Annotated in this window: 108 protein-coding genes and 3 pseudogenes (1 of these 111 cut by a window edge); 61 read left to right on the top strand and 50 right to left on the bottom strand. The window is 61.6% G+C overall.

What is annotated here, in order from left to right; all coding sequences use genetic code 11:
- The 3 genes from ACQ7C1_RS23695 to ACQ7C1_RS23685 all read right to left on the bottom strand — a co-directional run.
- Positions 1-575: the 5' portion of an ABC transporter permease gene (locus tag ACQ7C1_RS23695; protein ID WP_430960003.1), read on the bottom strand. It extends 268 nt beyond the left edge of the window; only the first 575 of its 843 coding nucleotides appear in the window; its start codon is at positions 573-575; the stop codon falls past the left edge of the window.
- Positions 572-1,399 (bottom strand): ABC transporter ATP-binding protein, encoded by an 828-nt coding sequence (locus ACQ7C1_RS23690; RefSeq protein ID WP_430960002.1) that lies wholly within the window; start codon positions 1,397-1,399, stop codon positions 572-574. The genes ACQ7C1_RS23695 and ACQ7C1_RS23690 overlap by 4 nt, the downstream gene beginning before the upstream one ends.
- A 68-nt stretch (positions 1,400-1,467) precedes the next feature.
- Entirely contained in the window at positions 1,468-2,481 is a 1,014-nt protein-coding gene (locus ACQ7C1_RS23685) for an ABC transporter substrate-binding protein (RefSeq protein WP_430960001.1), read from the bottom strand.
- Positions 2,482-2,663: 182 nt separating this feature from the next.
- Between ACQ7C1_RS23685 and ACQ7C1_RS23680 the strand changes: the two genes are divergently transcribed.
- Positions 2,664-3,614, top strand: a complete 951-nt coding sequence (locus tag ACQ7C1_RS23680; RefSeq protein WP_085778110.1) for a LysR family transcriptional regulator — start codon at positions 2,664-2,666, stop codon at positions 3,612-3,614.
- Between the two features lie 9 nt (positions 3,615-3,623).
- Here ACQ7C1_RS23680 and ACQ7C1_RS23675 read toward each other — a convergent pair whose 3' ends face one another.
- On the bottom strand, positions 3,624-4,421 hold the full coding sequence (locus ACQ7C1_RS23675) for a creatininase family protein (RefSeq protein ID WP_430960000.1): 798 nt from the start codon (positions 4,419-4,421) through the stop codon (positions 3,624-3,626).
- Between the two features lie 232 nt (positions 4,422-4,653).
- Here ACQ7C1_RS23675 and ACQ7C1_RS23670 point away from each other — a divergent pair, with 232 nt between their 5' ends.
- Positions 4,654-5,133: a DUF2938 domain-containing protein gene (locus ACQ7C1_RS23670; RefSeq protein WP_097598551.1), complete on the top strand. Its 480-nt coding sequence runs from the start codon at positions 4,654-4,656 to the stop codon at positions 5,131-5,133.
- A gap of 180 nt (positions 5,134-5,313) precedes the next feature.
- Here ACQ7C1_RS23670 and ACQ7C1_RS23665 read toward each other — a convergent pair whose 3' ends face one another.
- The 3 genes from ACQ7C1_RS23665 to ACQ7C1_RS23655 are packed head-to-tail and all read right to left on the bottom strand — an operon-like array spanning position 5,314 to position 8,307.
- Positions 5,314-5,955 (bottom strand): ThuA domain-containing protein, encoded by a 642-nt coding sequence (locus ACQ7C1_RS23665; RefSeq protein ID WP_430959999.1) that lies wholly within the window; start codon positions 5,953-5,955, stop codon positions 5,314-5,316.
- A gap of 17 nt (positions 5,956-5,972) precedes the next feature.
- Positions 5,973-7,073 (bottom strand): Gfo/Idh/MocA family protein, encoded by a 1,101-nt coding sequence (locus ACQ7C1_RS23660; RefSeq protein WP_430959998.1) that lies wholly within the window; start codon positions 7,071-7,073, stop codon positions 5,973-5,975.
- A 34-nt stretch (positions 7,074-7,107) separates the two neighbouring features.
- Positions 7,108-8,307, bottom strand: coding sequence for an ROK family protein (locus tag ACQ7C1_RS23655; RefSeq protein WP_430959997.1), 1,200 nt, complete (start codon positions 8,305-8,307; stop codon positions 7,108-7,110).
- 198 nt (positions 8,308-8,505) lie between these two features.
- Here ACQ7C1_RS23655 and ACQ7C1_RS23650 point away from each other — a divergent pair, with 198 nt between their 5' ends.
- The 4 genes from ACQ7C1_RS23650 (at position 8,506) to ACQ7C1_RS23635 (ending at position 12,768) form a co-directional block, all read left to right on the top strand.
- Positions 8,506-9,810 carry an extracellular solute-binding protein gene (locus ACQ7C1_RS23650; RefSeq protein ID WP_430959996.1) on the top strand — a complete coding sequence of 435 codons (1,305 nt, stop codon included), beginning with the start codon at positions 8,506-8,508 and terminating at the stop codon, positions 9,808-9,810.
- 81 nt (positions 9,811-9,891) lie between these two features.
- Positions 9,892-10,830 (top strand): carbohydrate ABC transporter permease, encoded by a 939-nt coding sequence (locus ACQ7C1_RS23645; protein ID WP_430959995.1) that lies wholly within the window; start codon positions 9,892-9,894, stop codon positions 10,828-10,830.
- Positions 10,823-11,671: a carbohydrate ABC transporter permease gene (locus ACQ7C1_RS23640; protein WP_221114878.1), complete on the top strand. Its 849-nt coding sequence runs from the start codon at positions 10,823-10,825 to the stop codon at positions 11,669-11,671. Before ACQ7C1_RS23645 ends, ACQ7C1_RS23640 begins: the two co-directional genes overlap by 8 nt.
- A gap of 23 nt (positions 11,672-11,694) precedes the next feature.
- Entirely contained in the window at positions 11,695-12,768 is a 1,074-nt protein-coding gene (locus ACQ7C1_RS23635) for an ABC transporter ATP-binding protein (protein ID WP_430959994.1), read from the top strand.
- Between the two features lie 225 nt (positions 12,769-12,993).
- On the opposite strand, the gene kdgD is transcribed toward ACQ7C1_RS23635, so the two are convergent.
- The 3 genes from kdgD to ACQ7C1_RS23620 form a co-directional block, all read right to left on the bottom strand.
- Positions 12,994-13,920 (bottom strand): 5-dehydro-4-deoxyglucarate dehydratase, encoded by a 927-nt coding sequence (gene kdgD, locus ACQ7C1_RS23630; RefSeq protein WP_430959993.1) that lies wholly within the window; start codon positions 13,918-13,920, stop codon positions 12,994-12,996.
- 36 nt (positions 13,921-13,956) lie between these two features.
- Positions 13,957-14,931, bottom strand: a complete 975-nt coding sequence (locus ACQ7C1_RS23625) for a mannonate dehydratase (RefSeq protein WP_085778121.1) — start codon at positions 14,929-14,931, stop codon at positions 13,957-13,959.
- Positions 14,932-14,995: 64 nt separating this feature from the next.
- Positions 14,996-15,706 carry a FadR/GntR family transcriptional regulator gene (locus tag ACQ7C1_RS23620; RefSeq protein WP_221112382.1) on the bottom strand — a complete coding sequence of 237 codons (711 nt, stop codon included), beginning with the start codon at positions 15,704-15,706 and terminating at the stop codon, positions 14,996-14,998.
- A 131-nt stretch (positions 15,707-15,837) separates the two neighbouring features.
- Between ACQ7C1_RS23620 and ACQ7C1_RS23615 the strand changes: the two genes are divergently transcribed.
- The 5 genes from ACQ7C1_RS23615 to ACQ7C1_RS23595 are packed head-to-tail and all read left to right on the top strand — an operon-like array spanning position 15,838 to position 20,968.
- Positions 15,838-17,433, top strand: coding sequence for an ABC transporter substrate-binding protein (locus ACQ7C1_RS23615; protein ID WP_430959992.1), 1,596 nt, complete (start codon positions 15,838-15,840; stop codon positions 17,431-17,433).
- 20 nt (positions 17,434-17,453) lie between these two features.
- The gene (locus tag ACQ7C1_RS23610; RefSeq protein ID WP_183703213.1) at positions 17,454-18,482 is read left to right on the top strand and encodes an ABC transporter permease; all 1,029 of its coding nucleotides are present in this window, start codon (positions 17,454-17,456) and stop codon (positions 18,480-18,482) included.
- Between the two features lie 11 nt (positions 18,483-18,493).
- A complete protein-coding gene (locus tag ACQ7C1_RS23605) occupies positions 18,494-19,396 on the top strand; it encodes an ABC transporter permease (RefSeq protein WP_183703380.1) in 903 nt (300 codons plus the stop codon).
- Positions 19,383-20,228 (top strand): ABC transporter ATP-binding protein, encoded by an 846-nt coding sequence (locus tag ACQ7C1_RS23600; RefSeq protein ID WP_430959991.1) that lies wholly within the window; start codon positions 19,383-19,385, stop codon positions 20,226-20,228. The genes ACQ7C1_RS23605 and ACQ7C1_RS23600 overlap by 14 nt, the downstream gene beginning before the upstream one ends.
- Complete coding sequence (locus ACQ7C1_RS23595) at positions 20,225-20,968, top strand: ABC transporter ATP-binding protein (protein WP_430959990.1); 744 nt, start codon at positions 20,225-20,227, stop codon at positions 20,966-20,968. Before ACQ7C1_RS23600 ends, ACQ7C1_RS23595 begins: the two co-directional genes overlap by 4 nt.
- 22 nt (positions 20,969-20,990) lie before the next feature.
- Here the strand turns inward: ACQ7C1_RS23595 and ACQ7C1_RS23590 are convergent.
- Positions 20,991-21,520, bottom strand: a pseudogene (locus tag ACQ7C1_RS23590) (NADPH-dependent FMN reductase).
- Positions 21,521-21,532: 12 nt separating this feature from the next.
- A complete protein-coding gene (locus ACQ7C1_RS23585; protein ID WP_221112386.1) occupies positions 21,533-22,597 on the bottom strand; it encodes a LacI family DNA-binding transcriptional regulator in 1,065 nt (354 codons plus the stop codon).
- A 183-nt stretch (positions 22,598-22,780) separates the two neighbouring features.
- On the opposite strand from ACQ7C1_RS23585, the gene ACQ7C1_RS23580 reads away from it, so the two are divergent.
- The 5 genes from ACQ7C1_RS23580 (at position 22,781) to ACQ7C1_RS23560 (ending at position 29,820) form a co-directional block, all read left to right on the top strand.
- Positions 22,781-25,300, top strand: a complete 2,520-nt coding sequence (locus ACQ7C1_RS23580) for a hypothetical protein (protein WP_430959989.1) — start codon at positions 22,781-22,783, stop codon at positions 25,298-25,300.
- A gap of 67 nt (positions 25,301-25,367) precedes the next feature.
- On the top strand, positions 25,368-26,627 hold the full coding sequence (locus ACQ7C1_RS23575) for an ABC transporter substrate-binding protein (protein WP_430959988.1): 1,260 nt from the start codon (positions 25,368-25,370) through the stop codon (positions 26,625-26,627).
- Positions 26,628-26,638: 11 nt separating this feature from the next.
- On the top strand, positions 26,639-27,676 hold the full coding sequence (locus ACQ7C1_RS23570) for a carbohydrate ABC transporter permease (RefSeq protein WP_430959987.1): 1,038 nt from the start codon (positions 26,639-26,641) through the stop codon (positions 27,674-27,676).
- The gene (locus ACQ7C1_RS23565) at positions 27,673-28,722 is read left to right on the top strand and encodes a carbohydrate ABC transporter permease (RefSeq protein WP_097601142.1); all 1,050 of its coding nucleotides are present in this window, start codon (positions 27,673-27,675) and stop codon (positions 28,720-28,722) included. Before ACQ7C1_RS23570 ends, ACQ7C1_RS23565 begins: the two co-directional genes overlap by 4 nt.
- Positions 28,723-28,740: 18 nt before the next feature.
- Positions 28,741-29,820: an ABC transporter ATP-binding protein gene (locus tag ACQ7C1_RS23560; protein ID WP_430959986.1), complete on the top strand. Its 1,080-nt coding sequence runs from the start codon at positions 28,741-28,743 to the stop codon at positions 29,818-29,820.
- A gap of 57 nt (positions 29,821-29,877) precedes the next feature.
- Here ACQ7C1_RS23560 and ACQ7C1_RS23555 read toward each other — a convergent pair whose 3' ends face one another.
- Complete coding sequence (locus tag ACQ7C1_RS23555) at positions 29,878-30,060, bottom strand: hypothetical protein (protein ID WP_430959985.1); 183 nt, start codon at positions 30,058-30,060, stop codon at positions 29,878-29,880.
- Positions 30,061-30,414: 354 nt separating this feature from the next.
- Here ACQ7C1_RS23555 and ACQ7C1_RS23550 point away from each other — a divergent pair, with 354 nt between their 5' ends.
- From ACQ7C1_RS23550 to ACQ7C1_RS23525, 6 genes are all read left to right on the top strand, one after another.
- Entirely contained in the window at positions 30,415-30,624 is a 210-nt protein-coding gene (locus tag ACQ7C1_RS23550; protein WP_085778133.1) for a hypothetical protein, read from the top strand.
- 9 nt (positions 30,625-30,633) lie between these two features.
- The gene (locus ACQ7C1_RS23545; RefSeq protein ID WP_430959984.1) at positions 30,634-31,008 is read left to right on the top strand and encodes a GFA family protein; all 375 of its coding nucleotides are present in this window, start codon (positions 30,634-30,636) and stop codon (positions 31,006-31,008) included.
- Positions 31,009-31,221: 213 nt separating this feature from the next.
- Positions 31,222-32,514: an efflux RND transporter periplasmic adaptor subunit gene (locus ACQ7C1_RS23540; protein WP_430959983.1), complete on the top strand. Its 1,293-nt coding sequence runs from the start codon at positions 31,222-31,224 to the stop codon at positions 32,512-32,514.
- 11 nt (positions 32,515-32,525) lie between these two features.
- Positions 32,526-33,242 carry an ABC transporter ATP-binding protein gene (locus tag ACQ7C1_RS23535; RefSeq protein ID WP_430959982.1) on the top strand — a complete coding sequence of 239 codons (717 nt, stop codon included), beginning with the start codon at positions 32,526-32,528 and terminating at the stop codon, positions 33,240-33,242.
- The gene (locus ACQ7C1_RS23530) at positions 33,232-34,434 is read left to right on the top strand and encodes an ABC transporter permease (protein ID WP_430959981.1); all 1,203 of its coding nucleotides are present in this window, start codon (positions 33,232-33,234) and stop codon (positions 34,432-34,434) included. The genes ACQ7C1_RS23535 and ACQ7C1_RS23530 overlap by 11 nt, the downstream gene beginning before the upstream one ends.
- 83 nt (positions 34,435-34,517) lie before the next feature.
- Complete coding sequence (locus ACQ7C1_RS23525) at positions 34,518-35,132, top strand: GntR family transcriptional regulator (protein WP_430959980.1); 615 nt, start codon at positions 34,518-34,520, stop codon at positions 35,130-35,132.
- Between the two features lie 49 nt (positions 35,133-35,181).
- Here ACQ7C1_RS23525 and ACQ7C1_RS23520 read toward each other — a convergent pair whose 3' ends face one another.
- Positions 35,182-35,994 carry a ferredoxin--NADP reductase gene (locus ACQ7C1_RS23520; RefSeq protein WP_430959979.1) on the bottom strand — a complete coding sequence of 271 codons (813 nt, stop codon included), beginning with the start codon at positions 35,992-35,994 and terminating at the stop codon, positions 35,182-35,184.
- A 343-nt stretch (positions 35,995-36,337) separates the two neighbouring features.
- Between ACQ7C1_RS23520 and pcsA the strand changes: the two genes are divergently transcribed.
- From pcsA to ACQ7C1_RS23450, 14 genes are all read left to right on the top strand, one after another.
- Positions 36,338-37,066, top strand: a complete 729-nt coding sequence (gene pcsA / locus ACQ7C1_RS23515) for a phosphatidylcholine synthase (RefSeq protein WP_430959978.1) — start codon at positions 36,338-36,340, stop codon at positions 37,064-37,066.
- A 12-nt stretch (positions 37,067-37,078) separates the two neighbouring features.
- Positions 37,079-38,059, top strand: coding sequence for a quinone oxidoreductase family protein (locus tag ACQ7C1_RS23510; protein ID WP_430959977.1), 981 nt, complete (start codon positions 37,079-37,081; stop codon positions 38,057-38,059).
- A 39-nt stretch (positions 38,060-38,098) separates the two neighbouring features.
- Positions 38,099-39,667 (top strand): ABC transporter ATP-binding protein, encoded by a 1,569-nt coding sequence (locus ACQ7C1_RS23505; protein WP_430959976.1) that lies wholly within the window; start codon positions 38,099-38,101, stop codon positions 39,665-39,667.
- Positions 39,657-40,742: an ABC transporter permease gene (locus ACQ7C1_RS23500; protein ID WP_430959975.1), complete on the top strand. Its 1,086-nt coding sequence runs from the start codon at positions 39,657-39,659 to the stop codon at positions 40,740-40,742. The genes ACQ7C1_RS23505 and ACQ7C1_RS23500 overlap by 11 nt, the downstream gene beginning before the upstream one ends.
- Positions 40,739-41,659 (top strand): ABC transporter permease, encoded by a 921-nt coding sequence (locus ACQ7C1_RS23495; RefSeq protein ID WP_430959974.1) that lies wholly within the window; start codon positions 40,739-40,741, stop codon positions 41,657-41,659. The genes ACQ7C1_RS23500 and ACQ7C1_RS23495 overlap by 4 nt, the downstream gene beginning before the upstream one ends.
- Before the next feature lie 53 nt (positions 41,660-41,712).
- Positions 41,713-42,789, top strand: coding sequence for a BMP family ABC transporter substrate-binding protein (locus ACQ7C1_RS23490; RefSeq protein ID WP_285195421.1), 1,077 nt, complete (start codon positions 41,713-41,715; stop codon positions 42,787-42,789).
- Between the two features lie 142 nt (positions 42,790-42,931).
- Positions 42,932-43,894, top strand: coding sequence for a galactofuranose ABC transporter, galactofuranose-binding protein YtfQ (gene ytfQ / locus ACQ7C1_RS23485; RefSeq protein WP_085778145.1), 963 nt, complete (start codon positions 42,932-42,934; stop codon positions 43,892-43,894).
- Positions 43,895-44,013: 119 nt separating this feature from the next.
- Entirely contained in the window at positions 44,014-45,537 is a 1,524-nt protein-coding gene (ytfR, locus tag ACQ7C1_RS23480) for a galactofuranose ABC transporter, ATP-binding protein YtfR (RefSeq protein ID WP_430959973.1), read from the top strand.
- Positions 45,534-46,538, top strand: a complete 1,005-nt coding sequence (locus tag ACQ7C1_RS23475; protein WP_085778147.1) for an ABC transporter permease — start codon at positions 45,534-45,536, stop codon at positions 46,536-46,538. The genes ytfR and ACQ7C1_RS23475 overlap by 4 nt, the downstream gene beginning before the upstream one ends.
- A 5-nt stretch (positions 46,539-46,543) precedes the next feature.
- Positions 46,544-47,512 carry a galactofuranose ABC transporter, permease protein YjfF gene (gene yjfF, locus ACQ7C1_RS23470; RefSeq protein WP_085778148.1) on the top strand — a complete coding sequence of 323 codons (969 nt, stop codon included), beginning with the start codon at positions 46,544-46,546 and terminating at the stop codon, positions 47,510-47,512.
- A gap of 14 nt (positions 47,513-47,526) precedes the next feature.
- Positions 47,527-48,303 carry a FadR/GntR family transcriptional regulator gene (locus tag ACQ7C1_RS23465; protein WP_097601127.1) on the top strand — a complete coding sequence of 259 codons (777 nt, stop codon included), beginning with the start codon at positions 47,527-47,529 and terminating at the stop codon, positions 48,301-48,303.
- A gap of 83 nt (positions 48,304-48,386) precedes the next feature.
- Complete coding sequence (glmU, locus tag ACQ7C1_RS23460) at positions 48,387-49,748, top strand: bifunctional UDP-N-acetylglucosamine diphosphorylase/glucosamine-1-phosphate N-acetyltransferase GlmU (RefSeq protein WP_430959972.1); 1,362 nt, start codon at positions 48,387-48,389, stop codon at positions 49,746-49,748.
- 109 nt (positions 49,749-49,857) lie between these two features.
- Positions 49,858-51,684, top strand: coding sequence for a glutamine--fructose-6-phosphate transaminase (isomerizing) (gene glmS / locus ACQ7C1_RS23455; protein WP_221157083.1), 1,827 nt, complete (start codon positions 49,858-49,860; stop codon positions 51,682-51,684).
- Positions 51,685-51,818: 134 nt separating this feature from the next.
- The gene (locus ACQ7C1_RS23450; protein WP_085778152.1) at positions 51,819-52,526 is read left to right on the top strand and encodes a DUF502 domain-containing protein; all 708 of its coding nucleotides are present in this window, start codon (positions 51,819-51,821) and stop codon (positions 52,524-52,526) included.
- Between the two features lie 66 nt (positions 52,527-52,592).
- Here ACQ7C1_RS23450 and recG read toward each other — a convergent pair whose 3' ends face one another.
- Positions 52,593-54,698: an ATP-dependent DNA helicase RecG gene (gene recG, locus ACQ7C1_RS23445; RefSeq protein WP_430959971.1), complete on the bottom strand. Its 2,106-nt coding sequence runs from the start codon at positions 54,696-54,698 to the stop codon at positions 52,593-52,595.
- Between the two features lie 92 nt (positions 54,699-54,790).
- On the opposite strand from recG, the gene ACQ7C1_RS23440 reads away from it, so the two are divergent.
- From ACQ7C1_RS23440 to ACQ7C1_RS23430, 3 genes are read left to right on the top strand one after another with little or no spacing between them, the layout of a single operon-like run.
- A complete protein-coding gene (locus tag ACQ7C1_RS23440; protein ID WP_097601123.1) occupies positions 54,791-55,096 on the top strand; it encodes a succinate dehydrogenase assembly factor 2 in 306 nt (101 codons plus the stop codon).
- A complete protein-coding gene (mfd, locus tag ACQ7C1_RS23435) occupies positions 55,093-58,599 on the top strand; it encodes a transcription-repair coupling factor (RefSeq protein ID WP_430959970.1) in 3,507 nt (1,168 codons plus the stop codon). Before ACQ7C1_RS23440 ends, mfd begins: the two co-directional genes overlap by 4 nt.
- A 12-nt stretch (positions 58,600-58,611) precedes the next feature.
- The gene (locus tag ACQ7C1_RS23430; protein WP_430959969.1) at positions 58,612-59,079 is read left to right on the top strand and encodes an OsmC family protein; all 468 of its coding nucleotides are present in this window, start codon (positions 58,612-58,614) and stop codon (positions 59,077-59,079) included.
- A gap of 38 nt (positions 59,080-59,117) precedes the next feature.
- Here the strand turns inward: ACQ7C1_RS23430 and ACQ7C1_RS23425 are convergent, their stop codons facing one another.
- Genes ACQ7C1_RS23425 through ACQ7C1_RS23415 form a run of 3 tightly spaced genes read right to left on the bottom strand, consistent with a single transcriptional unit; the run spans position 59,118 to position 61,991 of the window.
- Positions 59,118-59,402: a GrpB family protein gene (locus ACQ7C1_RS23425; RefSeq protein WP_430959968.1), complete on the bottom strand. Its 285-nt coding sequence runs from the start codon at positions 59,400-59,402 to the stop codon at positions 59,118-59,120.
- A 54-nt stretch (positions 59,403-59,456) separates the two neighbouring features.
- Positions 59,457-60,128, bottom strand: coding sequence for a DsbA family oxidoreductase (locus ACQ7C1_RS23420; protein WP_430959967.1), 672 nt, complete (start codon positions 60,126-60,128; stop codon positions 59,457-59,459).
- Between the two features lie 60 nt (positions 60,129-60,188).
- Positions 60,189-61,991: an extracellular solute-binding protein gene (locus tag ACQ7C1_RS23415; RefSeq protein ID WP_430959966.1), complete on the bottom strand. Its 1,803-nt coding sequence runs from the start codon at positions 61,989-61,991 to the stop codon at positions 60,189-60,191.
- A 288-nt stretch (positions 61,992-62,279) separates the two neighbouring features.
- Here ACQ7C1_RS23415 and ACQ7C1_RS23410 point away from each other — a divergent pair, with 288 nt between their 5' ends.
- Positions 62,280-62,945: an invasion associated locus B family protein gene (locus tag ACQ7C1_RS23410; protein ID WP_064691599.1), complete on the top strand. Its 666-nt coding sequence runs from the start codon at positions 62,280-62,282 to the stop codon at positions 62,943-62,945.
- Positions 62,946-63,267: 322 nt separating this feature from the next.
- On the opposite strand, the gene hspQ is transcribed toward ACQ7C1_RS23410, so the two are convergent.
- The 3 genes from hspQ to ACQ7C1_RS23395 all read right to left on the bottom strand — a co-directional run bounded on the left by hspQ (position 63,268) and on the right by ACQ7C1_RS23395 (position 65,583).
- On the bottom strand, positions 63,268-63,597 hold the full coding sequence (hspQ, locus tag ACQ7C1_RS23405) for a heat shock protein HspQ (RefSeq protein WP_097601118.1): 330 nt from the start codon (positions 63,595-63,597) through the stop codon (positions 63,268-63,270).
- Between the two features lie 159 nt (positions 63,598-63,756).
- Positions 63,757-65,166, bottom strand: coding sequence for a type I glutamate--ammonia ligase (gene glnA / locus ACQ7C1_RS23400; RefSeq protein ID WP_085778160.1), 1,410 nt, complete (start codon positions 65,164-65,166; stop codon positions 63,757-63,759).
- Between the two features lie 78 nt (positions 65,167-65,244).
- Positions 65,245-65,583 carry a P-II family nitrogen regulator gene (locus ACQ7C1_RS23395; protein ID WP_015339877.1) on the bottom strand — a complete coding sequence of 113 codons (339 nt, stop codon included), beginning with the start codon at positions 65,581-65,583 and terminating at the stop codon, positions 65,245-65,247.
- A gap of 343 nt (positions 65,584-65,926) precedes the next feature.
- Between ACQ7C1_RS23395 and ACQ7C1_RS23390 the strand changes: the two genes are divergently transcribed.
- Positions 65,927-67,399, top strand: a complete 1,473-nt coding sequence (locus ACQ7C1_RS23390; RefSeq protein WP_430959965.1) for an NAD(P)H-hydrate dehydratase — start codon at positions 65,927-65,929, stop codon at positions 67,397-67,399.
- Positions 67,400-67,419: 20 nt separating this feature from the next.
- Here ACQ7C1_RS23390 and ACQ7C1_RS23385 read toward each other — a convergent pair whose 3' ends face one another.
- The 3 genes and pseudogenes from ACQ7C1_RS23385 to uvrA form a co-directional block, all read right to left on the bottom strand.
- Complete coding sequence (locus tag ACQ7C1_RS23385; RefSeq protein WP_430959964.1) at positions 67,420-68,226, bottom strand: DUF72 domain-containing protein; 807 nt, start codon at positions 68,224-68,226, stop codon at positions 67,420-67,422.
- A gap of 24 nt (positions 68,227-68,250) precedes the next feature.
- Positions 68,251-68,707: pseudogene (locus ACQ7C1_RS23380) on the bottom strand (GNAT family N-acetyltransferase).
- Positions 68,704-71,625 (bottom strand): excinuclease ABC subunit UvrA, encoded by a 2,922-nt coding sequence (gene uvrA / locus ACQ7C1_RS23375; RefSeq protein ID WP_430959963.1) that lies wholly within the window; start codon positions 71,623-71,625, stop codon positions 68,704-68,706. The pseudogene ACQ7C1_RS23380 and the gene uvrA overlap by 4 nt, the downstream one beginning before the upstream one ends.
- Before the next feature lie 282 nt (positions 71,626-71,907).
- Between uvrA and ACQ7C1_RS23370 the strand changes: the two genes are divergently transcribed.
- Complete coding sequence (locus ACQ7C1_RS23370) at positions 71,908-72,417, top strand: single-stranded DNA-binding protein (protein ID WP_183703302.1); 510 nt, start codon at positions 71,908-71,910, stop codon at positions 72,415-72,417.
- A gap of 129 nt (positions 72,418-72,546) precedes the next feature.
- Here ACQ7C1_RS23370 and ACQ7C1_RS23365 read toward each other — a convergent pair whose 3' ends face one another.
- Positions 72,547-73,194, bottom strand: a complete 648-nt coding sequence (locus ACQ7C1_RS23365) for a MarC family protein (protein ID WP_430959962.1) — start codon at positions 73,192-73,194, stop codon at positions 72,547-72,549.
- A gap of 237 nt (positions 73,195-73,431) precedes the next feature.
- On the opposite strand from ACQ7C1_RS23365, the gene gyrA reads away from it, so the two are divergent.
- Positions 73,432-76,239, top strand: a complete 2,808-nt coding sequence (gyrA, locus tag ACQ7C1_RS23360) for a DNA gyrase subunit A (protein ID WP_221112411.1) — start codon at positions 73,432-73,434, stop codon at positions 76,237-76,239.
- A 181-nt stretch (positions 76,240-76,420) separates the two neighbouring features.
- On the opposite strand, the gene ACQ7C1_RS23355 is transcribed toward gyrA, so the two are convergent.
- The 3 genes from ACQ7C1_RS23355 to ACQ7C1_RS23345 all read right to left on the bottom strand — a co-directional run bounded on the left by ACQ7C1_RS23355 (position 76,421) and on the right by ACQ7C1_RS23345 (position 77,190).
- Entirely contained in the window at positions 76,421-76,555 is a 135-nt protein-coding gene (locus ACQ7C1_RS23355) for a hypothetical protein (RefSeq protein ID WP_010056528.1), read from the bottom strand.
- Between the two features lie 36 nt (positions 76,556-76,591).
- Positions 76,592-76,747 (bottom strand): hypothetical protein, encoded by a 156-nt coding sequence (locus ACQ7C1_RS23350; RefSeq protein ID WP_003539654.1) that lies wholly within the window; start codon positions 76,745-76,747, stop codon positions 76,592-76,594.
- Positions 76,748-76,890: 143 nt separating this feature from the next.
- Positions 76,891-77,190: a hypothetical protein gene (locus tag ACQ7C1_RS23345; protein WP_285195400.1), complete on the bottom strand. Its 300-nt coding sequence runs from the start codon at positions 77,188-77,190 to the stop codon at positions 76,891-76,893.
- A 90-nt stretch (positions 77,191-77,280) separates the two neighbouring features.
- Between ACQ7C1_RS23345 and coaD the strand changes: the two genes are divergently transcribed.
- From coaD to tgt, 5 genes are all read left to right on the top strand, one after another.
- Positions 77,281-77,775, top strand: a complete 495-nt coding sequence (gene coaD, locus ACQ7C1_RS23340; RefSeq protein WP_097601109.1) for a pantetheine-phosphate adenylyltransferase — start codon at positions 77,281-77,283, stop codon at positions 77,773-77,775.
- A 43-nt stretch (positions 77,776-77,818) separates the two neighbouring features.
- Positions 77,819-78,391 carry a peptidylprolyl isomerase gene (locus tag ACQ7C1_RS23335; protein ID WP_285195398.1) on the top strand — a complete coding sequence of 191 codons (573 nt, stop codon included), beginning with the start codon at positions 77,819-77,821 and terminating at the stop codon, positions 78,389-78,391.
- A 28-nt stretch (positions 78,392-78,419) separates the two neighbouring features.
- Positions 78,420-78,929, top strand: coding sequence for a peptidylprolyl isomerase (locus ACQ7C1_RS23330; RefSeq protein WP_430959961.1), 510 nt, complete (start codon positions 78,420-78,422; stop codon positions 78,927-78,929).
- Between the two features lie 72 nt (positions 78,930-79,001).
- The gene (queA, locus tag ACQ7C1_RS23325) at positions 79,002-80,084 is read left to right on the top strand and encodes a tRNA preQ1(34) S-adenosylmethionine ribosyltransferase-isomerase QueA (RefSeq protein ID WP_430959960.1); all 1,083 of its coding nucleotides are present in this window, start codon (positions 79,002-79,004) and stop codon (positions 80,082-80,084) included.
- A complete protein-coding gene (gene tgt, locus ACQ7C1_RS23320) occupies positions 80,085-81,215 on the top strand; it encodes a tRNA guanosine(34) transglycosylase Tgt (protein ID WP_430959959.1) in 1,131 nt (376 codons plus the stop codon).
- A gap of 13 nt (positions 81,216-81,228) precedes the next feature.
- Here tgt and ACQ7C1_RS23315 read toward each other — a convergent pair whose 3' ends face one another.
- From ACQ7C1_RS23315 to ACQ7C1_RS23290, 6 genes are all read right to left on the bottom strand, one after another.
- The gene (locus ACQ7C1_RS23315; protein ID WP_430959958.1) at positions 81,229-82,290 is read right to left on the bottom strand and encodes an acyltransferase family protein; all 1,062 of its coding nucleotides are present in this window, start codon (positions 82,288-82,290) and stop codon (positions 81,229-81,231) included.
- Positions 82,291-82,395: 105 nt separating this feature from the next.
- Positions 82,396-82,824 carry a DUF4864 domain-containing protein gene (locus ACQ7C1_RS23310; protein ID WP_430959957.1) on the bottom strand — a complete coding sequence of 143 codons (429 nt, stop codon included), beginning with the start codon at positions 82,822-82,824 and terminating at the stop codon, positions 82,396-82,398.
- An 82-nt stretch (positions 82,825-82,906) separates the two neighbouring features.
- Complete coding sequence (fabF, locus tag ACQ7C1_RS23305; RefSeq protein WP_430959956.1) at positions 82,907-84,172, bottom strand: beta-ketoacyl-ACP synthase II; 1,266 nt, start codon at positions 84,170-84,172, stop codon at positions 82,907-82,909.
- A gap of 13 nt (positions 84,173-84,185) precedes the next feature.
- Positions 84,186-84,692: a winged helix-turn-helix transcriptional regulator gene (locus ACQ7C1_RS23300; protein WP_430959955.1), complete on the bottom strand. Its 507-nt coding sequence runs from the start codon at positions 84,690-84,692 to the stop codon at positions 84,186-84,188.
- A gap of 41 nt (positions 84,693-84,733) precedes the next feature.
- Complete coding sequence (locus tag ACQ7C1_RS23295; RefSeq protein WP_430959954.1) at positions 84,734-85,027, bottom strand: hypothetical protein; 294 nt, start codon at positions 85,025-85,027, stop codon at positions 84,734-84,736.
- An 82-nt stretch (positions 85,028-85,109) separates the two neighbouring features.
- Positions 85,110-85,298 (bottom strand): hypothetical protein, encoded by a 189-nt coding sequence (locus ACQ7C1_RS23290; protein WP_430959953.1) that lies wholly within the window; start codon positions 85,296-85,298, stop codon positions 85,110-85,112.
- 209 nt (positions 85,299-85,507) lie between these two features.
- Here ACQ7C1_RS23290 and ACQ7C1_RS23285 point away from each other — a divergent pair, with 209 nt between their 5' ends.
- From ACQ7C1_RS23285 to ACQ7C1_RS23260, 6 genes are all read left to right on the top strand, one after another.
- On the top strand, positions 85,508-85,903 hold the full coding sequence (locus ACQ7C1_RS23285; RefSeq protein ID WP_097601101.1) for a hypothetical protein: 396 nt from the start codon (positions 85,508-85,510) through the stop codon (positions 85,901-85,903).
- A 188-nt stretch (positions 85,904-86,091) separates the two neighbouring features.
- A complete protein-coding gene (locus ACQ7C1_RS23280) occupies positions 86,092-86,922 on the top strand; it encodes a metallophosphoesterase family protein (RefSeq protein WP_430959952.1) in 831 nt (276 codons plus the stop codon).
- Positions 86,919-88,100, top strand: a complete 1,182-nt coding sequence (locus tag ACQ7C1_RS23275; protein WP_430959951.1) for an ABC transporter ATP-binding protein — start codon at positions 86,919-86,921, stop codon at positions 88,098-88,100. The genes ACQ7C1_RS23280 and ACQ7C1_RS23275 overlap by 4 nt, the downstream gene beginning before the upstream one ends.
- On the top strand, positions 88,093-89,016 hold the full coding sequence (locus ACQ7C1_RS23270) for a carbohydrate ABC transporter permease (RefSeq protein WP_430959950.1): 924 nt from the start codon (positions 88,093-88,095) through the stop codon (positions 89,014-89,016). The genes ACQ7C1_RS23275 and ACQ7C1_RS23270 overlap by 8 nt, the downstream gene beginning before the upstream one ends.
- Complete coding sequence (locus tag ACQ7C1_RS23265; protein ID WP_430959949.1) at positions 89,013-89,846, top strand: carbohydrate ABC transporter permease; 834 nt, start codon at positions 89,013-89,015, stop codon at positions 89,844-89,846. The genes ACQ7C1_RS23270 and ACQ7C1_RS23265 overlap by 4 nt, the downstream gene beginning before the upstream one ends.
- Before the next feature lie 26 nt (positions 89,847-89,872).
- The gene (locus tag ACQ7C1_RS23260; protein ID WP_430959948.1) at positions 89,873-91,138 is read left to right on the top strand and encodes an ABC transporter substrate-binding protein; all 1,266 of its coding nucleotides are present in this window, start codon (positions 89,873-89,875) and stop codon (positions 91,136-91,138) included.
- A gap of 69 nt (positions 91,139-91,207) precedes the next feature.
- On the opposite strand, the gene ACQ7C1_RS23255 is transcribed toward ACQ7C1_RS23260, so the two are convergent.
- The 4 genes from ACQ7C1_RS23255 to ACQ7C1_RS23240 form a co-directional block, all read right to left on the bottom strand.
- Positions 91,208-92,176: a substrate-binding domain-containing protein gene (locus tag ACQ7C1_RS23255; protein WP_430959947.1), complete on the bottom strand. Its 969-nt coding sequence runs from the start codon at positions 92,174-92,176 to the stop codon at positions 91,208-91,210.
- Between the two features lie 99 nt (positions 92,177-92,275).
- Entirely contained in the window at positions 92,276-92,956 is a 681-nt protein-coding gene (locus ACQ7C1_RS23250; RefSeq protein ID WP_430960008.1) for a GNAT family N-acetyltransferase, read from the bottom strand.
- The gene (locus ACQ7C1_RS23245) at positions 92,956-93,474 is read right to left on the bottom strand and encodes a MarR family winged helix-turn-helix transcriptional regulator (protein ID WP_430959946.1); all 519 of its coding nucleotides are present in this window, start codon (positions 93,472-93,474) and stop codon (positions 92,956-92,958) included. Before ACQ7C1_RS23245 ends, ACQ7C1_RS23250 begins: the two co-directional genes overlap by 1 nt.
- Before the next feature lie 118 nt (positions 93,475-93,592).
- The gene (locus ACQ7C1_RS23240; protein WP_430959945.1) at positions 93,593-94,762 is read right to left on the bottom strand and encodes an MFS transporter; all 1,170 of its coding nucleotides are present in this window, start codon (positions 94,760-94,762) and stop codon (positions 93,593-93,595) included.
- A 144-nt stretch (positions 94,763-94,906) separates the two neighbouring features.
- Between ACQ7C1_RS23240 and ACQ7C1_RS23235 the strand changes: the two genes are divergently transcribed.
- The 6 genes from ACQ7C1_RS23235 (at position 94,907) to ACQ7C1_RS23210 (ending at position 98,823) form a co-directional block, all read left to right on the top strand.
- Positions 94,907-96,412: a winged helix-turn-helix domain-containing tetratricopeptide repeat protein gene (locus ACQ7C1_RS23235; protein ID WP_430959944.1), complete on the top strand. Its 1,506-nt coding sequence runs from the start codon at positions 94,907-94,909 to the stop codon at positions 96,410-96,412.
- A gap of 153 nt (positions 96,413-96,565) precedes the next feature.
- Positions 96,566-96,871, top strand: a complete 306-nt coding sequence (locus ACQ7C1_RS23230; RefSeq protein ID WP_430959943.1) for a hypothetical protein — start codon at positions 96,566-96,568, stop codon at positions 96,869-96,871.
- Positions 96,872-96,893: 22 nt separating this feature from the next.
- Positions 96,894-97,145, top strand: a complete 252-nt coding sequence (locus ACQ7C1_RS23225; protein WP_430959942.1) for a hypothetical protein — start codon at positions 96,894-96,896, stop codon at positions 97,143-97,145.
- Between the two features lie 266 nt (positions 97,146-97,411).
- Positions 97,412-97,678: a DUF2933 domain-containing protein gene (locus ACQ7C1_RS23220; protein WP_430959941.1), complete on the top strand. Its 267-nt coding sequence runs from the start codon at positions 97,412-97,414 to the stop codon at positions 97,676-97,678.
- A 204-nt stretch (positions 97,679-97,882) separates the two neighbouring features.
- Entirely contained in the window at positions 97,883-98,374 is a 492-nt protein-coding gene (locus ACQ7C1_RS23215) for an EF-hand domain-containing protein (RefSeq protein ID WP_430959940.1), read from the top strand.
- 80 nt (positions 98,375-98,454) lie between these two features.
- A complete protein-coding gene (locus ACQ7C1_RS23210) occupies positions 98,455-98,823 on the top strand; it encodes a hypothetical protein (protein WP_430959939.1) in 369 nt (122 codons plus the stop codon).
- A gap of 34 nt (positions 98,824-98,857) precedes the next feature.
- Here the strand turns inward: ACQ7C1_RS23210 and ACQ7C1_RS23205 are convergent, their stop codons facing one another.
- From ACQ7C1_RS23205 to ACQ7C1_RS23170, 8 genes are all read right to left on the bottom strand, one after another.
- Positions 98,858-99,319 carry a DUF411 domain-containing protein gene (locus ACQ7C1_RS23205; RefSeq protein ID WP_430959938.1) on the bottom strand — a complete coding sequence of 154 codons (462 nt, stop codon included), beginning with the start codon at positions 99,317-99,319 and terminating at the stop codon, positions 98,858-98,860.
- Between the two features lie 56 nt (positions 99,320-99,375).
- The gene (locus ACQ7C1_RS23200; protein ID WP_430959937.1) at positions 99,376-99,663 is read right to left on the bottom strand and encodes a copper-binding protein; all 288 of its coding nucleotides are present in this window, start codon (positions 99,661-99,663) and stop codon (positions 99,376-99,378) included.
- Between the two features lie 24 nt (positions 99,664-99,687).
- Positions 99,688-100,167 (bottom strand): cupredoxin domain-containing protein, encoded by a 480-nt coding sequence (locus tag ACQ7C1_RS23195; RefSeq protein ID WP_430959936.1) that lies wholly within the window; start codon positions 100,165-100,167, stop codon positions 99,688-99,690.
- Between the two features lie 35 nt (positions 100,168-100,202).
- Positions 100,203-101,549 (bottom strand): multicopper oxidase family protein, encoded by a 1,347-nt coding sequence (locus ACQ7C1_RS23190; protein ID WP_430959935.1) that lies wholly within the window; start codon positions 101,547-101,549, stop codon positions 100,203-100,205.
- A 14-nt stretch (positions 101,550-101,563) separates the two neighbouring features.
- Positions 101,564-103,027, bottom strand: coding sequence for a TolC family protein (locus tag ACQ7C1_RS23185; protein ID WP_430959934.1), 1,464 nt, complete (start codon positions 103,025-103,027; stop codon positions 101,564-101,566).
- Positions 103,024-103,251 carry a hypothetical protein gene (locus ACQ7C1_RS23180; RefSeq protein ID WP_221112432.1) on the bottom strand — a complete coding sequence of 76 codons (228 nt, stop codon included), beginning with the start codon at positions 103,249-103,251 and terminating at the stop codon, positions 103,024-103,026. Before ACQ7C1_RS23180 ends, ACQ7C1_RS23185 begins: the two co-directional genes overlap by 4 nt.
- A gap of 92 nt (positions 103,252-103,343) precedes the next feature.
- A complete protein-coding gene (locus ACQ7C1_RS23175) occupies positions 103,344-103,739 on the bottom strand; it encodes a hypothetical protein (protein WP_430959933.1) in 396 nt (131 codons plus the stop codon).
- Positions 103,740-103,854: 115 nt separating this feature from the next.
- On the bottom strand, positions 103,855-104,358 hold the full coding sequence (locus ACQ7C1_RS23170) for a cytochrome b (RefSeq protein ID WP_430959932.1): 504 nt from the start codon (positions 104,356-104,358) through the stop codon (positions 103,855-103,857).
- Positions 104,359-104,534: 176 nt separating this feature from the next.
- On the opposite strand from ACQ7C1_RS23170, the gene ACQ7C1_RS23165 reads away from it, so the two are divergent.
- Entirely contained in the window at positions 104,535-105,071 is a 537-nt protein-coding gene (locus tag ACQ7C1_RS23165) for a cytochrome c (RefSeq protein WP_430960007.1), read from the top strand.
- 12 nt (positions 105,072-105,083) lie between these two features.
- On the opposite strand, the gene ACQ7C1_RS23160 is transcribed toward ACQ7C1_RS23165, so the two are convergent.
- The 4 genes and pseudogenes from ACQ7C1_RS23160 to ACQ7C1_RS23145 form a co-directional block, all read right to left on the bottom strand.
- Entirely contained in the window at positions 105,084-105,764 is a 681-nt protein-coding gene (locus ACQ7C1_RS23160) for a peroxiredoxin-like family protein (protein ID WP_085778194.1), read from the bottom strand.
- A gap of 74 nt (positions 105,765-105,838) precedes the next feature.
- Positions 105,839-109,084, bottom strand: coding sequence for an adenylate/guanylate cyclase domain-containing protein (locus ACQ7C1_RS23155; RefSeq protein WP_430960006.1), 3,246 nt, complete (start codon positions 109,082-109,084; stop codon positions 105,839-105,841).
- Positions 109,085-109,207: 123 nt separating this feature from the next.
- Positions 109,208-111,466, bottom strand: a complete 2,259-nt coding sequence (locus ACQ7C1_RS23150) for a bifunctional diguanylate cyclase/phosphodiesterase (RefSeq protein WP_430959931.1) — start codon at positions 111,464-111,466, stop codon at positions 109,208-109,210.
- 232 nt (positions 111,467-111,698) lie between these two features.
- Positions 111,699-112,246: pseudogene (locus ACQ7C1_RS23145) on the bottom strand (IS30 family transposase); the annotation flags it as partial.

Below are 112,246 nucleotides of genomic sequence, written 5' to 3'. Positions count from 1 at the left end.
TGGGCGGCCGGCAGCTTGAGAAAGAGCAGCGTCTGCCAGCGCGAGGCGCCGTAGAGCTCGAACAGGTTGATGAGATTATGGTCGACGCTTTTCAGCCCCTGCACCATATTCGAAAGGATCGGGAAAAAGGCAACGAGGAAGGCGCAGATGAGAAGCGCCACCTGCGTCGACGGCGCATAGATCAGGATCAGCGGCGAGATCGCCACGATCGGGGTGACTTGAAGAATGACCGCGAGCGGATAGAAGGCGAGTTCAATCCAGCGCGATTGCACGAGAAAGATCGCAAAGCCGACGCCGCCGACGAGCGCCAGCATCAGCGATACCAGCGTGATCTTGGTGGTGACCCAGAGGGCAGGGGCAAGCGTGCCCCAATCGGTCACGAAGGCACTTGCGACCGCGGCCGGGCCCGGCAGGATATAGGGCGGCACGCCCGATAGTCTGACATACGCATACCAGATCAGGATCAGCGCCGCGATCACCAGCAGGGGGATCAAGATGCGCAGCGCCAGATCGCGGCCCCGGGCGCTTGCAGTGGTTTTGACAAGCAGCGGCGCTGCGGCCGGTTCGTCACTCATCGATGGTCCTCCACCGCGTTGATCGCCCCGATCAGCGAATGCGAGACCGTCTCGCAAGCTCTGCGGTATTCTTCCGAAGTGCGGTAATGGGCATCGCGTTCCAGGCTGGTCGTCAGCGGCAGGTCGGCATGAACGCGCCCGGGCCTTGCCTTCATCACGACGATGCGGTTCGAGAGATAGGCGGATTCGAAGACCGAATGGGTGACGAACATGACGGTGATGCCGGTCACCTTCCAGAGGCGCAGCACGTCGTCGTTCAGCCTCTGGCGGGTGATCTCATCAAGTGCTGCGAAGGGCTCATCCATCAACAGGAGCTTCGGCCTGGTCACGAGCGCCCGGGCGATCGACACACGCATCTTCATGCCGCCGGAGAGTTCGCGCGGATAGGCGCTGGCGAAATCCTGAAGCCCGACGGTGCTCAACGTCTCCAGGATCCGATCGTGCGCCGCAGCCTTCGAAACATGTTTCAGTTTCAGCGGCAGATGGACATTATCGAAGACGGTCTTCCAGGGCATCAGCGTCGGCTCCTGAAAGACGAAGCTGATATCGCCCTCAGGGAGACCCTTGGAGTTGATGCGCGAACTCGGCCAGTCGATCGCGCCCGAGGTCACATTGCCGAGGCCGGCAATGATGCGCAGCGCGGTGGATTTGCCGCAGCCGGACGGACCGAGCAGACTGATGAACTCACCGCTTTCCACGGTCAGCGACATGTTCGAAAGGGCTACGGTTCCGCTGGAGAAGACTTTCGAAACCGATTGCATGACGACCAGCGGCCGCTTGCGCATCTCTTTCGGTGATAGGGCCTGAGCTTCTGCTGGGGGCATTGCCTGTCTCGTTCATGCAGGGGAGTGATCCGCCGTGTTGGCGGCGGATCGCAGGCGGCGTCTGCGGCTTACTTCTTCATCGCCATTCCGGTGCCTTTGCAGACGAATTTCGTCGTGAAGGCCTTGGTGTAATCCGTCTCCGGCTTGAACACCTTGATCGCTACCATTTCGTCGAAGAAGGCCTTGTAATGCGCCTCGGTCAGGCAGCCGATGCCCTTGTCGAGGCTGTCGCCGGATTCAATGATGCCGTATTCCTTCATCTTGGCGATGGAGTAGGCGATCTGACCATCCGTCATTTCGGGATTGTCCTTCTTGATCAGCTCATTGGCCTTCGCGTTGTCGCCATAGAGATAGTGGTACCAGCCTTCGATCGAGGCATCGACGAAGCGCTGGACGACATCCGGCTTACTGTCGATCATCGCTTGTGTGGTGGTGATCATCGTCGAATAGGGAGAGTAGCCGTTGTCTGCGAGCAGGAAGACTTTCGGTTCGAATCCGGCCTGCTTCTGGATCTCGTAGGGTTCCGAGGTAAGGTAGCCCTGCTGTGCCGAATCCTTGTCGGCAAGGAAGGGCGCCGGGCTGAAATTGTAGGGCTTGTACTGCTCGTCCCTGAAGCCTTTGAAGTTCGCCTTCATCCACTCGAAATAGGTGAGATAGCCGTCCTTGCCGAGGAACAGAGTCTTGAGCTTCGTGAGATCTTCAAACTTCTCGATGCCGGCATCGGGATGTGCAATCAGCACCTGCGGATCCTTCTGGAAGATTGCCGCGACATCGACGAGCGGAATACCCTGCTCGACGGCCGAGATCTCGCCCTGCGGCCCACCCATGTAGAAATCGATCTTGCCGGAGATCAGAAGCGCGCTGTTGGCTGCGTTCGGACCGCCCTGCACGATGGTGACGTCGAGGCCGTATTTGGCATAGGTGCCATCGGCCACGGCCTGGTAGAAGCCGCCATGCTCGGCCTGCGCCAGCCAGTTCGTGCCATAGCTTACCTTGTCGGCGCCATGGGCCGAGACGGCGGCGGCGAACATGCCGCCAAGGCCGATGAGTGCGGAAACCGTATTCTTCAGTACATTGGGCATGATCAGCGTTCCCCTTCGGAGTTCTCGGCGTCTGCGATGACGTCGGATTTTCTTCATAGGAGCGGTTGCTTTGCTCTTTGAAAAGCATCAAATTTCGTGCGCAACGATGCCTTTTCGGCATCTCACCCAAAGCCTGTGCCTAATTTGCGCTGCGTGCTTGATTTTTGTGCAACGAGGTCCTGATGCTGCACTCCAGAAAGCTTCTCTATATCAACGAGATCGCGCGATCGGGCTCGATCCGCAAGGCAGCGGCACGGCTGAATGTGGCGTCTTCGGCGATCAACCGGCAAATTCTCGCACTGGAGGAGGAAATGGGTGCGCCGCTGTTCGAGCGCCTGCCGCGCGGGCTGCGCCTGACGGCCGCCGGCGAGCTCTGCATCGAACATATTCGCGAGGTGCTGAAGAATTACGAACGGCTGGAGGGGCGCATTCGCAGCCTGAAGATGCAGCAGGCGGGCAAGGTCCGGCTGGTGACGACGGTCGGCCTTGCGGCCGGGCCGCTGCCTGAGATCATCGCGCGGTTCCAGTCGGAACATCCGCGCGTCTTCATGCAATTGCGCAACGACGCCGGCACGATGACGGTTAACCCGGTGCTTTCAGGTGAGGTAGATATTGGGCTCGGCTTCAATATTCCGGCAACGCCCGGCATCCGCACCCTCGGCAATTTCGACATACCGATCGGCGTGGTCCTGCCGCCCGGTCATCATCTGATCGGCCCCGGCCCGATCAACCTTGCCGATATCGTACAGGAGCGCCTGGTGCTGGCGCAGCAGGGGACCAGCCTGCGCGACGTGATCAATCTGGCCCTGGCGCGCCTCGACGTGCATGTAGAACCGGTGCTCGAAACCAATGCCTCGGAGATGCTGAAGAAACTGGTCAAATCGGGGGCGGGGCTGACGATCCTGAACCCGCTTGATGTCATCACCGAATGCCGACAGGGCGAACTGGTCTTCCGGCCGATCGCTGAGCCGCATGCGCGCCATCAGCCGATGAAGCTTTTTGCCCGCGCCCGCGCGCCGCTTGATTCCGCCACCAGCCTGTTCGTCGAGTACCTCCTGGCCGAATTGGCCGGCCTGGTGCAGGAACTGCAGGCCAAGGGTCACATTGCGGCCTATGCTTCCGCGGCGATGTGAGCCACCGCCTTACTTCGAGTAGAGATTGGAAAGCTGGTAACGTTTCAGGTCATAGAGGAGCTCTATGAAGCCCCTGACCTGATGGCGGCAGATTGCTTCGCCCTTTTCTGACGTCCCGAGCGACGCGTCGCCGACGACGCCGTTGGGATTGAGGTCGTGGGCGATCCAGGCGAGCGAATGCGGCGGCAGCGGCTGAAGGTATTTCGATTGGTCGCGCATCCATTCCGCCTTGGAGGTGAAATTCTGCGCCTTCTCCATTCGCACCAGATCAGGTCGGAAATGGAGCATCAGCGAGGTTTCCACCTCGCCGCCATGGATGCCGTATTTCAGCTCATGGTCGCCGATCATGCCCTCGGGATGGCCGAAGCGGCCCCATTGCGTGGAGACGACGGCCATCGCGTAGCGCACGCGCAGCTCGCGCGCGACGATGCTCATGATATCGACATTGCCGCCATGCGAATTGACGATCACCATTTTGCGGATGCCTGCTTCGGCAACCTTTGAGCCGATCGCGGTCCAAACCGGAATGAGCAGTTCGGCGCCAAGCGACAGGGTTCCCGGCCCGTAAATATGTTCATTGGCCTTGCCGATTTCCTGCGTCGGCAGCACCAGGCAATCGAGATCGGCGGGCTTCTGCTTCCGCAACTCGGCAAGCATGCCGGTTGCGATAGCGACGTCGGTAGCAACAGGTAGATGCGGCCCGTGCTGCTCGGTCGAGGCGATCGGCAGGATGGCGATCGTGGTGTCCGCAGACAATCCCGCGAAGTCGTCGCTGACCAGTTCGTTCCAGTAAAATGGCACTGTCATTGCCGTTCGCCTCTCATTGCCGTTCGAGACAGTGAGTAGGGAATAACGCTACCTGCGAAAAGCATCAATTTGCGGCCGCACCGATGCCTTTTTGCGGATGATGGAGCAGTTGCCCCATCGACGGCGCCTCTTGGCCGCAATGTCTCGGCGAATGTCATGCCGAAACCATTGCGCAAGCGCCTCTGCAATGGTTCTCTGGCGCCTCTATCAAAACGCTCTCCGGTGATTCCCGATGTTCGATATTTTATGGCGCGGCCTGGCGATCGGCGCCGGCGCAACCATCCTCATGGACCTCTGGGCAATTGTGCTTGCCAAGTTCTTCGGTCAGCCGCCCGCCAATTGGGCGCCGGTCGGCCGCTGGTTCTGGCATCTCGGCCGCGGCAAGGTCTTTCATGACAGCATTGCCGATGCTGCGCCTTACGCGAATGAACTCGCTCTCGGCTGGATCAGCCATTACGTCGTCGGCATCCTCTATGGGGTGATCTTTGCGCTCATCATGGGAGAGGGATGGTTCGCCGCACCGACATTTCTTCCCGCCTGGATCTTCGGCATCGTCACCGTCGGGGCAGGGTGGTTCCTGCTGCAGCCGGGCCTCGGCCTAGGCTGGGCTGCTTCGAAACATCCAAAGCCGATGAAGGTGCGGTGTTTCAATCTGCTGGCGCATACGGTTTTTGCATTAGGACTTTATGGTACGGCGTTGATTTTGCGCTGAGATCGCCGCTTGCCCCTCACCCTAGCCCTCTCCCCGTAAACGGGGCGAGGGGACCTGCCTCGCGAGAGGTCGGAGAGGAATGGGGAGGTTGCGGCATGGTCCCTTCGCCCCGCAAGCGGGGAGAAGGTGGCGGCAGCCGGATGAGGGGCAGGCCAAACCCACGAACCGAACAGCCTTATCTCACCGCGCTGCCCAATTGGCGCCGCGGCGGAAGATGGTCTTCATCTCGGGCACGTCGAACTCCTTGGCCTGGTGGCCGAGCGAGGAATAGAACACGCGCCCTTTGCCGTATTTGCGCTTCCAGACGACCGGCATGACGACGCCGTCGATCCAGTAGGCGTGTTCGCCGCTAAACCTGGTCGTCGCCAGGACCTCGTTCGAGGGGTCGACATGCATGTAATATTGCTCTGACCTATAGGGGAAGTCGGCAATCCCCTCCATCAGCGGATCGTCGGGGCGGGTGATGTTGACGGTGTAGTCGATGATGTTGCCGGGATGGGCCACCCACTGGCCGCCGATGATGAACTGATAGTCGACGGAGTCGCGGAAGGCATCGCCGGCGCCGCCATGGTAGCCGGCGATGCCGACGCCGCTTTCGATCGCGGCGGCGAGGTTCTTGACCTCCTCCTTTTCGATCTTCGACATCGTCATGATCGGCACGAGGAGGCTGAGATCATGGACCGAAGGGTCGGCAAGCGCCTCGGTGCCGTGTTCGAGATAGACCTTGAAGCCGTCTTCCTCGAGCATGGTCTTGATGATTTCGGCGCATTCCTGCGGCTCGTGTCCGCTCCAGCCACCCCAGACGATCAGTGCTTCACGCATTCTCTTTCCTCCTGAAACTATTTCGCCAGCCGTCCGTCGACGATCGAATCGGACAAGGGGGCAGGGCGTTCGACCGCCGTTGATATCGTCACCGTCCGGCCGGTCTCGGACGCCGTATGGAAGGCTTCCATGACTTCAAGCACATGCAGCGCAAGGTCGCCGTTGGCGCGGTGCGGACGGTCGGAGCGGATCGCATGCGCCATGTCGGCGACGCCGAGCGAGCGATAATTGCCGTCGGCATAGGGTGCGATAATCGGCTGGTCCTCGAAGGCGCCGCCCTTCTTCAGATATTCGACAGGGCCGGCGAACTTGTTGGGGTCGGGGACGATAAGCGTGCCCTCGGTTCCGTAGACTTCGAGCGGCACATGCTTATGGCCGGCGACGTCGAAGCTCATGACGATCTGCACGACGGCGCCGTTGGAAAAAGCCATCATGCCGGCGACATGGGTCGGCACATGCACCGGAATGCGCTCGCCATTGCGCGGCTCGCTGGTAATCAGCCGTTCGGCCCGCGGCGTCGTCGCAAAGCCGGCGACCTGCGATACCGGTCCGAGCAGATTGATAAGATCGGTGATGTAATAGGGACCCATGTCCAGCATCGGCCCGCCGCCGACTTCGTAAAAAAAGGCCGGGTTCGGATGCCAGCGCTCATGACCCGGGCACATGAAGCTTGCCGATCCTCCGACCGGCTGGCCGATGACACCCTGGTCGATCAGGGCGCGGGCTGTCTGGTGGCCGCCGCCGAGGAAGGTGTCGGGCGCCGCACCGATCCGCAGATTCCGCGCCTTGGCCGCCTCCGCCAATTTTTTCCCTTCCGCGAAATTAATCCCGAGCGGCTTTTCCGAATAGGTATGCTTGCCGGCGTCGAGCGCCTGCAGCGCGACGGCGACATGGGCTTTCGGGATGGTCAGATTGACGATGATTTCGACCTTGGGATCGGCGAGGAGTTCCTCGACGGACTTGACGGGCACGTTGAATTCGACAGCCTTCGCCTCTGCCAGTTCCCGGTTGAGATCGGCGACGCCGCGAATGTCGAGAATGGGAAAGGATGCCATCGCCGTGAGATAGGCGCCTGAAATATTGCCGCATCCGATGATGCCGATACCGACTTTGTCCATGAATTCCTCCATTTGATCTTGCTTTTCTCGCCCGTCAAAGGGCCGGCCCGGTGGTGCTCCAGGGCGATTCGTAGAGTTCGTAGAGCGCCACGGCTGCGGCACCCTGCGCCCAGAAATCATCGCTCGAATCGTCGAAGACGAGTTCGCTGACGCCCCTCAGCGAGGGCGGAATGGCAAGCGCATAGGCGTCGCGCAGGCTGTTCAAGAAGGGGTCGCCGAGCGCCAGGCTGGAGCCGACGAGAATGACCCGCGGCGGCGCAAAAAGCGTGACGATATTGGCGATCGTCAAGCCGACTGCTTCACCGGCGCGGATAGCGGCACCGATCAGCCGGTCGTCGTCGGCCTTGATCAGCGCCTGGGCATGGGTCATGCCGCGCCCGAGGCGGATGGCTTCGGCAAAACGGCCGTCGGCCTGATGTTCGCCGAGGATGGCGCTTTCGCCGGCCTGGCTGAAGAGCCGCACCACGCCGTTCGGTCCCATGCCGAGGACAAGATCGCCGAGGTTATGGCTGAGGCCGCCGGCGCCGCGGAACAGGCGGTTGCCGTGCAGTACGCCGAGACCGAGTGTCTGTTCCAGCGAAATCAGCACCATGTCCTCAAGATCGCGGGCCTTCCCGAACCAGTGGTGGCCGAGCGTAATGGCATGGGCGTCGCTTTCGACGATGGTCGGCGTCGACAGCCGCGTCGACATCTCGGCGGCGAAATCGACATTGATGTCGCGAAAGATCGGGCTGCTTCTGATGTAACCGGTGCGGTGCTCGACGACGCCGGGAAAGCCGAGGCAGATGCTGTCGATATCTTCGAGCGACAGGCCGGCATCGACGACGCAACGACGGACGCCGTCCTCGACGAGGTCGGCGATGACGCCGATCGGCTGCCGGTCGATGCGGATCGGCAAAGCCAGCTTCGACAGCACGTCGCCGCGGAAATTGGTGACGACGAACACCATGCGGCTGGCGGCGATCTTGCCGCCGACGACGCGGGCGGCGTCGGGATTGAGTTCCAGCGCCACGCGCGGCCTGCCGCGCACCGCCTCATTGCGGATATCGCCCTCATGCCGCGGCAGGATCAGCCCGTCATCGAGCAGCGACGCGGTGATGGCCGAGACGGTTGTCGTCGACAGCTCCGTCCGCTCGCTGATTTCGATGCGCGAGATCGGGCCATGGCGCCGGATGGTATCGAGCACGTTCAAGCGATTGATCGCGCGCATCAATTCTGGATCTGCAGTCTTCATGAAAATGTGCCGGCAGTCGTTTGGTTGGCTGAAGCCAATATTTATAACGGGTTACGAATTAAATAGCAGGCAATTCCACGGGGCTGTCAAGCGAATTTGGCAAAAATTAACGCGTTGGGTTGACATCCGGCACAAGGTCCGCTGAATTAATCCGCATTGGGGAAAAATTGTGAGGATAGGTCCCCTGGGAGGAAGATCATGCATTTCATGCTGAAGAACGCCGGTCTCGGCGGCAGGCGCATTGTATCCATGGCCGCGGCAGCCGGCATGTTGCTGGCCGGAGCCGGGGCCGCCTCGGCGGCGACGGTGGTCAAGTGGCTGCATCTCGAAACCGATCCGAAGAACGTCGCCGCCTGGGAAGACATCGTCAAGAAATACGAAGCCCAGCATCCCGACGTCGACATCCAGATGCAGTTTCTCGAAAACGAGGCCTTCAAGGCCAAGCTTCCCACGCTGCTGCAGTCTGACGACGTCCCGGATTTCTTTTTCAGCTGGGGCGGCGGGGTCCTGAAGCAGCAGTCCGAGACCGGCGCGCTGCAGGATGTGACGGCAGCTCTCGATGCCGATGGCGGCAAGCTGCGCAAGGCCTATACGCCGGCCTCGGTCGACGGCCTGACCTTCGACGGCAAGACCTGGGCGATCCCCTACAAGGTCGGCCTGGTGAGCTTCTTCTATAACAAGGCGCTGTTTGCCAAGGCAGGCGTCAAGGCCGAAGACATCAAGACCTGGACCGATTTTCTTGAGGCGGTGAAGAAGATCAAAGCGGCCGGTATCGTGCCGATCGCCGGCGGCGGCGGCGAGAAATGGCCGATCCACTTCTACTGGAGCTATCTCGTCATGCGCGAAGGCGGCCAGAAGGTCTTTGACGCGGCCAAGAAGGGCGAGGGCGAAGGCTTCCTCGATCCGGCCATCATCAAGGCCGGCGAAGATCTCGCCGAGCTCGGCAAGCTCGAACCTTTCCAGCCCGGCTATCTCGGCGCAACCTGGCCGCAGACGCTCGGCGTTTTCGGCGACGGCAAGGCGGCGATGATCCTCGGCTTCGAGGCGACCGAGGCCAACCAGCGCAAGAATGCCGGCGACGGCAAGGGGCTTTCGCCCGACAATATCGGCCGTTTCGTCTTCCCGACGGTTGAAGGCGGCGCCGGAAAGCCCACCGATACGCTTGGTGGCCTGAACGGCTGGGCGCTCACCAAGAAGGCCTCCAAGGAAGCGATCGATTTCCTCGCTTTCCTGACGAATGCGGACAACGAGCGGGCAATGGCCAAGGCCGGGATGCTCCTGCCTGTTGCCGTCGGCGCCGATGACGGTGTCGTCAACCCGCTGCTCGCCGAATCGGCCAAACAGCTTGCGGGTTCGACCTGGCATCAGAACTTCTTCGACCAGGATCTCGGTGCGGCCGTCGGCCGTGTCGTCAACGACGTCTCGGTGGAAATCGTCTCCGGACAGATGAACTCCAAGGACGGCGCCCAGATGATCCAGGATGCTTTCGAACTGGAACAATAACCTGCGCCCGCAGAACCTTCCGGCGCTCCTGTCAATCGGGAGCGCCGGCATCGCTGCCGACGAGATGCGAAAGCAGGAACCATGGCCAATATCTCAGTCCTATCGACACCGAGCGCCGCAAGGCCGGCAAGACGAGCCGCAAACCGGAAGAGCTCGGTCGCCCACGACCGCCTGACCGTGCTGTTGCTGTTTCTGCCGCCGGCGCTGCTGCTCTTCACGCTCTTCGTCATCATGCCGATGGGCGAGGCGGCCTGGTACAGCCTCTATAAGTGGAACGGTTATGGCACGCCGACGGAGTTCATCGCCCTCCGCAATTTCCAGGTCCTGTTCCGCAACGCGGCTTTCACCCAGGCGCTCGTCAATAACGGCCTGATCATCGTCATTTCGATCTGCATCCAGGTGCCGCTCGCCATCTGGCTGGCCACCATGCTGGCCCACCGCATTCCCGGTGTCGTCGCTTACCGCCTGATCTTCTTCCTGCCCTATGTGCTGGCCGATGTTGCCGCAGGCCTCATCTGGCGCTTTGTCTATGATGGCGACTACGGCCTGTTTGCCGCCATTTCCAACTTCTTCGGTTTCGCCAATCCTTACGTGCTCGCCGACAAGGAGCTGGCGATCTATGCCATCCTCGGGGTCATCGTCTGGAAATATTTCGGCTTCCACATGATGCTGTTCATCGCCGGCCTGCAATCGGTCGACAAGAGCGTGCTGGAGGCGGCCGAGATCGACGGCGCCACCGGCTGGCAGAAATTCCGCTACGTCACGCTGCCGCTCCTCGGCTCCACCCTGCGCCTTTCAATCTTCTTCGCCGTCGTCGGCTCCCTGCAGCTCTTCGACATGATCATGCCGCTGACTGGCGGCGGGCCGTCGAACTCGACGCAGACGATGGTCACCTTCCTCTATACCTACGGTGTCATGCGCATGCAGGTGGGTCTGGGCAGCGCCGTCGGCGTGGTGCTCTTCATCATCTGCGTGACACTCGCCTTCGGTTACAAAAGGATCTTCATGCGCCATGACTGATATGAGCTCTTCCATCCGCATGAGGACATCCACCCGCATCTATCTCTACGTATCGCTGAGTCTGATCGCGGCGATCGTGCTGGTGCCGCTGCTGACGACGGCGCTCGGCGGCTTCAAGACCCTGGGGGATCTCCGCACCAATCCCTTCGGCCTGCCGACGGAATGGCAATGGGCGAACTACACCGACATCCTCTTCGGCGAGCGCTATTGGCTGCAGATCGGTAATTCGCTCGTCATTGCGGCGCTGACCGTGCTTTTGACGCTGATCGTCTCGTCGATGGCGGCTTTCGCCTTTGCCCATGTCCGCTTCTTCGGCTCGTCCTTCCTCCTCAATTATTTCCTGCTCGGGCTGATGTTTCCGGCCGCCACCGCGATCCTGCCGCTCTTCATCCGCATTCGCGACCTCGGCCTGCTCAATACCTATTGGGGTGTGGTGCTGCCGCAGGTCGCCTTCGGCCTCGGCATGAGCATCCTTCTGTTCAGGAACTATTTCCGCAATCTTCCGGAAGAATTGTTTCAGGCGGCCTTCGTCGACGGCTGCGGTTACCTCAAGTTCTTTTGGCATATCTCGCTGCCGCTTTCCCGGCCGATCGTCGCCACCGTCAGCATCATTTCCTTCGTCGGCAGCTGGAACAGCTACATCCTGCCGCTGATCATGCTGAACTCGGAATCCAAATATCCCTGGCCGCTCGGCATCATGGTCTATCGCGGTGAATTCGGCACGGAGTGGCAGCTGGTGCTGGCCTTCATCACCCTCACGATCCTTCCCACGATCATCGTTTTCTTTGTCGCCCAGAGACATATCATCGCCGGATTGACTGCCGGCGCCGTGAAGTCCTGAGCCGAACCGTTGGAGTTGCATCAATGGCATCCGTTGAACTGAAAGATGTAAACAAGGCCTACGGCGCCGTCGACGTCATCCACGGCATCTCGCTCCACATCGAGGACGGCGAATTCGTCGCACTGGTCGGACCGTCCGGCTGTGGGAAGTCGACGCTGCTGCGAATGATCGCCGGTCTCGAGGAAATCACCGACGGCGAGATTGCCATCGGCGGCAATGTCGTCAACGCCATGACGCCGCGCGAGCGCAACATCGCCATGGTCTTCCAGTCCTATGCGCTTTATCCGCACATGACGGTCGCCGAAAACATGGGCTTCAATCTGAGGCTCGCCGGCGTTACCAAGCCGGAGATCGAGGCCCGCGTCGCTGAAGCGGCCCGCATGCTCGACCTCGCCAAACTGCTCGACCGCAAGCCGGCGCAGCTTTCCGGCGGCCAGCGCCAGCGCGTCGCTATGGGCCGCGCCATCGTGCGCGATCCGGCCGTCTTCCTGTTCGACGAGCCCTTGTCCAACCTCGATGCGAAACTGCGCGTGCAGATGCGCTCGGAGATCAAGACGCTGCACCAGAAGGTCCGGACGACCTCGATCTATGTCACCCACGACCAGATCGAGGCGATGACGCTCGCCGATCGAATCGTCGTGCTCAATCATGGCAGGGTGGAGCAGGCGGGTACACCGCTCGAACTTTACAAGAAGCCGGCCAATCTTTTCGTCGCCGCCTTCATCGGTTCGCCGGCGATGAATATGCTCGACGGCACGGTGGATGGCGAAGACGGTGAACCGGCTGCTCGTCTCGACGACGGCACTGCGATCCGCATCGCGCCCGACCGCAAGGTCAGGCGTGGCCAGGCCGTCACTATCGGCCTTCGGCCCGAGCATCTCGTTCCCGGCCTGTCGGCCGGCACACCGCTCGCCGGCCGCACGATGCTGGTGGAACCCACGGGCGCCCAGACCCATGTGGTCTTCGATCTTGCCGGACAACAGGTGACGGCGATCGTCGACGGCGAATACCCCGCCCGCTACGGCGCCGTGTTCGAGGCGAGCATCGCCAGCGACCAGGTGCATATTTTCGACCGCGGCACTGGTGTGGCGCTGTAGCGAATCCTCAGCCCAGGAGATCGCCGAAACCGGCCCCTCATCCGGCTGCCGCCACCTTCTCCCCGCACGCGGGGAGAAGGGACAAGCCGTGACCTCTCCGTTCCACGCCACGTCTCGTGTGGCACGTCCCTCGCCCCGCGAGCGGGGAGAGGGTTAGGGTGAGGGGCAGCTATTCCCACGAACCGACAGCCGCCGAGCCACCCCGGCGGCCTATTTCGCGATGTATTATTCCGCCGCGATCCGTTCGACGCCGTTGGCCTCGACGATCTTCTCCAGCATCGCTAGTTCTTCCGGGGTGAGATCCGTCAGCGGCGGGCGAACCGGGCCGGGGTTTTGGCCGAGAACGCGGAGCCCGGCCTTGATGATCGAGACGGCATAGCCCTTCTTGCGGTTGCGCAGGGCGACGAAGGGGAAGAAGAAGCTCTTCAGGATCTCGTTGACGGTCGCCTGATCGCCGATGCGCAGGGCGCCGTAGAAGCGCTGGGCGAGCGCAGGCACGAAGTTGAAGACGGCGGAAGAATAGGTCGTCACGCCGGCGGCGAAATAGGCCTGGGCATAGACCTCGTGGGTCGGCATGCCGCCGACATAGACCAGACGATCGCCAAGCCGTGTGGTGATCTCGATCACCTTGTCGACGTCGCCGACGCCGTCCTTGAAGCCGATCAGGTTCGGGCATTCCTCCGTCAGGCGGGCGATGCTATCGGCGGTCAGGATGGCATTGTCGCGGTTATAGACGATGACGCCGACGCCGACCGATTGGCAGACCGCCTTGACATGGGCGATCAGACCGGCCTGCTCGGCAAACATCAGATAGGGCGGCAGAAGCAGCAATCCGTCCGCGCCGGCCTTCTCGGCCGCCTGTGCGATCTCGATGGCGAGCGACGTACCGTACCCGGTTCCCGAGATGATCGGCGTATTGCCGGCCGAGGCCTTGGCGGCTTTGACGACATGCGGGATCTCGCTCGGGTTAAGGGAGAAGAATTCGCCGGTGCCGCCGGCGGCGAAGAGGGCTGCGGCGTCGTAACCGGCGAGCCATTCGACATGACGCCGGTATTTCGCTTCGTCGAACTTGAGTTCATCGTTGAAATGCGTCACCGGAAACGAGAGCAGACCGCTGCCGACGGCCTTCTTCAATTCAATCGGGTTCATCATGACGTCCTATTCCTTAGGTGTTGAAAATCGATGGTGTCAGGCGCTCTCGAGCACTTGCAGAAGTGCCGCGATGTAGCCGTAACAAAAGGCAAATGCGGTGGCGGACGGGTCCTTGCCGCTGACGGTCGGCACATGGTCTGGCATCAGCATGTATTTGTAGCCGACTTCCTTGTAGATCCTCGCCGAGCGGACCATGTCCATATCGCCCTCGTCGGGGAAGGTCTCCATGAACGACAGCTTGCCGCCGCGAATATTGCGGAAATGGACGTTGAAAATCTTGTTGCGCTCTCCGAACCAGCGAATGATGTCGTCGATCTCCTCGCGGGGATTTTCGAGCATCTCGCCAACCGAGCCCTGGCAGAAATTGAGGCCGTGATAGGGGTTTTCGCGCATCTGCACAAATTTCTTCAGCCCTTCCACCGTGCCGAGCACGCGTGTGACGCCGCGATAGCCGGGCGGTGTATAGGGATCGTGCGGATGGCAGGCGAGCCGGACGCGATTGCTCTCGGCGACCGGCACGACGCGTTCTAGGAAATAATCGATCCGTTCCCAGTTTTCGTCTTCGGAGAGCACGCCGGCAAGGCCGGGCGCAGCCTGCTGATCGGTCTTCTCCCAGCGAAAGCTCGCATTCATCGACCCGCCGCGTCCCGGTTCATCCGGCGTGCGGGGAATGCCGATCAGGTTGAGATTGTATTTGACCGCCGGAATGCCGGCCGCGGCGACATCTTCGATCATCTGGCAAACGGCATCGATCTGCCGGTCACGCTCAGGCCCGGCAAGCAGGATGTCGGGATAGGAGGCCTTCTCGATCGGCTGCGAGGGCAGGGGCAGCTGGATCATGTCGAGGATCAGGCCGAAGCTCTCGACCTTGTCGCGATGGCGTTCGATATCGGCAAGCGTCCAGCTGCTCGGCTGTCCCGGCGGGTCGGCACTGATATGCTTCACCCCCAATTGCGCGAAGATCCGATAATCGTCATCGTCGCGCGCTGCCACCTGTGTTCCAAGATACATCAGAGACCTCTCTAAATCCAACAATGTCATATGACATAATATGAATTTTTGAGGGTGTCGAGCCCTATTGCTGTTCGGCCAGCATCCGATAACGCCGTTGGCTCGCCATCAGATGCGCGCGCATCGCCTGGCGGGCACGGTCGGGGTCCTGATCGGCGATCGCCGACAGGATTTCCACATGCTCGGCATAGACCTTTTGCAGATATTCGCGGTCGTTGGCCTCCGGAAGCGTCGGAAACTGGCCACGGGGGATGGCGCGCGGGCCGAAATGGCGTAGCACGTCGACATAAAAGCGGTTGTTGGTGGCGGCCGCGATCGCCATGTGAAAGGCATAATCGGCCTCGACCGTCTGCTGTCCGCTTTCGATCATTTGCGCCATCCGGCGGTTGGCTTCGCGGATCGCCGCTTCCTGCTCGGCGGTGCGGCGATAGGCGGCAATCGCTGCCGCTTCACCCTCGGTAGCCATGCGGAACTCCAGCAATTCCAGGGTTTCCGGAATGCTTTTGATTTCCACCGGCGTCAGCGACATGACCGAATGAACCTTCGGATCCGCGACGAACACGCCTTTGCCCTGGATCGGCCGGACGAAACCAGCGGCCCTTAAATCCGCAATGGCCTCGCGCACGACGGTGCGGCTGACGCCGAAGGTCGATTCGAGCTGCGGCTCGGTCGGCAGCTGGTCGCCGACGCGCAATTTCCCCGTCTCGATTTGCGCGCGCAATTGATCGATGACCTGCTGCGCCAGTCTTTGCCGGCCCCGGCCAAGTGTCGTCATTCTCGTTTCCCCAGTTCCTTTGCCTCACGTCTTCCGCACGGTCTTGCAAATCAAATCGGACTTCGATAAATCATAATACGACATACGGACGACATAATATGTCCTCTATAGTAATCCAGGGAGGAGTTACAATGAAGCATTTTTCGAAAGGCCTGTTCGTCGGCGCCGTCATCGGCGCGCTGACTATCGCCGCACCACTCTCGCATGCCGCAACGCCGAAGGACCAGCTGGTGATCGGGACATCACTGGCACAGGTTCTGTCGCTCGATCCGCATCAGGCGACCGAAGGCAAGGCAGTCGAGATCATGTCGAACCTCTACGACCGGCTGGTGAACAGCACGCCGGATGGCAAGATCGTGCCGCAGCTGGCTGAAAGCTGGAAGGTGGACGACAAGGGCATCACCTTCACGCTGCGCCAGGCCAATTTCGCCTCCGGCAATCCGGTGACGGCGAAGGACGTCGTCTATTCAATTGGGCGGCTTCTGAAGCTCGACCAGGCTGCCGCCGCGAACCTCAAACGCGTCGGCTACGACAAGACCAATGTCGACAAGCTCGTCACCGCAGTCGACGACAAGACGGTGCGCATCGATTTTTCCGGCCAGGTGACCGCCGAGATGCTGCTTTACCGGCTGACGACCTCGACCACCAGCGTCGTCGACAGCCTCGAAGTCGAGAAGCACGTCGTGGACAACGATTACGGCAATGCTTGGATGCGCACGCACTCGGCCGGCTCCGGTCCGTTCACCCTGAACCGCTGGTCTCCGAACGAACTCGTGATCCTCGACGCCAACAAGGATTATGTCACCGGCGCTCCGAAGATGAAGCGCGTCATCGTCCGGCATGTTCCGGAAAGCCAGGTCGAGCGGCTGATGCTCGAACGCGGTGACATCGATATCGCCAGCGCCATGACCGCCGCCGACCTCGCGACCTTCAAGGACAAGCAGGGCTTTACCATCCAGCGCATTCCGACAGGCGGCTTTTACGTGCTGTCGATGAATGCCGGCAACCAGTACCTGTCCAACCCGAAGGTGCGCGAGGCCATTGCCTATGGCATCGACTATAAGGGCATCGAGAAGACGATCATGGGTCCCTACGGGCGGGCGAGAAACGTTCCGGTCCCGGAGAATTTCGAATCTGCGATCCCGAACCCCGACTGGCATCTCGACGTCGAAAAGTCCAAGCAGTTGTTGGCCGAAGCAGGGTTCAAGGACGGCTTCTCGCTGACGCTGAAGACGATCGCGCAGACGCCGCGCATCGACCTTGCCACCGCCATCCAGGCATCGCTTGCCCAGGTCGGCATCAAGATCGACATCCAGCAGGGCAACGGCTCGGAAATCATCGCCGCCCACCGCGCCAGGGATTTCGATCTGCTGATCCCGCAGACCAGCGCCTATATGCCGAATGTGCTCGGCTCGATGGAGCAGTTCTCCTCCAATCCCGACAACTCTAAGGAAGCCAACAATGCCGGCAACTTCGTCTGGCGCTCGGCCTGGGACATCCCGGAGTTGACGGCTCTGACGGCCAAGGCATCGATGGAGCCGGACGCCAAGAAGCGTGGCGAGCTCTATGTCGAGATGCAGAAGATGTTCGTCGAACAGAAGCCAGCGGTGCTGCCGATGTTCGAACGCTTCGAGCCGATTGTCCTGTCGAGCAAGGTGAAAGGATATGTAGGGCATCCGACGCAGCTGACGCGTCTCGAGAACGTGACGAAGTCTGAAGCCCAGTAATACTCCCGAGGCAGCCGATCATGAAGGAACTCTCTGTAGCCGAATTTGGCCGACGCCTGGCGCATCTGCTCGTCAGCCTGTTCATCCTCCTCTGTGTGACCTTCGTGATCGGCCGCGTCCTGCCCACGGATCCCGTCGGCGCGATCGTCGGCGAACTCGCCGATCCCGCCGCCTATGCCGCGATGCGGACGCGTCTGGGTCTCGATCTGCCGATCTATCAGCAGTTCTTCCTTTATCTGAACGGGCTCGCCCATGGTGATTTCGGTACGGCCGTTCTCACCGGCAATCCTGTCTCCTCGGACCTCGCCCAGGCCTTTCCGGCGACGTTCGAACTGGCCACGCTGGCGGTGATCATCTCGACCTTCGTCGGTGTCCCGCTCGGCCTGGTCGCGGCACTGTTTCGCGACAGCGTGATCGACAAGGTCGCCCGCGTGGTCGCCCTCGTCGGTCATTCGATCCCGGTGTTCTGGTTCGGCATCGTCGGCCTCGTCATCTTCTATGCCGGCCTGAACTGGGTCGGCGGGCCAGGCAGGATCGATGTGTTTTACGAAGGTCTCGTCACGCCGCAGACCGGGCTGCTGTTGGTCGACAGCCTCCTGCAGGGCGAGACGGAAATCTTCTGGAATGCCCTCGGCCATATCATCCTTCCGGCCATCATTCTCGCCTATGCCGCGATGGCCTACATCACGCGCATGACCCGCAGCTTCACGCTCGAGCAGTTGAGCCAGGATTACGTCATTGCGGCCCGCGCCAAGGGTGTGAGCCCCTTCGGCACGATCTGGCGCCATGTCCTGCCGAACATCGCCGTGCAGCTGATCACCATCCTGGCCATTTCCTACGGCGGATTGCTCGAGGGCGCCGTCGTGACGGAGATCGTCTTTTCCTGGCCGGGCATCGGCCAATACATGACGAATGCGCTGATGATCGGCGACATGAACGCCATCGTGGCCGGCACCATCATTGTGGGATTCATTTTCATGCTGTTGAACTTCCTCGCCGACGTCGCCTACGCCATATTTGATCCGCGCATGCGGGAGGCGGCGCGATGAGCCCCAGCCCGATGAGCAATGTTATCGGCAGCGAGATCCGGATTCGTCCTCCAAGCGTGCCGAGCCGCATGGCGGCGTCGTTTGCGCGGGCCGGCCGCAAACTGGCCGCCGAGCCGCTTGGCCTTGCCGGTTTCGTCATCCTCGGCCTGCTTTGCCTGATAGCGATCTTCGCGCCGCTATTGGCGCCTTACGACCCGGTCATCCAATCGCTCGGTGACGCCCTGCAGCCCCCGAGCCTGGCGCATCCGGCCGGCACCGACGAGTTCGGCCGCGACATTCTGAGCCGCCTCATTTTCGGCACGCGCATCACCATCCAGACCGTGCTTTCGATCTCTCTCATCGTCGGGCCGATCGGTCTTTTGATCGGGGTGGTCGCCGGCTTCTTCGGCGGACGCGTCGATGCGCTGCTTATGCGCGCCACCGATATCGTTCTCTCCTTCCCGTCGCTGATCCTGGCGCTTGCCTTTGCTGCGGCGCTCGGCGCCGGCCTGACCACCGCGATCATCGCGATCTCGCTCACCGCCTGGCCACCGATCGCCCGGCTGGCGCGCGCCGAGGCCCTGGTCGTCAGAAACGCCGACTATGTCGTTGCCGCCCGTCTCTATGGCGCCTCGCCGATCCGCATTCTTCTCCTTTATATCGCCCCCATGTGCGTTCCCTCGGTCATCGTCCGACTGACCCTCAACATGGCCGGCATCATCCTGACAGCGGCCTCGCTCGGCTTTCTCGGCCTTGGCGCCCAGCCGCCTGCGCCGGAATGGGGAGCGATGATTTCCAACGGCCGCAAGTTCATGCTCGATTACTGGTGGGTCGCGGTCATGCCTGGCATCGCCATCCTGCTGACGAGCCTTGCCTTCAACATCGCCGGAGACGCTCTGCGCGACATTCTGGATCCCCGCCATGCAAGATCGTGATCTCCAGCCCATTCTTTCCGTCAAGGCGCTGAATGTCCGGTTCGGCCGAGGCGCCGTGCCCGCCGTCTCCAATGTCAGTTTCGACGTCGGCCGCGAACGAGTCGGGATCGTCGGAGAATCCGGTTCTGGCAAATCGACGACAGGGCGGGCGATCATGCGTCTTTTGCCGCCGGCGGCGATCGTTTCTGCCGAGCGAATGGATCTCGCCGGCAGCCCGCTGTTGGGAAAAAGCGAGCGCCAGATGGGCGCGCTGCGCGGCAAGGATATCGCGCTGATCATGCAGGATCCGCGCTATTCATTGAATCCGGTGCTGTCGATCGGCAAGCAGATCGCCGAGGCCGCCCGCCTTCATCTCGGCCTCAGCGGCAAGCCGGCGCAGGATGCGGCTCGCGCCATGCTCGAGCGGGTGCGTATCACCGATCCCGACCGGGTCATGGCGCTTTATCCCCACCAGATCTCGGGCGGCATGGGCCAGCGTGTGATGATCGCCATGATGCTGCTGGCGCGGCCGAAGCTCGTGATCGCCGACGAGCCGACCTCGGCTCTCGATGTCAGTGTGCGAAAGGACGTGCTGCTGCTGCTCGATGAGCTGGTGCGCGAAAACAATTCGGGCCTGCTGCTGATCAGCCATGACATTCGCATGGTCGCGGCGTTCTGCGAGCGCATCATCGTCATGTATGCCGGAAGAATCGTCGAAACGCTGACCAGCCTTGAAGAGGCCCGTCATCCCTATACGCGCGGGCTGATAGCAGCGCTGCCCGATCCGAAGAATCCGGTTCGCCGGCTTGCCGTTCTCGACCGGGCGAAACTCGATCTGGAGGCGGCGCAATGATCAATGTCCGTGACCTCGATGTTGTCTTCACGTCGGGCAAATCAAGCAACCATGTCGTCAAGGGCATCAGTTTTCAGGTGGGCCAAGGCGAGACGCTCGGCATTGTCGGCGAATCCGGCTGCGGCAAATCGACGGTGCTGCGCTGCCTCGCCGGCATGGAGGCCGGTTGGACCGGTCAGATCGAGCTGCGCGGCAAGCCGATCGGCAAGAAGCGCTCCCGCGAGGAACTGACCTCAGCCCAGATGGTGTTTCAGGATCCTTACGGATCCTTGCATCCGCGCCACCGCATCGGCACCGCGCTCGCCGAACCGTTGCGCGCCATGCGCCATTCCGACATCTGGTCGAAGGTCCAAAGGGCGTTGGTCCAGGTGGGTCTGCCGGCAAGCTTCGCCAATCGGTTTCCGCACGAACTCTCCGGCGGCCAGCGGCAGCGCGTGGCGATCGCCCGGGCGCTGATCCTGTCGCCGCCCGTCTTGCTGCTCGACGAGCCGACATCGGCGCTCGACGTCTCCGTCCAGGCCGAAATCCTCAACCTGCTTGCCGATCAGCGTGAGGAGAAGGGACTGACCTATCTGCTCGTCAGTCACGACCTCGCAGTGATCGCCCATATGTGCGACCGGGTGCTGATCATGAAGAACGGCGGTTTCGTCGACGAACTCACGAAGGCGGATCTGGAGGCCGGCACGACGCATGATGCCTATGCGCGCGAACTGTTTGAGGCGAGCTTCATGGATGCTTGACGGGTCGTTGCGCAGCCGAGCCTCAGGCTGGGCTGCAATAGCTTGCAAAAGCCTCGAGGAAAAGGCGCATCTCCTCCTGATACCGGGGCGCGGAAAGATGCTCGGCGATTTCTTCCGGGGAAAGCTTCATCAGATGGAAGCGAAGGAAGAGCTGTCCGTTGAAGCGCTCGCTCAGCGTGGCGAGAACGGTGCGAAGCTGCTGGAGCATGTCATCGCCCGATGCGACGCGTGCGCAAGCACGATCGGTTTGCCGATCACTTCGTCGCGGGAGACGAGCCAGTCGATGGCGTTCTTCAGCCCGCTGGGGATTGACCTGATATATTCGGGGCTCGCCAGGATCAGTCCATCCGCCTCCGCGATGGCATTTGCAAGAGCCGCCACTTCGGAAGGAGGCTCGGGAAGTTCGCGATCGGGCGAGAAGACCGGGAGCTCGCCAACACGATCATAGACCGAGAGCGTATGCGCCGGCCCGGCAGCCGACCGGAGAGCATATAGCATGGCCGTATTGGTCGAGGCTCTGCGGGCGCTTCCGGATATCGCCAGGAATTTCATGACCGGCATACCTCACGCAATTGGCTTGATGTGATCCACGGCAACCGGATGGCGGACGGCTGCGACGCTGCCTCTTTCGACGACATGGCAGGCAAGCTCGACACGGCGGCGCGGCAGGGCAAGGCCGAGCATCATGTCGCGCAAGAGGTCGAGCGCGGTGGCGCCGAGTTCGCGCATCGGAATATGCACCGTCGACAGCGGCGGATTGAGAAAGGCCGATTGCGGCAGGTCGTCTATGCCCATGACCGAGACGTCCTGCGGCACGGCATAACCCATCGCCTGCAATCCGCGCACGGCGCCGTTGGCGAGACTGTCGCCCGCCGTCAGAACGGCGGTGAAGCAAAGGCCTTTGTCGCCGACGAGACGGGTGATCGCCTCGGCGCCGAGTTCCGGCAACCAGTCGTCGACCTCGAGCACCAGGTCGGCATCGGCTGTCAGCCCATGATGCTGCAGCGCGTCGCGCCAGCCCTCCAGGCGCCGCTCGATCGTCCGCCGTCCCGGCCGCAGCATGAACAGGATGCGTTGATGCCCAGCCTCGATCAACCGCTCGGCGGCAATGAAGGCGGCCGATCGGTTGCAGGGCGTCACACTCGAAAGCCGCATATAGGGATCGTCGCTGTTGACGAGTACGACGGGCTTCCCGAGATCGGCGGCGGCCGCCAGCATATCCTCCTCGTCGACGGTCAGGATCAGCATGCCGCCGAAACTGGCATCATTGCGCATCTCGGCAATGACGCGGGTTTCATCGGCCTTGTCGGCGACCGGGCGCATCGCCATTTCGATGCCGAGGGCGGACGCGCGCGCGTTCAGTCCTTCGAGTACGTGGAGCGTGAACTGGTTGCGGACGTAGTCGATCATCGCTGCGCCGGAGGCGACGAGCATGACTTTCTTGCCGGCGACACTCGCCGGCAGCGCATAACTGACAGCGCTCGCCGTTTCCAGCACCAGCTTGCGGATCTCGGACCTGACGCCCTTTTCTCCGGCAAGCGCGCGCGACACCGTGCTGATCGATACGCCGCAGCGGGCGGCGATGTCGTCGAGGCGTGTGCGCCTGCCTTTTTTCTGCTCCGCGGCCATCACATCTCCTCGCTCTCTCCTGAAGTATGCAAAAATCTTTCAGATTGCGCAAACGGAATGGCTATGCACAATTAACGTGTCAGCGACAGGCGGCAGAGCAGGGAGGCTTTGAAGATGCGGTTTGACGGCAACTCCATGCGTCGGCGTTTTGCCCGGTGCGTCAAGATTCAAGCGGGCTGAAGCATGGCCGCCGAAGAATCCTATCTCCGCCGCAAGACCGCGAAAAAAAGCCCGATCGTCTACTGGCAGCTCGGCTCTCTCTCGCAGGAGCGCTACGACGTTGCCGACCGGCCGATGAAAGGCGACATGGATCCGTTTTTCTTCGTCACCAAGACAAAGAATTTCATTCCGCACGAATATCCCTGCCGCACCGAATTCAAGGCATGTTTCGCCGGGCGGCGGCCGCAGCCGGCTGCCGAATTCGAGGCCGTCCGCTGGTGGCTTCCCTTTTCGTCGCCGCGCGTCGATCTCTCCGGCTTCTGGTTTCGCCCGACACGCATCGGCTGCTGGGCGCGCACCTTCCTCGATACGCAGTCAGCGGGACCGGCCACGCTGCGCCTGTCGACCTGCGGCGGCGCCATCCTCTTCGTCAACGGTCGCGAGCAGGGTTTTATGGCGCCTTGCCAGCGCAATCTGGAAGCTCAGCAGACATTTGAAGTGGAGTTGACGGCTGGGCTCAACGAGGTCCGCGTCTATTTCGACGATCTCGCCGAACGCGACGCCCGCTTCTATTTCCAGCTGGATTATCTCGTAGGTCCGGAAGTCGAAATATCGGTGCCTGTTCCCATCGCCGCCGGTGACGCGGACGGGCTGGAGGCAATCCTCGAAGGCATGCGCTTCGACCGCACCGCCTATCTCGGCGAGGACGTGACGATCCTGTTTCCCGCGCCGCTGCCGGTGGCGCTGAGCTGTCATGTCGAGATCGAAGGCGACTTCATGTCGGTCGAGCGCTTCGATTATGATTTCGCGCTGCAAGCGGGGGCGATGAAGCTAGAACTCGGCCCCTCGGCCGACATGCCCGCCGATTTCCGCCATTTCCGCATCACGTTCAAAACAGGCAAACTTTCGCTCGGCCGCACGCTCGGCGTCGAGATCTGCCATCCCCAGCGCCAGGGGCTGGCGCCCGCCGCGCTCGAGGATCGCGTCGCCGAGGCACTTGCCGAGGTCGCCGCCCATTCCGAGCCGGATACGGTCTGCGCCTTCGCGCGCCTTGCTTTGGGGCAGGGCGGCGAGGAGACCGAGGCGATGATCTCGGCGATGCTGCCGGTTATCGAGGATTGTCATGACTGCGCCGATTTCGTTCTGGTGCCGCTGCTCTTTGCCTATACGCGCTGGAGCGATCTGCTGTCGCAGGATCTGCGGCAGAGGATCGAGCGCGCGGTTCTCGGCTATCGCTACTGGATGGACGAGCCCGGCAACGACGTGCAATGGTATTTTTCGGAGAACCACGCGCTGCTCTTCCACACCGCCGCCTACCTCGGCGGCAGGCTGTTCCCCGACGCCGTCTTCGTCCGTTCCGGCCGCACCGGCGCCGAGCAGATGAGGGTCGGCGAAGAGCGCGTCCGCGCCTGGCTCGATCATTTCGAGCGCTGGGAAATGGCTGAGTGGAATTCCGTTCCCTATTTCCCGATCGACCTCAAAGGGCTGACGGCGCTTGCTGCCTGCGCCCCGGATGAAGCGATCCGCGCCCGGGCGAGCGCCAGCATCGTCCGCCTGATGGAAATTGTCGCCCGTTCGGCCCATCATGGCATGCTGACCGGCAGCCAGGGCCGCTCCTACGAACACACGCTGCGCCCGGGCCGCTCGGTCGAGCTGTCGGCCATTGCTCGGCTGCTCTGGGGCCGCGGCTGGTACGGCCGACGCGTCCACGCACTGCCGCAGCTGGCCGTCTGCATCCGCGATCACGGCCTGCGTTTTCCCGATGAGCTCGCGGCGATCGCGGCGCACCAGTCCGACGACGCGCAGGAATGGACCTTTTCCCAGGGCGAGAACCGTTTCGCCGCCCTCTATCACTACAAGACGCGCGACACCGCGCTCGGCACCATCGCCCATTATCGCCCCGGCGCCTGGGGCTATCAGGAGACCGTGTTGCATTTGCGTTTGGGCGAGCGGCCGGAAGCGCAGATCTGGATCAACCATCCCGGCGAAACCATCCAGTTCGGCTACGGCCGGCCCAGTTTCTGGGGCGGCTGCGGAACGCTGCCGCGCGTCCATCAATATCGTGACCTGGCCATTCTCGATTTCGACATCCACGACGGACAGCCGGATTTCACCCATGCCTGGTTTCCGCTCGAAGCCTTCGACGACACGTTTGTCAGCGGCAGGCTGGCGCTTGCCCGTTCCGGCAACGGTCTGGCGATGCTGATCGGTAGCGGACCGCTCGAACCGGTGAAATACGGCCCGACGACGGATGTCGAGCTGCGCCTGGCCGGTCGCGCCGGCCGCTGGATCGTCCGCCTTTCCGATCTTGGGCGCGAAGACGGCCTCGACGGCATGCGGGCGCGTTTCGCCTCGCTTGCTGCTCGCCGCGGCAATGAGGGCGCCTTGATCATCGATGACCCGGATTATGGTCAGGTTGTCTTCGAAGAGGACGGCACCGTGCGCGCCGAAGGCCGTATTCTCAAGCCGTCAGACTGGTCAGTGCGAGGAGACGCGATACATCTGGAGATAGCGGGCAGGCAGCAGCGGCGCGCTGCTTCGTAAATGACATGTCCGGACAGGTGGAGGACCTGGCCGGATGCAGAAGTTCATCGGTCAAGAGGAGGAGACTATGACCAGAATGAAATCGATCGCCGCGGCCTTTGCTGCGGTTCTCTTGAGTTCCGTTGCCGCCCATGCCGGCGATGTGCGCATCATGTGGTATTCCGACGGCGGCGAAGGCGAGGTGATCAAGGATCTGCTGGCGCGCTTCTCCAAGGCCAATCCCGATGTCAACGTCATCCTCGATGAAGTCTCCTATGACGTCGTCAAGGAACAGCTGCCGGTACAGCTGGAAGCCGGGAAGGGGCCTGATATCGCCCGCGTCACCAATCTGAAGGCGCAGTCGCAGCACTGGCTCGATCTCCGCCCGCTCCTCACCGATGCGAAATATTGGGACGAGAATTTCGGCGCCCAGGCTGACTGGATGCGTCCCGACGGCTCGAACGCCATCACTGGCTTCATGACCCAGCTGACGCTCACCGGCGGCTTTGTCAACAAGACGCTGTTCGAGCAGGCCGGCGTCGAAATTCCCGGCCCGAAGGCAACCTGGGACGACTGGGCTGCAGCGGCCAAAAAGGTCGCTGATAGTCAGAAGGTCTTCGCCATGGCGATCGACCGCTCCGGCCACCGCGTCACCGGCCCTAACATCTCCTACGGCGCCAACTATATCGCCGCCGACGGCAAGCCGGCACCCATCGACCAGGGCGCCAAGGAATTCCTCAGCCGCTTCGTCAAGTGGAACGAGGACGGCACCGTCAACAAGGACGTCTGGGTCAGTGCTGCCGGCAGCACCTATCGCGCTGCCGCCGACGACTTCATCAATGGCGGTCTCGCCTATTATTATTCCGGCAGCTGGCAGGTTTCAGGCTTCGCGCAGAAGATCGGCGACGGTTTCGATTGGGTCATGGCCGGAAGCCCGTGCGGCACGGTGGCCTGCAGCGGCATGCAGGGCGGCGCCGGTCTGGTCGCCGTCAAATACACCAAGAACCCGAAGGACGTCGCCAAGGTGATGGACTACCTGGCAAGCGCCGACGTGCAGAAGGAATTCGCCGAGCGCAGCCTGTTCATCCCGGCGCATAAGGGCGTAGCCGCCGGCCAGGTGGACTTCAAGACCGACAATCCGCATGTGAAGGCGGCGCTGAAGGCCTTCGTTGAATCGGCCGGCCAGACGGCCCCGGCTGCGCTGAAGCTGCCGGGCTGGAAGTGGTCGGACGCCTATTACAGCGCCATCGTTGCCCGCATCAGCCAGGTGATCGCCGGCGAAATGAAGCTCGACGATGCCTATGCCCGCATCGACGAGGACATCAAGGCCAAGGTCGGCGGCAACTGACGGAAGAGCGGATGGCGGAGAAGACGGTTTCTTCCGAACCACCGGCGAAAGCCGGTCTGCGGCAGGCGCTCCTTGCGCCTGTCAGGCTCGCCATGGGGATGATCGATATCCCGATGCGCGCCTGGCAGAAGCTGACGGGGCTGAACGGCATGGCGGGCGTCTTCCTGGCGCCTAACATGCTGATCTTTTCCGTGTTCGTGCTCCTGCCGCTGGTCATCAACTTCATCTATTCGACGACGAGCGGCGGCGCCATCTTCCTGCCGAACAGGACTTATGTCGGCGCTGAGCAGTACCGCATCCTCTTCGATTGCCGCTCCTATCTCGACCCCTCGACTTGTGCTGCCGACACCTTCTGGGCCGCCGTGCGCAACACCGCCGTCTTCGTCGTCTTCCAGGTCTCGGCAATGCTGCTCGCGGCACTCGGAACGGCGTTGATCCTCAACCGCGAACTTTCCAATCGCGGCTTCTGGCGCGCCGTCTTCTTCTTCCCCGTGCTGCTGTCGCCCGTCGTCGTCGGCCTGATCTGGAAATGGATCCTTCAGCGGGAGGGCCTGTTGAACTATGCGCTGAGTCCTTTCGGCTTCGAACCCTTCTCCTGGCTCAGCGATCGTTTCTGGGCCTTCTTCTTCGCCGTGTTTGTTTCGGTCTGGGCGCATATGGGCTTTTATGCGCTGATCCTGCTCGCCGGCCTGCAGGCGATCCCGAGGGATCTCTATGAGGCGGCGGCAATGGACAAAGCGAGCCCCACCCGCATCTTCCGGCGCATCACCTTGCCGCTGCTGATGCCGAACCTCATCGTCGTTCTGGTCCTGGCGCTGATCCGCGCCGTGCAGATCTTCGACGAGGTTTTCGTGCTCACCGGCGGCGGGCCGGGCACCAGCACCATGTACATCACCCAGTTCATTTACGAGACCGGCTTTGCCAGTTCGCTGCGCAATCCGGGGCTCGCCTCGGCCGCCTCGATCCTGATGGGCATCGTGCTCGTCATCCTGACCCTGGTTCAGCTCGCCGCAAGCAGCCGCAACGAGAAGAAGGGCAAACGTCTATGAGCGCCGTCACCACCTTCCTGCTTCGCCGCCGCGGCCGCGGCTGGCACTGGACCGACGTCGTCACCTGGATCTGGCTGATTTCAGGCGTCATCCTGATGTTCGGCCCGGCCATCTGGCTGGTCTTCTCCTCGTTCAAGACGCCAGCTGCCCTTGCCGAGTTCCCGCCGTCCGTCCTGCCCTATGTCACCGAGCAGGCCGTTGTGCCGGGCTATGACAAGCCTTTGCCGCTCTATAATGTGACGATGCCGGATGGCAGCACTCATGTGCTCGCCGAAGTCCGCCGCATCGGCATCATGGGCCAGATGATCGATCCGAAACAACCGGGCGAAATCGTCAAGGTCAACATCAAGGACCGTACGCCGGTGCGTGAGGTCGAATTCGCGACCAACAACTACACCGAACCTTTCCAGCGCTTCGACTTCTTCCTGTTCCTGCGCAACTCCGTCTTCGTAACGGTGGTGGCGACGGCCATCACCCTGCTGGTCAATTCGATGGCCGCCTTTGCGCTGTCGAAATATCAGTTCCCCGGCCGCACCGCTGTCATGCTGATGATCCTGGCAACGCTGATGGTGCCGCTCTCGGTCATCGTCGTGCCGCTCTATTCCGTCATTGGCAGCTTGAACCTCTTCGACAGCCTCTGGGGCGTCATCCTGCCGACCGTCGCTACGCCGACGGGCGTCTTCCTGCTCCGCCAATACATGCTGACGATCCCCGATGAACTGATCGACGCCGCGCGCATGGACAAGGCCAGCGAATGGCAGATCTACTGGCGCATCATCCTGCCGTTGTCGGCGCCGGCGCTGGCGGTGCTGGCGATCTTCTCGGTGGTCTGGCGCTGGAACGACTTCCTCTGGCCGCTGATCGTGCTGTCGCGCAAGGAACTCTACACGCTGCAGGTCGGCCTCAACGTCTATGCCGGCGAGCTCAATGTGCAGTGGCACTATATCCTCGCCATGACCGTCGTCTCGATGATCCCGGTTGTGCTGATCTTCGTCTTCCTGCAGCGCTTCATCACGACTGGTATCGCCGGCTCGGGGCTGAAATAATATGAAACAGGAGAGTGCATGAGCGGACTCGAGCTCAGGAACATCGTCAAGAATTTCGGCGCCGTCGAGGTCATCCGCGATGTCTCGCTTGAGGTCAATGACGGCGAGTTCGTCGCTTTCGTCGGCCCGTCCGGGTGTGGAAAATCGACGTTGCTGCGCCTGATCGCCGGACTCGACAAGCCCACAGGCGGCAGTATCGCCATCGACGGCAAGGACGTCACTGCGATCGGTGCGGCCGACCGCGGCCTTGCCATGGTCTTCCAGTCCTATGCTCTTTATCCGCATATGAGCGTGCGCGAAAACCTTGCCTTCGGCCTGGAGAACACCAAGGTGGCCAAGGCCGAGATCGAAGCCCGCATCGCTGATGCCGCCCGCATGCTGGAGATCGAGCCGTTTCTGCAGCGGCGTCCGGGCCAGCTCTCCGGCGGCCAGCGTCAGCGCGTCGCGATCGGCCGCGCCATCGTGCGCCGGCCGGATGCCTTCCTGCTCGATGAGCCACTCTCCAATCTTGACGCCGAGCTCCGGGTGAGCATGCGCGCCGAACTCGCCGCGCTCCACGCTCGCCTGAAGGCGACGATGATCTACGTCACCCATGATCAGGTCGAGGCGATGACGCTCGCAAACCGCATCGTCGTGCTGAGAGGCGGCAGGATCGAGCAGGTGGGAACACCCCTGGAACTCTACAATAAACCGGCAAACCGTTTCGTCGCCGGCTTCATCGGCGCGCCGCACATGAATTTTCTGGAAGCCTCGATTGTCGGTCACGAGGGTGGTTTCGCGCAAGTCGAAACCGTCGGCGGCCATCGCCTTTCCGTCCTAGCCAGGGAGGCGCGCCCGGTGGGCGAGAGGGTCAGCATCGGCATCCGACCTCAACACATCAGTCTCGCCGATGCAGCCGCCGCAGGCAGGCTGGACACGCGGATCACCCTTGTCGAGGAACTGGGATCTGAAACCGTCGTCCACACCGAAGCCGCCGGCAAGAAGCTGATCGCCGTCTTTGCCGGCCAGCAGAAGATGCAATCCGGCGACAGCCTGCCGCTCCATCTCGATCCCGAGGTTCTGCACCTTTTCGGCGAGGACGGCCGGCGTTTGATTTGAAACAAAAAGCCCGCGCCGGAATGGAGGGCGCGGGCCGAGTTTCATGTCATGACAGCTTTAGTGGCTGTTCTTGTGGCTTTGTTGACCAGCCTTTACATGCTGCTCATGGCTGCCGCCGCGGGTTCCACTGGACTGCGCGACGCGGCCGCCTGAAGAGGCGCTGCGGGTATTGGAGTCATTCTTGTGACTCTGCTGCCCAGCCTTGACGTGCTGTTCATGGGTTCCACCTTGGTTTGCCATTTGGTTTCTCCTTGGTTTTGAACTGAGGCCACGTCGACCTCGTTTGGACAACCTCGCCCCGGCGCATGCGTTCCGCATTTTAACATTTCGTGATCTCGCCGGAATGAGGATGAGGTAGCGGACCGGGCGGGTAGGGAGCTCGCCTGCCAGTTCGTTGGCCATCGGGAGAAAGCGGAAAAATCCTGATGTTCTCCAGCGGCCCGCAGCCTCGCTTCGAGAACCGTCTCTCGGCAAAAAGGTTCCAGGAAAATCAGCCGCATCCGCTTCGGTTGATGGCCCTGCCGAGGCCGCTCGACTCTTTTCAAATAGATGGGCCGCTCTAACTTACAGGGAAGCTGATGAAAGGAGAAAACCATGACCGACGCACCGAAAACGGCGACCCCGGCGCGAAGAGTGTTGCGTGGCCGCCCCTACAGCATGAGCGAATTTGCCAGAAAATACCGGTTGGACGACAAGGAGGCTAAGCGCCTCTATGACAAGTTTGGCCCGTCCGCCACCGAGCTCGATCTGCTGATGGCGGCAAAGCGCCGTCCGCCGGGCCTCCCCACCAAGCTCGACTCCTGACGGCCGTCAATGAGGATCAGAACGGGAAGCTGCCTTTGCGGAGCGGTCGCCTACCGAGTGGAAGGCGAGCCGCTTCGCGTCGGCCTCTGCCACTGCGCTGATTGCCGCAAATCGAGTGGTTCCGCCTTCGTGTTCTTTGCGCTCTGGCCCCGTCCGGCATTTTCCCATAGCGGCGAGATTGCCACATTCGCCGGCCGCAGCTTTTGCCCCGCCTGCGGCAGCAGGCTCTTCTGCCTTCAGGAGGCGACGGTGGAAATCCGCCTCGGCTCTCTCGACGGTCCGCCGACGGATCTTGAGCCGAACCATGAAGTGTGGATCAAGCGGCGCGAAGCCTGGCTGCATCCGCTGCCGGGTGCCGGGCAATTTACCGAGGATCTCGATTGACGGTGGGCAATTTCTGCCTGTCAGGAGGGCGAAACGCTGGGGATTTTGGCGCTATAGGCTCCGCGGTACTGAAACTTGAGTTTTGTTACCAATATTTCATTTCACCCGTCCGCAATTCCGTGCCAGTTCGGCGGCAACCGCTAATTCCCGGTTCATCTGCGGTGTGATTATTTCATTGCAGGCCGATGCGGCCACTGACTGATCGAGGATGACATGAACAAAATCGTAAGCGGCGAAGAAACCGGAGCAAAGGCCGGCGGGACGCCCGACCTCGCTGCGGTACTTGCCGCGTCGGCAAGGCAGAACAAGCGGGGCCGCTGGCGCGGGCGTTTGCTGGTTCTGCTGATCATCCTCGTTGCCACCGCAGCTGCCGCCTATTTCTATGTCGGCCGGGGGCAAAGCGAGGTGAGCTACACCACGCAGCCGGCAAAACGCGGCGACCTGACGGTGCTTGTCACCGCCACCGGTTCGGTGCAGCCGACCGAGCAAGTTGACATCTCGAGCGAACTTTCCGGCACCGTCCGTGACGTCAACGTCGACTATAACAGCACGATCAAGGCGGGCGACGTGCTGGCGCTGCTCGACACCAACAAGCTCGAGGCGGATGTGAAGAGCTCGCGCGCCAAGGTCAATTCGGCCAAGGCGAACGTCGCCAAGGCCAATGCCGATCTCGAATCGGCGAGCACCTCGCTCGAGCGGCTGAAGAGCCTGGTCAGGAGCAATGTCTCCACACAGCAGAGCCTCGACGACGCCACCTACAAATATGATTCCGCCGTCGCTGCCAAACAGATCAACGAAGCCGAGGTGCTGGCCGCGGAGGCCGATCTGCAGCTTGCCGAGGTCAATCTCGCCAAGGCAAAAATCGTCTCGCCGATCGACGGCGTGATCCTCACCCGTTCCGTCAATCCGGGCGCCACCGTCGCCGCCTCGCTTTCGGCGCCCATTCTCTTCACCATCGCCGGCGATCTCAAGAAGATGGAGCTGCAGGTCGATGTCGACGAGGCCGACGTCGGCAAGATCGCCGTCGGCCAGAAGGCGAAGTTCACCGTCGATGCCTATCCCGACCGGTCGTTCCCTGCCGAGATCGAGCAGATCCGCTTCGCCTCCGAAGTGGTCAACAATGTGGTGACCTATAAGGCGGTCCTCTCGGTCGATAATGCCGATCTGCTGCTCCGCCCCGGCATGACCGCGACCGCCGATATCACCGTCGAGGCCGTCAAGGACACGCTGATGGTGCCGAATGCGGCGCTGCGTTATGCCCCGCCGCAGGCGGAACGGCGCGGGCGCGGTATTCTCGCAATTTTCGGGCCACCACGCCGGCGCGGCGGCGATTCCGGCCAGGCGCTGACGGGGGCGCAGCGCCGCGTCTGGGTGCTGCGCAATGGCCGCGCCGCGCCCGTCGTCATCCAGGCCGGGTCGTCCGATGGCCAGTTTACCCAGGTAGTATCGGGCGAACTCAAGGAAGATGACGCCCTGGTGACCGACGCCACGGTGCGGACGAACTAGGCGGAGAGACGATGACAATGCCGCCGCTCATCGAGTTCAGGAAGGTCTCGAAAATCTATGGCGAGGGTGAGGCGGCGATCCGCGCGCTCGACCATGTAGATCTTGCGATCGATGCCCATGAATTCGTCGCGATCATGGGGCCGTCAGGCTCCGGAAAGTCGACGGCGATGAACATTCTCGGCTGTCTCGACGTGCCGACATCGGGCGATTACATCTTCCAGGGCATTCCGACCAGCGGCTTCGACCGCAGCCAGCTGACGCTGTTGCGCCGCCACATGCTGGGCTTCGTCTTCCAGGGCTTCAACCTTCTGTCGCGCACCTCGGCGGTCGAGAATGTCGAACTGCCGCTGATCTATCGCGGCATGCCGGTGCGTGAACGGCGCGAACGAGCGCACGAGGCACTTGCGCTGGTCGGCCTGTCCGGCCGCGAACATCACAAGACGCAGGAGCTCTCAGGCGGCCAGCAACAGCGCGTCGCCATCGCCCGCGCCATCGTCACCGAGCCGGCGCTGCTGCTCGCCGACGAGCCGACGGGCAATCTCGACACCAAGACCAGCGTCGAGATCATGGATCTGATGACGCGGCTGAACCGCGAGCAGAGCATCACCATCGTCATGGTCACGCACGAGCCCGATATCGCCGCCTATGCCGGACGGCTGCTGCGCTTCGTCGACGGCAAGCTGGAGACTGAGCTGGAGCATCGCAGGAGGGCGGATCATGTTCTTTGAGACGCTGAAGCTCGCGCTGCGCGCCATCAGCCGCAACATGCTGCGTTCGTTCCTCACCGTTCTCGGCGTTGTCATCGGCGTTGCCGCCGTCATAGCGCTGGTGACGATCGGCAACGGTACGACCGCCCAGGTTTCAACCGAATTGTCGCGGCTCGGCACCAACATGCTGTTCGTCCGTCCCGGCCAGTTCGGCCCAGGGCGGGCGAGCTCCGAGGCCAAACGCTTCAGCGTCAAGGATGTCGCCGCCATCCGTGACCAGATCGGCGGCTTGAGGGCGGTGGCGCCGCTCAACCAATCGACGGCAACGGTGATTTTTGGCGGCCAGAACCATTCGACCAGTGTCTACGGCACCACCAACGATTATTTCGTCGCGCAGGACTGGAACCTGGCGCTCGGCCGCAATTTCACCCCGGCCGAGGAGCGCGGCCAGTCCCGCTGCATCATCGGCGAGACGGTCCGCTCGCAGCTCTTCGGCGCCGCCGACCCGCTCGGCCAGCAGATCCGCATCGGCAAGGTTTCCTGCCCGGTCATCGGCGTGCTCGCCAAGCGCGGTCAGTCCGGGATGGGCACCGATCAAGATGACGTCGTCATCATGCCGGTCAAGGTGTTCCAGCGGCGCATCAGCGGCAACAGCAACGTGCCGCAGATCATCATTTCGGCGCGAGACGGCGTCTCCACGGCGAAGGTGCAGGCCGATGTCGAAAATCTGCTGCGTGAGCGCCGCAAGATCATTCCCGGCCGCCAGGACGATTTCAATGTCAACGACATGACACAGATCGCCGAGGCGATGACCGGCACGACGACGCTGCTCACCGGCCTGCTCGGCGCCGTCGCCGCGATCAGCCTGCTCGTCGGCGGCATCGGCATCATGAACATCATGCTGGTCTCCGTCACCGAACGAACTCGGGAAATCGGCATTCGCCTGGCGATCGGCGCCCTCGAAAACCAGGTGCTCACTCAGTTCCTGGTCGAGGCGGTGGCGCTCTCGCTCTTCGGCGGTATCACCGGCATCGTGCTCGGCCTGAGCCTCGGTCTGGTGGCGGTCACCCTCCTGAAAGTCCCCTTCGTCTTCAGCCCGATGATGGTCGCCGTCTCCTTCCTCTTCTCCGCCGCAATCGGCATGATTTTCGGTTATTTCCCGGCAAGAAGGGCAGCACAGCTCAATCCGATCGAGGCGTTGCGGCACGAGTGAAGGGCCGACGCGCGGCTCCCCTTGTCTTCGAATCTTCACCATGCCAGGATGTGATATATCAGGTGGGCTACGGAATTATCGGCATGCTGACGTCACAAAGCCACCTTGCCTATCTCGCGCTCGAGCATCTGATCGTCACGCTGGTGCTGAAACCCGGTGCGCTCGTCACCGAAAAGCAGCTGATCGATATGGCGGGCCACGGACGCACGCCGGTGCGCGAGGCGATTCAGAAACTCGCTTGGCAGGGGCTGATCCTGGTGAAGCCACGTGTCGGATTGCAGGTTGCCGAGATCGCGCCGGAGGATCATGGCAATGTCATGCAGGTGCGCCGCGAACTGGAGCCGATTGCTGCGGCATTGGTCGCCGAACATGCGGGCGGCGAACAGCGCGATCGCCTGGGCGACTGCGCTCGCGCCATGGAGGAATGCGCCGCCACGGGCGATCTCGCCGGCTTCTTCGCCGCCGACAAGGCTTTCGACGAGATCCTCGAGGATGCCTGCCCGAACGGCTTCATCATGGCGGCGCTTGGCCCAGTGCAGACCCATTCGCGTCGCCTCTGGTATTCCACCGCAAGCCCGGAACGCATGGACCGCGCCATCGCGCTGCATGTCGGCGCTATTCGGGCCATTCAGCAGGGCAGACCGGATGAGGCGCATGCGGCGATGGCGGCATTGATCGACTATCTCGCCCGCGCATAAAAACGGCCCCGTTTCCGGAGCCGTTCTCAGATCGATTGTCGAAAGAGTGTCAGCCGACGAAGGCCCGTTCGATGACGAATTCGGCGGGCTTGCTGTTGGCGCCCTCATTGAGGCCGGCCTTCTCCAGCAGTTCCTTGGTATCCTTCAGCATGGCCGAGGAGCCGCAGATCATGCCGCGGTCGATTGCCGGATCGAGGGGCGGCACGCCGAGATCGGTAAACAGCTTGCCTGAAGAGATCAGGTCGGTGATGCGGCCGCGATATTCGAAATTCTCGCGCGTAACAGTCGCATAATGACGGAGCTTGTCGCCGACCACTTCCTTCAGCAGTTCGTCATTCTGGATCTCATGCACGAGGTCGAAACCGTATTTCAGTTCGGCGACATCGCGCGTCGTATGGGTGAGGATGACTTCCTCGAATTTTTCATAGGTCTCGGGATCGCGGATCAGGCTGGCAAAAGGCGCAACGCCGGTTCCCGTCGAAAACATGTAGAGGCGGCGGCCAGGCGTCAGCGCATCGAGCACCAGCGTGCCCGTCGGCTTCTTGCGCATCAGCACCTGGTCGCCCGGCTTGATCGCCTGAAGATGCGAGGTGAGCGGACCGTCCGGCACCTTGATCGAGAAGAACTCGAGTTCTTCGGCCCAGGCGGGGCTGGCGATCGAATAGGCGCGGAAGACCGGCTTGCCCTCGACCATCAGGCCGATCATCGCGAATTCGCCGGAACGGAAACGGAAGCCCTGCGGCCGGGTCATCGTGAAGCGGAAGAGCCGGTCGGTGTAATGCGTCACGCTGAGCACCGTCTCGGCATAGACGCCGGCGGGGATGGACGATGCGAAGTCTTCGGTCTTGGCAGGCGCGTTCATTGCGGTAGAGGATCCCGTTTCGTCGGATGAACTTATCGGATGCGAGGCAGATATTACATATCCGGCCGGAATTAAAGGCATTCCATTCCACGCAGCGCTCATGAAAGGAAATATGCGTGTCCCTGTCAGGATTCAATGGTTGGCGGGGAATGTCGTATTTCCCGCTGGCGAAGCCCGCCAAAGGATGCATATTAGAGCGGCGCGCCGCAATTGGATGCTGATTTCGGCAAAAGCGGTGCGACAACAAAGACCTACGCCGTCGAGCCCGATTCAGGAACAGGGTCAGGTGATGATGGCGATAAACACGCTTGCCAGGGCGAGCGCGACAGGCGGTCGGGGGGTTATGAAGATTTTCAATTACAAGCGTGTTCCTTACGCGGAAATGCGCGCCTTTTCCGTTCATATCCTGACGGCTTCCGGCTCCTTCCTCGCCTTCCTCGGAGTGGTCGCCGCCGCCGAGCACCGCTTCATCGACATGTTCTGGTGGCTGGGTCTGGCTCTACTGGTCGATGGCATCGATGGGCCGATTGCCCGCAAGGTGCGTGTCAAGGAGGTGCTGCCGAACTGGTCGGGCGATACGCTCGACAATATTATCGATTACGTTACCTATGTGCTCCTGCCGGCCTTCGCGCTCTACCAGAGCGGCATGATCGGCGAGCCCTGGTCCTTCGCCGCCGCCGGCATGATCGTCGTCTCCAGTGCCATCTATTACGCAGACATGGGCATGAAGACCGACGAGTATTTCTTCTCCGGCTTTCCCGTCGTCTGGAACATGATCGTCTTCACCCTGTTCGTCATCGATGCCAGCGCGACGACCGCGCTCGCCGTCGTCACGATTTCGGTGGTGCTGACCTTCCTGCCGATCAATTTCCTCCATCCGGTCAGAGTGAAAAGACTGCGCCCGCTCAATCTCGGCGTCTTCCTGCTATGGTCGGCGCTCGGCGTCTATTCGCTGCTGATGCATTTCGAAACGCCGGAATGGGCGCTCATTCTCTTCATTGTGACCGGGCTCTATCTTTACGTCATCGGCGCGGTGCTGCAATTCTTCCCCGCCCTTGGACGCGAAGCTTGAAGGACAGCCAAGATGACGAAAACGCAGGCGGTTTCATTTTCGAAGACGGGCGGACCTGATGTCTTCGACTTTGTCGAAGTCGATCTTCCCCAGCCCGCGGCCGGGGAGGTGCAGATCCGGCAGGCGGCGATCGGCCTCAACTTCATCGATGTCTACTTTCGCAACGGCTCCTATAAGGTGCCGCACCTTCCCTTTGTCACCGGCAAGGAGGGCGCCGGCACCGTCACGGCAGTCGGCCCCGGTGTTACGGATTTCAGGCCTGGCGACCGGGTCGCCTATGCCAGCGCCGACGGCGCCTATAGCGCCGAGCGCAATATCGAGGCCCGCCATCTGGTGCATGTGCCTGACGGCATCGAGCTCGAAACGGCAGCGGCGATGATGCTGAAAGGCATGACCGCCGAATATCTCTTGAACCGCACCTTCAAGGTCGGCCCTCAGACCGTCCTTCTGTTCCATGCCGCAGCCGGCGGAGTCGGTCTGATCGCGGGCCAGTGGGCGAAGGCGCTCGGCGCCACGGTCATCGGCACGGCTGGATCCAAGGAGAAGGTCGAGCTGGCGCTCGCCCACGGCTACGACCATGTGATCAACTATAAGAGCGAGGATTTCGTCGGCCGCGTCCGCGAGATAACGGGCGGCAAGGGTGTCGATGTCGTCTATGATTCGATCGGCCGCGATACTTTTCCACAGTCGCTCGATTGTCTGAAGACGCGCGGCCTTTTTGCCTCCTTCGGCCAATCTTCCGGGCCGATCGAGAATTTCACCCTCGCCATGCTGGCCCAGAAAGGGTCGCTCTTTGCGACGCGCCCGACGCTCTTCACCTATATCGCCACGCGTCAGGAATTGGACGATAGTGCAAAGGCGCTATTTGATGTTGTGCAAAGCAACAAAGTGCGTATCAATGTCAACCAAACCTATCCGCTGCGCGAGGTTGGGCAGGCTCACGCGGATCTGGAAGCGAGAAAAACGACAGGAACGACGCTGCTGATTACATGAGATCCGAACGGACCGGTTGGCAGAAGAAATGAGGGGAACGTGTCTGCATTGAATGTGCCGGATTCCGGTGCGTTGTTATCCGTCCAGAAGCTGACGAAGTTTTTCGGTGGCTTTGCCGCTTGCAATGACATCGATCTCGACATAGCGCCGGGCGAAATTCATGCGCTTCTCGGCGAAAATGGCGCAGGCAAGTCCACCTTGGTCAAGATGCTGTTCGGTGTTCTCGAGCCGACGCACGGGCAGATCCTTTGGGAAGGCAGCCCTGTCGTCATCGCCTCGCCGGGCGAAGCCCGCAAACACGGCATCGGCATGGTCTTCCAGCATTTCTCACTGTTCGAGGCCCTCACGGTGGCCGAAAACATCGCGCTATCGCTCGATGACGCCATCCCGATCGACCACATTGCCGAGGAGGCGAGGGCGCTGTCGGTCACCTACGGCCTGCCGCTCGATCCGCATGCCCATGTCGCCGATCTCTCGGTCGGCGAGCGCCAGCGCATCGAGATCGTCCGGGCGCTGCTGCAGAACCCGAAGCTGATCATTCTCGACGAGCCGACCTCGGTGCTGACGCCGCAGGAGGCCGACAGGCTGTTCGAGACGCTGTTCAAGTTGCGCGCCGAGGGGCGCTCGGTTCTCTATATCAGCCACCGTCTGGAGGAGGTGCAGCGCATCTGCGATCGCGCCACCGTACTGCGCCATGGCCGGGTGACCGGCGCCTGCGATCCCAGGCAGGAAACGCCTGCCTCGCTCGCCCGCATGATGGTCGGCAGCGAGGTGGCGACTGTTACCCATCCGGAGCGCAGCGACAGGGGCGAGGTGCAGCTTGCCGTTTCGAACCTGTCGGTTGCCGCGCGCACCCCCTTTGCCATGCCGCTGCGCGACGTCTCCATGACGGTGCGTGCAGGCGAGATCCTCGCGATTGCCGGGGTCGCTGGCAACGGCCAGAGCGAGTTGTTCGACGCGTTGTCCGGCGAGTATCCGGTTGCCTCAGCCGAAGCGATCATCATCCGCAAGAAGCCCGTGGGCACTCAGGGCATTACCGCCCGCCGCCTGCTTGGCGCCGGTTTCGTGCCGGAGGAGCGGCACGGGCACGCTGCCGTTTCCGCCATGAAGCTTTCCGACAATCTGGTGCTGGCCCGCAGTCAGTCGGATCGCAAAGCCTTTCTGGGCGTGCTCGGCATCATCAGGCAGGGCGCGGTCAAGTCTGCGGCGCGGCGCATTTCCGAAGCGATGGACGTCCGCAAGAGCGGTGACGATCCCGCCGCCGGCTCGCTCTCCGGCGGCAATCTGCAGAAATTCATCGTCGGCCGCGAGCTCGACCGCCAGCCGGCCGTGCTCGTCGTCAACCAGCCGACCTGGGGCGTCGATGCGGGGGCGGCAAGCCGCATTCGCCAGGCGCTCGTCGATCTTGCAAAGGCCGGCTCCGCCGTCGTCGTCATCAGCCAGGACCTCGACGAAATCTTCGAAGTGGCAACCGATATCGCCGTCATCTCCGAGGGGCGCCTTTCCCGGCCCTATCCGGCCGGCGAACTGACCCGCGAAAAGATCGGCCTGCTGATGGGCGGCCTGCATGAAGGCAGTTCGGCCGCGGAGACTGCCCATGCGCATTGAACTGGAAAAACGTCCCGACGTCTCGAAGCTCTTCGCTTTCGTCTCGCCGCTCCTGGCCCTTGCCCTGACGCTCGCCTTCGGCGCCATCATGTTCGCCATACTCGGCAAGGATCCGGTCGAGGCGCTCGATGCATTCTTTGTCGAGCCGCTGCTCGAGGTCTGGTCGCTGCACGAGCTGGCGATCAAGGCAGCACCGCTGATCCTCATCGCCGTCGGCCTTGCCGTCAGTTACCGCTCGAACAACTGGAACATCGGCGCCGAAGGGCAGTTCACCATCGGCGCCATCACCGGGTCCTATCTGCCGATCGTCTTCTACGACTGGCATTCGCCTCTCGCCCTGCCGTTGATGCTGCTGCTCGGCGCGCTGGGCGGCGCACTTTTTGCCGCCATTCCGGCGCTGTTGAAGGCCCATTTCAACACCAACGAAATCCTGACATCGCTGATGCTGGTCTATATTGCCCAGCTCTTCCTCGATTGGCTGGTGCGCGGCGCCTGGCGCGATCCGCAGGGCTTCAACTTCCCGGTGTCACGGGATTTCGCGCCGGAAGCGGTGCTGCCGGCGATCTGGGAGGAATCGGGTCGGGCCCATTGGGCCTTCATCTTTGCCATCATCGCGGCGATCGGCGTCTGGTTCATGCTGCGCTATACGCTCAAAGGTTTCGAGATCGTCGTGCTCGGCCAGTCGGAGCGGGCAGGGCGCTTTGCCGGCTTCTCGTCGAAGAAGATGATCTGGTTTAGTTTCCTCTTCTCGGGCGCGCTTGCCGGCCTTGCCGGAATCTCTGAGGTCTCCGGTTCGATCGGCCACCTGCAGCCCGCCATCTCGCCGGGCTACGGCTTCACCGCCATCATCGTCGCCTTCCTCGGCCGGCTCAATCCGCTCGGCATCATCGCGTCCGGCCTGGTGCTGGCGCTGACCTATCTCGGCGGCGAAGCGGCGCAGCTGTCGCTCGGCGTCTCCGACAAGGTCACCCGCGTCTTCCAGGGCCTGCTGCTCTTCTTCGTGCTCTCCTGCGATACGCTGATCTACTACAAACTCCGCATCGTCTGGTCGCGGGTCAGGGGCGTGGGAGCATGAGCATCTTCGAAGCCATTCTGCTGACCGTTATCACTGCCTCGACGCCGCTGGTCATCGCCGCGCTTGGCGAACTGGTGACGGAGCGCTCCGGCGTTCTGAACCTCGGCGTCGAAGGCATGATGATTATGGGCGCAGTCGCCGCTTTTGCCGGCGCGCAGACGTCGGGCTCGCCCTATGTCGGGATCATCTGCGGCATAGCGACAGGTGCGCTGTTCTCGCTGCTGTTCGCCTTCCTGACGCTGACGCTGGTGGCCAATCAGGTGGCGACGGGACTGGCGCTTACGCTTCTCGGCCTCGGCGCATCGGGCATGCTCGGCGAGCCCTATGTCAGCGTTCCCGGCATTCGCCTCGAAGAGATCGTCATTCCCGTCCTGTCGGATATTCCCGTCATCGGCCATGTTCTGTTCAGGCAGGATCTGATCTTCTACCTGTCGATTGCACTTGTGATCGGCGTCAGCTGGTTCCTGTTCCGCAGCCGGGCCGGGCTGAAACTGAGAGCGATCGGCGACAGTCATACGTCGGCCCATACGCTCGGCATCGGTGTCATCCGCACGCGTTACCTGGCGGTGATGTTCGGCGGCGCCTGCGCCGGTCTTGCCGGCGCGCAGCTCTCGCTCGTCTACACGCCGCAATGGGCGGAGAACATGTCGGCCGGCCGCGGCTGGATCACCCTGGCGCTTGTCGTTTTCGCCTCCTGGCGGCCATGGCGGGTTTTTGCCGGCGGATATCTCTTCGGCGCGGTCACCATCCTGCAGTTGCACGCGCAGGCCTTCGGTCTCGGAATTCCCGCGCAGTTCCTTTCGATGCTGCCCTATGCCGCGACTATTGTGGTTCTCATCATCATTTCCCATAATCGGCGCACGACGTTGATCAACACGCCCGCATCGCTTGGGAAGGCCTTCGTGCCGGAGCGATAGACAACGACACAAGGACGGGTTTCCGCAATAACTTCAAACCAACAGGGGTAACCATGAAGAAGTTCGCATTTGCACTCGCCGCCTCGGCCGCCGCCCTGATCGGCATTTCCTCCGCCGCTCAGGCCGCGGAGAAGACGAAGGTCTGCTTCGTCTATGTCGGTTCGCACACCGATGGCGGCTATTCGCAGGCCCACGATCTCGGCCGCCAGCAGGTCCAGGCCGAATTCGGCGACAAGATCGAAACGCCTTATCTCGAAAACGTGCCGGAAGGTCCGGACGCCGAGCGCGCCATCGAACGTCTGGCCCGCTCCGGCTGCAAGCTGATCTTCACCACGTCCTTCGGCTTCATGGATGCGACGGTTAAGGTCGCAGCCAAATTCCCGAAGGTCAAGTTCGAGCATGGCACCGGCTACAAGACTGGCCCGAATCTCGCGACCTACAACTCGCGATTCTATGAAGGCCGCTACATCCTCGGCCAGATCGCCGCCAAGACCTCGAAGAATCACGGCGCCGCCTACATCGCTTCGTTCCCGATTCCCGAAGTGGTGATGGGCATCAACTCCTTCGAGCAGGGCGCTAGGTCGATTGATCCGAGCTTCAAGCTGAAGGTCATCTGGGTCAACACCTGGTTCGACCCAGGCAAGGAAGCCGATGCGGCCAAGGCGATGGTCGACCAGGGAGTCGACGTCTTGACGCAGCACACCGATACGACAGCGCCGATGCAGGTTGCCGAAGAACGCGGCATCCACGCCTTCGGTCAGGCGTCCGACATGATCGCAGCCGGCCCGAAGGCGCAACTGACAGCGATCGTCGACACCTGGGGCGCTTACTACTCCAAACGCGTTCACGCGCTCCTCGACGGCACCTGGAAGTCGGAACAGAGCTGGGACGGCCTAAAGGACGGCATTCTGAAGATGGCGCCGTACACCAACATGCCTGACGATGTGAAGAAGATGGCCGAGGAAACCGAAGCCAAGATCAAATCGGGCGAGTTGCATCCCTTCACCGGTCCGATCAACAAGCAGGACGGCACGCCGTGGCTGAAGGCGGGCGAGAAGGCAGATGACGCCACCCTGCTCGGCATGAACTTCTATGTCGAAGGTGTCGACGACAAGCTGCCGGCGCAATAATTCCCCCGGCTTCTGCAACTTCCAAGGGCGTCCTGGCGGGCGCCCTTTTTTCTGCTGGAACGCTAAAAAAAGTGATTGCCAAAAGTAATACTATATGATTTTTTGACCCTGCGCCGCGAAGGAGCGGCATTGGGAGGATATCATGAAATTGAAGACTGCACTTTTGAGTGCCACGGTTCTTGCTGCCTGCATGTTCGGTTCGGCTTCGGCCGGCGGCTTGACGGTCGGCTTCTCGCAGATCGGCTCGGAATCGGGCTGGCGTGCGGCTGAAACCACTGTCACCAAAGAACAGGCAAAGAAGCGCGGCATCGATCTGAAGTTTGCCGACGCGCAGCAGAAGCAGGAAAATCAGATCAAGGCATTGCGCTCCTTCATTGCTCAGGGCGTTGATGCCATTCTGATCGCTCCGGTTGTTGAAACCGGCTGGGACGACGTTCTGAAGGAAGCCAAGGAAGCCAAGATCCCGGTCATCCTTCTCGACCGCACCATCAAGGCTCCGGACGATCTTTACCTGACGGCCGTGACCTCGGACCTCGTTCATGAAGGCAAGGTCGCAGGCGACTTCCTGGTGAAGACCGTCGGCGACAAGAAGTGCAATGTCGTCGAACTGCAGGGCACCACCGGTTCCTCGCCGGCGATCGCCCGCAAGAAGGGCTTCGAAGAAGCTCTTGCCGGCCACGACAACCTCAAGATCGTTCGCAGCCAGACCGGTGACTTCACCCGCACCAAGGGCAAGGAAGTCATGGAAAGCTTCCTGAAGGCCGAAAATGGCGGCAAGGACATCTGCGCGCTCTATGCCCACAACGACGACATGGCCGTCGGCGCCATCCAGGCGATCAAGGAAGCCGGCCTGAAGCCCGGCAAGGATATCCTTGTCGTCTCTATCGACGCCGTGCCGGATATTTTCAAGGCGATGTCGGAAGGCGAGTCCAACGCCACCGTCGAGCTGACGCCGAACATGGCTGGTCCTGCCTTCGACGCGCTCGAAGCCTATCTGAAGGACAAGAAGGCTCCGCCGAAGTGGATCCAGACCGAGTCCAAGCTCTACACGCCGGCCGACAATCCGATGAAGGTCTACGAAGAGAAGAAGGGTCAGGGCTACTGATTTGAACCTGCAACCGCACTGGCCCACAATGGGCCGGTGCGGAACTGCCGGTGCCGGATCGGGCGGCAGCCCTGTCTTGGCGCGGGCGCACGGCGCAATATCAGGACACAGCAGCCCTCATGGTTCACAATAACGAGAATATTCTCGCAGCCTCGGCTATATCCAAGTTCTTTCCCGGCGCCGTCGCCCTTGATAAGGTTGATTTCACGCTGCGCCGCGGGGAGGTTCATGCGCTTCTCGGCGAGAACGGCGCCGGAAAATCGACGCTGATCAAGTGCATCACCGGCGCCTATCATCGCGACGGCGGCAGCCTGATGCTCGACGGCCTGGAAATCAATCCGGCCAATACGCTCGCTGCCCAGAAACTCGGTATCGGGACCGTTTATCAGGAGGTCAACCTCCTCGCCAATCTAAGCGTCGCTGAAAACCTCTTTCTCGGACGCCAGCCGAGGCGTTTCGGCATGACCGACGTGCGTGCGATGAACCGCAAGGCGCGCGAACTGCTCGCCGGTTACGGCATCGATATTGACGTCACCGCCGAACTCGCCCGTTTCTCCGTCGCCGTCCAGCAGGTCGTCGCCATCGCCCGTGCCGTCGATCTCTCCGGCAAGGTGCTGATATTGGATGAGCCGACGGCAAGCCTGGACAACCAGGAAGTGGCGCTGCTCTTTCGCATCATTGAGGACCTGAAGAAGCGTGGCCTCGGCATTGTCTTCATCACCCATTTCCTCGAGCAGGTCTATGCGATCAGCGATCGCATCACCGTGCTGCGCAACGGCAAGCTCGTCGGCACCCGTGACGCCGCCGAGTTGCCGCGCCAGGGTCTGATCGCCATGATGCTCGGCCGCGAGCTTGCCCAGGCCGAAGAGGCGGTCGGGGAACGCAGCATCGCGGCGGGCGAGGTCCGGTACCGCTTTTCCGGCTACGGCAAACGCGGCAAGGTCAAGCCCTTCGATCTCGATGTGCGCGCCGGCGAGGTGGTCGGCGTGGCAGGGCTGCTTGGTTCCGGGCGCACCGAAACCGCCGAGCTGCTCTTCGGCGTCGAACATGCCGATAGCGGCAGTGCGACGATCGACGGCCAGCCCGTCACCCTTTCCAGCCCGCGCGCCGCAATCGAAAAAGGTTTCGGCTTCTGCCCGGAGGACCGCAAGACCGATGGCATCGTCGGCGACCTTTCGATCAGGGAAAATATCGCACTGGCGCTGCAGGCTCGCCGCGGCTGGACCCGGCCGCTGTCGCGCGCCGAGCAGAACGCGCTCGCCGACCGCTATATCAAAGCGCTCGATATCCGCACCACCGACCGTGAAAAACCGATCCGGCTGCTCTCCGGCGGCAATCAGCAGAAGGCGATCCTCGCCCGCTGGCTGGCAACCAATCCCAAGTTTCTCATCCTCGACGAGCCAACCCGCGGCATCGATGTCGGCGCCCATGCGGAGATCATCCGGCTCATCGAACAGCTCTGCGCCGAAGGCATGTCACTGATTGTAATTTCCTCGGAACTTGAAGAGCTTGTCGCCTATAGTTCACGTGTCATCGTACTTCGCGACAGGCAGCATATCGCCGAATTGACGGGCGAGCGCATCACCGCAGCCGGTATCGTCGATGCCATCGCCGCCGCCGAGCACAAGAAGGAGGATGCATGAAATCCTCTCGCAATGGGCTGGCCTATCGCCTGGCGCCACAACTGATCGCACTCGTAGTCATTCTTCTGTTGAATTTCATAACGTCGCCGCAGTTTTTTAATGTCGTTGTTCAAAATGGACGCCTCTATGGCAGCCTGATCGACGTGCTCAATCGCGGCGCGCCGGTGGCCTTGTTGGCGATCGGCATGACGCTGGTGATTGCTACCAAGGGCATCGACCTGTCGGTCGGCGCGGTCATCGCCATCTGCGGCGCCGTTGCAGCTTCGTCGATTGTGTCCGGAAATTCAGTGACCTACACGATTTTGCTGACATTGGCGATCGGGCTTGCCTGCGGCGTCTGGAACGGTTTTTTGGTGGCGATCCTCAACATCCAGCCGATCATTGCCACGCTGGTGCTGATGGTTGCCGGCCGCGGCATTGCCCAGCTCATCACCGAGGGCGCGATCCTGACGTTCAACGATGACGGCCTGATCTTCTTCGGCAGCGGCTCCATGGCGCTCCTGCCGATGCCCGTTGTCATCTGGCTGCTCGTCGGTCTTCTCGTCATCCTGCTCGTTCGCCGCACGGCGCTCGGCATGCTGCTCGAGGCTGTCGGCATCAATCGCCGCGCCAGCACGCTTTCCGGCATTCAAACACCGGTGTTGCTGATGGCGGTCTATATGCTGAGCGGGCTTTGCGCCTCGATCGCGGGTATCATCGTCGCGGCCGACATCAAGGGCGCCGACGCCAACAATGCAGGTCTCTGGCTGGAGCTTGATGCCATCCTCGCTGTCGTCGTCGGCGGCAACTCGCTGCTCGGCGGAAGATTCAGCATTGTCGGCTCGCTGATCGGCGCAATGATCATCCAGGCGGTCAACACCGGCATCCTGTCCTCCGGATTTCCGCCGGAGTTCAACCTGATCATCAAGGCGGTCATTATCATTGTGATCCTCGTCATTCAGTCTCCGGCGGTGCAATCGCTGGCCATCTTCGCCAGCCGCCGGCAGGGCGGAAGGGAGTAGCCGAAATGAACTCCAAATATCTGCCGCTGCTTGCGACCATCGTCATCTTCGTGCTCGCTTATGCCGGCTGCACGCTGCAATACCCGAACATGCTGTCGACGCGCGTCATCGGCAATCTTCTGACCGACAATGCCTTCCTCGGCATTGCCGCCGTCGGCATGACCTTCGTCATCATCTCCGGCGGCATCGATCTGTCGATCGGTTCGGTCATCGCCTTCACCGGCGTGTTCCTCGCGGTGATCCTGCAGAACACCTCGATCCATCCGCTGCTTGCCTTTGCGCTGGTCCTCGTCATCACCACCGCCTTCGGCGCCATCATGGGCGCCATCATCCACTATCTCGAAATGCCGGCCTTCATCGTCACGCTTGCCGGCATGTTCCTGGCGCGCGGTATCGCCTTCGTGCTCTCGATCGACAGTATTCCGATCAACCACGACTATTATTCCACGCTGACGAGCCTCTATTGGCGGCTGCCCGGCGGTGGCCGGCTGACGCTGATCGGCGCAGTCATGCTTCTGGTCTTTGCCGCCGGCATCTTCATCGCCCACCGCACCCGCTTCGGCACCAACGTCTATGCACTCGGCGGCGGGCCGCAGACGGCGCGGTTGATGGGCGTGCCGGTCGGCCGCACGACGATCCAGATCTACGCACTGTCGGGTTTTCTCGCTGGTCTATCCGGAATCGTTTTTTCGCTGTACACCTCTGCAGGATATTCTCTTGCGGCAGTCGGCGTCGAACTTGACGCCATCGCTGCGGTGGTCATTGGGGGGACGCTGCTGACCGGAGGAGCGGGCTTCGTGGCGGGAACCTTGATCGGGATTCTGATCCAGGGACTCATTCAGACCTACATCACCTTCGACGGCACGCTGTCGAGCTGGTGGACGAAGATTCTGATTGGCCTGCTGCTATTTGCATTTATTCTGATGCAGAAGGCGATCCTGTTCCTTTCCAGCCTGAACAAGAGGTATGCCTGAGGGGGGCGGGTCCTTTGCGCAACAAATTCATCGAGGCACGCAAGACAGGGCGCCGAACCCGGACGAGCCATGCACAGGTGGTCGACGAGCTCGGCAAGGCAATCGTCGCCGGCACCTATCCGGTCGGCTCGATCCTGCCCGGCGATACCGAACTGGCTCAACGCTTCAAGGTGTCGCGCACCGTCTTGCGTGAAACGATGAAGACGCTCGCAGCCAAGGGTATGGTTGTCGCCAAGGCGCGGGTTGGCACGCGCGTGACCGAGAAAACCCTCTGGAACATGTTCGACAGCGAAATCATCGCCTGGCACTTCGATAATGGCGTGACGGAAGAATTCCTGCTGCATCTTTACGATATCCGCCTTGCCGTCGAACCCTTCGCCGCAGGTCTCGTCGCCGAGCGCGCCAGCACCGAGGAAATCGAGACGCTTCGCGAACTGGCGCAGGAAATGGCGGCCAGCGGGCATACGGCCGACAGCCTGGCGCTCGCCGACCTGCGCTTTCACCTGGCGATAGCCGAAGCCTCGCACAATCCTTTCATGCGCACCCTCGGCAGCCTCATCGAAGCGGCCCTGGTCGGCATGTTCCGCATCAGCACGCCGCCCTCCGAAAATGGGTTCGCCAATATCGCCGATACCCACATGCGCATCGTCGATGCCATCGTTTCGGGCGACAGTGCCGCGGCTCGGCGTGCGATGGAGGTCGTGATCGTGGATGGCCGCGATCACGTGCACGAGGCCTTCGCGGCCCACGGCTCTCCTGTTGTCCTGGGGCCGATTTCACCCGCAATCTAACCCTGAAATGGATTTCCGATTTCAGGAATTATGCAGTATGAGGCAGAAAAGCCGCCTCATCACGCGGATTCGCGGAGCAGATCATGGAACGTACTTGTCTTGCCGTCATCCTTGCCGCCGGTGACAGCACGCGGATGAAATCTTCGAAATCGAAAGTGCTGCATCCGGTCGCCGGCCGTCCGATGATCGCCCATGTGGTCGAGGCGGTCGCCTCCGCCGGCATTTCCTCCGTCGCCCTCGTCGTCGGCCGCAATGCCGAGGAGGTGGCAAAGGCCGCAAGCATAGACGGTGTCGGCATCGAAGCCTGTCTGCAGAAGGAACGCCTCGGCACTGGCCATGCGGTGCTGGCGGCGCGCGAGGTCATCGCCAGAGGCTATGACGACATCCTCGTTACCTATGGCGACGTGCCGCTCCAGACCGACGGGCCGCTCAAGGCCGCCCGCCAGGGACTCGCCGACGGCAGCGACATCGTCGTCATCGGTTTTCATACCGACCGGCCGACCGGCTATGGCCGCCTGCTCGTCAAGGACGGCGAACTCATCGCCATTCGCGAGGAGAAGGACGCGACCGACGCCGAGCGGGCTGTGACCTGGTGCAACAGCGGATTGATGGCGATCAACGGCCGCAAGGCGCTCGATCTTCTCTCGCGCATCGGTAATGCCAATGCCAAGGGCGAATTCTATCTGACCGATCTCGTCGAGATCGCCCGTTCGCTCGGTGGCCGCGTCACCGCTGTCGACGCTCCTGAAATCGAGATGACCGGCTGCAACAACCGCGCCGAACTCGCCGTCATCGAACGCTTTTGGCAGGAGCGTCGCCGCCGCGAGATGATGCTCGCAGGCGTTACGATGATCGCGCCGGAAACGGTGTTCCTCTCCTACGACACCGTCATCGCCCAAGACGCGCTGATTGAGCCGAACGTGGTCTTTGGACCCGGTGCCGTGATCGACAGCGGCGCCATCATCCACTCCTTCTCGCATATCGAGGGCGCCCATGTCAGCGAAGGCGCGACCGTCGGCCCCTTTGCGCGGCTGAGGCCGGGTGCCGATCTCGCCAACGGTTCGAAGGTCGGCAATTTCTGCGAGGTCAAGAACGGCCGGATCGGCGAGGGCGCCAAGGTCAACCATCTGACTTATATCGGCGATGCTGTCGTCGGTGCCGGCAGCAATATCGGTGCGGGCACGATCACCTGCAATTATGACGGGGTCAACAAGAGCGAAACGGTGATCGGGCAAAACGCCTTCGTCGGCTCCAATTCCTCGCTGGTCGCGCCGGTGACGATCGGTGACGGCGCCTATATCGCCTCCGGCAGCGTCATCACCGCCAACGTGCCGGCCGATGCGCTGGCGCTCGGACGCGCCCGCCAGGAGATCAAGCCCGGCCGCGCGACGCTGTTGCGCGAGCGTGCGCTCGCCATAAAGGCGGCGAAGAAGGCCAAGGTTTAAGCCCGCTTTGCGTAACCGGCGGAAATTCAAAGTGACCGCGGAGCCGATTGAGAAATAAGCGGAAATCTTTAGGACTGGCCTCAATATTGAAGCCTTATGGGGATATTGCATGTGCGGAATTGTGGGGATCGTCGGAACTCAGCCTGTCGCCGGGCGCCTGGTCGATGCGCTGAAGCGCCTGGAATATCGCGGTTATGATTCTGCCGGTGTCGCTACCATCCACGAGGGCGTGATGGATCGCCGTCGCGCCGAGGGCAAGCTCTTCAATCTGGAAAAGCGCCTCGACGCCGAACCGTTGCCTGGTGCGGTCGGTATTGCCCATACGCGCTGGGCAACACACGGCGTGCCCAACGAGACCAATGCCCATCCGCATTTCGTTGAAGGCGTGGCCGTCGTTCATAACGGCATCATCGAAAATTTCTCCGAGCTTCGCGATGAACTGACCGAAGCGGGCGCGGTCTTCGACACTCAGACCGATACCGAAGTCGTTGCCCAGCTGATGGCGAAATATCTGCGCGAGGGGCTCGAGCCGCGCGCCGCCATGTTGAAGATGCTGAACCGGGTGACCGGCGCCTATGCGCTGGCCGTCATGCTCAAGGCCGATCCCGGCACGATCATGGCCGCCCGCTCAGGCCCGCCGCTTGCCGTCGGCTACGGCCGTGGCGAGATGTTCCTGGGGTCGGATGCGATTGCGCTTTCGCCCTTCACCAACGAGATCACCTATCTGGCCGACGGCGATTGCGCCCTCATCACGCGCGACGGCGTCGCCGTGCTCGATTTTGCCGGAAAGCCGGTCAAACGAGCCCGCCAGATCTCGCAGGCGACCGCCTATGTCGTCGACAAGGGCAATCACCGCCATTTCATGGAAAAGGAAATCTACGAGCAGCCGGAGGTGATCTCCCACGCGCTCAGCCACTATGTGGATTTCGCCGAGAACACGATCGGCGCCAATGCCGCCGCGATCGATTTCAAGGCGGCAAGCAGCCTTGCGATTTCGGCCTGCGGCACCGCCTATCTCGCAGGCCTTGTCGGCAAATACTGGTTCGAGCGTTATGCCCGCCTGCCTGTTGAGATCGACGTCGCCTCCGAATTCCGCTACCGCGAAATGCCGCTCTCGCCATCGCAGGCCGCACTCTTCATCTCCCAGTCGGGCGAGACCGCCGATACGCTGGCATCGCTGCGTTATTGCCGCGACAACGGCTTGAAGATCGGCGCTGTCGTCAATGTGCGCGAATCGACGATTGCCCGCGAATCCGACGCCGTCTTCCCGATCATGGCCGGTCCCGAAATCGGCGTCGCCTCGACCAAGGCCTTCACCTGCCAACTCGCCGTGCTGGCGTCACTGGCGATCGGCGCCGGCAAGGCGCGCGGCACGGTGAGTGCTGAGGAGGAGAGGGCGCTGGTGCGCCATCTCGCCGAGATGCCGCGCATCATGAGCAGGGTGCTGAATCTTATCCAGCCGCAGATGGAAAGCCTGTCGCGTGAACTGTCGAAATGCAGGGACGTGCTCTATCTCGGCCGCGGCACCAGCTTCCCGCTCGCCATGGAAGGCGCGCTGAAGCTCAAGGAAATTTCCTATATCCACGCCGAAGGCTATGCCGCCGGTGAGTTGAAGCACGGGCCGATAGCGCTGATCGACGAGAACATGCCGGTCATCGTCATTGCCCCTTACGACCGCTTCTTCGAAAAGACCGTTTCGAACATGCAGGAGGTCGCAGCCCGCGGCGGCCGCATCATTTTCATCACCGACGACGCGGGTGCGGCCGCCTCGAAACTGCCGACCATGGCAACGATTACCCTGCCTGTCGTCGACGAAATCATCGCGCCTATGATCTTTTCGCTGCCGATCCAGCTGCTCGCCTATCACACTGCCGTTTTCATGGGCACCGACGTCGATCAGCCGCGCAACCTGGCGAAATCTGTAACAGTGGAATAAGCCTGCAAGGCCGCTGTCTTCGCTGCGAAACATATTGTGCGCACCCTCGAATTCTGGCAATTTTGGTGTGCGGACAAGGGGGAAAGGCCGGCGTTCCGGCCTGTCCACGACTGAGATGGAGCTCATCAGGAGAGATGACCGACAACACCCCCAGAATGCCGGTCGCGACCCGGCTGAGGAATAATTTTCTCGCAGGCCTGATCATCTGCGCGCCGATCGCGATTACCATCTGGCTGACCTGGACCTTCATCCACTGGTCGGACAGCTGGGTCAGGCCCTATATTCCGGCGCGCTGGAATCCGGAAAGCTATCTCAATTTCGCCATTCCCGGTTTCGGCCTGCTGACGGCCGTCGTGCTGATCACCGTTGTCGGTTTTCTCGGCAAGAACCTGATCGGCCAGAGCATCGTCGGTTTCGGCGAATCGGTCGTCCAGCGCATGCCGCTGGTGCGCACGATCTATAGAAGCGTGAAGCAGATTTTCGAAACGGTGCTGAAGGAGCAGTCGAACTCTTTCAAGAAAGTCGGCCTCATCGAATATCCCAGTCCCGGCCTCTGGGCGCTGGTTTTCGTGGCCACCGATGCCAAGGGCGAGATCGCTTCGAAGTTCAACGCCATGGGCCAGGATATGGTCGCGGTCTTCCTGCCTCCGACTCCGGTGCCGACCGCCGGTTTCCTCGTCTTCGTGCCGCGCGAGAAGATCGTGTTGCTCGACATGTCGCCGGAAGACGCGGCCAAATTCCTGATCTCAGGCGGGCTCGTGGCTCCTGAAATCCCTCAGTCCGAGCCGAAGCCGAAGCATTTGCCGCGGCCGAAGCCGGTGGCGGTTTCCAAGGCTGATTGATGCATGTCGCCCAAAAGTGTTTAGCGGTTTTGCGATAACGCCATGCATGGCGCGTAGTGGCGCGCTTTATCCTGCTCTCAGAAACCGGATCGCCTCATCTCGGCGGAAGAGATAGAGCAGGGTGCGGATCGCCTGTCCTCTTTCGCTGGTCAGTTCCGGATCGCGCTCAATGAGGTAGGCCGCATCCTTACGAGCAATCTCAAGCAGATCGGCATGCGCCTCGAGGCTGGCAATGCGAAAACCCGGCGTGCCGGATTGCCTTGTGCCGAGCAATTCGCCTTCGCCGCGCAGCTTCAGATCCTCTTCGGCGATGCGAAAACCGTCCTCCGTCTCCCGCATGATCGAAAGCCGGGAATGGCCGGTTTCGCCGAGCGGCCCCTTATAGAGCAGGATGCAGGTCGAAGCCTCATCGCCGCGCCCGACGCGGCCTCGCAGCTGATGCAGTTGCGCCAGGCCGAAGCGTTCGGCATGTTCGATCACCATGATCGTCGCATCCGGCACGTCGACGCCGACCTCGACGACGGTGGTGGCGACGAGAAGGCGGGTCTCGCCGTTCTTGAAGGCCATCATCGCCGCATCCTTCTCCGCGCCGCTCATACGACCGTGGATGAGGCCGATATCGGGACCGAGCGCGGAGACGAGCGTCGCATGCCGCTCCTCCGCCGACATCAGGTCTAGTTCTTCGGACTCCTCGACCAGCGGGCAGATCCAGTACGCCTTCTTGCCTTCAGCGATCGCCCCCCGCAACCGCCCGACGATTTCGCCTGTTCGTTCCATCGGCACGGTGATTGTCTGGATCGGCTTGCGGCCGGCCGGCTTCTCGGTGAGTTTGGAAACGTCCATGTCGCCGAAGGCAGCCAGCACAAGCGTGCGAGGGATAGGCGTCGCGGTCATGACAAGCATATGCGGCGAGATGCCCTTCGCCGTCAGCCGCAGGCGCTGGTGAACGCCGAAACGGTGCTGCTCGTCGACGACGGCGAGCATCAGGTTTGCGTAACTGACGCTCTCCTGAAATAGCGCATGCGTGCCGATGATGATCTGCGCTGCGCCGGAGCCGATGCGTTCCAGGATGTCTTCGCGTTCGCGCCCTTTGGTGCGCCCGGTCAGCACTTCGATGCCGAGGCCGGCGGAGGCGGCGAATTTCGAGATGGTCGCGTGGTGCTGCCGCGCCAGGATTTCGGTCGGCGCCATCAGCACGGCCTGGCCGCCGGCCTCGATCACCGCCGCCATCGCCATCAGCGCCACCAGCGTCTTGCCGGAGCCGACATCGCCCTGCAGCAGCCGCAGCATCCGCTCCTGACCGGCCATGTCCTTCAGGATCTCGGCGATCGCATCGTTCTGGCTTGACGTGAGCGAGAAGGGCAGCGCCTTCACGATCTTACTGCTGACCGCACCGGTGGCATGCACCGGCTGGCCCGCCACTTTGCGCAGCCTCTGGCGCACCAAGCTGAGCGACAGTTGGCCGGCCAGAAATTCGTCATAGGCAAGCCGCCTTCGGGCAGGGGCCTGTGGATCGACATCTGCGGGATCGCGCGGCTCGTGCAGCATATGAAAGCTGTCACGGATCGACGGCAGACCCTGCTTCTGCGTCAGCGTCGGGTCGATCCATTCCGGCATCTCCGGAAAGCGCGGCAGGGCGGCGTCGACAATCTTGCGCAGCGTTTTCGGCGAAAGCCCCGCCGTCAGCGGATAGATCGGCTCGACGAGCGGCAGGCTTTCGGCCTCCTCCGCTTTGACGATATAGTCGGGATGCACCATCGAGGCGCGGCCGTTGAACCAGTCGATCTTGCCGCTGACCGTCACCTCCGCATCGATGGGCAGCTGCTTTTCCAGCCATGCCGCCTGGCCGCGGAAGAAGACCAGCGTCAGCTCGCCGGTCTCGTCGTGCAGGAAGACCCGATAGGGGACATTGCTTTTGCCGCGCGGCGGCACCTGATGCCGATCGACACGTGCGGTGATGGTGACGATCGCGCCCTGCGGCGCCCGGGCGATCCCCGGCTGATTGCGCCGGTCGATCAGCGAGAAGGGTGCGTGAAACAAAAGGTCGATGACCCGGCAATCCTCCGGCGTCTCGCGTCCGAGCAGCTTGACCAGCAGTTCGGCGATCTTCGGGCCGACGCCCGGAAGGCCCGAAACAGGAGAAAACAGCGGATCGAGAATGGCGGGGCGCATGCGGCCAAAATGCGATGAATAATGCCGCCTTGGCAAGGCTGACAAGCCGCTTTCGAGGGTCTATAGAGGCGCATCAACAGGAAGGTAATGCCATGACAGGTGTCACGCTCACGAGTGCCGGTCTCGACCCGCGCCGCCGCCGGATCCTTTTCCGCTGCTGGCACCGCGGCATCCGCGAGATGGATCTGGTTTTCGGCCAGTTCGCCGAAGCCGAGCTCGCGACGCTGTCGGAAGCCGAGCTCGACGAGTTCGAAACGATTATGGCCGAAGAGGACAATGATCTGGTCCGCTGGATTATGGGAACCTGGCCAGTTCCCGAGCGTTTCCAGACTCCGATGTTTGCCAGGCTTGCCGCCTACAAGCCCGATTTCGACAAGCCCCTCAGGACGCCGGAATGATCCCTGGTTTTGATGCGAAGAAGCTTGCGGCCATTGCCGAGCCGCTGACGATCGGTAATGTGCCCGCCGGCCTCGAACCGCTGCTGCTCGCCGAGCTTGCCCGAGCGGGAGAGCCGGTGGCCTATGTCATGTCGGACGGCCATCGTATGGCCGATCTGGAACAGATGCTCGGCTTCGTCGCCCCCGACATTCCGGTTCTCACCCTGCCGGCCTGGGACTGTCTGCCCTATGACCGCGTCTCGCCGAGCGCCGATACCTCGGCGCGCCGGCTTGCCGCACTCGGCGGCCTCATCGCCCATCGCAAGAAGCCGCATGCCGCGATCGTGCTCGTCACCGCCAACGCCATGCTGCAGAAGGTGGCGCCGCATGATGTCATCGAAAGCCTGAGTTTTTCGGCCCGTCCAGGCAACCAGCTGCGCATGGATGATCTCGCCGGGCGTCTGGAGCGCAATGGCTTCGACCGCGTCGCGACCGTTCGCGAAGTTGGCGAATATGCCGTGCGCGGCGGCATTCTCGATGTCTTCGTGCCCGGTTCGGAAGAGCCGGTCCGCCTCGATTTCTTCGGCGATACGCTGGAGAGTATCCGCAGCTTCGATCCCGCCAGCCAGCGCACCACCGGCCAGGTGCGCTCCCTCGATCTCAACCCGATGAGCGAGGTGACGCTGACGCCGGATACGATCGGCCGCTTCCGCAAGAACTATCTCTCCGCTTTCGGCGCGACAACGCGTGACGATGCGCTTTATCTCGCCGTTTCCGAAGGCCGGCGCTATCCCGGCATGGAGCACTGGCTGCCGCTCTTCTACGAGAAGCTCGATACCGTCTTCGATTATCTCAGCGGCTTCCGCATCGTCACTGACCACACGGTGCGGGAAGCAGCCGAGGAACGCTCCAAGCTTGTCCTCGACTATTACGACGCCCGCCTCAATTCCGGTCAGCCGGCCAAAGGCCAGATGGCCCAGGGCACGCCCTACAAGCCGGTGACGCCAGGCCAGCTCTATCTCGACAGCAAACTCTTCGCCAAAACCCTCGACGCACTCGGCGCGATCCGCATCAGCCCGTTCAACGAGGTCGAGGGTGAGGCAAGGCGGGTCGTCAATGTCGACGCCCGCCAGGGCCAGCGCTGGGCTCGCTCGAATGCCGAAGGCGGAGGGGATGCCGAACGCATCAACATCTTCGACGTCGTCGTCAAGCATGTCGCCGACCGCCGCGCCGCCGGCGCGAAGGTGCTCATCACCGCCTGGACAGAAGGTTCGCTGGAGCGCCTGCTGCAGGTTCTGAACGAGCACGGCCTGGAAAAGGTCAAGCCTGTCGAGGCGCTGAAGGATATACGCTCGCTGGAGAAAGGCGAGGCCGCTGCCGCGGTGCTCAATCTCGAATCCGGCTTCGAGGCGGGCGATCTCGTCGTCATCGGCGAGCAGGATATTCTCGGCGACCGCATGGTGCGCCGTTCCAAGCGCCGCAAGCGCGCCGCCGATTTCATTTCGGAGGTCGCCGGCCTCGACGAAGGCTCGATCGTCGTTCATGCCGAACATGGCATCGGCCGTTTCATCGGGCTGAAGACCATCGAGGCGGCAGGCGCCCCGCATGCCTGTCTCGAACTGCAATATGCCGACGAGGCCAAACTCTTCCTGCCGGTGGAAAACATCGATCTTCTCTCGCGCTACGGCGGCGAGGGCACCGATGCCCAACTCGACAAGCTCGGCGGTGGCGCATGGCAGATGCGCAAGGCCAAGCTCAAGCGGCGCCTGCTCGACATGGCCGATGCGCTGATCCGCATCGCCGCCGAGCGCCTTACGCGCCATGCGCCGATGCTGACGGCGCCGGACGGCCTTTACGACGAATTCGCCGCCCGCTTCCCCTATGACGAGACCGAGGACCAGGACAACGCCATCGACGCGGTGCGTTCCGACCTCGGCGCCGGCCGGCCGATGGACCGGCTCGTCTGCGGCGATGTCGGTTTCGGCAAGACCGAAGTGGCCTTGCGCGCCGCTTTCGTTGCGGCGATGAACGGCGTCCAGGTCGCAGTCGTCGTGCCGACGACCTTGCTCGCCCGCCAGCATTTCAAGACCTTCTCGGAGCGTTTCCGCGGCCTGCCGGTTCGCGTCCAGCAGGCCTCTCGCCTTGTCGGATCGAAGGAGCTGGCGCTGACCAAGAAGGAAGTGGCGGACGGCAAGACTGACATCGTCGTCGGCACGCATGCGCTGCTCGGCGCCGGCATCAAATTCGCCAATCTCGGCCTGCTGATCATCGACGAGGAGCAGCATTTCGGCGTCAAGCACAAGGAGCGGCTGAAGGAGCTGAAGAGCGACGTGCATGTGCTGACGCTGTCGGCGACGCCGATCCCGCGCACGCTGCAGCTCGCCATGACTGGCGTGCGCGAACTGTCGCTGATCACCACGCCACCGGTCGATCGCATGGCGGTGCGCACCTTCATCTCGCCCTTCGACAGCCTAGTTATTCGCGAGACGCTGATGCGCGAGCACTATCGCGGCGGCCAGAGCTTCTATGTCTGCCCGAGGCTTGCCGATCTGGCGGATGTGCACGCCTTCCTGCAGTCCGACGTGCCGGAGCTGAAGGTCGCCGTCGCCCATGGCCAGATGCCGGCCGGCGAACTGGAAGACATCATGAACGCCTTCTATGAAGGCCGTTACGACGTGCTGCTGTCCACAACCATCGTCGAATCCGGCCTCGACGTGCCGACAGCCAATACGCTGATCGTCCATCGCGCCGATATGTTCGGCCTTGCCCAGCTCTATCAGCTGCGCGGTCGCGTCGGCCGCTCCAAGGTGCGCGCTTTCGCGCTCTTTACCCTGCCGGTCAACAAGGTGCTGACGGCGACGGCCGAGCGCCGGCTGAAGGTGCTGCAGTCACTGGATACGCTCGGCGCCGGCTTTCAGCTCGCAAGCCACGACCTCGATATCCGCGGCGCAGGCAACCTGCTCGGCGAGGAGCAGTCAGGCCACATCAAGGAGGTCGGTTTCGAACTTTATCAGCAGATGCTGGAAGAGGCTGTCGCCGAGGTCAAGGGTGTCGACGAAATCCATGATACCGGCTGGTCGCCGCAAATTTCGGTCGGCACCACCGTGATGATCCCCGAGAGTTACGTGCCGGACCTGCATCTGCGTATGGCGCTCTACCGCCGATTGGGCGAGATTACCGAACTCAAGGAAATCGACGGATTCGGCGCCGAGATGATCGACCGCTTCGGGCCGATGCCGATCGAAGTCCAGCATCTCCTGAAGATCGTCTACATCAAGTCGCTCTGCCGCACCGCAAATGTCGAAAAACTCGACGCCGGCCCGAAGGGTGTGGTCGTGCAGTTCCGCAACAAGGAATTTCCGAACCCGGCAAATCTCGTCGCCTATATCGGCAAGCAGGGTACGATGGCGAAGATTCGCCCCGATCACAGCCTGTTTCTGACCCGCGACCTGCCGACGCCTGAGAAGCGCTTGCAGGGCGCGGCAGTCATCATGACGCAACTGGCCGAGATGGCCAAGCAATAGAGGGAGACGGCTATGGCGACACATGCCGCGAGGGTTGCCTGGCAGCGCAACGGCGAGATCTTCACCGACAACCGCTACAGCCGCGTCCATCGCTGGACCTTCGACGGCGGCATCGAGGTGAGGGCGTCCTCATCCTCGCATGTGGTTCCGTTGCCCTATTCCGCCGAAGACGCCGTCGATCCGGAGGAGGCTTTCGTCGCCTCGCTCTCCAGCTGCCACATGCTCTGGTTCCTGTCGATTGCCGCCAAGCAAGGCTTTTGCGTCGACAGCTATACCGATGCCGCCGAGGGCGTCATGGAAAAGAACAGCGAAGGCCGTCTTGCCATGACCGTGGTGACGCTGAAGCCGCATGTCGTCTTCAGCGGCGAAAAGCAGCCTTCGCTCGGCGAGCTCCACGCCCTGCATCATCGCGCCCACGACGAATGCTTCATCGCCAATTCGGTGAAAACCGAGGTGCGCTGCGTTCCGGTCTTGGGCTGAGCTGTCGCAAAAATTACGCGATACCAGGCCTGCGGCCTTCAATCGCCTGGCGGTTCTGACCAGCCGATCAGCTTTGCCCACTCATTGGCGCCGTCCATGATGATGTCGAACACCGGATCCTTGATGTCGTAGTAGAAATCGACGTCGTCTGGAAACCTTTGGGCAAGCCGCTGCTTGATCAGGGCGTAGGCGCCTGCCGCTATCGGATGGGCGCGCAGGAAGTCGCGGCAAAGAAGAGAATATCGCTGATTGAAACGGCCTTTCTCGCGGATGTGCAGATTCGGCGGGCGCTGCTCCCATGATGGCGGATTTGAGGATCGCAAAATCCTCGACCCAGCTCTGCCGCGGCTCTTCGATCTCGATCCGCACAGCCGGCCTCAGTTGAGGCCCGATCGCGCCTCGGCCTTCGCCTTGGCGATATCGCGCAGCGCATTTGCCAGCACATCGGGCGTCTGGGCGCCGCTCACGGCATATTGCTGGTCGAAGATGAAGAACGGCACGCCGTTGACGCCCATCTCCTGTGCCGCCTTGATTTCGGCGACGATCAGATCGCTATCGGCATTGGACGCAAGCAGCGAGGCGATGACCGACCGGTCGAGGCCGGCCTTCTCGGCGATGTCGAGCAGCACCGCATGGTCGCCGACATTGCGGCCTTCCTCGAAATTCGCCTTGAACAGGGCGGTGACGACCTTGTCCTGCTTCTCGCGGCCTTCGATCATCGCCCAGTGGATGAGCCGGTGGGCGTCGAGCGTGTTCGGGCCAATCTTGATCGCCGCGAAATCGAAGGCGATGCCGACTTCGCGACCGTAGTCGGTCAGCATCTTGTGCGCCTGCGCCACGCGCTCCTCGCCCCCGAGCTTCTCAGCCAGCGCCTTCTTCTGGTCGACGCCTTCCTTCGGGTAGTCCGGATTGAGCCGGTATGGCCGCCAGTTAATGTCGACGCCGATCTCGTCCTGCACTTCGGCGATGGCGAGTTCCAGCCGTGCCTTGCCGAGATAGCACCAGGGGCAGACGACATCCGAGACGACGTCGATGGTGATGTGCTCCATGATGATGTTCCTTCTGTGTGTCTCCGGAGGAGACATTGGGCCGAAGTGTTTCGGCCGCTTCTATTGGGCGCTTGTATCCCACCAGACCGGCAGCTGGTAGCCGTAAAGCGGTACCGCGTCGGGATGGCCGATGCGCTTGCTGCGGGCAACCCACTGCTGGTCCATATGGTACAGCGGCAGCACGTAGTGGCTGGATAGCAGCAGCCGGTCGTAAGAGCGCACGGCGGCAGTGAAATCCTCTTCCGAGCGTGCTCGCAAGACGTGATCGATCAGCGTGTCGAGATCGGGATCATTGGCGCCGGCAAAGCTATCCTTGCCCTCTTTAGTGCGCGCTGCCGAAGACCAGCGGCCGAGTTGCTCGGTTCCAGGCGACAGCGACGAAGTATAGGACTTGATGATCATGTCGTAATCGAAGCTGTTCGTCCGGCTCTGATACTGCGAATCATCGACTGTGCGAATCGAAGCCGCAATGCCGATCGTCTGCAGCGAACGCTGATAGGCGACGGCAAGCTTCTCCTGGTCGGCATTCTGCGTCATGATCTCGAAGGCGAGTTGGTGGCCGGAGGCGTCGACCATCTTGCCGCCCTGGATCGTATAGCCGCCCTGTTTCAACAATCCGACCGCCTGCTTCAGCACGTTGCGGTCACGGCCGGAGCCGTCGGTAACCGGCAGTTTATACGTCCCGTTCAGAATCTCCGGTGCGATCTTGTCCTTGATCGGCCCCAGCAGAGCCAGCTCAGCTGAATTGGCGGGAACGCCGAAGCTCGAAAGCTCGGAATTCTGCCAGAAACTCTGGGTGCGCTTATAGGCGCCGGAATAGAGGTTCTTGTTCGCCCATTCGAAATCGAACACCAGCGACAGGCCTTCGCGCACCTTTGGATCGGCAAAGATCGGCCGGCGCGTGTTGAACACGAAACCGAGCATGCCGCTTGGCAGTTTCGGCGTGAACACGTCCTTGATGACGGCCCCAGAGGTGGCCGCCGGAAAATTGTAAGCGTTAGCCCAATGGCCGGGATTGCCGTCGGGATAGAGGTCGACGTCCCCCTTCTTGAAGGCCTCGAACAGCGTTGTATCCTGCAGAAAATACTGAACGGTTATCTGGTCGTAATTGTCGGTCCCCACCTTCGCGGGAATATCCTTGCCCCAGTAGTTTGGATCGCGCTCATATGTGATACTCTCGCCGGGTTTCACCGTCTTCACCTTATAGGGACCGGAACCGACCGGCGGCGTCAGCGACGTACGGTCGAAGCTTTCCGGATCGATCGCATGTTTCGGCAATACCGGGAAAAGGCCGAAAATCAGAGGCGTCTCGCGGTCAGCTTTCTCATTGAAAGTGAAGCGCACGCTGTGTTCGCCAACCTTCTCCATCTTGGCGACGACTTTTAAGCGTTCTGAATAGGGCACGCGTCCCTTGTCACGCATCAGATCGAAGGAGAACATGACGTCCTCCGGCGTCACCGGCTGACCATCGGACCATTTCGCCTTCGGATTGAGGTTGAACTGGATGAAGCTTCTGTCGTCGTCCCATTCGACCGTTTCGGCAAGCAGGCCGTAAAGCGTGAATGGTTCATCCCGGGAGCGCTGCATCAGCGATTCGTAGACGAGGTTTCCATATTCCGGATCCCACATGCCGCGCGCTGTCGTGCGCATGCTCTTCAGGATGAACGGGTTGAGGTTGTCGAAAGTGCCGACGACGCCATAGGTGATCTTGCCGCCTTTTTTCACGTCGGGATCGACGTAGGGAAAGTGCTTATAGTCAGCCGGCAATGCCGGCTCGCCATGCATTGCTATGCCGTGCAGTGGCTCAGCGGCGACGGTGCCGCACAGCAACGAGAGGACGAGAGGGATGACGATCCGGAGCATTCGGCGATCCTTGAATTCCGCGAAAAACGGGCATGATTCATGCCGGAGATTAGCATGGGGTCGACCAATTCCAACACGCAGGGGCCATTTCTTTCCGCGGCATATGAAATTGCGTCGCAAATCGCCAAAGAAATGCTGGATATCTTGAACGCTGCGATGTAACAGGTGAACCCGAAGTTTTGGGGTCATGCATTTGCCTTATTTTTCCATGAGGTGGAGTGCCGAACGACCCGATGGTTGGGGCGGCACGTCGCTGCTCTGAACGGATATCAGGAGACGGAATTCGTTATGATGTTCAAGTCTGAAAAGAAAATGCGGGCAGCACTGTCCGTTCTGGCAGTGATGTTCGGCGCCGCTTCGGCTCCGGTCTCCTCCTTCGCACAGGATGCGGCGGCACAGGCTCCGGCCGATGCTCCGGCACAGGCCGCTGGCGCACCGAAGCTTGGCTGGTACAAGACCTGCAGCAAGCAGGAAGACAACGACATCTGTGTTGTCCAGAACCTGATCCTCGCCAATGGCGGCCAGCTCGTCACGGCTGTCGGCCTGATTTCGGTCACTGGCAAGATCAACCGCAAGCTCCTGCAGGTCTCGGTTCCCACGGCACGCCTCATTCCTCCGGGCATCAGCATGCAAATCGATGGCGGCAAGGGCCAGAAGCTCGACTACGCCGTCTGCCTGCCGGACAAGTGCACTGCCGAAATTCCGCTGACCGACGCGATGATCGCCAGCCTCAAGAAGGGCAGCGATGTGATCTTCACCTCGATCAACTTCCGCCGCGCGCCGAATCCGATCAAGATTTCGCTCGAAGGCTTCACCGGCGCTTATGACGGCGAACCGGTTTCCGAATCGAAGCTCGCCGAAAGCCAGCGCAGCCTGCAGGAAGGCATGCAGAAGAAGGCTGAAGAAGCCCGCAAAAAGCTGGAAGACGCCCAAAAGGCTGCCAAGGCTCAGTAATCTAGCCGACAGGCTTGAACAAAAACCCGGCTTCGCGCCGGGTTTTTTGTTGGTAATCTCTGCGCTCTACGGGGATAGCCTCACCCTAACCCTCTCCCGTAAGACGGGGAGAGGGGACGTGCCATGCGAGAGTTTGCGGGGGGGCGAGGGCTGCGGCATATTCCCTTCTCACCGCGAGCGGGGGTCCGCTGGACGGGTCGAGACGAGTGGCTCGACCCAGATCGGTGTCGGCAGGCGGATAAGGGGCATCCCCTACCGTAGGCCAAAAGAAAGGCCTCGCCGGGAGATGCGAGGCCTTGTTGATTTCGTCGGTCATCCGCTCCTAGTGGGCGAAGCTCATCTTGGGTTTGAACTGCCCCGACGGGGCCTGATCGAAAATCTGGTAGATCTGAGGGTTGCGAAGCGGCGTGCCGCTTTCGTCATTCACCAGGTTCTGCTCGGAGACATAAGCGACATATTCGCTTTCGTCATTTTCGGCGAGCAGGTGGTAGAACGGCTGGTCCTTGCTCGGCCGCACCTCGGCCGGAATGGAGTTCCACCATTCCTCCGTGTTCGCGAATTCCGGATCAACGTCGAAGATCACGCCGCGAAACGGAAATACCTTATGCCGGACCACTTCGCCGATATTGAACTTTGCTAGTCTTTCTTTCATGGTACGACTTCCTTTCATCACCAAATTTGGTGATTGGTGCGGTGCAAATCAAGATTTTTGCACCAGCGCGTCACATGAACGTCATATCCTCCTTCTGGCGTTCATGACCCGGGGAGGTGAAAGCCCCGGCGAACCGGGACTTTCCGTCATTGCGGCCGATCAGGCCGAATAATACATGTCGTACTCGACCGGATGCGGCGTCATTTCGAAGCGCATCACCTCTGCCATCTTAAGTTCGATGAAGGCATCGATCTGGTCGTCGTCGAAGACGCCGCCTGCTGTCAGGAACTTGCGGTCCTTGTCGAGGCTTTCGAGCGCTTCGCGCAGGCTGCCGCAGACGGTCGGGATCTTTTTCAGCTCCTTCGGCGGCAGATCGTAGAGATCCTTGTCCATGGCCTTGCCCGGATGGATCTTGTTCTTGATGCCGTCGAGGCCGGCCATCAGCATGGCGGCAAAGGCGAGATAGGGGTTGGCAGTCGGATCCGGGAAGCGGACTTCGACGCGCTTGGCCTTCGGGTTGGAGCCGAACGGAATGCGGCAGGACGCCGAGCGGTTGCGGGCCGAATAGGCGAGCAGAACTGGGGCTTCATAACCTGGGACGAGACGCTTGTAGGAGTTCGTCGACGGATTGGTGAAGGCGTTGATCGCCTTGGCGTGTTTGATAATGCCGCCAATGTAGAACAGGCAGGTCTCCGAGAGGCCGGCATATTCGTCGCCGGCAAAAGTCGGCTTGCCGCCCTTCCAGATCGACTGGTGCACGTGCATGCCCGAGCCGTTGTCGCCGAAGATCGGCTTCGGCATGAACGTCGCCGTCTTGCCGTAGGCGTTGGCCACCTGGTGCACGACATATTTGTAAATCTGCATCTTGTCGGCGTTGCGCACCAGCGTATCGAACTTGATGCCGAGCTCGTGCTGGGCGGCGGCGACTTCATGGTGATGCTTTTCGACCACCACGCCCATCTCGGAGAGCACCGTCAGCATTTCCGAACGCATGTCCTGGGCGCTATCAACAGGCGGAACCGGGAAATAGCCGCCCTTGACGCGCGGGCGGTGACCGAGGTTGCCGGTTTCATAGTCGGTGTCATCGTTCGACGGCAGTTCCGTCGAATCGAGCTTGAAGCCGGTATTGTAGGGATCAGCCTTGTACTTGACATCGTCGAAGACGAAGAATTCGGCTTCCGGGCCGACAAACACCGTGTCGCCGATGCCGGATGCCTTGAGATAGGCTTCGGCTTTCTTGGCGGTGCCGCGCGGATCTCGGTTATAGGCTTCGCCGGAAACCGGATCGAGAATATCGCAGACGATAACCATGGTCGACTGAGCGAAGAACGGGTCCATATGCACCGTTTCAGTGTCGGGCATCAGCACCATGTCGGATTCGTTGATGGCCTTCCAGCCGCCGATCGAAGAGCCGTCGAACATCACGCCGTCAGCGAACATGTCCTCGTCGACGCTGGCAACGTCCATCGTGACGTGCTGCAGCTTGCCCTTCGGGTCGGTGAAGCGCAGATCGACGAACTTGACGTCGTTTTCCTGGATCTGCTTCAGAATTTCGCTTGCGGTCGCCATTAAATACCTTCCTCCAATTTGTGACAACAATAGGTGGGCGCGGTGACGCTATCGGACTTTGCGCGCTTGGCAAAGCGGTCAGATGGCATCGATGCCGGTCTCGCCGGTACGGATGCGGATAACCTCTTCGACGTTGGAGACGAAGATCTTGCCGTCGCCGATGCGGCCGGTCTGAGCCGCCTTGCGGATGGCCTCGATGACCGCCTCCGCGTTCTCGTCCGCCAGCACCACCTCGACTTTCACCTTCGGCAGGAAGTCGACAACGTATTCGGCGCCGCGGTAGAGTTCCGTGTGGCCCTTCTGACGACCGAAGCCCTTGGCTTCCGTGACTGTAATACCCTGCAGGCCGACTTCCTGAAGGGCTTCCTTCACTTCGTCCAGCTTGAAGGGCTTAATGATCGCTTCGATCTTTTTCATGAGAAAATGTCTCTCCGCTTCTCCTGTTATCGCAGGGATGTTCCCGCTCGCGGACATGATGCAGATATCGTGCCAGTTTGAAATCCGTCTTATTGAAAAAAGACGTCAATTTTGTCGAAACCGGCGCGTCTGTCGGTGATTTAATGTCGATTTGGTGACCAGAGAGGTGGAAAAACATCGCCATCGAAGAAAAATTGGCCGAAAACCGAAAAAGTCAGGTTTTCCGTCGACTGAAAAAGCAGGTTGCGAGTCGATTAAAATATAAGCAAATGCACAAATTTAGCCCCATTGCGCGTCTCTTCAGACGGTTGTTTTTTGTGCGTTTTTTTAATTGAATAGGCTCATGAGCAAACATCTCTCAGAGCTTCTGGTGACGCCTGCCGAAATGAGCGCCATCGATGCGGCCGCGGCTGCTTCCGGAATCGATTCCTTCGGCCTGATGGAAAGGGCGGGGGCCGCCGCCGCGGCTGCCGCGCTCAGGCTTCATCCTGGGGCGATGCGTTTCGTCGTGATCTGCGGCCCCGGTAACAACGGGGGCGACGCCTGTGTCGCGGCAAGGCATCTGCTGGAGAGCGGAGCGACCGTGGCGCTTTTTCATCTCGGCGATCCCGCAAAGCTGAAAGGCGATGCCGCCCGCGCTCGTGCCGGCTGCCCATTGCAGGGACAGGAGCTCGGCCTCTACCGGCCGGAAGCCGGTGACGTCGTCATCGACGGTCTGTTCGGAGCAGGGCTCGGGCGCGCGGTGCCGGCCGATGTGGCCGCCTTGACGGAGCGTGTCGCCGAGGCCGGTATTGCAGTGCTCGCCATCGATCTGCCCTCCGGCGTCGATGGCCGCACCGGCAAGGTGCTGGGTGCTGCCTTCCAGGCTCGCAACACCATTACCTTCATGACCCGCAAGCCCGGCCATCTCCTGATGCCGGGAAGGGAGCTTTGCGGCGAGTTGGAGGTCTTCGACATCGGCATTCCCGCTCGGATCATCCGGGCTGAGGCGGGCGGCGCAATCGCCGAGAACACACCTGAGGCTTGGAAGGCCGTGTTGCCGGCCGCGCGGCTCGAAACCCATAAATACAAGCGCGGTCATCTCGTCGTTTTTTCAGGCGAGGCCGACAAGACCGGGGCTGCCCGTATGTCGGCGGTCTCCGGCTTGAAGGCCGGCGCCGGCCTGGTAACGATCGCCGCACCCGGCGCAGCGATGGCCGCCAATGCCGCGCATCTCACGGCGGTCATGCTGCATGCAGTCGATGACGAGGCAGACCTTGCGGAGTGGCTGTCCGACAAGCGGCTGCAGACTTTCGTCCTCGGTCCTGGCTTCGGCATGGGGGCAAGGGCACGCGATTTCGTCGCTGCGCTTGCCGATCGCCGGCTCGTGCTCGACGCCGACGGCATCTCGTCGTTCAAGGACGATCCGCAACAGCTTTTCGCCCTGTTTCGCGGCGAGCCGCGTCTGGTGCTGACGCCGCACGAGGGCGAATTTTCGCGGCTCTTTCCCGATATCGGCGAGGACGACGCACTGGGGAAGGTGGACAAGGCGGTTGCCGCTGCCCGCCGCGCCAATGCCGCGATCGTCTATAAGGGCGCCGACACAGTCATCGCCTCGCCGGACGGGCGCGCGCTCATCAATACCAATGCGCCTGTCTGGCTTGCCACCGCAGGTTCCGGCGATGTGCTTGCCGGCATCATCGGCGGACTGCTCGCCCAGGGCCTGCCGACTTTCGAGGCTGCGGCCGCCGGCGTGTGGCTGCACGGAGAGGCTGGCCAGCGCGCCGGCAAGGGGCTGACGGCGGAAGAGCTCGCGGCCGAGGTGTTGCCACTTTAGCCCGGCTAAGTCTCAACCGCCTATTTCGCCAGCAACTGCTGCAGGGCGATCGCCCCGTGCGGCGCATTGACCTTGCCCTCGTGGATCATGAAGGCGAAGACGTCGCGCGGCTCGGCTTTGACCTGGCGCTTCCCGTCGATCAGCGGCAGATCGTCCGGGACCTTGCCCTCGGCCCAGGTCTCGAGCCGCTTAGCCCAGGCCTTCAAATCCTTATCGGGATAGCAGGTCGGGATGTCATCCGATCCCTTCTGCAGCCTGGCATAGACGAAATCGGCCGTCACATCGGCGATCATCGGATACTCGAAATGTTCGGCACAAACCGGCGCCACGCCATATCTAGCAAGCAGAGCAACGAATTCCGGCACCTTGAAGGAATCGTGCCGCACCTCGACGACGTGGCGGAGCGCCAACCCATCCTGCTTTGCCGGCAGCAGCTTCAGGAAGGCCTCGAAATCTTCCGGATCGAACTTTTTCGTCGGGGCGAATTGCCAGAGCAGCGGCCCGAGATGATCGCCGAGCTCGCTGATTCCAGAGGTGAGGAAGCGCTCCATCGATTCACCGGCTTCCGCAAGCACCCGCCGATTGGTGACGAAACGCGTCGCCTTGAGCGAAAAGATGAATCCCTCGGGCACATCGGCTGCCCATTTGGCAAAAACCGCCGGCTTCTGCGTGCTGTAATAGGTGCCGTTGACCTCGATGACCTTCAACTGGCGGCTGGCATAATGCAGCTCGTCCTTCTGTTTCAGGTCGGCGGGAAAGAAATGCCCGCGCCAGGGCTCGAAGGTCCAGCCGCCGATGCCGGTGCGGATAGTGCCGGATTTTGTCATGTCGTCCTCCCGGTTCGCAGCCGTTCAGGCTGCATTAATCTCTTTCGCCATATCGACGAGCGTCCACGCTGGCCGATAACGGCTCGGCCGCCGACCCGTTTCCTGAAATCCGAAGGCGCGATAAAGCGCGATATTTTGCTCCATCCGCGCATTTGTGTAGAGGCGTATCTCCGGAATGTCCCATCCCCGCGCCTTGCCCTCCAGCCAGCGCGACATCGAGAGCCCATGTCCGGCGCCCTGAAAGGTCGGCGAGACCGCGATGCTGCATGAGGTAATCGGAATGCTGATCTGCGACCACGAGGCCGGCCGTTTCGCCGCCGATCTCGCGCAGCCAGACCTCGCCGCGGTCAATCCGCGGCGCGCAATCCTCCGTCACGGGGATCGGTGGAGCGCCGAAGAGCTCGGTATAGGGACGATAGGCGGCTGCCGTCAGCGTCGCGATCGTTTCCAGATCATCAGGCGACGCCAGACTCATCGTCATTCCGCCGCAACCGCCTTCTTCGCAGGCCGCCGCTCCAGCAATTCTTTCAGGAAATGGCCGGTATAGGAGCGCTGTTCCCTGACAATTGCCTCGGGCGTGCCGACAGCCACGATTTCACCGCCGCCATCGCCGCCTTCGGGGCCGAAATCGAGCACCCAGTCGGCCGTCTTGATGACTTCGAGATTGTGCTCTATCACCACCACCGAATTGCCCTGGTTGACCAGCTCGTGCAGCATTTCGAGCAGCTTGGCGACGTCATGGAAATGCAGGCCGGTCGTCGGTTCGTCGAGAATATAGAGCGTGCGTCCGGTCGAACGTTTCGACAGCTCCTTGGCGAGCTTGACGCGCTGTGCTTCGCCGCCCGAGAGCGTATTGGCCTGCTGGCCGACCTTGATGTAACCGAGGCCGACATCCTTCAGCGATTGCAGTTTGTCGCGCACGGCGGGTACTGCCGCAAAGAAATCGACGCCTTCTTCCACCGTCATGTCGAGCACGTCGGCGATCGACTTCTGCTTGAAGGTGACGTCGAGCGTCTCTCTGTTATAGCGCTTGCCATGGCAGACGTCGCAGGTGACGTAGACATCGGGCAGGAAGTGCATCTCGATCTTGATGACGCCATCGCCCTGGCAGGCCTCGCAGCGCCCGCCCTTGACGTTGAAGGAGAAGCGGCCGGGCTGGTAGCCGCGCGCCTTGGCTTCCGGCAGACCGGCGAACCAGTCGCGGATCGGCGTGAAGGCGCCGGTATAGGTCGCGGGGTTCGAGCGCGGCGTGCGGCCGATCGGCGACTGGTCGATGTCGATCACCTTGTCGATATGCTCGAAACCATCAATGCGGTCGTGATCAGCCGGAATTTCGCGCGCGCCCATGACGCGGCGCGCCGCCGATTTATAGAGCGTCTCGATCAGGAAGGTGGACTTGCCGCCGCCGGAGACTCCGGTCACAGCCGTGAAGACGCCAAGCGGAATGGATGCCGTGACATTCTTCAGATTGTTACCGCGCGCGCCGATCACCTTGATTTCGCGGCCCTTCTTCGGCTTGCGGCGTTCCTCGGGAACGGGAACTCCCAGTTCGCCGGAGAGATATTTGCCCGTGAGTGACTTCGGATTGTCCATGATATCCTGTGGCGTGCCATGGGCGATGACCTGGCCGCCGTGTATGCCGGCGGCCGGGCCGATGTCGACCACGTCGTCGGCCGTCAGGATCGCATCCTCGTCATGTTCGACGACGATGACGGTGTTGCCGATGTCGCGCAGGTGCTTCAGCGTGTCGAGCAGCCGGGCATTATCGCGCTGATGCAAGCCAATGGATGGTTCATCGAGTACGTAGAGCACGCCCGTCAGGCCCGAGCCAATCTGCGAGGCGAGGCGAATGCGCTGGCTCTCGCCGCCCGACAGCGTGCCGGAATTGCGTGACAGGCTTAGATATTCCAGGCCTACATCGTTCAAAAAGCGCAGGCGGTCACGGATTTCCTTGAGGATCCGGACGGCAATCTCGTTCTGCTTGGCATTGAATGTCGCCGGCAACGCCTCGAACCAGTCGCGCGCGATGCGGATCGACATTTCGGTCACTTCGCCGATATGCAGCTTATTGATCTTCACCGCCAGCGCTTCCGGCTTCAGGCGATAGCCGTTGCAGGCCGGGCAGGGGGCGGCCGACATGAAGCGCTCGATATCCTCGCGCGCCCAGGCGGAATCCGTCTCCTTCCATCGGCGCTCGAGATTGGTGATGATGCCCTCGAAATTTTTGTGGGTGGTATAGGAACGGGCGCCGTCGGCGTAGTGGAACTCGATCTTGTCGTCGGTGCCGTTGAGGATGACGTCCTTGGCCTCGTCGGACAGGTCGTTCCAGCGGGTGCCGAGCTTGAAGCCGTAATGTTTGCCGAGCGCTTCCAGCGTCTGGTTGTAATAGGGCGAGGTCGACTTGGCCCAGGGCGCGATCGCCCCGTCGCGCAGCGTCCGCTCCGGTTCGGGCACGATCAGGTCGGGATCGATCTTCTGCTGGGCGCCGAGACCGTCGCAGGTCGGGCAGGCGCCGAAGGGATTGTTGAAGGAGAAGAGCCTGGGCTCGATTTCCGGAATGGTGAAGCCCGAGACTGGGCAGGCGAATTTTTCCGAAAACAGCACGCGCTCATGCGTCTCGTTCAGCGACTTGTTGGCAGAGCCACCGGCCGAGGTCTCCTCCGGCGGCAGCGGCTTGTCCGCGAATTCGGCGATCGCCAGGCCGTCGGCGAGCTTCAGGCAGGTTTCAAGGCTGTCGGCGAGACGCGCCGACACATCCGGGCGCACGACGATACGGTCGACCACCACGTCGATGTCGTGCTTGTATTTCTTGTCGAGAACAGGCGCCTCGGCGATCTCGTAAAACTGGCCGTCAACCTTGACGCGCTGGAAGCCCATCTTCATCAGTTCCGCCAGTTCCTTCTTGTATTCGCCCTTGCGGCCGCGCACGAGCGGCGCGAGAATGTAAAGGCGCGTGCCCTCGCCCAAAGCGAGAATGCGGTCGACCATCTGGGTGACGGTCTGGCTCTCGATCGGCAGGCCGGTCGCCGGCGAATAGGGAACGCCGACGCGGGCAAAGAGCAGGCGCATGTAGTCGTAGATCTCGGTGACGGTGCCGACCGTCGAGCGCGGGTTGCGCGAGGTGGTCTTCTGCTCGATCGAAATGGCAGGCGACAGCCCGTCGATCTGGTCGACATCGGGCTTCTGCATCATTTCGAGGAATTGCCGGGCATAGGCCGACAGACTCTCGACATAGCGCCGCTGGCCCTCGGCATAGATCGTGTCGAAGGCGAGCGAGGATTTGCCCGAGCCCGAAAGACCGGTCATGACGATCAGCTTGTTGCGCGGCAGATCGAGATCGATACTCTTCAGATTGTGCTCGCGCGCGCCGCGGATGGAGATCGTCTTCAGTTCGCTCATCGTCTCTGCTTTGGTTTTCTGGATAACAGCCCTTATTTAGTGATGCCGGCGGGCGAGTCGAGGCTGAATATCCTGGATGACTCAAGGTTTTCGATTCTGTTGACAGGATCATACGGATAAACTAGAACAAATAAAGAACAAAATTCCTGATGAATGCATGCGGCTTTCTGATGGGATAAACTGTGGATTAAACACCGTTCGCGCGCATCTGCGGTTCGCTATGGTTTAAGGTGCGCTGATCGATTAACGCCGCCGGGCAGGGCGGCAGGCAGGGTGAAAAGCATGGCTGGTAGCGTGAACAAGGTAATTCTGGTTGGAAACGTGGGTGCAGACCCCGAAATCCGCCGCACTCAGGATGGCCGGCCGATCGCCAACCTCCGTATCGCGACCTCGGAAACCTGGCGCGACCGCAATTCGGGCGAGCGCCGCGAAAAGACCGAATGGCACACTGTGGTCGTCTTCAACGAAGGCCTCTGCAAAGTCGTCGAGCAATATGTGAAGAAAGGCGCCAAGCTCTATGTCGAGGGCCAGCTGCAGACCCGCAAGTGGCAGGATCAGCAGGGCCAGGACCGCTACTCGACCGAGGTCGTGCTGCAGGGCTTCAACTCGACGCTGACGATGCTCGACGGCCGCGGCGATGGCGGCGGCGCGAGCTCCGGCTTTGGCGGCGGCCGGGGCAGCAGCAACAATGATTATGGCGACGACTACGGCGCCCCGTCATCCTCCTCGCCGAGCCGCGGCGGTGGTGGCGGCAATTTCTCGCGCGATCTCGACGACGACATCCCGTTTTGATCGGCCGCCTGTTCTAGCTTTGTGAGAGCATCCGAGAGCATGATGTCCGGGCCGGCGTCATGCTCTTTTTCTTTGATGTCACGGCAGTTGATCTCGTCGGGTCACCCACCCCGAACATGTGCTGCCATTTCAATGCTGAGTCGCGCTGATGAGATTGAGCGCGGCTTTCGCGCCGTCGACGACGAACTGCACCGCAAGGGCTGCGAGGATGACGCCGAGCAGGCGGGTGAGGATCGCCCGACCGGTGACGCCGAGAAAGCGGTCGAGCCTTTCAGCAATCAGCAGCATGAGGAAGGTCAGCAGCAGAATGGCGGCGATGACGCCGATCAGTTGGGCTTTTTCGACTGAAGTCGCCAGTGTGCCGGAAAGCAGAATGGTCGCCGAGATCGCACCGGGGCCGGCGATCAGCGGCAGGGCGAGGGGAAAGACGGCGATATTCTCGATATGATCCTTGGTGATCGCCACCTCGGTCGTCTTCTCCTTGCGGTCCTGCCGCTTCTCGAACACCATCTCGAAGGCGATCCAGAAGAGCAGGAGCCCGCCGGCGAGGCGGAAGGCGCCGATTGAGATCCCGAGCACGCCGAGCACGCCTGCGCCAAACAGGGCAAAGACGGCAAGGATGATAAAGGCAATGGTCGAGCCGCGCAGCGCCACCTGCCGGCGCTCGGTCCGGCTCATGCCGATCGTCAGCCCCAGGAAGAGCGGTGCGAGCCCCGGCGGGTCGATGGTGACGATGAGCGTGGTAAAGGCGTTGATCAACTGGTCGGCGCTTGCCATCGTCTCTCCGGAAGCCCATATGGGTGCGTGGTTTTCTACGATTGTGAAGCGGCGATTTCGATTTGGCAAATATGCTGCGGCGGCCCGCGGCGGATTTGTCCGGTCCGGCCGCAGAAGTCCGGTGCTTTACCCTTTTTCGGCCGCAAAAGCCTGTTCAAAACGCGCTCAGAAAATGGCGCGGGAACAGGCTTTCCGCTATAAATCTTCAAGTGATTCTAGAAGAGATCGTGATCTGTTTTGACTGAGCAAACACCCCCCGGCGGCGGGAAGCTCCCGCCAGGCATCGAGCCCATCTCCATCATGGAGGAAATGCAGCGGTCGTATCTCGATTACGCCATGAGCGTCATCGTCAGCCGCGCGTTGCCCGACGTGCGCGACGGCCTGAAGCCCGTGCACAGGCGCATCCTTTACGGCATGTCCGAGCTCGGCATCGACTGGAACAAGAAATACGTCAAATGCGCCCGCGTTACCGGCGACGTGATGGGTAAATACCATCCGCACGGCAACGCCGCGATTTACGACGCGCTTGCCCGCATGGCGCAGCCCTGGTCGCTGCGCCTGCCGCTGATCGACGGTCAGGGCAATTTCGGCTCGGTCGACGGCGATCCGCCGGCGGCCGAACGATACACCGAGTGCCGCCTGGAGAAGGCTGCCCATTCGCTGCTCGACGATCTCGACAAGGAAACCGTCGACTTCCGCGACAACTATGACGGCACGCTCTCCGAGCCGGTCGTCGTTCCCGCCAAGTTCCCGAACCTGCTCGTTAACGGCGCCGGCGGCATCGCTGTCGGCATGGCGACCAATATTCCGCCGCACAACCTGTCCGAAGTCATCGACGGCTGCATTGCCCTGATCAACGATCCGGCTATCGAGCTGCCGGAATTGATGCAGATCATTCCCGGCCCCGACTTCCCGACGGGCGCCAAGATCCTCGGCCGCGCCGGCATCCGCTCGGCTTACGAGACCGGACGCGGTTCCGTCATCATGCGCGGCGTCGCCACCATCGAGCCGATGCGCGGCGACCGCGAGCAGATCATCATCACCGAAATTCCATACCAGGTGAATAAGGCGACGATGATCGAGAAGATGGCCGAGCTCGTGCGCGAAAAGCGCATCGAGGGCATCTCCGATCTGCGCGACGAATCCGATCGCCAGGGCTATCGCGTGGTCATCGAATTGAAACGCGACGCCAATGCCGAGGTCATCCTCAACCAGCTCTACCGCTACACACCGCTGCAGACCTCATTCGGCTGCAACATGGTGGCGCTGAACGGCGGCAAGCCGGAGCAGCTGACGCTGCTCGACATGCTGCGCGCCTTCGTCTCCTTCCGCGAAGAAGTCGTTAGCCGGAGAACGAAGTTCCTGCTGCGCAAGGCGCGCGAGCGCGCCCACGTCTTGGTTGGTCTCGCGATCGCCGTCGCCAATATCGACGAAGTCATCCGTGTCATCCGCCAGGCGCCTGATCCGCAGTCGGCCCGCGAAGAGCTGATGACGCGCCGATGGCCGGCCGAAGATGTCGAAAGTCTGATCCGTCTGATCGACGACCCGCGTCACCGCATCAACGACGACCTCACCTACAACCTCTCCGAAGAGCAGGCGCGCGCTATCCTCGAACTGCGCCTTGCCCGACTGACGGCACTCGGCCGCGACGAGATCGGTGATGAACTCAACAAGATAGGTGAGGAGATCCGGGATTATCTCGATATTCTTTCCTCGCGTGTCCGCATCCAGACCATCGTCAAGGACGAACTATCAGCCGTCCGCGACGAGTTCGGCACGCCGCGCCGCACCGAGATCGTCGATGGCGGCCTCGAAATGGACGACGAGGATCTGATCGCCCGCGAAGACATGGTCGTCACCGTCTCGCATCTCGGCTACATCAAGCGCGTGCCGCTGACCACCTACCGGGCCCAGCGCCGCGGCGGCAAGGGCCGCTCCGGCATGACCACCCGCGACGAGGATTTCGTTAGTCGGCTATTCGTCGTCAATACCCATACGCCGGTTCTGTTCTTCTCGTCGCGCGGCATTGTCTACAAGGAGAAGGTCTGGCGCCTGCCGATCGGCACGCCGACCTCGCGCGGCAAGGCGCTGATCAACATGCTGCCGCTCGAACCCGGCGAACGCATCACCACCATCCTGCCCTTGCCCGAGGATGAGGCGAGCTGGGACAATCTCGACGTCATGTTCTCGACGACGCGCGGTACGGTTCGCCGTAACAAGCTTTCGGACTTCGTCCAGGTAAACCGCAACGGCAAGATCGCCATGAAGCTCGAGGAAGAGGGCGACGAAATCCTCTCCGTCGAGACTTGCACTGATCGGGATGACGTTCTCCTGACCACGGCGCTTGGCCAGTGCATCCGCTTCTCCGTCGACGACGTTCGTGTCTTTGCCGGCCGCAACTCGATCGGCGTGCGCGGTATCAATCTCGGCGACGGCGACCGCATCATCTCGATGACGATCGTCGGCCATGTTGATGCCGAGCCATGGGAACGTGCCGCCTACCTCAAGCGCTCCGCCGCCGAACGCCGGGCGATAGGCGTTGATGAAGAGGACATCGCTCTCGTTGGCGAAGAAGTCACAGAAGAGGGGCAACTTTCCGACGAGCGCTACGAAGAACTGAAGGCGCGCGAGCAATTCGTGCTCACCGTCTCCGAAAAGGGCTACGGCAAGCGTTCTTCCTCCTACGACTTCCGCATCTCCGGCCGCGGCGGCAAGGGCATCCGCGCCACCGATACGTCGAAGACAGGAGAGATCGGCGAGCTGGTGGCGGCCTTCCCGGTTGATGACGGCGATCAGATCATGCTGGTCTCCGACGGCGGCCAGCTGATCCGAGTGCCGGTCGGCGGCATCCGCATCGCCAGCCGCGCCACAAAGGGCGTCACCATCTTCTCGACGGCCAAGGACGAGAAGGTCGTCTCGGTCGAGCGCATCAGCGAGCCGGAGGATGATGAGACGGAAGGGGCGGTTGACGCGGCCGAAGGTACCGCTGGCGCCGATGAAACACCTGTCGCCGATGGCGATCCGGGCGGTGCTGCCGAGGAATGATCGAATGAACTGGGCGGCTTCAAGCCGCCCTTTTCTGTTAGAGCGTTGCTTCCAAGCTGAAGCACTCTGTTGGCTCAAGCCGGCTCATTGCCCAAGAAAAAAGCCGGACGCTGATTGCATCCGGCTTTGAAAAGCCCAGGCGGCGAAAGGGTGCCGCTCATGGGAGGGGAAGAGAGGAATGTCAGAACGCGCTATGCTTTTCGTTCAGCGCCTTCACCTCTTCGCCTTCGCGCCGCAGCGCTGATATCGTCGAGGCCACAGACACGATGAACATGACGCTGATGAGGGCGGTTAGCACTGTCAAGATCGTGAACATAGGCATTCCTTTCCTGGGGAGTTGCGTACTCGCTCCTCAGTACTGGCCCAGTACGGCCGTGCGGGCCGAGGCATAGGGGCCATAAACCTTGGAGGTATCGACCTTCTGATCATAAAGAGCGACAGTTGCGGTGAGCATGCCCGTGACCATAACCATCCAGAGCACGTTAATCATCGTAATCTTGCCGGGCATTATTAGTCCTTCCTGCCGCGCTTTGACGCATTTCTGTGTCGGTTGAGTGAACGCATCCGTTTAAGAATGGTTCCGTCGGATGTTGAGGGGGTGTTTAGCAATGGCGGTCTGAAGCCTCCTTGAATGTCTCGTTCATCTGGCGTTCAGATTCGAAGACCGTTTCTCCTGGCGCAGCCGGCCTTCATTCCGCGCAGCCGGCCTTGAGCACGCACGATCGCCGCATGTTCGGCAAGCTCCGGCCGCACCCAGTTCACCTCGTGGCGATCGGCGAAATAGCCATAGGCCAGCTCGGCGGCGAGGGAGAAAGTGACGGCAAACGCAACGAGCACGATCAGCATGGATCCAGGTCTTTCGGGAGCGCCGGCTGCCGGAATGGCATCGGCTGCATTGATGATCCGAGTTAAGCAGATCCCGTCTGAAACGGCCTTGAATGGCATGTTCATCCGCTGTTCAGCCGTGCGGCGCGGCCCGGTAAATCACTTGCGACAAGTCTGCATCCGTGACAAAAGGCGTCAAACGAATGGCCGGGCCAGATGACGACAGCTTTTTATCCTGGGTCCTTCGACCCGATCACCAACGGACATGTGGATGTTCTGGTCCAGGCGCTGAACGTCGCCGAAAAAGTCATCGTCGCGATCGGCATCCATCCCGGCAAGGCGCCGCTCTTTTCGTTCGAAGAGAGAGCCGAGCTGATCCGCCTGTCGCTGGCCGAAGTCTTGCCCGGCAAGACCGGCAACATCACTGTCGTCGCCTTCGACAATCTGGTCGTCGATGCCGCCCGTGCCCATGGCGCCACGCTTCTGATCCGCGGCCTCCGCGATGGCACGGACCTTGATTATGAAATGCAGATGGCCGGCATGAACCGAACGATGGCGCCCGATATCCAGACCATCTTTTTGCCGGCCGGCACGGCGTCGCGGCCCATTACCGCCACATTGGTCCGCCAGATCGCCGCCATGGGCGGCGATGTTAGCGCTTTCGTCCCGGCCGCCGTCCTGCAAGCCCTCACATCCAAGCGCCCAAACTAGCAAGCGCAAAAGCCTAGGCGGATAACGCCGCAACGGAGCTCACATGAAACTCTTCTATCTCGCATTTGCCGGCGTGCTGTATCTCGCCTCCTTCGCGGGGGATGCGTTGGCCCAGTCGGCCGATCATTATCTCACCATTCAGCTGAAGAACGGCCCGGTGGTGATCCAGCTGATGCCGGATGTAGCGCCGAAACATGTCGCCCAGATCGAGGCGCTTGCCAAGAAGGGCGAATATGACAACGTCGCCTTCCACCGCGTCATCGACGGCTTCATGGCCCAGACCGGCGACGTCAAATACGGCAACATGGAGAAGGGCTTCGATGCCAGCCTCGCCGGCACCGGCTCCTCCGACATGCCCGATATCCCGGCTGAATTCTCCAAGACACCGTTCGTGCGCGGCACCGTCGGCATGGCCCGCTCGCAGGATCCGAATTCCGCCAATTCGCAGTTCTTCATCATGTTTGCCGACGGTTCCTTCCTCAACGGTCAGTACACCGTCGTCGGCAAGGTCGTGTCCGGCATGGAGAACGTAGACAAAATCAAGCGCGGCGAAGGCCAGAATGGCGAAGTCAAGAATCCCGACCGGATGATCAAGGTCACTCTGGGCAAGAAGTAAGTTACGAGAGAAAGAAGAGGAGAAGACAATGGCCGAGATCAAGGATCCCGAAAACACCGTCATTCTAGAAACCACCAAGGGCAAGGTTGTCATTCAGCTTCTGCCGCAGGTCGCGCCGGAGCATGTCGCCCGCATCAAGGAACTCGCCCGCGAGAAGGCCTATGACGGCGTCGTTTTCCACCGCGTCATTCAGGATTTCATGGCTCAGACGGGCGACGTCGAATATGGCAAGAAGGGTTCGGACACCTTCAATCCCGGCCGCGCCGGCATGGGCGGCTCCGCCAAGCCGGACCTGAAGGCGGAGTTCTCGGCGACGCCGCATGTGCGCGGCACCTGCTCGATGGCGCGTTCGCAGAACCCGAACTCGGCCAATTCGCAGTTCTTCATCTGCTTCACCGACGCTCCGTGGCTGAACAAGCAGTATTCCGTCTGGGGCCAGGTGATCGAAGGCATGGACAATGTCGACAAGATCAAGCGCGGCGAGCCGGTCTCCGATCCGGACTCGATCGTTTCCATGCGGGTTGCCGCCGACGTCTGATTGTGATTTCTGCTGAAACCCGCCCTTGCGCGAGAGCGCGGGGCGGGTTTCGCTTTGCCTGAAAGTACACTTATGCGCGTTGATCTTTTCGATTTCGATCTGCCCGAGGAGCGCATCGCCCTGCGGCCCGCCGAGCCGCGCGACAGTGCACGCCTGCTCGTCGTGGATGCAAAAGCGGCAATCGCACTGTCGGACCATCGCGTTTCGGATCTGCCGTCATTTCTGCGCGCCGGCGACGCGCTCGTCTTCAACGACACGAAGGTCATCCCCGCCCAGCTCGAGGGCATCCGCCATCGCGACGGCGCCGGCGGTCAGCAGGTCTCGGCCACGCTGCACATGCGCGTCGGTCCCAGCCGTTGGAAAGCATTCGCCAAACCGGGCAAGCGCATCAAGGAAGGCGATCGCATCGCCTTCGGCCACAGCGGCGAGAGCTGCATGATCGGCTCGCTCGATGCGACGGTGGAGGAAAAAGGCGAAGCGGGCGAAGTGACGCTCGCCTTCGATCTTTCCGGTCCGGTGCTCGACGAGGCGATCGCCGCCGTCGGCCATATTCCGCTGCCGCCCTATATCGCCGCCAAGCGCCCCGAGGACGAGCGCGACAGAGCCGACTACCAGACGATCTATGCCCGCGAGGAGGGCGCCGTTGCAGCCCCCACCGCCGGCCTGCATTTCACGCCTGGCCTGTTCGAAGCGCTCGACAGGGCCGGCATCGAACGTCATTTCGTCACGCTGCATGTCGGCGCCGGCACTTTCCTGCCTGTTAAGGCTGATGATACCGACGATCACAAAATGCATCTCGAAAGCGGCTATGTCAGCGCCGATGTCGCCGCGCGCTTGAATGCCGTGGGGGAAAGAGGCGGGCGTATCGTCTGCGTCGGTACCACCTCGCTGCGGCTGATCGAGAGCGCCGCCGGGGAAAGCGGAGAGATCAAACCCTGGGCCGGCGCCACTGGGATCTTCATCACGCCCGGTTACCGTTTTAAGGCGGTCGACATGCTGATGACCAATTTCCACCTGCCGCGCTCAACGCTGTTCATGTTGGTCTCGGCCTTCGCAGGCTTCGAAACCATGCATGCCGCCTATGAACACGCGATTTCCACTGGCTACCGCTTCTACTCCTACGGCGACGCGAGCCTTCTTTTCCGGAAAGACTAGATGACAGAGAACTTCCAATTCACGCTCGAGAAGACCGATGCCGGTGCCCGTCTCGGTGAGATTTCCATGCCGCGCGGCGCGATCCGCACGCCGGCCTTCATGCCGGTCGGTACAGTCGGCACCGTCAAGGCCATGTATCTCGATCAGGTGCGGGAGACCGGCGCGGACATCATCCTCGGCAATACCTATCACTTGATGCTCCGCCCCACAGCGGAGCGCGTCGCCCGCCTCGGCGGCCTGCACAAGCTGATCCGCTGGGAACATCCCATCCTGACGGATTCAGGCGGCTTCCAGGTCATGTCGCTCTCCGGCCTGCGCAAGCTCGACGAGCAGGGTGTCACGTTCAAGTCGCATGTCGACGGCAGCCTGCATCATATGTCGCCGGAGCGCTCGATCGAGATCCAAGGGCTGCTCGGCTCCGACATCCAGATGCAGCTCGACGAATGTGTGGCGCTGCCGGCCGAACCGAAGGAGATCGAGCGCGCCATGGAAATGTCGCTGCGCTGGGCCGAGCGCTGCAAGGTGGCCTTCGGCGAGCAGCCGGGCAAGGCGATGTTCGGCATCGTTCAGGGCGGCGATATTCCGGCCCTGCGCATCCGTTCGGCCGAGGAACTCACCAAGCTCGACCTCAAGGGCTACGCCGTTGGCGGTCTCGCGGTCGGCGAGCCGCAGGACGTGATGCTGAACATGCTGAGAGAGACGCTTCCGGTCCTGCCCGTGGAAAAGCCGCGTTACTTGATGGGCGTCGGCACGCCTGACGATATCCTCAAATCCGTCGCCCGTGGCATCGACATGTTCGACTGCGTCATGCCGACCCGCTCCGGACGCCATGGCCTGGCCTTCACCCGCCGCGGCAAGGTCAATATCCGCAATGCCCGCCATGCCGAGGATATGCGCCCGCTCGACGAACAATCGAATTGCCCGGCTTCGCGTGATTATTCGCGCGCCTATCTCCACCATCTCGTCCGCGCCAACGAAGCCCTCGGCGGCATGCTGCTCTCCTGGCACAATCTCGCTTATTATCAGGAGCTGATGCAGGGCATCCGCAAGGCGATCGCCGAAGGCCGCTTCGCCGATTTCATGGCGGAAACTATGGAGGAATGGGCGAGGGGTGATCTCGAGCCGGTCTAAGCGCTACCTGAGTCTACGTGACCGACTGGGTGGCGGCAGACGGTGGATTCGGCGAAACGATCATTCTGAGTTTCTTGCGCACCGGTTCGTCAAAGCGAGTGGTGATAATGCCAGCCAGAATGAAAATCGCTATGACGACAATCATGCCGGTTGCTGGAGAGGCGGGAAGGTTGAAGCCCTGTTGCCGCAGTACATGCAGCAGGCTGAATATCGGTCCGTGCAGGATATAGATCGGATAGGAAAGCCGCCCCAACCATCCGAATACCAGTTCCACTCGGCCGGTCTGCGTCGTGCGCATTGCAATCCAAACGATAGCCGGGAAAATCACGAGGCATATTGAAAGATCGAAACATGGGAAGCCGAAGAATATGATGGCCGGTATGTTTGTGATCAGGATCAAACAACCGCAGATAAGAAGGCCCGTAATGTTGCCGTTCTTGACCGTGTTCGGTTTTCGGACGTCATATAACCTGTAGAGGCACATCCCGAGTGAAAACGAAAACAGCACTCGCGAAAAGCCAAATGCGAAGTAGCCTGCTTGGTGTCCAATATCGAAATTGCCTCCGACCCATGCCCCAAATGTGGTGATACAGGCAGCCCCAAGCGCGATAATAAGCAAGGTTCTGAAAGACAACCGTATAAGAAGAACGGCGAACAGCAGTCCGGCCCAGAGTTCAAAGAAGAGCGACCAACTGGGTCCGTTCAAAGGAAATGCCCCGTTCGGATTTCTGTTTGGAATGAGCAGGATAGCCCTGACAATGAGGCCTGCCGGCGACTCCACTTCGTTTTGAAGCGCATAGCTGACAAAGCCGACAGGAAGCGAAAGGAGATAGAGGGGATAAAGCCGAATGATACGGTGCAGGAGAAATCCGGCGGGGGAAATCTCTCCCGCGGTCAGGCGCTTTTCATATGAATTTGCCAGAACGACGCCGCTCAAGAGAAAGAAGAGGTCTACACCGCTGATATTTGCCGGAATCGGGCCAAGTGTGCCGCCCGTATGAAGGAACATGACCATAACAGCCGCAATTCCTCGTAACGCTTCAAGAGCTGTGAAAAATTGCTTGCCACTGTTCACGGTTACAACCCTCTGTCGGCATTTTGTTACCCCAGAAGGATTTCGAAATTGTTAGCGCAACGTGACCGTGCAACTGCCGGTTTGCGAGCGGGCGCAAAACTGGCGTCAAATTCCCTTGCTGTCCGCATCCGGCATGATCTGAACGCCGTTGATCCGGTAGCTGCCGTCGGGCTGGCGCGTGACCTGGTAAATCGCCGTCCAGTCCTTGCCGTCACGGCCCGAAATCAGCACTTCGTGGTAGATCAGCGCGCCGTTATCGATCGAGCGGCTGCGGCCGAAGGCGTAATTGCCGGGGTGATAGACCGGTTCGTAGCTCTTCTTTACCATGGCGAAAAACAGGTTCTTGTCGGGATACATCGCCTTGATGCCGGGGGCGGCGAAGGAATAGGCGGTTTCGGCATCGTCCTTGAGGAAGGCTTTGATCTGTTCCTCGATCATCGTTCGCGAGGTGTCGATCGGATCTTCGGCATGGGCCGAGAGAGGAGAGAGGGCGGACGCGGCACACAGAATGAGAACTGCGAGAAAGGCGCGCATGGATTGATCTCCGGCTCCATCGGGGAGCGAGCCCCCGATAGAGCGGAAGTGTAAGCGAATTTCAGCACAAGGAAAACGGACTTTACGACCAGCGCCGGAAGAGGGCGCTGGCATTGACGCCGCCGAAGCCGAAACCGTTGGTGATGGCATAGTCCGTGGCAAGCGGCCGCGCCGTCTTGCCGACGATGTCGATGCCGTCGGCGGCCGGATCGGCTTCGTTGAGGTTGCGGGTCGGCGGCGCGATCTGGTCGCGCAGCGCAAGAATGGTGAAGATTGCTTCCAACCCGCCCGCCGCGCCGAGCAGATGGCCTGTCGCCGACTTCGTCGCGCTGACGGCAATGGCGCCATTGCGGCCGAAGACCGTGCCGATCGCAGCGATCTCGCCTCTGTCGCCGACCGGTGTCGACGTCGCGTGCGCGTTGAGGTGCCTGACCTCCGAGGCCGGAATCTTCGCCTGCCTGAGTGCCGCCACCATCGCCCGGCGCGCGCCGTCGCCATCTTCGGGACCTGCGGTCATGTGGTAGGCATCCGCCGCCGTGCCGTAGCCGACGAGTTCGGCAAGCGGTATGGCCCCGCGGGCCAGCGCGTGGTCGAGCGTTTCGATGACCAGGATGCCGGCGCCTTCGCCCATGACGAAACCGTCGCGTGCCGTGTCGAAGGGCCGCGAAGCCAGTTCCGGCGTCTCGTTGAAGCCGGTGGACAGCGCACGCGCGGCGGCAAAGCCGCCGAGGCTAACCTTGTCGATGCAGGCCTCGGCACCGCCGCAGATCGCCACATCGGCTTCGCCGGAGCGGATCAGCCGCGCCGCATCACCGATCGCCTGAACGCTGGCGGCACAGGCCGTCACCGGCGCGCCGAGCGGCCCCTTGAAACCATAGCGGATGCTGACTTGGCCGGCGGCGAGGTTGACGAGGAAGGAGGGCACGGTAAAGGGTGATAGCCGCCGAACGCCCCGCGTCTCGCCGATCCGCACCGCTTCGGCGATTGCAGGAAAGCCGCCGACGCCCGAAGCGATGATCGTTGCGGTGCGTTCACGGCTGCCTTCGTCGGTCGGCATCCAGCCGGCCTGCTTCACCGCTTCCTCCGTCGCCGCCATCGCGAACTGGATGAAGCGATCCATCTTCTTCTGGTCTTTCGGCGTGATGGAGCGGTCGGGATCGAAGCCGGCCTGCGCGTCCTCGGCGATGCCGGGAACGACACCGCCGACCTTGGCCGAGAGCTCGCCGACAACATCGTCCGGCAGCACCCTGAGACCGGAGGCGCCGTCGACGAGACGTGTCCAGGCAGGCTCGACGCCGGTGCCGAGTGGCGAGACAAGTCCCATGCCGGTGACAACGATGCGATCCATGGTATTTTCCTCTCTATGCGTCGATACCGAGATACCAGGCGCGCATGCGGGCGATCCGCGCACGCACCTCGTCATCGGCGGCTGGTCCAGCGAGCAGGCTGGTGTTTTCGGGCGTTACTTCTTCGCCGGTCCGTGCGTCCACAAGCACCGTCTCGCGCGCTTTGCCGGAAGCGGCGTCGCTGAGCAGAAAGGCGAGATCCTCTTCCGGAATGTGCCGGCTCCCCCAGGAAAACAGCGCCATCAACACCGGAAAGAAATCGCGGCCCTTCTCGGTCAGCACATATTCGTAGCGGGCAGGGCGCTGCTGGTAGAGCCGTCGTTCGAACAGGCCCTGGTCCGTCAGATGTTTTAGCCGCCGCGTCAGGATGTTTGGGGCCACGCCGAGGCTTTTCTGAAACTCGTCGAAGCGCGACAGCCCCTGGAAGGCGTCGCGCACAATCAGGATGCTCCACCAGTCGCCGACGCTGTCGAGCGCGCGCGCCGCCGGGCATTTGAATTGGCCGAAACTTGTCCGCTGCATGGCAGATGTCACTACAGGAGTGACTATCATCATGCAAGCTACTATCTGGCGCTGCCTTCGAAAAAGCGGGCGAGCAGGATGCCGGTGACCAGCATGCCGGCCGCGGCGAAAATCGTATCGCCCGGAGTGCCGATATAAAGCGGCCCAATATTGGCAAAGAGCAGGAAGGCGATGAGGAGGTTGGCCCAGCCCCATATGACATTCACCGTCGGCGAACTTGGATTGGCGAATGGGGTGCGGAAGGGCCGCCCGCTGACGCCGTTGACGAAATGCGGGATGCCGTTGGCCAGAAAGGCCGCGGCGATGAAATGGGCGATGTAGGCGATCCAGGGCAAAGGCTTCTCCTGACCTGCGCGAGTGGCGTCAAAGGAGAATGTGGCCGGGATCATCCGGCCGACAAGAGGAGGTTATGGCTGCTTAGACGAAGCCGAGCGGCAGTCTTTCCAGTTTTCTGTCGGCGCCGTAATCGCGTTCATGCGGCGAGCGACGGCGGTCGTCGCGGCGCGATGAAAGGTCGATGCGGTTTTCGGCGAAGATCCCGTCGGGATAGGTGCCGGTATCATGGCAATCGACGTCGATCTTTGGCGCAAGGATTTTCAGTATCATCGAGGTTCCTCCACGGCGCAGCAACAACACTCGGAAAGGCCGCATGGTTCCAATGATAAGCGCCGAATTATTAATAAATTAACCATAAATGCCGGCCGAGTTATCAGCGGATCTCACCCTCGGCGCGCCACGCATCGCGTTGAAGCGGCGTTGTCGTGGAACTCCTGATGCTGATCGCCGTTGGTTTGGGATGAACACAGGAGGTTCCCATGCAGTTGATCGATACGCGCGTGACACAGTCCGGCAACTTCTTCACGGTGGAATTTCTGGGCGAGGGAGGAGAGTCGATTGCCGTCAAAATCGACAATTCGCACGGCGAACTAGACAGTTCGACGGCGCTCGACCACGCCAAGGTAATGATGGTTCAGCTGACGGCCTTTCCCGGCCGCAACCCGGACGGCAGCATCAACCGGTATGATGCCTTGAGCAACGGCAACTTCGACGAAGGCAGCAAGGGTCTCATCGGCCAGCCGAGCGCGCGTTCCACCCACGACAGCGAAACGCTGGAAGAGGAGCTGAACGAAGGTCTCGAAGACACCTTCCCCGCAAGCGACCCCGTTTCGGCGACGGTATCGTCCATCCCCGCGAACGCGCCGCGGCACTGATCCCCACCCAATCAGCAGATGGGCCGGCTCCCAGTTCGGGAGGCGGCCTGCGGCTGTGTGACAGATTGATGTCAAAACTGAAAAACAGCTGAAAACCGCAGATGTCTGATTGACATGGGAGCCCTCTAGAGAGGCCCCGAGAAGGGAGCGTCCAGGAGACGCTTCCGAGGTTCTCGGAGACGCGCCCCATGAAAATCATTCACATCACCGACACGCATTTTAGCCCCGGCAAGCCGCATTTCAACGGCAACTGGGCACCGCTCTTGAGCTGGATCGAAGAGACCGATGCCGATCTGATCGTCCACACCGGTGATCTCACCGTCGACGGCGCCGACAAGGATGAGGACATCATCTTCTCGATGGATCTCATGCGCCAGGTATCGATCCCGATGCTGATCGTTCCCGGCAATCATGATGTCGGGCACCTCAAGGGTTCGGACCAGCCCGTCAATGCCGAGCGGCTCGCCCGCTGGCGCAGCCTTGCCGGTGACGATCGCTGGCTGGAGGATGCGGCCGGCTGGCGCTTCATCGGATTGAACGCGCTGCTTCTCGGCCATGAAGATGATGAGGAGGAGGCGCAGTTCGAGTGGCTTGCCAAGGCGCTCGAAGATAGGGCAGGGCGGCGCGTGGCGCTGTTCGCGCATAAGCCGCTGTTCGTCGATGCACCCGACGAAGGCGATACCGGCTATTGGAGCGTCCGACCTGCTCAGCGCCAGAGGCTCTTTGATCTGATCGGTGCCCATGACGTGGCTCTCTTCGCGAGCGGCCATCTTCATTGGGCCTGGCAGGGCGGCTTTGGCAAGACCCAGCTGACATGGGGGCCGTCCGCCGCCTTTATCATCGACAAGATGGAACGGGAAATGCCGGGCGAGCGCCTGATCGGCGCCGTCATCCATGAGTTCGATACGTCGGTCGCAAGCGCGGTCGTCGCCGTTCCCGGCATGACCGCGCATGTGCTCGACGACGTCGTTCACGAGGTCTATCCCCAGGCGGTCAAGCAGCGGGAACCGGTGGAATGAGCGCGCTCTCGCTTCGCGGCATCACCAAGTCCTTCGCTGGCAACCAGATCCTCAATGGCGTCAGCCTCGATGTCGGCGCCGGCGAATTCATCGCGCTGGTGGGTCCCTCCGGCTGCGGCAAGAGCACGCTCCTGCGCGTGCTTGCCGGCCTTGACCACGCCGACCGGGGCGAGATCCTGATCGGCGGGAAAGATATGTCCGGCGTGGCAGCCGCCGACCGCAACATCGCGATGGTTTTTCAATCCTACGCCCTTTATCCGCATCTGACGGCCTCTGAAAACATCGCCGTGCCCTTGGCGATGCGCCGGCTGTCGACGACGCAGCGGCTGCCCTTCATAGGCTCGTTGATGCCGGGCCAGCGCGCCACCTGCGCGGCAATCGCCCGCGACGTTGGGGAAATGGCGACATCACTCAAGATCGAACACTTGCTCGACCGCAAGCCCGGTCAGATGTCCGGCGGCCAGCGTCAGCGCGTGGCGCTCGCTCGCGCCATGGTGCGCCGGCCGAGCGTCTTCCTGATGGACGAGCCGCTGTCCAACCTCGACGCCAACCTGCGCGTCCATGCCCGTGGCGAGATCGTCGACCTTCATCGCCGCGCCGGTGTGCCGACGCTCTACGTCACCCATGATCAGGCGGAAGCGCTGTCGATGGCGGATCGCGTCGCTGTGATGATTGGCGGCCGGTTGCTGCAGATTGCAAGCCCTGAGGTCATCTATGACGATCCCGCCCATATCGAGGTCGCCCGCTTCATCGGCCAGCCGCGCATCAATCAATTGCCGGCGGGAGCCGAAGAGGGTGTGATTTCCTTTGGCGACCTGCGGCTGACGCTGAAAAACCCGCCTGCCGGCAAGATGCCGGTCACGCTCGCCATTCGCCCCGAGTTCGTCTCTCTCGACCACAACCGCCGGGACGGGCTTGCCGCCCGGATCGAGCGCGTCGAGTTCCTGGGATCGGAGGTCATCCTCTATTGCCGCCTCGATGCGATCGGAGAGGCCGTAATCGCCAAGGTTCAGCCGCCGGAAGCTGCAGGCCTCGCCGCCGGTGATCCGGTCGGGCTGCGGCTCGACACAGGCCGGATCATGGCCTTCGCCGAGGATGGTAGACGGCTGGCTGCTCGCGCCGAGGCCGGCAATGGGCTCGCCGCAGGCGACATCGCGCAGGAGAGGGCGCATGTCTAGCGTCGTCTCCATGGCCATGCCAGCCAATCCCGCCGTTACGCATCGGCGCAGCGAGGCCCGCATCGCCTGGATGCTGGTGCTGCCGGCGATCGTCCTGCTGTTCCTCTTCGTGCTTTTGCCGGTCGCGGCTGTCATCTTCCTCGGCTTTACCGATTTTGAACTCGGCTACGGCAAGTTCCGTTTCGTCGGCTTCGAGAATTACGCGCATCTGATCACCGACCGCACGTTCCGCAAGTCGCTCTGGAATACGACGGTCTACACGGCGATCGTCGCGCCCGTCTCGATCCTTCTTGGCCTCGTCATTGCCATGCTGATCGAGAGCGGGACGACGGCGCGCAGCTTCTTCCGCACCGCCTATTTCCTGCCGGTTGCTTCACTGATCGTCGCCATGGCGACCGTCTGGCAATATATGTTTCATCCGACCATCGGCCCGATCAATGCGCTGCTGTCTCTTGCAGGGCTGCCCGGCCCGAACTGGCTGGGCAGCTCCGGCACGGTGCTTTACAGCCTGTCGATTATCGGGGTCTGGCAGTCGGCCGGCTTCAATATGGTGCTGTTCCTGGCCGGGCTTACCGCGATCCCGCGCGAGCTTTACGCGGCAGCCGAGGTGGACGGCGCCAAATCCGCCCTCGATCGCTTTCTGCTCGTCACCTGGCCGATGCTCGGGCCGACGACGCTCTTCGTCGTCACCATCAGCGTCACCAACGCTGTGAAGGTCTTCGAGACGGTCAAGACGCTGACGGAAGGCGGCCCGAACAAGGCGTCGGAGGTGCTGCTCTTTACAATCTATCAGGAAGGTTTCGTCTACCTGCGCGTCGGCTACGCCTCGGCGATGACCGTCGTCTTTCTCCTGATCCTCGTGGTGCTGATGTTCCTGCAGTACCGCATCCTCGATCGGCGGGTGCATTACACATGACGGGCGCTTTTTCTCTCGGCCGGATCATCCGCCTGACGCTGCTTTCGCTCGGCGCGATCATTTTCCTCTCGCCCTATGTCTTCATGATTTCGGCGGCGGGCAAAGCCCAGAGCGATATTTTCACCTCGTCGCTGTCGCTGATCCCGGCGCATCTCACCTATGCGGAGAACTTTGCCAAGGCGCTGATCCGGGTGCCGATGGCGCGGCTCCTGTGGAACGGCGTCGTCGTCTGTGGGCTGATCTTCTTCTTCCAGGTGCTGGTGGCGATCCCTTGCGCCTTTGCCATGGCGAAGCTGCGCTTCGGCGCCGCCCGGGCCATGATGGTGCTGGTCATGCTCGGCCTGTTGGTGCCGATCCATGCGACTGCCTTGCCGCTCTATGTCGCCTTCGACCGCGCCTCGCTGCTGAACGGCTACGCCGCCCTCGTTGCGCCCTTCACCATTTCGGTCTTCGCGATCTTCATGTTCCTGCAGTTCTTCCGCGCCATGCCGGATGATCTCATCCATGCCGCGCGTCTCGACGGCATGTCGGAACTTGGCATCGTTTCCCGCGTCATCGTGCCGAATGCCTGGCCGGCCGTTACTGCCTTCGCCATCTTCTCGGTCGTCGCGCATTGGAACGATCTCTACTGGCCGCTGGTCGTCATCAGCAAGCAGGACTACGCCACGCCGCCACTCGGGCTGATGTATTTCCGCGCCGCCGAGGCCGGCGACGATTACGGCGCGCTGATGGCCGCGACCCTCATCATTACCCTTCCCCTCGTTGCCGCCTTCCTGCTTGCGCAGAAGCGTTTCGTCGAGGGTATCACCATGACCGGTCTCAAAGGCTGACCGGCTTCAACCCAGGAGAACGAGCGATGAAACATATCACCCAGCTTCTCGCCGCAGCGGCCATATCCTTGGCAATCGCGCTTCCGGCGCATGCAGAGACGACACTGACGGTTCATTACCCGATGCCGGGCTTCTTCAAGGACGTGATGGACACGATCTCGAAGAAGTTCATGGCTGAGAACCCCGACATCAAGATCCAGTTCGCCAGCCCGTCCGCGACCTATGAGGAAGGCATCCAGACGATCCTTCGCCAGGCCGGCACCAGTGAAATGCCCGACATCACCTTCATCGGCCTGAACCGCCTGCGCATGCTCGACGAGCGCGACGTCGCCGTCGACCTCAGCCCGCTCGTCCAGAAGGACGGCAACATGGCCGAGCAGGGCTTCTCCGACACGATCCTCAAACTCGCCCAGGTCAAGGGCAAGCAGGTCGGTCTCGCTTTCGCAACTTCCAACCCGATCATGTATTACAACGCCGATCTGGTGAAGGCGGCGGGCGGCAATCCCGACAATCCGCCGAAGACCTGGGATGAAGTCATCGCGCTCGGTGGCAAGATCAAGGCGCTCGGCAACGGCGTCGACGGCATCGATTTCCGCTGGCAGGGCGACGACTGGATGTTTTCCGCACTGCTCTTCGGCGCCGGCGGCAAGATGCTGAGCGAGGACGAAAGCAAGGTCGCCTTCAACGGTCCGGAAGGCCAGAAGGCCGTCGAGGTCCTGCATCGTCTGGTAACGGAAGGAGGTATGCCCGTCTTCACCAAGCCCGCCGGCGAGCAGGCTTTCGCTGCAGGCAAGGTCGGTTTCGAATTCCAGACGACGGGCGCACTGCGCAACACCATCAAGAATGTCGGCGGCAAATTCGATCTGCGCACCGCCAAGATCCCGCTGATCGATCCGGTTAACGGCCGCCTTCCCACAGGCGGCAACGCTGTCGTCATCCTGACGCATGACGCTGCCAAGCAGGATGCCGCCTGGAAGTTCGCCAAATTCGCCGCCGGTCCTTACGGCGCTTCCGTCGTCGTGCCCGGCACCGGTTATGTCCCGAACAACGAGCTCGCCGCCAAGTCGCCCGAATATCTCGGCGATTTCTACAAGCAGAACCCGCTGTTCCAGGCAGGTCTCAGCCAGATGCCGGTCATGATCCCCTGGTATGCCTTCCCCGGCTCGAACGGCGTCAAGGTCACGCAGACGATCGTCGATAACCTGTCGCGCATCGTCGACCAGTCGGCCAATCCGAAGGAAGCGCTTGACGACGCGGCCGCCGATGTCGAAGGCATGCTGCCGCGCAGCTGATCAGCTTCCCCACCCAGGGTAGGGGCCGCCACGCCAAGTGCGTAGCGGCCTCTTGCTTTTCCTGGCATTTCAGATGGCGCGCACCGTGCCGCCGCGGCGCAGCGTATAAGTGACGTCGAGATGGCGGGCAGGGGCGGCGTTCTCCGCCATGTCGAGAAGCAGTGAGGCGGCTGTCGCACCCATGCTGGCATCCGGCATTTCGATTGTTGTCAGCGGCGGATCGATCAGCCGGCCGATGGCGATGCCGTCGAAGCCCGCGACCGAAACATCCTCCGGCACCGAGATCCCCTCGCGTTTCAGCGCGCCGATAACGCCGAGGGCAAGGAGATCATTGGACGCGATGATCGCCGTCGGCGAAAGCGAATTCATCGCCGTGCTGAGATCGAGCTGGTCGTAGCCGCCGACGAAGGAGATCTGGATCGCATCATGCGGCGTTAGGCCGTTCTCGGCCATCGCGTCGAGATAGCCCTGATAGCGAAGGCGAGCACGGTCGGAGGCTGCGAAATTGCCGGAGAGAAACAGTATGTGCCGATGTCCCATGCCTATCAGGAAGGCCGTGATCTCGCGGCCGGCACTGCGATTGTCGGCGGTGACAGCCGCCGGAAACCGCGCCGTCGGCAGGTTGTTGAGAAGCACGGTCGGTGGCAGCCCGGAAAGCAGCGCCTCGCTCGTCGACGGATCGCACACGGTGAGGATCAGCCCGGTCGGCCGGTCGTTCAGAAGTGCGGCGACGGCATCGGCCTCGCGCGCCGGATCGTAATTCGACTGTGCGATCAACACGCCGTGGCCGGCGACCAGCATGCGGTTCTGGATGCTTGACAGCGACGAGGCGAAGACCGGATTGGTGATGCTTGGGATTAAAACGCCGACCACCGGCCTGCGTCCGAGCCGGCCGGCGGAGTGATAGCCGAGTTCCGCGGCAGCGCGGCGCACCTTGCGCACCATCAGATCGCTGGCTGGCCCGTTGCGGTTTAGAACTCTGCTCGCGGTCGCCAGCGAACATCCTGCCCGGAACGCGACCTGCTGCAATGTCGCCATCGAAAGCGCCTCGCATCAATCAATTTCGTTGCCGGCGCTTTAAAGGGTTTAGATGACAGTGATCTGACACTTCGCTGCGACGATCGGGCAGGGAAATCTTCAGGGGCGGCGTTTGACCACGCGCATGTTCATTTCCGACCGAACCACGAAGCCCTGCGCCTTATAGAGCGAAATGGCCGATGTGTTCGCCGCGTAGGCGTGCAGATAGGCTACGTCGCCGCTGGATCCGATTTCGCCGGCAACGAAGCGAAAGAGCAGGGTACCGAGGCCGCCTCCTTGGAAATCGGGATGGGTACAAAGGCCGCTGAGCTCGATATAGCCCGGCTGCCGCATGCGCTGACCCGCCATCGCCACCAGGCGACCCTCATGCCTTATCCCCCAGAAGCGGCCAAGCATCTGGGCGCGCAAGGTGAATGGGCCCGGTTTGGTCAGGGTTGCCAAATCAAGCATGTCGGCGGCATCAGCCTCCGTCAGCGGCTCGATGCGGGGATCGGAAATTTTCTCGTGAGGCCGCTCGGCAACCATCTGGGTCACCGGCGCCTCCATGATTATGGCAAGACCTCGCGGAACCGCGATTGGTCCAACCTCGACGAGAAACATGCGCTCCTCCCGCGACGGCAGCTTCTCCAGGGCATCGAGGCTTTCCGGCGTATCGTCCGCGGAGGCGGCGAAGGGGACAATGGACGGCGGGTATCGCCTCGCGTAGCTGCCGCCTTCGGAGATATCGGCGTGCGCGGTCTGCAGAGCGCTCCAGATCGGCCGGTCGAGCACATGTTTCATCATCCTTCCTCCTCTTGGGCGTCTGAAAGGACGCGCGGTGCGGCAGCCGTGCTCCGGCGTTTGAGCGGCGCTTCCGCAAGCCCGTCCTCGATGGCCGCGAGCTGTTCGAGGATCGGTCCGTCGAGATCGCCGCAGAGATCCGCAACAGCAGCCGCGACGCGCTGCCAGATCGTCGCCTTCGAATAATCGACGAGTTCCTGTCCCTTGTCGGTCAGCGACACCAGTCTGCGGCGCTGATCGTCCGGCGCCGGCTGCATGTCGACGAAGCCGGATTCGAGAAGCTGGCCGATCGTCCGCGTCGCGCCGGGTTGGGTGATGCCTACCGACTGGGCCAGTTCGCCGATCGTCAGCGGCCCGGTCCGGTCGATCGCCGCCAGGAACGGATACTGACCGGCTTGAATGCCGAGCTCGGCCTCGTCGATGATCTGTTGCGTGTCGGCCTGCAATCGTTCGCCGATGCGCCGCAGCCGGCTGCCCAGACATAGAAAGCCGAGCGTTCGGACCACATCTTCGACCACGCCGACCTCGCCATTTCGATTAGATGTTATATAACACCTTATATATTGCGAGATGCGCCTGTTCAAGGGCAGGGATCAACGGACTCGGATTGCAGAAACATAAAGCATACTCTTAGGATTAACGCGTCCTGTTCAGATCTGAGAATAGGAGTATCGAGAGGACAGTGCTGAGCAGGCCGAGTGATAGTGTGAGCCCGTGATGCCCGATCAGCTGCATTGCCGATCCGGCAGCTGGTGAGGCCGCCATGCCGCCAATGCCCCATGTGAAGGCGAAGGCCGCGTTACCGGCGATCAGGGTCCGGCCGGTGAAACGCTCGCCGAGCTGGATCAGTGACGTGGTGTAAAGCCCGAACGAGACGCCGCCCCAGACGAATACCAGCGGCCAGATGAGCCATGTGGTAAAGAGCGGCGCCAGCAGCAGGCAGCCGGTGAGGCAAGCCAGGACGCAGAATAACATCGTCCGCGTCGCACCGAACCGTTCGGCCGCGCGCCCGAGCAGGACCTGCAGCATCGCATTGCCGGCGACGAAACAGGTGATGAGCGAAGCAATGCGCGCCTCGGCGCTGCCGAGGGCTGCGCCATAGACCGCGAACAGCGAAAGCAGGATCTGCTCGAAGGCGGCTGCCGCGAAAACCGCAAAGAGCAGCAGCGGCGCCAATGCGAAGAAGCCACCGACCGACATTGCCTCGCCTTCGCGAGGCATGTCAGGCAGGCGGGAAGCAACGGCAAGCACGATCAGGCCGCAGGCAAGAAAGGCCGTAACGCCGATGATGAAGGGCGGCCAACTTTCCGTGCCGACGACGCCGAGGGATAGCGGGCCGATGGCGAAACCAGCCGAAACGATCGATGAATAGAGACCCATGATCCGGCCACGGCGCGCCGCCGGCGTGATCGAGATCAGCCAGGTTTCGCTGATGACGTAGAGAGGATTGGCAAAGAAGCCGAGCAGGAAGCGCAGCGGCATCCAGACCCAGGCGTGCTGGATCCAACCAATCGCAACCAGGATGAGGGCGGCCAGGATCGAACAGAGGATAGCAAGCCGCGCCCCGCCGACGCGTCGCGAAAGCGCCGGAATGACGGGCGCCGATAAGATGAAACCCAGCGGCGTCGTCGCTGCCGACAGGCCGATGAGCCCTGACGTCAGCCCCTGCCGTTCCAGGATAAAGCTCAGCAGCGGATAGGTCAGTCCCTGCGCCACGGCAAACACCGTGACCGTCGCAATGATGCCCGCCATCGCGGCCCGTGGGAGCTGATCCTCTTGCGGTGATGTCGTGCTTGCACTCGTCATGCTGATATCCTCGTCAGTCGGTATGGTCTGAAGGGCGCAGCCTGGCCTGAAAGAGGATGAAATCCTGCGGAATAAGGGGAGCGGCGTAATTAAGCCTCGCCAAAACGTTCTCAAAAACTTCCAAACGGACTATAGATCCGCTTCATGCAGGGATCGCGCTTTGCCTTTGGTCCGTTCGTGCTTGATCCGGATGCGGGAACGCTCCTTCGGAACGATGATCCCGTTGCCGTGAGCCACCGCGGGCTGAAGCTGCTTGCGGCGCTTGTCGGGCGAGCCGGCGACATCGTCGCCAAGGCCGAGCTGATGGACGCGGCCTGGCCAGGCATCGCGGTCGAGGAAGGCAACCTCACCGTCCAGATCGCGCAGCTGCGCAAGCTGCTCGGCCCGTCCACCGGCGGCGGCGAATGGATTGCAACGGTTCCGCGCGTTGGCTATCGCTTCACGGGAGCCGTGCATCGACTCAGCGGCATGAAGCGAAAGACCTTGCTGCTGCCTGACAAGCCGTCGATTGCTGTCCTGCCCTTTCTGAATATCGGCAGCGACCGCGAGCAGGAATCCTTCGTGGACGGGCTGACGGAGGACCTGATCACCGATCTCTCCAGGATGCCCGGGCTGTTCGTCATCGCCCGCAACTCCGTCTTCGCATACAAGGGCAAGGCGATCGACGTGCAGAGGATCGCCGAGGAGCTCGGTGTGCGCTACCTGCTCGAGGGCAGCGCAAGGCGTGCCGCTGGGCGCGTGCGCGTCAACGCCAAGCTGATTGACGCGGTCAGCGGCGATCATCTCTGGGCGGAACGTTTCGACCGCAGCTTGGACGATATCTTTGCGGTTCAGGACGAGGTGACGGCCAGGATCGTCGAAGCGCTGCTCGGCCGGCTGCGCGCGCCGCCGCCGCGAAATCGGCCGAAAAACCTCGAGGCCTATGATCTCTGCGTGCGGGCGCGCAAGCTCATGGATGATTCCCCGCAGGCCGCCGAGGAAGCGCATTTGATGCTGACGCGCGCTGTCGCCCTCGAGCCCGACTATGCCGAAGCCTATCGCTGGCTTGCCGTGAACCACTGGATGGGATGGGTTCATAGCGGCGGACCGACGGAATCGACCCGCGGCGCTGCTCTGGAACTGGCGCGCAAGGCTGTTGCGATCGATCCGAACGATGCTGGCTGCCGTTGGGTCCTCGCTTATCTGCTTGCTTATGCACGCGATTTCGCCGAAGCGGATGCGCAATTCGCCAAGGCGATCGAACTCGACCCGAATGAGGCGGACACCTTTGCCGCATTATCCGACATCTCGGTCCTCGCAGGGCGGATCGACGAGGGGCTAGACTATATCGGCAAGGCATTCCGGCTAAACCCGTTTCCGGCAAGTTGGTATTGTCTGGCGCTCGGCCAGGCACAGTATGCGGCGGGGAAATACGAGGCCGCTATCGAGACGCTGCGGCGGGATGAGACTTATCGCACAAGCTCGCGCCGGTTCCTGGCGGCGAGCCTGGCCCAGCTCGGCCGGCTCGACGAGGCGCGTGCCGAAGCGGAACTGTTTCTCGTCGCCAACCCGCATTTTTCAATCGGTCACTGGGCGACGACGGAGCCTTTCCGCGATGCGGCAACCCTTCAGCATTTCGTCGATGGCTACCGCAAGGCCGGTCTCCCTTAACCCATGTCGCTTACACTAGGGTTTCAAAGGCCAGGCGAGTCCTCAGAGTTGGATCGCCTTCGTATTTGATTTGCATCAAGGAAGTTTGCGGTGAGCGGGTAGATGATCGCGCTGTCGTACGGCTGCAACGGCGGCCGGTCGGAGGATCGCTCGATGGCAAACACTGTTCTTCATGCTCAACCTGCAAGTTCCCCGGCGATGTCGGCGCATGTCTCCGTGCCGGTGCTCGGCGCGACGCTCGCCGCCTTCGCCACCATCTCATTCCTGCTGTGCATGCTGCTCGGTTTCATCGCCCCGGAATGGGGTCTACATAGGCCATGGCTGCAGTTCTACCTGGGGCTGACCGGTTTCGACGTTCGAAGTTTGGCACTCGGCATCGTTCAAAGCCTCATCTTCGGCGGCTATGCGGGTGCGTTGATTGCGGCTATCTTTAATTTCATCAGTCGACGTTTCGGCTGAACGGGGTAACGGAGCCGGAGAGATGGGCGCCGACCGCTGCTGTTTCGATTGGATGAACGCATTGCAGGCCGTCCTGGTCGCGCTGGCGCTTCTTTTCGTGCCGGCGTCCGGCGTGCAAGCGATGCAATGCCATGACCGTTCGGTGCAAGAGCAGTTCGAACGCTCCCCCCTCTACAACGATGCCCATGCTTCGCGTCAGACCGGCTCTCAAGCAGCACCCGACCACAAGGCCTGCTGCTCGGTGCCATGCGGTTTTTGCATTGCCGGACCGTAATGAAGCTCAGGCAGCCCAAAATTCCTTTCTTCCTGTCGCGTGGGGCAATCAGACCGGCAGCGGCCTGGCATCTCCTCCCACGCTAGGCCCTCCTCGTTTCCCGGTCTGAGGATGCCGGATTGCGCCTCGGCGCTATCCGGTCGAATCCGCGGGCCTCCTTCAGGAAGCCTGAGACAATGGCCGGCATCGATAGAAGACCGATTGCAATGAACCGCCGCAATTTTCAGTGAAAGCCTTTCCGAAACCCTTTCGAACGAGACACCGTTATGAACGACAATCATTCCCCAGCGGCCTGGAGCGCATACAGCCGCACCGTCTTCATCGCCTTCGCCGCGATCGCTCTGGCGCTCATTGCTTACGAGCACCGCGTGCACGTCCTCGGCATTCTGCCCTGGCTTCTGATCCTGGCCTGCCCGCTGATGCATCTGTTCATGCATCACGGCCATGGCGGACATACCGGCCATTCCCGCCACGACCATGCCAGTCATGGGACCGGTGCCAGCCAACCGAAGACGGAGGAAGACGATGTCTGACACATCGGCATACGGGCGTTGAAGCCTCGTGATCATCAATTCCGCGGTCATCGTGTTTGCCGCGAGCTTCACGAAACTCGAAACAAAAGGTGGGGCGATCGACCAGGTGGCCTAGCGGCTCGTCCGCCGGCCGCCATATTCGATTCCATCCTGTTCCCGCGTCGGAAAGCAGGCGCGGATAGAGCCAACCAAAGGAGAAACGACATGGGAATGACAATGCCAAATGTTATCCTGCTGGCCGCGGCGATTGCCGTAGGCAGTGCAGAGCTCGCCCTTGCGCAGACGAGCGGGGCGGATCCCCACCATCCTGCGGACTCGGCGCAGGCGACTGAGCCGTCGGGAATGGAGGACACGACCGCGCAAGGCCAGGGGGCAATGTCGGGCGGATCAGGCATGATGCAGTCCGCCATGATGGGACAAGGCCAAGGCAATGCGATGCCAATGCAGTGCATGATGATGCAGCCTGGCGCGGCCGGGGGCATGCCGATGCAGCCCGGCATGATGGGGGGCATGCCAACGATGGGTATGCGCGGGCCCATGATGAAGATCATGTTCGCGATCGCCGACACCGACGGGGATGGCGCGCTGTCCTTCGAGGAGGTGACGGCGATCCACAAGCGGATCTTCGGTAGCGTAGACGCCAACAAGGACGGCAAGGTCACACCCGAAGAGATGCAGACGTTCTGGAGGCCATAGCGGAGGCGACCCCGAAGGCCCTGTCGCGAAGCCTCCAAGGATATGATAGGATCGAAATGCATTCACCACGGGAGGGGTAAATGCGCCGTGTCCTTCTGACTTTGCTCCTTTGCGCGCAGTCCGCATCGATGTCGGCGGCGGCCGAGCTTGCCGTATTCCACACCGCTTCGTTCGGCGGCAGCCAGTCGGTCAGTCTCAGTCTCGCGGAGGGAACTGCGTCCCGCGATCCCGCCTTCGACTTCGACGTCGTCATCACGTTGTCGGAATTCGAGGGTGGCGGGGCTGTGCTCTATCAAGACGGAGGAAGACACAAGGCGAGCGTGCGCTGCGTTTCGCCCGCCATGGTCCGGATCAATTCCGCCGACTATGCGGTCGACATTTCGGCGCGGCCGGGAACCGACTGGAAGCACGATCTCTGGTCAGCGCTCTGCAGCGCCCCGCTCTCCTAATCGGCATTACGGCGTGCTTTGATCAATCGAGGTATTAGCCCTTCGGCGGGCGGATTTCCATGAACACGTATGGGGCACCGATCCCCGATGGGATCGCATAAACGTCGTAGGACGCCTGCGGGTCGTCGCCCATTCCCAACGAGCCGGACGGCATGCCCGGCACGGCCAGTCCCTGGACCGGCGGGCGCTCCCGCAGCAGTCGCTGGACGGCATCGAGCGGAACGTGTCCCTCAAGGTAGTATTCCCGGATGACGGCGATGTGGCAGCCCTCCAAGTCGGCGGGAACGCCAAGCCGAGCCTTTACCGCGGCGAGGTCGTCGGTGTTGCGGGCGTCCACGGAATATCCCGCCGCAGCCATCGCCTTCGACCATTCGTGACAGCAACCGCAGTTCGGATCCTTGTAGACCGTCATTCTCTCCGTTGGGGCGGCGAAGACCCCTCCGCCACGAAGCGCAAGGGCGGACGCCGCCATTGCGATGAAGCTTCTCCTGTGCATCGTCTCCACTCCTCGATGCCCTGTCGCCCGGACGTACCCGAGCGACAGGGAGTGCGTTATTTTACTTCGGTGACGGTCAGCTTGCCATTCACGCGTTCGGCAACGAACTCGATGCTCGATCCTTCCTTGAGCTTTTCGAGCAGAGCCGGGTCCTCGACCCTGAAGACCATCGTCATCGCAGGCATGTCGAGGTTCTTCAGGTCTTCATGCTTGATGGTGACCTTCTTCGCCTTCGCGTCGACCTTGTTGACGACGCCCTTGGTGAATTCCTCGGCGAACGCACCGAAGGCCGCGCTGGCTGAAAGCAGGGCGGCAACGCCGATTTTGATCATTGCGGATTTCATCTTCGTGACTCCTTTTACTGAGGGTTACTTGCCAGCGACGGTAACGTCGCCGTGCATGCCGGCTTCGTAGTGGCCGGGGATCAGGCAGGCGAACTTGAACTCGCCGTCGGTGGTGAATTTCCAGACGATCTCGCCGGATTGACCGGCCGGAAGGCGGATGGAGTTAGCGTCGGCATGTTCCATTTCCGGGAACTTTTCCATGACCTTCTTGTGCTCGAGAATCTTGTCTTCTTGATCGAGTACGAATTCGTGGTCGACGGTGCCGGCGTTCTTGACCGCGATCTTGACTGTCTGTCCCTTGCGGACGTTGAAGACCGCGGGCGTGAACAACATTTGCCCGTCGTCGGTTTCCTTCATTGTGACGCGGATCGTCTGCGTCGCTTTAGCCTTGTCGCCAGGCTCTCCGACCGCCATTTTCTCGCCGTGACCACCGGCATGGTTGCCCGAGGCGAAGGCGGGAGTTGCGAGCGCTGCGAGCGCCAGTGCCAGTACACAGTTCTTCATGCGTGCATCCTTCTTTTGAAGTGGGAGATTGAGCCTCAGCCGTTTGTCGGCTTCGGCGTGATTTGCGTCTTCGCGTCCTTGGCCTTGGTCGCGTCCGGCAGCTCGCCGGTCCACTCCCAGGCCTGCGTCCCGGGCGGGTTCTCGTACCAGCCCGGATCCGAGTAATCGTCCGCTTCGATGCCTTCGCGGACCTTCACGACCGAGAACATGCCGCCCATCTCGATCGGGCCATGCGGCCCCCAGCCGGTCATCATCGGGACGGTGTTCTCGGGAATGGGCATTTCCATTTCGCCCATGTCGGCCATGCCTTTGGTGCCCATGGGCATGTAGTCCGGCTGAAGCTTCCTGATCTTCTCGGCAACCTTCGACTTATCAGTGCCGATGAAGGTCGGGATGTCATGGCCCATGGCGTTCATCGTGTGGTGCGATTTGTGGCAGTGGATCGCCCAGTCGCCGAGATACTTGGCGTCGAACTCGTAGGCGCGCATGGCGCCGACAGGGATGTCGACGCTCACCTCCGGCCACCGCGCTTCAGGTCGCACCCAGCCGCCATCGGTGCATGTCACCTCGAAGTCATAGCCATGCATATGTATCGGATGGTTCGTCATCGTCAGGTTGCCGACCCGCACCCGCACCCTGTCGTTCCTTGAAACGACGAGCGGACTGATGTCCGGAAACACGCGGCTGTTCCAGCACCACATGTTGAAATCGGTCATTTCCATGACACGCGGCACATAGGAGCCGGGATCGATGTCGTAGGCGTTGAGCAGGAAGACGAAGTCGCGGTCGACCCGCATGAATGTCGCGTCCTTGGGATGGACGACGAAGAAGCCCATCATGCCCATCGCCATCTGCACCATCTCGTCGGAGTGCGGGTGGTACATGAAAGTGCCTGATTTCACGAGCTCGAACTCGTAGACATAGGTCTTGCCAACTGGGATGTGCGGCTGCGTCAGCCCGCCGACGCCGTCCATGCCCGACGGCAGGATCATGCCGTGCCAGTGGATCGTCGTGTGCTCCGGCAGCTTATTGGTGACGAAGATGCGGACGCGGTCGCCTTCGACCGCCTCGATCGTTGGCCCCGGCGACTGGCCGTTGTAGCCCCAGAGATAGGCGGTCATGCCGTCCGCCATCTCGCGCTCGACCGGTTCGGCGACGAGGTGGAACTCCTTGACGCCGTTGTTCATCCGGTGGGGCAGGGTCCAGCCGTTGAGGGTGACGACCGGCTGATAGTCCGGGCCGGAAGTCGGGTGCAGAGGCGGCTGCATGTCCGCCGATTCCATTGTCGGGGCGTCGGGCAGCCCCATCGCCGAGGTTTTCGTCCATGTGCCCGCCGCCAGCAGCGCTGCGCTCGCACCGAACAATTGTCGTCTGTTGAACATGGTGGGTTCCTTTCTCAATGGCCGTCGCCGCTGCTGCCCGAGGCAGCGGCGACTTCGGTCTCTGCCGACGCGTTGGTCGCGCCGCCGCCGTAGATCGCAGGCGCGAGGTTGGCTTCGGCGAGCCAGAAATCGCGCTTGGCGTTGACGGAGAGCAGAATGGAGTTGATCTTGTCGCGCGTGTCGGTGAGCAGCTCGAAGGTGTTGGTGATCATGCCGTTGTAGGTCAGCAGGGATTCTTCCTCGACCTTGGTGCGCAACGGCACGACATTGTTGCGGTAGTGCCGCGCGATGTCGTAGTTCGAGCGGTACGCCTCGTATGCGGAGCGTGCTTCCGAACGAACGTTGACGGCCTTCTCGGCGAGCTGGTTTGCCGCGCGCATATAGGCCAGCTCGGCCTTGCGCATCCGCGCCTTGCCGGTGTCGAAGATCGGGATCGCGAACTCCAGCTCGACTTGGCCTGTGGTTCTGGTGGTCTTCTCCTCGTCCTCGATTTCCCGTTCCGTTTCGAAACCCGTCAGGATTTCGAGATCGGTTACATAACGCGTCGCTTCGGTGAGCCCGTAGGATCTTGCGGTTGCCTCCAGCTCGAGCTTCGCGACCTGAAGATCGATGCGGTTCCTCAGAGCCTCGGCTTCGATCGTATCGCGTCTGACGACGGCCTTGGGCAGCGGCGGCAGGCTGTTCGGAATCCGGTAGTCCAGGTCGGCCCCCCAGAGACCCATCAGCCGTGTGAGTTCCTCCTTGGCAAGGCGAGCTGCGAGGCGCGCCTTTGCAGTCTCCCCGGCGAGCTCGGCGACGAACACATGTTCACGCGCCTGGGCGCCCTTGGTCATCGCACCGGTCTCGCCAAGTTTCTCCGCAAGTTCGGAGGCGGCGTCCGCCGTCGCCTGGGCGCGCTGCAGCTGCCCGACATTCTCCCAGGCGGCCACCGCCCCGATCCAGGCGCGCCGCGTCTCGGCGGCCACCTGTAGCGTTTTTACGGCAGCGGTCAGTTGCGCCTGGCGGAAGCGGGTGTCGGCGATCGCCACGTCACGATTCCTCGTCGCAAGCGCCAGGATGTTCGTCGTGAGCATCCCCTCGATGGTCTTGAAGGCCTCCAATCCCGGCGTGCCAATGCCTGTCGCGCCGATCGAGACTATCGGGTTGACGAACATCGTCGACTGCCAGGCATCGGCCGCACTGTCGCCGAGATCGGCGTAGGCAGCCTGAAGGCCCTTGTTGTTGAGCAGGGCGATCTGAACCGCCGTCTCGATATCGAGGGTTTTCCGTCGCGCGAGCAGATTTTTGACCTCCGCAGCGACAGAGCGCGCCTGATTCTGGTTCTGGATCCAAACCGTTTGCTTTGCCGTCGCTATCGCGGTCTTGTCGGCAACAGAAGCGAACCCTGCTTGCTTGCTGGAATATTCAGCGCCCGTGACGCAACCGCTCAGCACCAACGGGAACGCCAGCACGGACGTCAATTTTCGGAGGCCGATCATGAGGCGTCTCCTTTCGCGGGAGACTGCAGATCGTTTTGTCTACGCCACGGCTTCGGATCGACGGGCTGCCTGGCGACAAAGCCCGAGACCGGTGACCGATATGCGGCCGGGTGCGGCGACGGCTGTTCGACCGTGGCGGAAGACGCCACCACGTCGGGAGGAAGCGTGGATGTGCAGCCGCCGATGACAAGCGGCAGCCCCACCACAAAAAGCGAGGGTTTCATTATGAAATTTCCGAATGAGAGATAGCTACGGGCGCTCGCCCGGAGTCAGGCGGCGACCGAATGGACCCGATCGAGTGCGGGCGCGTCTCTATTCAGATATTCGGAGGGCGGTGGAGCGGCGGCTGTTCGCCGTAGGTCGTGCGGTCGTCCACGAACTGCCGGATCGAGGTTACGACTGGCCCACCGACGTCGGCGCCTTCACAAATGATGCCGAGCCCGCCGCAGAAATCCTTGCAGCATTCCTGCTTGACGAGCTTCGCACCTCTATCGTCATCGGGCATGTCGATGCGCGAATGGTCGTGATGGCCCGCCGCCGCCACGTCGTGGCCTTCATGGGACTGCATCATCTCTGCGGTGGCCACTTGCGGTTCGGGGAACGGTGAGCCATGCATCGCCGCGCTGGCGTTCGCCAACGAGTACCCCGCCAGTGATACGACGATCACCAGGCGCATCATCACGAGCAACGTGCTCACTGTGATTCGGTACATCTTGCCCATTCCCGAAGAGCTACAGGTAATGCAGCCCGTTTTCAATCGCGGACCTAGCAATTGCCGACATTCGAGTCCTTAATATGACGCATCCAGCGGGGTTGAAGCTGGCCACTTAGATGTTTTTTGCCGGCCGCTTCCGGTGCGGCAGCAGCATCCGGTCGACCGTCTCGTCACGGGCGACCAGTGTGTGCCAGGCCGCTGCGGCCAGATGCAACGCCACCATCGCCAGGATGATCTTCGACCCCAGAACGTGGTAGGGTGCGATTCCAAACCAAAAATAGCTGGCGACGGCGCCCATGCATGCCTGGCCGATGATTGTGGCGTAGAAGGCGTGATGAAGCGCCGTGGCGATCCATCCGGTCCATGTGCCGGGCGCAGTGGGCTCGGGCGGTTGAAATATGCGAAGTGCGAGCCGCACACCCATCAGCAGGCCGATGGCGACCCCCGCGTAGTTATGGAGCTGATGCTGGACGACATCCCACGCGGATGGCGTCATCCCCATGTGGACTGCATGATGAATTCTCTCGATGCTGCCGCCAGTCAGATACTGCACCGGCACCATGAAGGCGACCAGCCAGTGAAGCCCTATCTGAGCGAGCGAATAGCCACTTTTCATTGATCCACTCCAATCGAAGCCGCAGATTATTCGGCTGCGGTTAACGCTTCCGCATCGCCCCTTGCCGAGAACCTCGGGGAGGGTGTCCGCCCTGTTGTCGCCCAGATGAGAAGGGATATGCGTAGAGGCGGCATCACGCCGGTTTGGGAAGCAGCTCTATGAGACGGACCTTTTTCATGGCGACTTTTGGACTGCTCCCTGGCGTGGGAGCCGCTCTCTTGACGACAGTCCCGTCGCCGGCCGCCGAGGATGTCGTGGCGCTTCGACAGGCGGACATGAAGGCCATGGCCGCGGCGGCAAAGACAATTTCCGGCATGTTCAAGGATCCGGCAAGCTATAAGGCAGCCGAGTTCCGATGGGCAGCAGACACCATCCGCGACAGATCCGGCGTCGTTCTTTCCGAACACTTCGCATCCGAGGTGGCCAGCCCACAATCAAAGGCCATGCCGAACATTCTTGAGGAGCGCGAGCGATTCGACCGCATGGCAAACGACCTGCGCGACTATGCCGTCGCGCTCGACGTCGCCGCCCAGAATAATCCGGGACCGATGCCCGCCGGCATGCGAATGACGCCTGGGGAGGCCATGGGTGGCGGCCCCCTCGGCACTCACGTTCGAAGCCAGCAGGAGCTGTCGGCAATGCCGGCGGAGCACGCCTTTCACCTCATGCTGGAGACCTGCACGACCTGCCACGCCCGCTTCAGGGCGCAATAAGCACAACAGGTGTCAAACAGCCATATTCGAAGCCGCCGACATTACATCGCGGGGGGCGGGACCACCGAACAAGTTGCGGCCACCTTCCTCGACTTCCGTGAAACACCAGCGCACGACGCCATCTCGATCGAGCAGGAATTCGCCAACAAGCTGGCCATGGCCAGTGGCGATCATTCGCGTGTCGTCCTCAGTGAATTCATAACCGTCGGCCTTGTCGAGATATTCCATCGCCGCCATCACATCCATGGGCTCTGGCAGCTCGCCCGGCATGTCGACCTGCATTGACGACATTGTGCTCATGCTGACCTTGTACGGCCATTCGTTCTCGGATTCGGTGAACTCGATATTCGGCAAGCCGAAAGCTCTGTGCGATACCCGTTCGGGGTCGGAGGCCGCGAGCAAATTGGGAAGCGGGTGGTAGCGGAAATAGAGGCGCGCTCGCTCGATCGGAGTATTGACGACCGTGAGGCTATCGATGCCTTTTTCCTGCAGCGCATCGGTGAGTTCGGCCATGGCGGCGATCTGCCGGCGGCAGAAGGGGCAGTGCAGGCCGCGAAACAAGCCGACGAGCACCGGCTTCTGACCGCGAAAATCATCGATGGCGATCTTGCCATGGCGGGTGATCGCATCCAGCACCACGTTGGGCGCGCGATCCCCAGGCTGTAATGGTTTATCGGCGTGGTTCTCCTGCATTGTTAGTTCCTCCCTTTATGTCTCTGAATCGCTTTGGCGAATTGATGCAGAGCGACGAGTGAGATGCGAAGCCTTCAGTCGAGAAACGGCAAGACGACGAATGTGCCGGGGTCAAGCTTGTGGCGGATGCACACATCCTGCGCCAGCGCGAAATACCGTTCCGCTTCATCCATGTCGTCATGTTCAAGGCTCAGTGTCGCCAAGCCATCATAACACGGAAAGAGCAGTTGCGGCTCGTCAATTTCCTTCGCCACCTCAAGGGCTTCCTCGTAATACTTACGAGCTAGGTTTGGCTGTCCATGGCATTGGTGTATCTGCCCGAGTACGATCAGCGGTACGGACAGATGGTCGCGCTGATCGAGCGCCCGGTCGATTTCGACCGCCTTCTCCGCCGCCGGCACGCCCTCGGCTCCACAGCGATCGGTGAAGGTGCAGCAGGAGACCGCGAGATTGGCGAGAAGACGCGCCTGGAAGCCGAGATCGCCGATGCGGGTGGCGACCTCCAATCCGCGTCGGCAGATCCTGATGGCGTTGGCCGGATCGACGATCGTGTAGAGAACGCCGAGGTTGGAATAGGCGCGGCAGGCGGCGCTTTGCAGATCGGCCTTTTCGGCGACCGAGAGGCTGCGCTCCACTTCCTGCACGGCATCACGGCGGCGTCCGAGACGCGCGAGTGCTGCACCTTTGGTGTTCAGCGCCTCTGCCATCGCCCGCGCTGCCTCCCGTCCGGCCTCGGTCGTTCCATCGATCGGCAGTGTTTGCAGGCATTGCAGCGCCTGTGTCGCCCATTCGGCAGCAGCAGCCTGGTCGCCGGTGCGGAAGGCAAGGTGGCCGCGTTCTTGCAGGAGATGGGCATGTTCGACCGGCGCATCGATCGGCGCGATCATCGTTTCGGCTTCGGCACAATGGGCCTCCGCCTGATCGCGGCGTCCCGCATCGAGATGCAGGCGGCTGATCTTGCGCAAGATCCTCGCAGCGGCGATCCGATCATCTTTCGCGCGGTGGATCGCGAGTGCTCGCTGATAATGGTTCAGGGCGGCCTCACGCCGGCCGGCAGGACCGCAGAGATCGCCAAGGCGCTCCAACAGTGCCAATTGCTCCGGCGGCGCCTCCTGCTCGTCGGCGAAGGCAGCAAGAGCCTGTCGGTAAAGACGCATGGCATCGTCATTGGCGTATATCTTGCGCGCCATATCGCCGGCCGCCATGAGATAGCTGGCCCCCTTGGCCTTTTCGGTGGTCAGGCTGAAATGATGGCCGAGCTGCGCCAGATGCTCTGCTCGATCCGGCGCCACGCCATATTGGCGTTCCAGCGCCCGGCCGATCCGTCGGTGAAGCTCCATGCGGCGTTGCAGCAGCAGATTGTGGTAGATGACATCGTGCATCAAGGTCTGGCTGAAGCGATAGCCCGGCGCTGTCTCGGCGTCCGGTCCACGCAACTCCTCGATGATATTGGCATCGCAGAGATAATCCAGCGCTGCATCGATGCCGGCCGGATCGGTCGCGACGGTGCGGAGCAGGGCGGTATCGAACTTCGGGCCGACGACGGCAGCCTCCTGCGCCAGACGTCTGATCTCCTGCGGTAACCTGTCGACGCGGGCAAGCAACAGGGCTTGCAAATTGACCGGTATATCGACATCCGCGTCTTCGGCTGCGACATGCCAGCGCTGCCCGTCATTGTGCAGCGCGCCCATGTCGATCAGGCCGCGCAGGATTTCTTCGATAAACAGCGGATTGCCGCCGGCGCGCTCGAGGATGCGCTTGCGCATTGGCGCCGGCAACTTGCCGTGACCCTCGCCAAAAAAGGCGGCAAGCAGCTTCTGCCCATCGGCAGCGAAGAGGGGGCCGAGACGCTGAACAGTGACGCTGACGCGATCGGAGTTCAGCGGATCCGTCTGCGACGTCGGCCGGTAAATCGCAAGCAGCATCAGTCGGCTGCGCTCCAGCCGGTCCATCATGAAACGCAGCACTTCCAGTGAGGCGGCATCCGCCCAGTGGAGATCCTCGATCACAAGCAGGAGAGGGCCTTGTGCCAGCCGCCGCTCGAAGATGGTTCGGACCGCATAGAAGATCTGGCGACGCAATTGTTCCGGTTCGATGTGCCGGAGCGCGCCATCGGGATCGCCGAGGCCGAGAACATGGAAAAAGAGCGGCAAAAGCGCCGCGACGTCGTCAGGCCCGAGATCGAGGGCACGGAATCCCGTTGTCAGCAGTTGCCGTGTCCTGTCGGGATCGTCCCGCTCGCCGATTCCATAGGCGCTCCGCACGACCGCGGCGAGCGTGCCGTAGGATTGTTCGCCGAGGGGAGAGCAGGTGGCTCTGCGGATAGCAAGCCCAGGAAAACGGTCCGTGTTGCCGGCGATCCCGACGAATTCGCTGGCCAGACGCGATTTGCCGATGCCCGCTTCGCCGATCAGGCGGACAAGCTGCGCGGCGCCGCCACAGGCAAGATCGAGGCAGGTCAACAGGCGCGACAATTCCGCGTCCCGACCGACCATCGGCGCCTGAAGGCCGAAACTTTCGAGCCCGCGTGCCGTATGCGGCGCTTCCAGCAGTCCGGTCAGCCGATGCACGAGGACGTTTCCAACCTTACCTCGCAGGGTTTGCGCGCCGAGGCTGTCGAAGGCAAAGGCGTGGCGGGTGAGACGGTAGGTCAGCGGACCAACGAGAATATCGTTTTCGCCGGCCATGGATTGCAGCCGTTGTGCGGTGTTCACCGTGTCGCCGGTCACGGAATAGGATTTTGTACTGGCGGCGCCGAAGCCGCCAGTGACCACAGGGCCGCTATTGATGCCGATATGCAAGCGCAGCGGCACGCCCGCACGCGACTGCCAGCGCTTGTCGACCGCAGCGGCCCGATCGATCATATCAAGTGCGGCGCCAAGCGCCCGCACCGGATCGTCCTCATGGGCGACCGGCGCCCCGAACAGCGCCAGCAGTGCATCGCCGACAAATTTGTCGACGAAGCCGCCATAGGCTTCCACCGCCCGGGTCATCTCTTCGAACAATTCGTTCTGCAGCACCCGCATGATTTCGGGGTCGATCTGCTCGCTCAACGTCGTGAAGCCGCAGAGATCGGCAAAGAGCACCGTCACCGGCCGACGGTCGGCATCGCCATCGGATTCAGCCGGTGCCGTCTCGATGGCCGGCTTCGCGGCCGGCTGGGCTTTGCCTGAGATCGACGCGCCGCATCTCGGGCAAAAGGCAAAATCAGGCTGACATGGATAACCGCAGGCCGCGCAGGACAGGGGTTGCCTTGCGCCGCATCGCGGACAGAAAGCAAAACCGCTCTGAATGTCGAAACCGCAGCCGGCGCATTCCATCGCAGGCATCTCACGAAAACCCCATGTGCGACAGCGACATCGGCCGCTGCCGGCGGCTTCTCAATGGGGATAAGAATGAACCTGCTTACGAAGACCCGCAAGCACAAACAGCCGACGGCCAACCTAGCGGCCTGCCTTTGCGGTTCCTCTATGCGGCTGACGGCAAAATTCGATCAGCTGCTCCGAGGTCATTGGCCGCGCCAGTGCGTAACCTTGCAGCAGATGGCAGCCGAGATCTTTCAGGATCTTCGCGTGCTCCATTGTCTCCACGCCTTCGGCAACGATGTCGATGTTCTGTGATCGGCCGATTTCGATGATCGAGGAGACCAGACGGCGTTGAGAAGGAGAGGCGAGGATCGGCTTGACAATCTCTCGATCGATCTTGAGCCTTCGGGGTTCAAATCGAAGCAAGCTGACGATACTGGCATGTTCAGTGCCGAAATCGTCGATTTCGATTTCTATGCCGAGCGCCTTGATGGCTGGAATCACCTCATTGAGAGCAGGCTGAAGCTCATCGAAGGAGATTGTTTCAAGCAGCTCGAAACACAGGCGGCCCCTCACTACGGGAAGGGCCGAAAGCTCGGCAAGCAGATTTGCCTGCGCCAGTCGGCGCGCGGATATATTGACCGAGACCCGGGGGATTTGCAGTCCCAAGCCGTCCCATCTCGTCAGCTCGAAGAGTGCCTTTTGCAGGATCAGTCTATCCATGTCGCCGCTACGCCCGAGCCGTTCCGCAGCATCAAGAAACTCGGTGGGGCCGAGCAGACCTCTTCGCGGATGATCCCAGCGGGCGAGGGCTTCGACGCCTGCGACCGCCAATGTGGTTGCGTCGAACTGCGGCTGGAAGAACGCGACGAACTCGTCGCGTTCGAGCGCTTGGTTGAATTCATCCGCCAGTTCTTTCGAATGGACTGCGGCGCTTCGAAGCTCTTCGGTGAAGATAGCGGCGCGACCGCGACCCGCCTTCTTCGCCTCGTAGAGCGCCAGATCGGCATTCAGGAGCAACTGGCCGAGGTCCTGCCGAGAAGGTTCAGCCTCCCAGGCGACCCCGACGCTTGCTCCGACCACATAGGCTGCTCCATCGATAAAAATGTTGCGCTGAAGCGCGTCGACAATCTGCTTGGCCAATTCGGTTGCTTTAGGCTCAGGATTGGCGCTCCAGCTGGCGAAAATGAACTCGTCTCCACCGATGCGAGCCGCGACGTCGTTCGGACCGGCCAAATCGGCGAGCCGCAAAGCCGTGGCCTGGAGGACGATGTCACCGCCGGCATGGCCCTTCGTGTCGTTGATCTCTTTAAACCGGTCAAGGTCGATATGGATGAGGATCAGGCAATCGTGCGGAGCCGGCCGCGGCGGCTGCGAGATCATCTGGTCGACGAATCGTCGATTGGGAAGTCCCGTCAGTGCGTCGTGCAGTGACAGGTATTCCAGGCGCTGCCGCGCGCGAACGAGCTTCTTCTTGTGCAGGCGAAGTTTTTCGATGGTTCTTTGGCGCGATCTGGTCAGAAAGCCGACCCAGACGATGGGGGCAACGACACAGAAGGCCAATAAACTTGCATAGAACTCGAAGGCGCCGATCCCGTTATTTTGGCCCCATCCATGCTTCGGACGCGCGGCGAGGGTCCATCGGCCGTAGGTCATATCCACGTTCGCGACGACCGGCTTTCTTTGAAAGGTCTCCAGGTCGCCGAGAAACACTTGTTTGGGCGATTCCGGCTCCGGTTCGGTGCTGATGGCAATCTCAAGATCGGTCGAACGAAGACCGCTATCTCCATAAAGCTTTGGAATATCTATGATTCCGGAAAGAAGGCCCCAAAATATCTGGCTATTTCCGTCGGTGATATAGACAGGACACCTGACCACGAAAGCCATTCCGCCTTGGACAAGCTCCACCGGGCCAGTCAAGACGATGTTGTGGGTGTTGCGCGCCAGCATCGCGGCAGCCCGTTGCTTCTCGTTCTTCCGGTAGTCGAGCCCGATGGCTCTTTCATTTCCTTTTTCCGGATAGACCCAACTGACCACCATGTCAGGCGCTGCGGCGAAGCTTCGCAATTGTGAATCAGGCTGCAGGATCCGTGCTGCAAGTTTCGAAAATCCGTTCTGACCCATTGCGGGATCGACGGAGATACCCGCCGCCAGCCCTTGTAACAGTTTCACATTGCTATTCAGATTCGTCTGCAGCCGAGATGATATCGTGGCAAGCTCACCGGCGACAATCGAACGTTCATCGGCGAGAGCGCGCTCCAGCCGCCAATTCGTTGCCACCCAGACGACGATGGCCGCGATAATGGCCGCAAATACCGCTGGCGCGAAGGCGCTTACATGGCCGGTTAGGCAGCCCGCGCGGCTGCGCGCTATCTCTGGGTTTTTTCGAAACTTCATCAGCTCGCCGGTGTGGTGGTAAGAGCGTATCCTTGCACAGTTTCTTTAAGGCAACGCTAAACCGACCAATACGGTTCGAATATCGTCCGTCCGGATGCATGGATACCTAGATTTTTGCAGGGCACACACCGCGCATCGCAATCAGTCCCATCCGCTTGTCTCCCAGCTCATCAAAACCCGGGGAGAGTGACACTCTTACTTTGCAGAAACAGGACACTTTAACTTTGCGGTGTGAGGTCACGTTAGCCTTGCCGAACTTCTTGCGAAACTGAATGAGATCGCACTCCCAATGGCCGAACTGCTTGCGCTCGGCGACAGTGTCAGGACGGTGAAGGATGTTGAGTTCCGGGCTGAAGCGGCGACCGTGACGCCGGCGGGCATGCCGCGGTCTGCGTCTCGCACGACGCTCCGGCAGGTGCCGCCACAGTTTGATGGCCTGACCGTCTGCGGAATAGGCGAACTTGTAGATCGTCTCATAACTGACGCAGATTGGATGGCGCTCCAGCCGCATGCTGCCGGCGATTTGCTGTGGCGACCAGCCATGGATGATCCGTTCGATCACGGATTGGCGCACATGGGAAAACCGGGCGAGCTTGCGCAGCTTGGCTCGGCGCTCACGCGCCATCTCGTGGGCAGTCACGCAATAGTAGCCGTTCAGATCCGGCATCTGCCGGTCTTCAAAAGCATTCCGCTTGAGCTCGCGGAAAATCGTCGAGCGATGCCGGCCGAGCTTCTCGGCAATGACGGTGGCGCTCAGGCCGGCCGCTCGCCAGCGAGCGA

Source organism: Rhizobium sp. Nf11,1 (assembly GCF_050587665.1).
Lineage (GTDB): Bacteria > Pseudomonadota > Alphaproteobacteria > Rhizobiales > Rhizobiaceae > Rhizobium.
Note: the sequence above shows the minus strand (reverse complement) of the source record. Positions and strands in the feature narration are given on the sequence as shown.

Coding starts and splice junctions, on each gene's coding strand:
- ACQ7C1_RS23690 (WP_430960002.1), bottom strand. CDS start 1,399: ATGCCCCCAGCAGAAGCTCAGGCCCTATCACCGAAAGAGATGCGCAAG.
- ACQ7C1_RS23685 (WP_430960001.1), bottom strand. CDS start 2,481: ATGCCCAATGTACTGAAGAATACGGTTTCCGCACTCATCGGCCTTGGC.
- ACQ7C1_RS23680 (WP_085778110.1), top strand. CDS start 2,664: ATGCTGCACTCCAGAAAGCTTCTCTATATCAACGAGATCGCGCGATCG.
- ACQ7C1_RS23675 (WP_430960000.1), bottom strand. CDS start 4,421: ATGACAGTGCCATTTTACTGGAACGAACTGGTCAGCGACGACTTCGCG.
- ACQ7C1_RS23670 (WP_097598551.1), top strand. CDS start 4,654: ATGTTCGATATTTTATGGCGCGGCCTGGCGATCGGCGCCGGCGCAACC.
- ACQ7C1_RS23665 (WP_430959999.1), bottom strand. CDS start 5,955: ATGCGTGAAGCACTGATCGTCTGGGGTGGCTGGAGCGGACACGAGCCG.
- ACQ7C1_RS23660 (WP_430959998.1), bottom strand. CDS start 7,073: ATGGACAAAGTCGGTATCGGCATCATCGGATGCGGCAATATTTCAGGC.
- ACQ7C1_RS23655 (WP_430959997.1), bottom strand. CDS start 8,307: ATGAAGACTGCAGATCCAGAATTGATGCGCGCGATCAATCGCTTGAAC.
- ACQ7C1_RS23650 (WP_430959996.1), top strand. CDS start 8,506: ATGCATTTCATGCTGAAGAACGCCGGTCTCGGCGGCAGGCGCATTGTA.
- ACQ7C1_RS23645 (WP_430959995.1), top strand. CDS start 9,892: ATGGCCAATATCTCAGTCCTATCGACACCGAGCGCCGCAAGGCCGGCA.
- ACQ7C1_RS23640 (WP_221114878.1), top strand. CDS start 10,823: ATGACTGATATGAGCTCTTCCATCCGCATGAGGACATCCACCCGCATC.
- ACQ7C1_RS23635 (WP_430959994.1), top strand. CDS start 11,695: ATGGCATCCGTTGAACTGAAAGATGTAAACAAGGCCTACGGCGCCGTC.
- kdgD (WP_430959993.1), bottom strand. CDS start 13,920: ATGATGAACCCGATTGAATTGAAGAAGGCCGTCGGCAGCGGTCTGCTC.
- ACQ7C1_RS23625 (WP_085778121.1), bottom strand. CDS start 14,931: ATGTATCTTGGAACACAGGTGGCAGCGCGCGACGATGACGATTATCGG.
- ACQ7C1_RS23620 (WP_221112382.1), bottom strand. CDS start 15,706: ATGACGACACTTGGCCGGGGCCGGCAAAGACTGGCGCAGCAGGTCATC.
- ACQ7C1_RS23615 (WP_430959992.1), top strand. CDS start 15,838: ATGAAGCATTTTTCGAAAGGCCTGTTCGTCGGCGCCGTCATCGGCGCG.
- ACQ7C1_RS23610 (WP_183703213.1), top strand. CDS start 17,454: ATGAAGGAACTCTCTGTAGCCGAATTTGGCCGACGCCTGGCGCATCTG.
- ACQ7C1_RS23605 (WP_183703380.1), top strand. CDS start 18,494: ATGAGCAATGTTATCGGCAGCGAGATCCGGATTCGTCCTCCAAGCGTG.
- ACQ7C1_RS23600 (WP_430959991.1), top strand. CDS start 19,383: ATGCAAGATCGTGATCTCCAGCCCATTCTTTCCGTCAAGGCGCTGAAT.
- ACQ7C1_RS23595 (WP_430959990.1), top strand. CDS start 20,225: ATGATCAATGTCCGTGACCTCGATGTTGTCTTCACGTCGGGCAAATCA.
- ACQ7C1_RS23585 (WP_221112386.1), bottom strand. CDS start 22,597: ATGGCCGCGGAGCAGAAAAAAGGCAGGCGCACACGCCTCGACGACATC.
- ACQ7C1_RS23580 (WP_430959989.1), top strand. CDS start 22,781: ATGGCCGCCGAAGAATCCTATCTCCGCCGCAAGACCGCGAAAAAAAGC.
- ACQ7C1_RS23575 (WP_430959988.1), top strand. CDS start 25,368: ATGACCAGAATGAAATCGATCGCCGCGGCCTTTGCTGCGGTTCTCTTG.
- ACQ7C1_RS23570 (WP_430959987.1), top strand. CDS start 26,639: ATGGCGGAGAAGACGGTTTCTTCCGAACCACCGGCGAAAGCCGGTCTG.
- ACQ7C1_RS23565 (WP_097601142.1), top strand. CDS start 27,673: ATGAGCGCCGTCACCACCTTCCTGCTTCGCCGCCGCGGCCGCGGCTGG.
- ACQ7C1_RS23560 (WP_430959986.1), top strand. CDS start 28,741: ATGAGCGGACTCGAGCTCAGGAACATCGTCAAGAATTTCGGCGCCGTC.
- ACQ7C1_RS23555 (WP_430959985.1), bottom strand. CDS start 30,060: ATGGCAAACCAAGGTGGAACCCATGAACAGCACGTCAAGGCTGGGCAG.
- ACQ7C1_RS23550 (WP_085778133.1), top strand. CDS start 30,415: ATGACCGACGCACCGAAAACGGCGACCCCGGCGCGAAGAGTGTTGCGT.
- ACQ7C1_RS23545 (WP_430959984.1), top strand. CDS start 30,634: ATGAGGATCAGAACGGGAAGCTGCCTTTGCGGAGCGGTCGCCTACCGA.
- ACQ7C1_RS23540 (WP_430959983.1), top strand. CDS start 31,222: ATGAACAAAATCGTAAGCGGCGAAGAAACCGGAGCAAAGGCCGGCGGG.
- ACQ7C1_RS23535 (WP_430959982.1), top strand. CDS start 32,526: ATGACAATGCCGCCGCTCATCGAGTTCAGGAAGGTCTCGAAAATCTAT.
- ACQ7C1_RS23530 (WP_430959981.1), top strand. CDS start 33,232: ATGTTCTTTGAGACGCTGAAGCTCGCGCTGCGCGCCATCAGCCGCAAC.
- ACQ7C1_RS23525 (WP_430959980.1), top strand. CDS start 34,518: ATGCTGACGTCACAAAGCCACCTTGCCTATCTCGCGCTCGAGCATCTG.
- ACQ7C1_RS23520 (WP_430959979.1), bottom strand. CDS start 35,994: ATGAACGCGCCTGCCAAGACCGAAGACTTCGCATCGTCCATCCCCGCC.
- pcsA (WP_430959978.1), top strand. CDS start 36,338: ATGAAGATTTTCAATTACAAGCGTGTTCCTTACGCGGAAATGCGCGCC.
- ACQ7C1_RS23510 (WP_430959977.1), top strand. CDS start 37,079: ATGACGAAAACGCAGGCGGTTTCATTTTCGAAGACGGGCGGACCTGAT.
- ACQ7C1_RS23500 (WP_430959975.1), top strand. CDS start 39,657: ATGCGCATTGAACTGGAAAAACGTCCCGACGTCTCGAAGCTCTTCGCT.
- ACQ7C1_RS23495 (WP_430959974.1), top strand. CDS start 40,739: ATGAGCATCTTCGAAGCCATTCTGCTGACCGTTATCACTGCCTCGACG.
- ACQ7C1_RS23490 (WP_285195421.1), top strand. CDS start 41,713: ATGAAGAAGTTCGCATTTGCACTCGCCGCCTCGGCCGCCGCCCTGATC.
- ytfQ (WP_085778145.1), top strand. CDS start 42,932: ATGAAATTGAAGACTGCACTTTTGAGTGCCACGGTTCTTGCTGCCTGC.
- ytfR (WP_430959973.1), top strand. CDS start 44,014: ATGGTTCACAATAACGAGAATATTCTCGCAGCCTCGGCTATATCCAAG.
- ACQ7C1_RS23475 (WP_085778147.1), top strand. CDS start 45,534: ATGAAATCCTCTCGCAATGGGCTGGCCTATCGCCTGGCGCCACAACTG.
- yjfF (WP_085778148.1), top strand. CDS start 46,544: ATGAACTCCAAATATCTGCCGCTGCTTGCGACCATCGTCATCTTCGTG.
- glmU (WP_430959972.1), top strand. CDS start 48,387: ATGGAACGTACTTGTCTTGCCGTCATCCTTGCCGCCGGTGACAGCACG.
- glmS (WP_221157083.1), top strand. CDS start 49,858: ATGTGCGGAATTGTGGGGATCGTCGGAACTCAGCCTGTCGCCGGGCGC.
- ACQ7C1_RS23450 (WP_085778152.1), top strand. CDS start 51,819: ATGACCGACAACACCCCCAGAATGCCGGTCGCGACCCGGCTGAGGAAT.
- recG (WP_430959971.1), bottom strand. CDS start 54,698: ATGCGCCCCGCCATTCTCGATCCGCTGTTTTCTCCTGTTTCGGGCCTT.
- ACQ7C1_RS23440 (WP_097601123.1), top strand. CDS start 54,791: ATGACAGGTGTCACGCTCACGAGTGCCGGTCTCGACCCGCGCCGCCGC.
- mfd (WP_430959970.1), top strand. CDS start 55,093: ATGATCCCTGGTTTTGATGCGAAGAAGCTTGCGGCCATTGCCGAGCCG.
- ACQ7C1_RS23430 (WP_430959969.1), top strand. CDS start 58,612: ATGGCGACACATGCCGCGAGGGTTGCCTGGCAGCGCAACGGCGAGATC.
- ACQ7C1_RS23420 (WP_430959967.1), bottom strand. CDS start 60,128: ATGGAGCACATCACCATCGACGTCGTCTCGGATGTCGTCTGCCCCTGG.
- ACQ7C1_RS23415 (WP_430959966.1), bottom strand. CDS start 61,991: ATGCTCCGGATCGTCATCCCTCTCGTCCTCTCGTTGCTGTGCGGCACC.
- ACQ7C1_RS23410 (WP_064691599.1), top strand. CDS start 62,280: ATGATGTTCAAGTCTGAAAAGAAAATGCGGGCAGCACTGTCCGTTCTG.
- hspQ (WP_097601118.1), bottom strand. CDS start 63,597: ATGAAAGAAAGACTAGCAAAGTTCAATATCGGCGAAGTGGTCCGGCAT.
- glnA (WP_085778160.1), bottom strand. CDS start 65,166: ATGGCGACCGCAAGCGAAATTCTGAAGCAGATCCAGGAAAACGACGTC.
- ACQ7C1_RS23395 (WP_015339877.1), bottom strand. CDS start 65,583: ATGAAAAAGATCGAAGCGATCATTAAGCCCTTCAAGCTGGACGAAGTG.
- ACQ7C1_RS23390 (WP_430959965.1), top strand. CDS start 65,927: ATGAGCAAACATCTCTCAGAGCTTCTGGTGACGCCTGCCGAAATGAGC.
- ACQ7C1_RS23385 (WP_430959964.1), bottom strand. CDS start 68,226: ATGACAAAATCCGGCACTATCCGCACCGGCATCGGCGGCTGGACCTTC.
- uvrA (WP_430959963.1), bottom strand. CDS start 71,625: ATGAGCGAACTGAAGACGATCTCCATCCGCGGCGCGCGCGAGCACAAT.
- ACQ7C1_RS23370 (WP_183703302.1), top strand. CDS start 71,908: ATGGCTGGTAGCGTGAACAAGGTAATTCTGGTTGGAAACGTGGGTGCA.
- ACQ7C1_RS23365 (WP_430959962.1), bottom strand. CDS start 73,194: ATGGCAAGCGCCGACCAGTTGATCAACGCCTTTACCACGCTCATCGTC.
- ACQ7C1_RS23355 (WP_010056528.1), bottom strand. CDS start 76,555: ATGTTCACGATCTTGACAGTGCTAACCGCCCTCATCAGCGTCATGTTC.
- ACQ7C1_RS23350 (WP_003539654.1), bottom strand. CDS start 76,747: ATGCCCGGCAAGATTACGATGATTAACGTGCTCTGGATGGTTATGGTC.
- ACQ7C1_RS23345 (WP_285195400.1), bottom strand. CDS start 77,190: ATGAACATGCCATTCAAGGCCGTTTCAGACGGGATCTGCTTAACTCGG.
- coaD (WP_097601109.1), top strand. CDS start 77,281: ATGACGACAGCTTTTTATCCTGGGTCCTTCGACCCGATCACCAACGGA.
- ACQ7C1_RS23335 (WP_285195398.1), top strand. CDS start 77,819: ATGAAACTCTTCTATCTCGCATTTGCCGGCGTGCTGTATCTCGCCTCC.
- ACQ7C1_RS23330 (WP_430959961.1), top strand. CDS start 78,420: ATGGCCGAGATCAAGGATCCCGAAAACACCGTCATTCTAGAAACCACC.
- queA (WP_430959960.1), top strand. CDS start 79,002: ATGCGCGTTGATCTTTTCGATTTCGATCTGCCCGAGGAGCGCATCGCC.
- tgt (WP_430959959.1), top strand. CDS start 80,085: ATGACAGAGAACTTCCAATTCACGCTCGAGAAGACCGATGCCGGTGCC.
- ACQ7C1_RS23310 (WP_430959957.1), bottom strand. CDS start 82,824: ATGCGCGCCTTTCTCGCAGTTCTCATTCTGTGTGCCGCGTCCGCCCTC.
- fabF (WP_430959956.1), bottom strand. CDS start 84,172: ATGGATCGCATCGTTGTCACCGGCATGGGACTTGTCTCGCCACTCGGC.
- ACQ7C1_RS23300 (WP_430959955.1), bottom strand. CDS start 84,692: ATGCAGCGGACAAGTTTCGGCCAATTCAAATGCCCGGCGGCGCGCGCG.
- ACQ7C1_RS23290 (WP_430959953.1), bottom strand. CDS start 85,298: ATGATACTGAAAATCCTTGCGCCAAAGATCGACGTCGATTGCCATGAT.
- ACQ7C1_RS23285 (WP_097601101.1), top strand. CDS start 85,508: ATGCAGTTGATCGATACGCGCGTGACACAGTCCGGCAACTTCTTCACG.
- ACQ7C1_RS23280 (WP_430959952.1), top strand. CDS start 86,092: ATGAAAATCATTCACATCACCGACACGCATTTTAGCCCCGGCAAGCCG.
- ACQ7C1_RS23275 (WP_430959951.1), top strand. CDS start 86,919: ATGAGCGCGCTCTCGCTTCGCGGCATCACCAAGTCCTTCGCTGGCAAC.
- ACQ7C1_RS23270 (WP_430959950.1), top strand. CDS start 88,093: ATGTCTAGCGTCGTCTCCATGGCCATGCCAGCCAATCCCGCCGTTACG.
- ACQ7C1_RS23265 (WP_430959949.1), top strand. CDS start 89,013: ATGACGGGCGCTTTTTCTCTCGGCCGGATCATCCGCCTGACGCTGCTT.
- ACQ7C1_RS23260 (WP_430959948.1), top strand. CDS start 89,873: ATGAAACATATCACCCAGCTTCTCGCCGCAGCGGCCATATCCTTGGCA.
- ACQ7C1_RS23255 (WP_430959947.1), bottom strand. CDS start 92,176: ATGGCGACATTGCAGCAGGTCGCGTTCCGGGCAGGATGTTCGCTGGCG.
- ACQ7C1_RS23250 (WP_430960008.1), bottom strand. CDS start 92,956: ATGAAACATGTGCTCGACCGGCCGATCTGGAGCGCTCTGCAGACCGCG.
- ACQ7C1_RS23240 (WP_430959945.1), bottom strand. CDS start 94,762: ATGACGAGTGCAAGCACGACATCACCGCAAGAGGATCAGCTCCCACGG.
- ACQ7C1_RS23235 (WP_430959944.1), top strand. CDS start 94,907: ATGCAGGGATCGCGCTTTGCCTTTGGTCCGTTCGTGCTTGATCCGGAT.
- ACQ7C1_RS23230 (WP_430959943.1), top strand. CDS start 96,566: ATGGCAAACACTGTTCTTCATGCTCAACCTGCAAGTTCCCCGGCGATG.
- ACQ7C1_RS23225 (WP_430959942.1), top strand. CDS start 96,894: ATGGGCGCCGACCGCTGCTGTTTCGATTGGATGAACGCATTGCAGGCC.
- ACQ7C1_RS23220 (WP_430959941.1), top strand. CDS start 97,412: ATGAACGACAATCATTCCCCAGCGGCCTGGAGCGCATACAGCCGCACC.
- ACQ7C1_RS23215 (WP_430959940.1), top strand. CDS start 97,883: ATGGGAATGACAATGCCAAATGTTATCCTGCTGGCCGCGGCGATTGCC.
- ACQ7C1_RS23210 (WP_430959939.1), top strand. CDS start 98,455: ATGCGCCGTGTCCTTCTGACTTTGCTCCTTTGCGCGCAGTCCGCATCG.
- ACQ7C1_RS23205 (WP_430959938.1), bottom strand. CDS start 99,319: ATGCACAGGAGAAGCTTCATCGCAATGGCGGCGTCCGCCCTTGCGCTT.
- ACQ7C1_RS23200 (WP_430959937.1), bottom strand. CDS start 99,663: ATGAAATCCGCAATGATCAAAATCGGCGTTGCCGCCCTGCTTTCAGCC.
- ACQ7C1_RS23195 (WP_430959936.1), bottom strand. CDS start 100,167: ATGAAGAACTGTGTACTGGCACTGGCGCTCGCAGCGCTCGCAACTCCC.
- ACQ7C1_RS23190 (WP_430959935.1), bottom strand. CDS start 101,549: ATGTTCAACAGACGACAATTGTTCGGTGCGAGCGCAGCGCTGCTGGCG.
- ACQ7C1_RS23185 (WP_430959934.1), bottom strand. CDS start 103,027: ATGATCGGCCTCCGAAAATTGACGTCCGTGCTGGCGTTCCCGTTGGTG.
- ACQ7C1_RS23180 (WP_221112432.1), bottom strand. CDS start 103,251: ATGAAACCCTCGCTTTTTGTGGTGGGGCTGCCGCTTGTCATCGGCGGC.
- ACQ7C1_RS23175 (WP_430959933.1), bottom strand. CDS start 103,739: ATGTACCGAATCACAGTGAGCACGTTGCTCGTGATGATGCGCCTGGTG.
- ACQ7C1_RS23170 (WP_430959932.1), bottom strand. CDS start 104,358: ATGAAAAGTGGCTATTCGCTCGCTCAGATAGGGCTTCACTGGCTGGTC.
- ACQ7C1_RS23165 (WP_430960007.1), top strand. CDS start 104,535: ATGGCGACTTTTGGACTGCTCCCTGGCGTGGGAGCCGCTCTCTTGACG.
- ACQ7C1_RS23160 (WP_085778194.1), bottom strand. CDS start 105,764: ATGCAGGAGAACCACGCCGATAAACCATTACAGCCTGGGGATCGCGCG.
- ACQ7C1_RS23155 (WP_430960006.1), bottom strand. CDS start 109,084: ATGGAATGCGCCGGCTGCGGTTTCGACATTCAGAGCGGTTTTGCTTTC.
- ACQ7C1_RS23150 (WP_430959931.1), bottom strand. CDS start 111,466: ATGAAGTTTCGAAAAAACCCAGAGATAGCGCGCAGCCGCGCGGGCTGC.